We start from the raw sequence: 114,088 nt of genomic DNA on the forward strand, positions 1-114,088 counted from the left end.
TATCCGTCAGGTGAGCATCCGACTGAACGCGAGATGCCCAAGCACGACGAGCTGCGCGATTACCCATGAAGGTCTCCCCAGGTTTGCGGTTGAACAGGTGATGACTAGTGGGCTTCCGCAGCCCGTTTGCTAAATGGGCACCCCGAAATCTGCAGGAGTTAAGAAGCCAGCGCTGGCCACGTAAAGGACGGCGCGCTGGAACGTTTGGTGCCGCGGAGCGTCCTTGAGATATCGATCCAGTTGCTTGTGGGTCGACCGATGGACACAGTAGCTGCCTATGCGATCTCGGCCTTTATCGTCGGCTTTGGCATCGGGATCTTCATTGCCGGCCTAAACTCTGGCGCGCCAGCACTGTGGGCCTGCGTCGCCCTGATACCAGTCGCGATCGGGCTCCTCAGCCTTTTCGGTCCCAAATAACAAATCCATCCCGAAAAAAACGGCCCCAGCCGTCTTGGCAGCGACTGGGACCGTTGGACTTACCCCGACCCGCAGGGGGCATGGAGCCGGAGCACAGCACCAAGCCTGAGGCTTGCCGGTCGTTCCTAGGGAAGAGGCTGCGGCAAGCTTCCGAGAACCGGTCCATCGTCAAACGCGCGTTCGAACGATGGACCGTCCCGGGTGGATGTCGCGAAGCTAGAGGGATCTAGAGTATCGCGCCACAGACCGATATCTCAATTGAAGGGGCGGAGAGTCGTTCCTTGGCCGCGCCGCCGACTTAGGGGCCTTCCTTCAGAAGCGCCAGAGCTTTACGGGTGCCTGCGCCTTGAGGCGCGCCAAAAACCGACCAGCGCACGCCACTCAAACACCACGACGACGATGGCTACCAAGGCCGTCCCGAGCCCCGACATTATCAAAATCATTTCGAGCATCGAATCACCCCGCGGTGGGCGATAACGAAACCATCTACAATCAGTTCCCGCAATGAAACTGCACCGAGACTTCTTTTGTTCTTACACAATCTTAAATAGATTTATCCGGTTGTGCGGTTGTGTTTGGGCGAGCTGCCCGTCCCACGGTGGTTAGGCAATCAATGAATTTCCCTATGCGAACAACGGTAGGAAAATTGCCTAACCTTGGCATCAAGCCCTTGAGACAATTGAAATCCATCAGTCCTGCTGGGATCGCCAGCAATTTCAACAGCATCACGGTTTCTCGTTGCTGAAATGCATGTTGCGCCTGATGCTGACGAAAACCCTTGAATTCCAGGCTGTCCCGCTCTGTCCCGTCTAGTTGACGCAACACGGACGCTCACGGCGCTTCTTGATTTGTTCGCGTGAGCGCTCTCCCGCCGCCCCTCACCGGCGGGCGATTGGCGCTTTAGCTAAACCGACTGTTGGGAGATCGTCCGAACGCAATCTTGGGCGCTGACGAGCAAGTTCATCAGGTCGTCCCAATCAAAAGCATTGTCGGCCGGCCGCTTACGAGTGTTTTCCGGTAGAGACCTCTTCGACTTATGTGAGGACAGCGAGCAGCCCGGCCAACGTCGTCGGCACGCTTGTGGCGAGTTCGTGCCTGACTTCGGCTTCTCGATCGCCGAACGTTTCTTCCTTCTCCGGATCGGGATCGAGTGTCCCCGTCACCAGGTCGCGAATTGCTGCCGAGTAGTCTGCACTCGCTTTCTTTATGAGCCTCGATAGCGTCGATGATCGGGTCTGCCGCCGCGTCCGCAGGAGAGCATGGACCCGGGGACTGCCGTAGCGCTCGCCGCTCTCGCGATGGACCTGCTGGATCTCGGCCAGCATCGCAGAATTGGAGGTTGCGCGGGTGCTCTCCGGGCGTTCGCGCCAAGCGTAATAGCCGGCCGTCCGCGTGATGATCCCAGTCTCACACCGGGAGCAGTGCGGGCGCGGCGCGCTAGCGAAAGTCTCACAGGCATCCCACCCGAACCGGTTGCACTCACGCGGCGCCCCTAGAAGAGCGCGTATGCGTGCAGCGATTTTCCGGGCCTCCTTCGGCCCGAGATTGGGTTTCACGCAACGAGTATGTCCACCATTGCCTGAGCCTCGGCGGCATTAGATGTGGCGGCTTCGCGGTCTAATGGGCTCAGAGACTGATCGGCCACGCGGGCCTGATTGGCTGCAAGCACCGCAAGCGCTTGCGACCGCAGGGACGTGATGTGCCGCTCGAATATGTGCATCCGTTGGCCCGTACTGCTCTATGGGTTTGCACCACAAACTTCGGTGGCCAGCCCGTCCTCGAAGACTGAGGCTGGCCACCTTTGCTCCCGAGAGGCTCAAATTCTCAAGGGGTGCGATCAAGGAGTATCGTGAGACCTACCGGAAAGCACCTACCAGCACCGGTGGGTTGCCGCATCCCCGCGTGCCTCTCATAGTAAAACCCTCGACCTGCGAGTGTTCGAGCTGGCTCTTCATACCAGTAACCGCCGTGCCTAGGACCGAAGTGGTAGCGGCAATCCAAGCATTCACGGACTACGTCCCGTGGGCCAAGCCATACACCGGAAGACACGTACGGGCCACAGCGAACTGAAGAACAGCTGGCCGATTGGCGATCCCAGGTTGAAGTTATCGGCTCAAAAATGGACGCGGTGGCGGATTGCTCTCTCTCGACCTTATCCGAGTTCGAGGCGCTCAGGCGCGAGATGGGGACAGATTTTCCCGCAACGCCACCCGCTTTATTTAACCGTGTAGCGGACGCATTTGGGAACGTTAGCGGCCACGTGACTCGGCGCTTTGAAGTGGACCGATAAAGCGCTGTCCCTGCCACGTGCCGCTAACTTATCAGCTTCAAGCGGGGGCAAGAAGCTGACAGGGGTGTATTCTCAGGACGAATGCCCTAGAGCAACTACCAAAACAAGGCGGTGACTTGGCGATCAGTCTCAGGTGGCAGGCCTTGCGGGCGAGACTCGGCGCTGTTCGGTGTCCCTGCCCCGCCCGCACTACCATTTGAAGTTAGCGGGAACATGACTCGGCGCTGACCGTTCTGGTGCATTGCGCTGTCCCTGCCACTCGCCACTAACTTCAAAGGCGTTTTACGCGGACTACCTTTCCGAAAGCTGACAAGACGGGCGGCTATAGATGGCCGTCACGCTGCGGGCCTGCTCAGAATCTCACGTAATATGTTTTGTGAACAAACCATGGATTTGTCAAAACACTGTTGCTAACCGCTGGTATTGAGCCGATGACCGGATCGGGCTGGAGGTAACGCCCCAAGGGATGGCATCGGCAGCTGGCTGATCTGCCGGTTGGAGTCGTTGTTGGGCATTGGTCTTCCCGCGCGGCCCCTACCCAACCGTTGCCAATACTTTCAGCCCATAGACGGCCGAGGCTGCGCCGCCCCCTATGGCGCGCAAGCCGAACGACACATGATGGTAGCCGTCCGTTCCCGCCTTCTGGGTCGCGAGGCCAGAGGCTGGGATGCGGTACATCGCTCCTTGAGGATTGACGTCCCAGTTATCTCCGACCGCGCCGTCAAAGAAGATCGCGAAACCGCACGCGCCCGCATTTGTAGAGTTTTGTCACTGTCCCGGTGATTTTAGCGTCAATGACCTCATCGGCCAAAGCGACGAACTCAGCCTTGAAGACTGTCTTCTCAGTGTAGGCGCCCGCTCCGGTGTCCGTGGACACTCCGTCTATCGCACCCGTGACGCCCCGGCAGCCGCGGTTGAACCACGAGGCAACGAGCGGTTTGCGCCGCTGTGTCCGCAAATGCTGGGCCAGTGATGACGCGCGCCATGCCGACCAGCGACCGCGTACCATCGCCGCTCTTGATCTCGGTGCCTTTGTTGCCGGCCCTCGTCGATGTCGCGTGAGCGGTCGTTGACGCTTCAAGCGTCATCGTGCCGGAATTCATATAAGCGCAAATGAGATAAGTCGTGCCCGGCATCAGGCCGGTTGCCGCAAGCGAAACGCCCGCCTCAGGAACGATCTGCGGAGCGCCGCGATCGTTAGAAGATTTCCATTCCAAGGCGCCAGCACCAGGTTTCCGCCGGACAGTGTCAATCGGCACTGTCCATAGGTCTGCGGCACGCCGAGATTGTCCCTCGCCGTTGCTGCGTTCGCTACTTCCGATAGGTTGTTGTCGCCGGTCATAACGCGGCGCCATGAGCCCCCATGTGCCTGCGACGCAAACGCGCACATATGTTTCGCCGGGAGATTAACACGCGTGGCCAATGCTTGATGTATGTGCTTGCTCCGAACGCTTCTACCGTCAGATACCAGAAGTCACTTGCGGCCGGGGGGTTTGTTCCGGTCGAGTCCGATGAATAATAAGTGCCGGGAGCAACAACGGCATTGAAATCTTGCGACGCGCCTAACTGGACGGTTTGTTTGATACCGAGATTGCTGCGCGCCGTCGCCGCTGTTGCAGTTAGTTCAGACAGGTTGTTCGCGCTCGTCAGATCGCCGGCCCCGAACTGGCCGGCAACATTGAAATCCCAATCTACCAGCGTGCCACTGCCGCTGATCTTGTCGACATTGATGGCGATAAACGCACCATCATAGTAGGTCGCAACGCCTTCCGTCCACTTGGTTGTATCGCCATTCGACGTCGCCCGAACGCGCGCGCCGATCTGATAGGCCAGACCGGCCTGGCTGGCGAGATCCTTACTCCCCGTGCCGATCGTGCGTGGCGAGGTCGACGTTCCGCCATAGCCCTTTGCCGGCGCACCGCTCTGAAAGTGCCGTCAATGTAAATTCCTTGCTGCTCTATGGGAGCCATTTGCCATCGATTTTCCACCTGACTTTGCCGGTGGATGGTTGGAAGGCAATCCAGCCGCGTTCGTCCGGTGGCGGGCCCAACCACATCTTCATGCCACCGATGAATGATCCGCGTGCTGATGCCGCTTGCGGCAACGTAGTCTCGCCCGGCGATATCACGCTGAGTTTCCAACACGGTGATGGCGTATCCCTCAAGTTTTGCCGGTGCGGTGGCCAATGCCGATCGTATCTTTTGCTCGTCCGCCTCGGTATTGCTGGGGCACGGACTAAAGCCGCGCGGAAACTCAAATGCTCGCCATGGCTCCAGGTGCTCGCTACCGGCCTCCAGTACGTAATCCGAAAACCGGACGGGCCATGCTGTTCCGAAATTCCCGCGACCGACACATCGAATGGACTCGCCGCGCCCATTGCGTCCATCCGGTCGTTCAGCTCCATTAGCGTCGGACCAACCGTCTGCTTAAACTCGGCAAACCCGCCTGCGGTCATCGTCGATAGAGCGAGCCCGACCGCCTGGAAAACGACGAACGCCTCCGCTCGAACCGTCGCCGCAGCCCGAAACTGAGGGAGCAAGATCGCCCTGTTGCAGATCGCGGTAATCGTTTGATCTGCCGTATTCCAGACTAGCGCGTCTGAAACGAGATGCGCACCGTCTGAGGCGACGATGAGGTTGCTGCCGACATTATCAAATTCCTTGAATTGAAAGTTGACTGTCCGTGCGGCACTCACATGGAACGAACCGCCAATGGCGATGCCCGCGCCGATAACCGTGCCGGCTATGGCTGGGAGGGCAAGCGCGCTCGCAATTGCACCGCCCAACGGACGAGCAACGCCGCTACCGCGACAAGCGCAATCAGCCCAATAGCCTGCTTCGCACCGCCGTTGCCTCCCGACGTCGCCAATCACGACGCAGCACCGCCTCGCCGTTCATCTCAAGGATGGTCGGCAAACCTTTCTTGAACTGCCAGCCATACTTGCGGCCACGCGTAGCCCAATCAGAGCGGCGCAGGAAGGCTGTCACGGTCTCGCGCGGCAGCGGCGTCTCGCGCGCGACCTCGGCGCGTGGCATCACGACATGCAGAACTGGCCGGCGGGTGTCGACGACTTATTGCTAGTCGTCATGTCCGACTCTTCTTTCGGAGTTGCGCCTGCAGTTCGAGGCACGACCTCCATCGGTTCACGGTCGCAGCCTCAATCGTGGCTGACGATCTAGCGGACTGGCGGCAAACTTGCTGCGGCCCAGCGCAGCAGCCAGGGCGTTCTTTAGGTTGCTCAGTTCGTACGGGTCGTGCGGGCCGCGCTGCAGTTCTATACCCCTCCGGAATAGCACCACTGCCTCAGGCGTGATGTGCACACGATGCACAAGCGCCGTTTCGGCGTTGGTGATTTCGCCCGAAACTTCTGCCCGGCGCATTCGGAGGTGGGGCGCAGCATCCTCCGGATCCCCAAGGAGACGCGGAACTCCAGCAGAGGCGGTGACTTCGGCTGCTCGGCGAACCTCTTGTCTAGATCGCCAGCTTCCTTTCGGAGGCCGGAAAGAAGGGCGCTGAGTTCAGCCTGTTTGGCAAAGAGCGCCGCGTATCCGGGCTCGAGTCCAGAAGCGTCGGGAGGACAAATGCGTCGGCGGGTTTCTTTTTCAAAATTGCCATTAAAATAGATCCTTCATGAGGTTTGCAAAAACCTCACCCTTGACGAGGCCAGCGATGCTATACGGGGCCTGTTGATGCGACGCGAGTGCGCCGGGCAACACGAAACGTGTTACACTGTCTTCCGGCCTATGTGCTGAAAGCTCGCGCCAGCCATGCACGAACTCGAAACGATGGCCGCGGATGTCGTCGACGGCTTCGGGCGCCCGGCCGACGGCGATCTCGGATTTCAAATCCAGAAATTCGAGCGCCGAGCGCGGAATGCTGTCGGGTGCATCGGTCGACAAGACCGCGCCGCCTGGCGTCATGGCGGAATAGGCGCGTGCGTGCTCCGCCGCCTCGTGCAATTTCGGAGCCGACATCAGCGTGGCAAGCAGGGGGCCGGCGTCGCGTTGAGCAAGTTCTGGTGCGTAGCCAGGACCACCGAGTGGTAGCAGATCGGCTTCTTGCAGCCGCCGAGCGACGCTATAGCCGCGCGATCGGCGAAAGCCAATGGTTCGCTCGATGCGTCGAGCACGCTATCTAGCGTGGCCAATTGGCCATCCTCCATAAATGTCAAGTTGCGAATGTTGGTGGAAATAATAAGCCGATTGGCGGCTTCACGGCTCAAGAGGTGGCGATGCCGGTTGGGTGGCCGGCGCGCCAAATTTTTGCACGTCACGTCGAGATAAGCACATCCCTACATGTCAATACGGTCCCACCGGCGCGCGGGGACGCGTGTCCAGAAAGAAAGTTGGCGGTTAGTTCAGAATGTCACACCAAGGCGGTGTGCATCACGCCAAACTACCGTGCATATCGTATCGACGTCCGCGCTTGGAACGCGCAGGCCGAAGGCTGCGGGCACGAAAGGCGCGTTAGGAGTCTGGACGACCGCCGAGGACGCGGTGAAGTGGCGGACCTTGCAGCGCAGCGGGCTACCATCAATCAAGATCTGTCCGGTGCAAACGTTGCTTTTCCGCTCGCTCACCACGTCTCGCCGCTCCCCAATATAGCGCTATGGGGGTATTGATCGGCGATTTCCGTCCAAAATTGGGCCGGACCGTGGTGATGCTACGCCGCGAGCCTTTCCTCCATGGCCGATAGCGTAGCCAGTGCAGCATCCTGCGCGGCGACCGCCCGTTCGGCCTGCTTTCGGAAGGCCCCGGCGGTCGGCGGCAATCTCGCGTGCTGTCAAACGGTCTAAGCTGGCTTCCAACACTTCGCGATGCTCTCCTAGGGCAGCAGCAACGTGCGGCGCGTCCATCGCCGCGACAAGCGCGTATTCATGGCCGCTCGCAGGGCCAACGAATGAGCGCGGCGTCGCGGTCGCATTGCGGTGCTGACGATAACCCATGAACTCGGCGCCTGGGGCAACCCCATCCTGGACAAGGCTCAGTAAAGGTGCAAGGCCAGCATTACTCCGAGCTGCGATGAACGACGCGCGAGAGCCATACCCGCGCGGTCTATTTCGAATCGACGATTGTCGTTGCAGAATGCCATCGTAGCGGCCCAGCGCGCGGCTCGCGTGCGGGTATAGTCCTCGCCCAACGGCTGCGAAGGCTGTTGCACGTCTGGGGCCAGGCGGCGCAGCGAGCGCGTTAACCCCTGGGAGTTGCGGGATTGCAAGCTCACGCGCTGCGAACCGACGCCCATGGCGATCCCCAAGGCTTGCGCTGCCTCGCTCAGATGCCGGTTGATGGCCTCAGCGCGTGGCATGCCGCCGGTCATGGAGCTGATCAGCAGCGGCGGGCGCATGGTCTTGCCCAGCAGCGAGGCGCGCAGGTCGATTTGCGTCAGGTCCACCCGGGCAATGCGCAGTGCTCCCAGCCGGCTGCGACCGTGGCCGGGGCCACTCGCCGATCCAGCACTCCTTGCGCCGGCCCAGGGCGGTGTGGCTCCTGCTCGCTCCATCCCATCGGGCGACGGCGTTGCGTCGGATCGGACCGCGGCAGCGCGCACGCCGCCGCCTCCCGCGCGTTCAGGCCGGCGCATGCTGGCCTCCCCCCGCAGGGTCGCTGCGGTAGCGGCTGGCCGAGGTCTGGTAGTACTGCGCGCGGATGGCCGCCATGGCCTCGATCAACGGTCCCCACGGCGCCGGAAAGCGTTCTTCCGCCATCACCCGGTGCAGCATGCGCGTATAGCCGGCCAGCTCGTCGTTGAGGAACTCTACCACAGGCATAGCTGGATAGCGCTGCAGCAGCAGGATCGCCGCGTTGTCGGCCTCGCCGGCCCACCTGTCCTTGTCGCGTCCATGCAGATCGTTCTGCAGGCGCCCTATCGCGGAGATGAGCCGCAGGACCTGGCGAAAGGCCGGACGCGCGCGCAAGGTCGCCATGTCCAGCCCCCACAGCAACGACAGGCAACAGAACACGTTCGCGTAGGCGATCGAATCGATGCCGTTGTGCAGGTACTCGGCGTAGGACCAGCGTTCCGCCCCTGCCGCCTGCGCGTGTCCGGCGCGCAGCGCCGCGCAGTAGCACCGGGTATCCTCGAGAAGCTGAGCATAGTCGCGACGATCGTAGGCGAGCGCGGCCAGGGAGGCGCGCAGCACAGCGCAGCCCTCGAATCCGGGGAGCGCGCACGGCTCGCCCTGCCCCAGCGCCTGTTCCACCGCGGCGACCTGCTCCGGCGCGATCAGGCCAAGGTCGTTGCAATCGTCGAGCCAGAACAGCAGCGCCAGTTCGCGATAGAACGCCACGATCAGCGTTTCGTCCTGCGGATCGCGACCGGTGCGGGCGCTGGTGTCGCGCAGGCTCGGGTGGATGCGCTGCAGGATGTACTGGCCGCCCCTGACCGCTTCCACGGCATGATCGTCGGCGAACCCGGTCAGGGAACGCCCCCACTCCAGCACCTGCTGCAGCGCGCGTTCGGTCTGGATCACGGCGCCGCTCCTGCTCCCTCGGCCAGGACGCGCCGCCCCCAACGATGCGCCAGCCACAACCCGGCGAGTTCGGCCACACGCACGACCCGAGTGGGGCAATACAGTTCCTTGCCGATCCACAGCGGCGTCTGCGGCAATGCATGCGCCGCATGGCGGGCGAGCATCCACTCCAGCGCACGCGCCACCACCTGCGCGATGCGCCGGCGCTCTGTCGCCTCTTCGCTCCAGTCCATCACGTGTAACGCGAACAGCGCATAAGCGGTTTCCTCGAGCGTGGACGCGCGACCGGCGCCCCAGCCGCCGTCGTCACGCTGCGCCTGCAGCAGCGCCGACAGCGCACGCTCGTCGCGCCACTGGGGCTTGCCTTGCGCCAGCGCAGCGACCGCATGCGCGGTAGGATACAGCCACGAAACGTGCCATTTTTCGTTGTCCCATAGACCGTGCGGGTTGCGATTGGCCTCGACGTACGCGCTGGTGCCCGCGGCGGGCTTTCCCAAGAGTCGCAACGCATGCAGGGCATGGATGTTGGTCGACACCGAGGCATTGCGCTCGCCGGGGAAGGTGACGAACAGCTCGCCGATTTCGAAACTGCGCAACGCATCGACCGCCGGGGCGCGGCCTGCAAGGTGAAGGACGCACAACGCAACGGCGGTGTCGTCCGCATCGGCCGCGAAGTGCAAGGCGGGGCCCAGGCCGCGCACGCCCAGACGGGCGTCGAGCTGCGCGACGATCACGCGGACCGCCTCGGCGAGCGCTGGATGCGCGAACAGCCCGGCCAGATGCAGGGTGTACAGCGACCAACATGGCTCGAACACATTGATCGGCCAGACGTTGGGGACGACACCTTCGATGCCGCTGCGCGTCGCCCGTGATGCCATCTCCAGATACGCGTCGACGCGCCATATCTGCGGCGTGCGCCCCCGTGTCATGGCATGCGCACGCCAGGCGGCAGTGGCCGCCGGACTGATGCCGATGCTGCCGTCGTCATCCGGGCATGCGGTGGTCGGCGACGTCCCCCAGGCTTCCCAGGAGTGCAGCAACGGATGGCCGCTCGGCAACATCGCCACCGCCCCTAGCTTGACCAGGCGCGCTTGACGCAACGGCAACAGCGCTGGATGGCGCGGAAGCACTAAGCCACCCAGCAAGGATGCGGCCTGACCGCAAAATTGTGGCAGGATCAGCTCCACGCCGATGGGCGCGTCTTCCGGCACCGCATGCGCGTAGAGATCGGGCTGGCGCTGGAGGAACCGCGTTGCAGCTTGGACCGCGTCGGCAGCACCAGGAACAGGATCACGCTGCAATGCCAGTAACGCCGCCCACGTGGGCGCATGGCGGAACAGCGGGAAGTCCGCGCTTCCCCATCCGCCGTCGGCCTGTTGCTGCGCGATGAGCCACGCGTATGCGTCCTGCCGACCGGCGACGTTGCCGTTGAAGCGCAGCGCTTGCGCCGTGTCGTAGACAGACGGACCGACGCTGCCGCCATCGCTCATTTCGCTCAGCAGGCGGCGCAAGTCGGAAAGGATCTGTTCGGACAGCGCGTTCACGCGGGATGTTCCTTTTGCACACGGTCGACGAGAACCAAAATTGGGCGACGCCGCGCATGCCGCCGCAGGCCCGTCGCATAGGCAGCGCCGGACGGCCACCGTGCTTCGGCGCGGCGACCCGATGCTGGCGCCGGTCCGCCGCATAGGCTTGCGCACAGCGCGCCGCGGCAGGCAACCGCTGCAATAAACGCCGCGGACTCATCGCAGCGGCACAGAGTGACACCGGCGCGCTCATGCGCATGGCGCGTGCCTGAACAGATACGCGTTGGCCCGCTGTAGGAGTTGCGCCAACCGTTCCGTACGCGGCCCCAGCGGCGCGATGGCCTCCCCGGCATCGCGCAACAGATCCAGCGCGAACTGACGTGCTGCCTGCACTCCCATGATCGACGCGCAGGTCGGCTTCTGCGCCGCCGCGTCCTTGCCGGGGGTCTTGCCCAGCGTTGCGGTATCCGCTGTCACGTCGAGAATGTCGTCGATCACCTGCAACGCCAAGCCGAAACAGGCGCTGTAGTGATCGAGCGCACAGTACAGCGCAGCGTGCGCGACATCCTCCGCGATAACGCATAGCGCGCCCATGCGAACGGACGCGCGCACTAACGCTCCGCTCTTCATCCGGTGCATCTCCACGATCTTGTCCAGCTCGACGTGCTTTCCAACCAGCGACAGATCCATGGCCTGCCCGCCTGCGGCACCCTCGGCTGACACTGCCTGTGCCAGTTCGCGCACGAGCGCGATACGGTTGTCGCCCGGCGCATCCAGGCTCGCCAAGGTCAGGAAGGCGTGCGCCTGCAGCGCATCGCCGACCAGGATCGCAGTAGCTTCGCCGAACTTGACGTGCACGGTCGGAAGGCCGCGGCGAAGCACGTCGTCGTCCATCGCGGGCAGATCGTCGTGGACCAGGGTACAGGCGTGCATCATCTCGATGGCGGCGCCCACGTCGTCAAGCATGTGCGCCGGCGTGTCGGCCAGTGCGCCGGCAGCCAGACAGAGCAAGGCGCGGTTGCGCTTCCCGCCATGCAAGGTGGCGTAGCGCATCGCCGCCATCAGCTCGGCCTCATGTTCGGCGCGGAGAAGACGCGCCAGCACGTGTTCGACCCGCTTTGCGCCGTCCTGCATCCAGATCTCGGGGAGCAGCCCGCCGGATGCGCCGCGCGCCTGAGCGCCCAATTCGCCCAGCGCGGAATCACCAGTTCTGTCGTTCTGTGGCGTGGAACCGGTCTGCATGTTCTTCATGTCCTTGTCCCCGACAGGCGAGCCGCCGCGGTGTTGTCGGCGTCGCACCGTGCGCGCGGGCCGAGTGCAGCAATGCCGCGCGTCGCCGTCGCCGCTGCCTCGTCACAGGGGCATGCGATGCCAGCTCAGGAGAATCCGATGCGGATAGTCATGGACGGATGTGCGGTCGGGTAATAGCGCTGGCCTCTTTCGACGCCGCTCAGCAACCGCGGCCGCGCCCCGGCCTCGTGCATGGTCAGCGCCAAGGCGATGCAGAACTGCACCAGTTCCAGCCATGCCAGGTGGTAGCCGATGCAGACGTGTGGGCCGGTACCGAACTGCAGCATGTCCGCCGGCCGGATCGGCTCGGTGCGTTGCAACCACCGCGCCAGGCGAAACTGATCAGGCGCGTCGTGCAGCAGCGCCGAGGTGGAGAAATGAAGCAGCGGGATGCACAGATCGGTGCCCGCAGGAATGCGCCGTTGGCCGAGTCGCAATTCACCAAGTGCGCGACGCACCAGGAGCGGCGTCGGTGGATGCACGCGCAGCGTCTCGCGGAACAGCGCCTCGGCGACCGGACACTGCGCCAGGTCCGCGTGCCGGGTCGGCACCGCGCCCACGCGTTGCGCCTCCTCGACCAGGGCGTCCCACAGCCCAGGCTGCCGCGCCAGCTCGATCACCATCCAGGCCATCGTTGAGGCGGTGGTGTCGTGGCCACCAAGCAGCAGCAAGCGGATATTGGCGACCAGGACCTCATCGGCGAGCGCATCGTCGCTGCAATCGAAGGCGCTCACCATGTCGTTGATCAACCCGGTGCGCGCGGCATGTTCACGCGCATCGCGGACGAACTCGCGCAACCGCGCATCGATCCAGTCGCGGGCGGAGCGGCCGCGCCGCAAAGGCAGTCCGGGCAGGTCGACCGGGGGCGCGACGATCAACTGCAGCAGTTGCCGGTACTTGCGATGCCATTCCGGCAGGTCCTGCGCGGGGATTCCCATGAGGCTGAAGATGAGCTTGAGCATCAGATCGCCGGTTTCGCGCAGGATGGTTATGTCGCCGCGGTCGCGCCACCTCTGCACCTGCGCCCGGATGACGGGCGCGAACAGCTCGCCGATGCCGGCCTGGGTCAGCCCCATAGGCAGGAACGCCGCCTGGATCGCATCGCGCGCCTGCCGGTGCGCGCCGCCATCCTGGGCGACCAACGTTCCGCCAAACAATTCGGGCGCGATCTCTTCGATCAGCGCTGAGGACACGTCCTTGTGCCGGAGCAGTGCGAACGCATCCGGATCCAGACTGGTCACCATGTGTCCGGCAGGGCCGAAGTCCAGCCAGAACTGGCTGCCCAGCGTCCGTTCCGCGCGCCGCAGCAGGCGCGGCAGGTCGCAGACGACGGCGGGAAGATGCCCGACCAAGGGGAAAGCGCCGGGCACGACCGGGATGTCGTACCGCAGCCGATGCCGACGGTTCAGCGGGTTGAGCAGCATGCCCATTAGCATCGCGCCGACGCGGCCGCTTCGGCGGTCTCGCCGGAAGGCCGCGCGGCGCGGCTGTTGCCACCGTCGGCGTACGTCGGCACATGCGCCAGCATGCCGCCGTCGATGCACACGACCTGGCCGGTGATGAACGCTGCATCGTCGGAGAGCAGGAACGCCACCAGCGCGGCCACGTCCTCGGGGCGGCCGACGCGCGGCAGGAGCTGGTGCCGGCGCAGATGCCGTTGCATGCACTCGTCCAGCTTCGCGAGGAGACGCTCGGTCATGATGAGACCCGGCGCAACCGCGTTGCAGCGGATCTGCGCATGACCGTACTGGGTGGCGAGCGAGGCCGATAGCATGTTCATCGCCGCCTTCGAGCTGGCGTAGGACGTCAGCGCGGTGTCACCGCTGAGCCCCTGGCACGACGACATGTTGACGATCGCGCCACCGCCGCGGGCGATCATCCGTGGGATGGCCTGCCGGCAGCAGAGCAACGTGCCGCGCAGATTGGTTGCCATGGTCTGATCCCAGACCGCCAGGTCCAGGTCGAGGATCGCGCGGTCGCGCGGAGTCAGATGCATGGCGCCCGCGTTGTTCACGAGCAGGTCGACCGCACTGAAGTGCCGCTCCGCCGTCTCGAACAGCGCTGCCACCGCCTGCGCCTCGGCGATGTCGATGGCCAGGGTCAGCGCGTGGCCCGCCTCGGCCGCGATTTGCGCGGTGCAGGCCATGGCCGCCGAGCCATCGATGTCGGCGACCACCACTCTGCCGCCCTCGCGCGCGATGGCGAGGGCGCATGCCTTGCCGATACCGGCCCCGGCGCCGGTCACCACGGCCACCTTGCCCTCAAACCGTCCCATGGTGTCCTCCTGGATTGCGTTGGTCTCTCGCGGCATGCCGCTCCGCCTCCGCCTGAGAAGGCGCACTGTCGGCGCTGGCGCGCTCGTCATCGCTAGCTTCGCTTTCAATGACCCGGATGGCGGCGACCGGGCACTGCCTGGCCGCGAGCCGCACGGCGGCGTGCAGCGCCTGCGGGACTGTCGCCCCGCACACTTCGGCCACGCCGTCCGGTTTGCGCTGGCGAAAGGTGCCCGGTAGCGTCAGCACGCACTGCCCGCTGGTCCCGCACAGATCCTGGTCGACCACGACGCACATCTCAGCCCTCTGCGCACGCAGCCGCACCGGCAGCGCGCGGAACGTCCTAAGGAACGCGGAGGGCTCCCGGGTCGGCTGCTCGGCCAATACCAGGGTGGGGAAGCGCGCCTGAATCCGCGGCAAGCTCTCGGCCAACTGTACCCGGGCCAGTTGCGCACCGAGGCAGAAGTGGATGCCGTGGCCGAAGCTCAGCATGATCTTCCCGTCGGTCGACATGCCAGGACTGGTGCCGTAGAACCGCGCGGGATCGAAGCGGTCGGGATCGGCGAAGGCGTCGGGGTCGCGATTGCCGGACGCGATCAGCACACGCACGTCCGCGTTCTTCGGGATCACCACGCCGCCCAATTCGATGTCGCGCTGGGCGATACGCGGAATGGAGCTGAACATTGCGGGCGCGTCGCAGCGCAGGACTTCTTCGACGAATGCCTTCACCTCCATGGCGTCTCCCTGCAGCCAGTGCCGCTGTTCGGGATACGCAAGCATCGCCAGGACCGCATGGTCGATGGTCGCAGCCGTAGTGGCGAAGCCGCCCAGCAGCATGCCCCACAACATGCTGATCAACTCCGCGTCCGACAGCGTGTCGGCATCATCGTCGTGTGCGCCGACCAGCATTGACACAATGTCGTGGCGGGCATCGGTGCGCTTGCGCAGTATGAGATCGCCGAAGTAGGCCTTCACTCTGGCACTGGCCGCGTCCGCTGCGGCGAGCTCGGGATCGCTGGCGTGCGGGCTCAGGCCTTCCAGAATGGCGCCGATGCCGGCGGCGAGCCCGAACATGTCGTCCTGGGGCATGCCAAACAGTTCGGCGAAGACCAGCATGGGCAAGGCCAGCGCGAATTCCCGATGCAGGTCCACGGCCTCCCCGCGCTCCAGCGCGGGTGCCATGCCGTCAAGGCGTGCCGCGACGATGCGCACGATGCTCGGCCGCAGATTGTCGATCTGGCGCATGGTGAAATCGCGCGAGATCAGCCGACGCAGACGCGTATGCGTTGGTGGGTCCTTCATCGCTAGCGTGGAGGCCAGCAGATCGAGCGACAGGCTGGTCGCCGCATGCGGAAAATAGCGCGCCAGTTCGCCTGGCGCCGGTCCCCGAAACGCATCGCCCGTGGCCTTGAGCGCCCAGTAGATGTCGGTGTGGCGGGTCAACAGAAAGAGGCCCGACGCCGCGCGATGCACCGGATCGTGCTCGCGCAACCACCGCATGAACGGATACGGGTCGTGGATGCACGCCGGCGACGCCAGTTCGGCGAAGGCGTCCCGGCATGCTGCCGTTGTTTCTTGCACGTCCATCTTGGTTACCTGTTGGCTGGCTGATCTGACCGGTGCGCGGCAGGCGCGCCGGCAAAATCGCGGAGACGATCGCGATCCCCCAGCGGCGTCCGCACCTCACCAGAGCACCGGGAACTCCTCGAACCCGCCAGTGATGATCTCCTTGCGCAACTTCAGTTTTTCGGGCGCCACGGCCAGGCGCAGCGCGGGAAAGCGCTGGAAGATCGAACCGAACACCGCCTTGAGTTCCAGCCTGGCCAGCGGCCCGCCGATGCAGGCGTGCGGCCCGTAGGAGAACGCCAGGTGCGGCTTTTCCTGGCGTCCGATGTCGAAGATTTCCGGGTCGTCGAAATGGCGCGGATCGAACGACGTTGCCGGCAGGCCGATGAGCACCTTGCTCTCCGCGGGAATATGCACGCCCGCGACGGTCACGTCGGTCCTCGGATAGCGCATGATGCCGTCCCAGCCCGCGCCCGGCGGGTACATGCGAAGGATTTCCTCCACCGCCTTGTCCACCAGGGACGGATCGCCGACCAAGCGTTCGCGCTGTTGCGGATGGCGGAACATGGCCAGCAGGCCGCATTCGATCTGCGCGACGGTGCTCTCGTGCCCCGCCACCAGCATGCCGGCCGCCAGGCCGATCGCTTCTTCCTCGGTCGCCACGCGCTGGTCGACCGCCGCGAGCAGATCCGTCAGCAGGTTGTCGCCCGGATCCTGGCGCTTGTCCCTCATCTTGCAGCGAATGTAGGCGCGCAGTTCTTCCCAGGCCAAGCGCGATGCGCTGCGCGGGCCGCTTTCATGCTGGTGCGTCATCACCTCATCGGACAGCCGGGCGAAAAAGGCGTGATCCTCGTAGAGCACGCCCATCAGCGCGCTGATGACCATGGCCGGAAGCGGAAAGGAGAGGTGGCGCCGCAAGTCGGCGGGCTGGCGCTGGGCCGCCAGGTTGTCGAACAACTGCGCAGCGATCGCCTCGACATGCGGCGCCAGCAGCTTCACCCTGCGGCTGCTGAAGGCCGGCGCCACGAGCGTGCGTAACCGGGCATGCTCGCCCCCCTCGTGCGAGACCAGCCACCCCGGCGAACCGAGAATTACCGAATCCGGGGTGAACGCCGTCGGCGGCATTCCCGCCGGCCGGAACGCTGCGTCGGACAGCGCCGCCTTGGCCTCGTCGTAGCCAGTCACCCACCAGCCTTCGTGCCCTGACGGGAAACGCACGCGGTGGATCGGACCGTTGGCGCGTATCGCCAACATCTCGGGCGAGGGCTCAATGTGAGCGACGCGCCACATCGGCAGCGTCGGTAGGGGTTGTTCGGACACGGTGGCACTTCACTCTCTAAGCGATGAAAGGGCGGAAGCTGCCCGCAGGCGCTGCGGGCAGCGGCTTCACGTGCGCTTGCGTTCACTTCTGTTCGTCGATGATGATCGGCGGGGAAGGCGGCCGAATCCTAGGGCCTCAAGTCGGCTTTAGCCATCTACCGAATCTTGTAGTAGCCCCCGTGAGCTAAACGCCTGGTGGTTCAAAAAATATGCGGAAAACTCTCTCGCCACGCGCTACCATACGAAACCTATTTCGATGGGTATCCGCCTATGTTGGTTGGCTACATGCGCGTGTCGCCGGACTCCGACCGTCAGAACACGACTGCAGCGCGATGCGCTGCTCGCCGCCAGCATTGATCCCCTCCCCTGTTCGAGGATCACGCCTCGGGCGAAGGATGACCGCACCGGCTTGGCGCGGGCGCTCGCTGTCGCACCTGATCGCGATCGTGAGCTCGCTCGGACAATCGAGTGGCGTTCCGCTCCCTGAACGAGAACCTGGACACCACGACGCGCCCGGCCGAATTCCTGTTCCAGGTGCGGCGCGCTCGCGCAGTATGAGCGCGCTTTGATCCAGGAGCGCGTTGCAAGCCACTCGCGCACGTTCACGTTGCCACGTACGCCAAATTCGCGAAGCACATTCTCGTCGATCAAATACGCGGTCACGGAATCCGGCGCGGCGCAACCTCGCCCGTACGGCTTCGTCATCGAACCCAAGGTCCGCTAGCTCGCCAGCACCCGATACAGACTCAGGGGGACAGGCACTCTCGCTCGGGATACGCCTTGGCCTGTTCGGCCGCGGCCTCAACCTGATCGCGCGTCAGCGATGGAAAAACGTCGACAATCTCCTCGGCGATTGCACACGGGCGAGGGCGACCACCATGTAGACGAGAATCTTGGTGTTTTACATGGGTTCGTTACGATCACCTCCGACTTGTACCCATCGGCGGCGTTCATCGAAACGATGAAGACGGCTTTTGAGGTCGTCCGCGACATTGCCGAGATCAACGACTAGATCGCCAAACGCGACTCGGTGCGCGTAAGGAGAGCTGCCGGATCGCCTCATGGCACCGCCGGGGTGAGATCTCTAAAGGTCCATGAATGCCTAGCTCAGCCCGCAGGAGAATAGCTACGGAAACACCAACCCAACAGCAGCTCGACGGATTGAAGCGGCTGAGTGAAATCGCCGGGTCCCAGGTAACTTCGAAATCGTCACGTCAAAAGAGGAAGCGGAGAACCTCTACGGGAACGACTAAGATTGGCAGTTTTCTAGCCTATTGACTTGGGTTTATCTCGACGACCGCCAGCGGAGAGCCTCCATGTACATACCACTCCACTTTCGAGACGACGACATCGAGAACATTCGAGCAACAATCCGCTGCGCCCGATTGGCCAACCTGGTCACAGCGACATCAGATGGGCCAATTGCGACGCCTCTTCCGCTCTTCCTCGATGAGCGCGAAGGCGAACACGGTGCGCTGTACGGGCACCTGGCGAAGGGCAATCCGCAATGGCGCACGGCCCCGATCGGAGAAGCTCTGGCGATCTTTACTGGCGCAGAGGCTTACGTGACGCCATCCTGGTTTCCCAGCAAGCGACAAGCTGAACGTGTGGTGCCGACATGGAACTACATCGCGGTCCACGCCCATGGGCCGATTGAGTTCTTCGAGGATCCCACTCGCCTGCTTGAGATTGTAACGCGTCTGACGAATATCCATGAGACGTCACGTGCGACGCCCTGGGCCGTCAGCGATGCTCCCGCGGATTTCATCGCCGCCCAGTTGCGTGAAATCGTCGGCGTGCGCATCCGGATCACCACGGTCGAAGGCAAACGCAAAATGAGCCAAAACCGCCCCGCGCCTGATCGCATTGGTATCGCCGCCGGACTGGCAGCGAGCAAACTGGCACGGGACCAGGAAGTTGCAGCTCTTATCTTGGTTCAGGACTGAGACGATGATGTCCATGACCCGCCAACAGCGCCGCTCGACGGAGGGCGATCTTACATCTACAGCTCTCACAGACTTCAGCGGTCGGGCCATCAATTACCTCGCGAAATTCACGAACGGAAAAGTCGGGCTTGCCGCACTGGTTGACACTTGTCATTATCCTGACAGAGGCACAATCTCGTGTCAGGCCCAGAACAACGCACATAGTAAGCGTTGAGACTTTCGAAAGCCCATTCGGCTTTGTGACTTTCCCGGCACCGCCTGGGATGGCCATCGCTGAAACAAATTGATTACCGCACGATGACGTGCCCCAGGTTCACGCGTGAGATTCGCCATTGTCGCACAATACTCGATGACGCCAGTGCGGTGTTGCAAACCGTCAAAGCTATGTTGAGCGGCTTCAGCCGCGCGATCATCAATATGGATAGGCTTCGAGAGGAGTTTGAGCTCCCTTTCTCCATTCTTTTCCGCAACCTGGATATGTCGAAAAATGAAATCGAGCTCATGCATGGCAAGGATGGCGCCATTTTTCACGACACCTACGAGGCGCGCTCCTGCTGTCCATCGCTAATCGACATTCGAAGGGGTGAGTCGGTGATCGAGTTCTTTCGTCACTCGGCCCAGCCACTGGCTCAGTTCGAGTACTCGCGCCAAATGCCACCATTCGATCGCTGCCCATTGTCGAGTACATGTTTGTCTTCCGCTTGGCACGATGCTTGCTGAAGATGATCTGCTCCAATGGGCGAGGAAGAACTGCAAGGGCTTGGAAAAGCAAGATGAGCACAAACGCTTTAATTGGCGTCATTCCGAGCACCGATGTTGTGAAACGTGCAGCGCGCATCGGTGCGGAAGTCAAAAATGTCAAGCTATCAGGCGAACTACCGGATCACACGATCGCCGCGATCAACAGCCTATTGCTCGAGCACAAGGTGATCTTCTTCCGCAATCAAGGACATCTCAATGACGCCGAGCAGGAGCGCTTTGCCGCTCGTCTCGGAAAGGTAGTGCCACATCCGATGCTCGGTGCTACCAAGGGGATGGCGTCGCTGCTCGAACTGGACTCCACGCGCGGCGGCGGTCGCGCCGACGTTTGGCATGCGGATGGAACCTTCGCCGACGCCTATCCTAAGATTTTGGTGCTGCGGGCCGTTGTAATGCCAACGTTCGGAGGCGACACCCTGTGGTCGAACACAGCTGCCGCTTATCTTGGTTTGCCGCCGCCGCTACAAAGGCTTGCCGAGGGCCTGTGGGCCGTTCACAGCAACGTCTTCGATTACGCCGGGATCGCGCGTGTCCGCGAGGTCGACAAGAAACACTTTGACGAGGTGTTCACCAGAACGGTTTTTGAGACCGAGCATCCCGTCGTACGCGTCCATCCCGAAACAGGCGAGCGGACGTTAGTGCTCGGCGCCTTGGTGAAGCACTTTGTTGGGATCCCCAAATACGACGGACAAAAGCTGTTCGATCTGCTCCAGTCTCACATCACCGCGCCCGAAAACACTGTGCGCTGGAACTGGTTAGAGGGCGATATTGCGATATGGGATAACCGCGCAACGCAGCATTACGCAGTCAACGATTACGGGGACCAGCATCGCGTCGTACGTCGGGCTACGATCGAGGGCGACGTGCCTGTCAGCGTCGGTGGCCGAAGCAGTGTAACGCGGCTGAAGGTGACCAAATAATTGCACGTCGACGCCAGCGCTCTCGCGTCTGAAAATGAGAAAACCTGGTAATCGGAGTTGTTTCGGCAGACGCGGGAACACACTTTCCGACACGATATCTCAGCTCTTAGCGCCAACTCGGCAGCGCCCAGGTTTGATCTACGCAACTATTTTAGCGTCAACCAACCGCTTCGGAAAACCTTGAGCGTCACTGTCCTTCCTCAGCGGCAGGAACGTGGCCTTGACGTTTCAGTTTAGAAAATCCTCGATCTGTGGCCATAAAGCGCGCCAACATGGGGGCGATGAGTTTAGTCGGATCGACCACTTGACCACCCTGACGCTTAAGCGCTTCTGCATATGCAATGAGATCACGATGCACGGCCGCAGGCAACTCCGTACTCACTTTGACGGGCTTTTCGTCTGGAAGCTCTCCTATTTTGAGTCTTGGCATGTTGTCAGCCTCTATACGGCGTAAGTATGAGGTCACGATTGACAAGAACACGAACAGGGAAGCCCGGTCGTACGGTCAAAGTAGGCTGGATGTTGAGACTGCGTCGAACCACCTGCTGTCCAGTTTGATTTAGTGAGTCGGAGGCGCCGTGTCGCAATGCCTGGATGATCGCGCTGTCGTTGCTATTTGTGTCCGAACCTGCCCCTAGTTCGGTACCGACCGCCAGAAACGTCGATAGTGCCGCAGCCTTAAACAGCTCGCCCCAGTGATTGTCGACCTGGTCTTCGAGGCCGGCGTATCCTGCGGTGTCAGCGCCAGGCTGCCGCTCGAGAACGATTGAACGTCCATTCGGCATGATCAGCCGTGTCCAGACGAGCAGGACACGGGACTGGCCGAAGGTGACCTGACTATCGTACATACCAATTAGACGCGCTCCCTGAGGCACAAGCAGAAAACGGCCGGTCGGCGTGTCATAGACGTTCTCGGTTACCTGCGCTGTGACCTGGCCTGGAAGGTCTGATCGGATCCCGGTGATCAGAGCTCCCGGAATGACCGTTCCAGCCTGCACGACATATGGTGAAGCTGGCCTCGTGATACGGTCAGGACTTACAGTGCGACGATCCACAGAGGCGTTCACGAAGGCAAGCTTGCGGTCCTGACCGTTTTGCGCAGATCCATCGTCGCCGGTGCTCGTTGCGTTCGGCGGCACGACGCGCTCGCTGCCAGCAGCAGCGGCGGACGGACGCAATTCTCGTCCATTGGTCGAAGCGAACAGATGACTGATACGAGCTGCTTCGGTCTCCTGGTCCCTCCGCTGCTGGTCTGGATCAGCGCCGCTCGTCGGCAACTGGCCTTGAGCGGCAAGGATCGGTCGACCGAGGTCGCCGGGAAGCGGCGGACCTAGCTGCGGAACTGTTTGGCGTGGAACGCCAGCATAATCCTTCGGCAGGGTCGTAATGCCGTCGGCAACATTGTGATGGTCGGTACTGTAAAGCTCATCGGCCACCTGGTTTCGGGATCGATTGTTCTGTAGCGACCATAGCACCGCTCCGCCGATGACAAGCAGGGCAACCGCGCTGCCGCCGGCCAGGACCCTCCGCGACAATCGTGTCACGCGCGGATGCTCCGCTCTCAGGCGGAAGCTCCCGGACCAGTCCTCTTGTGTCGCCGGCGGGACAGATTGCTCGTGATCGTTTCCATTCCCGCTGTTCATGACGACGGCCTCCCGTCCGTCCTGACAATCCTGACCTTCTGCTGGTGCTCACCGCCGAGCCGGAGTTCGGCGGCTGCAAAGAGCCGATCCACGATCAGCACACTGCCGTAGGCGCGGTAGTTGACGAGTTCGGTTTTGCCGTCCGGGCCAATCACAAAGAGTGGAGGCATCTCGCCCTGCACAATGCCCTGCGGGAATTCGACATAGACCTTACGGCCATCGTCATATGCGCCGAGCGGCCGCCACGGAGGACTGTCCCCTTCGATGGCGTAGCGGGAGATACGCTGCGCCGGATCCGGAAGAACGGGTTTCAGAGCGACTGAACGGGATCTTTCGCGCGCTGCTTCCGGATAGTACCAGGCAACAGACGGCATGTATGGCCGCTCCCGGGAGTGGAGTTCGATAAGGTAGGTGCGCCGGTCGGTATTGACGACTAGGTTGGTCTCGATGGACGCGCGGGTCGGCTTGACCAGGATGTGGACGCGTCGCGTGTCGCCGTTCCCGCTCTCAGTATCGCCTACGACCCAGCGAACGGTATCTCCGGCCGCGATCGGCCCTGATCCCGTCAACTGCTCTCCCTCCTCGAGCGCGATATCCGTGATCTGCCCCGGTGCGGCGTAAACCTGATAGAGTGCTCCAGGACTGTAGGCGTAAATCTGCGCTGCGTTGAAATACCCCCGCTTGCGCGGTTCGACCCGGGCTGCGCTGTTTGCGGTCTCAACCCGGCTGACGGGCTCAGCGTCTTCCTTCCCTCCCGACTTGCCGCCCAGAGCCGGCTTCCAGAGAGGCGGAACGTGAAGCGGTCGCGATCTGTCGTCGAGAGCCACTGGCGTCGCCGGCAGCGGAGGAACCTCAGCGTCATAGCTGATCTCCGGCGGTATATAAGTCGCGCACCCGCCGAGCGCCGATGAACAGAGCAAGAGCACGGACAGAAGCGCTCGCTTTGAGCCCACGAACTCGGACCGAGGCGAATTGAGCCTGCTTTGCGGGAGGGAACGTATCGAATGAACGTCAGACGGCGTCTTGGTCACTGACCCAACTCCTTTGACCAGTTGATGGCGCGGACGTAGACGCCAAGTGGATTCTTGCGCAGGCGTTCGGCATCGCGGGGTGTCTCGATCACGATCGAGAGAATCGCAGTCCAGCGCTCGGTCGAACTCAGCGAGCCGTTGTCGTAGGCGCGCTGGGTCCACGCGACGCGAAAGCTTTCCGGCGACGCGCGAATGACGCTCGATACGTCCACGGAGATTTGCGCCTTGCCCAGCTTGGCAAAGGGGTCATTGTTACGCGCGTAGTCGTTGAGCACGGCGGCGCCGCGATCAGTCGTAAAATCATAGGCCCGGAGCCAATTCTGGCGCAGAACAATGCCGTCCGCGGGCAGGCCTCTGACATCTTCGATAAATCGCGCCAGATGGTAGGCGATCTGAGCGTCAGTAGGTTGATAATCGATGTTTGCCGGCGCAACCCTTTGAGCTTGGCCGAGATGATCGACTTCGACGACCCAGGGCGTGATCGAGCCTTGGTTCGATTGCCAGACAAGGCTACCTGCGAGACCGGCTGAAAGCATCAAGGAGCCGAACGCCATCAGGCGCCAGTTCTTGGCTTGCAGGCGCGCTGATCCAATGCGTTCGTCCCAGACCTGCGCTGCTTTCTGATACGGTGTGACCGGTTCGGGCATGCGCCCGTAATGAACGGAATTTCGTTTAAACATCGATGGTTGCCCCTGGTGATCGGTTTCAAGTCGTGCGATGGAAGGGTTTGAGGCTCTGCTGTGCGGCCGAGGTGCAGTGGTGCGTCTCAGCGCTCTCCTTCGGACAAATCGACGGAGGAGCCGCTGCCACCATGATCGCCCGAGCGGACGGCGTGGCCAGCAGCCGAGGCACTATGCCGAATGGTCTGAGCACGCTTCATGCGGCGCGCCCAATCAGGCTGCCCTTCGGCCGAGGGTTGCTCGCCCGCTTTCCCACCCCCGAAGGCAGCCGCTGCTCGACGCAAAGGACTCATCGCAGCCGAAGCGCCAGCCTCCGCGACGCCAGCAAGGCCGCCGCTTCGATAGGCGACTGATGCTCCGCTTATGACAGCGCCGCCACCGCGCGCGGCGCCTGCAATCGCGCCGCCAGCGAGACCAGCGCCGCCGGCGGCGACACCTGCGCCTGCCGCAACAATGCCGCCGGCAGCAAGGCCTGTTCCAATCGCGGCACCCGCGCCGAGCTGGGGTCCGCCCGATACCAGGCCGTTTGCGATACCCGGACCGAAGATACCGAGGCCAAGCAAGGAGAGCACCGCAAGCACCAGTGTCATCGCGTCTTCGATGGTTGGCTGATTGCCGCCAAAGCCAGCGGTGAACTGCGAGAACAGGGTCGATCCAATCCCGACAATGACGGCCAACACCAAGACCTTGATTCCGGACGATATGACGTTGCCCAGGACCCGCTCTGCCGCGAAGGCGGTCTTGCCAAACAAGCCAAACGGAATGAGCACGAAGCCGGCCAGCGTCGTGAGCTTGAACTCGATCAGGGTGACAAAGAGCTGGATCGCCAGAATGAAGAAGGCGAGTAGCACCACGACCCATGCGAACAGGAGAACGACGATCTGCACGAAGTTTTCGAAGAAGCTGATGTAGCCCATCAGGTTGGAGATCGAATCGAGCAGCGGCCGGCCGGCGTCGAGTCCGACTTGAGCGATCTTTCCAGGTCTCAGGAAATCTGCAGCGGACAGGCTTGCACCCGATGCCTTCAGCCCGAGACCGGCAAAGCTCTCGAAGACGATGCGCGCCAGGCTATTCCAGTTGCCGATGAGGTAGGCGAAGACCCCCACGAAGAGCGTCTTCTTGACGAGGCGCGCGATGATGTCTTCGTCCGGCCCCCAACTCCAGAACAACGCCGCAAGCGTGATGTCGATTGCGGCAAGCGTCGCTGCGAGATACCCAACGTCGCTACCGAGCAGCCCGAAGCCGTTGTCGATATAGCGCGTGAACGTTTCCAGGAACTGGTCGATGATCCCCGTACCCTTCATGGCTTGTTCGCCTCAGGTGACGTCAGGTTTGGATATGCCTGCGGAATCCGGCTTTGATCCTTTGGGACAGGTATCGAGCTGGTTGCGTCATCGCGTCCGGAAGCTGTGGCGCTGTCCTTCTTGCCAAGGAAGCGACGGCGGTTTTCAGCCCAAATCTGCTGGCAGTGGCGATAGCCTACCGTCTCCTCCGGAGTGATGCCCCGGCAGTGTACAAGGTCGGCGTTGGCGGCATCGGTCCTCTGCTCCGCCTTCGGCGCCGCCCCAGATTCGTCTCGGCCACGCAGCTGAATCGTGCAGGCCGCGACGGCCACTAGGACGATTGTCGTAAGCAGCGACAGCCCCTTGAATGCTCTTACGTCGGTCATCAGTGGAACATCTGCACATTGGAGGATTGATAGCCCTGTCCTGGTGTCAGGAAACGCCTGAGCTGCTCTCGCCCCTCATCCTGAGCCGAGGCGCGCTGAGCCGCTTCGAGGCTCTGCGCCCTGCCCTGCGCCGCCGCGGCCGCTGTGAGATCGGCAAGTTGTTGCGCTTGAAGCGCGAGGATCTGGTTGCCGGCCTGAGTAGCCTGTAAGGCGCCACTGGCACTCTGGCTCGAAGTTACGAGTGCGGACGTCTGGATACGATTGGTGTCGAGATTACCAACGATGCCGGCCTGGACGCGAAGCGCGTCTTGCGTTGCGGCATAGGAATTCTGCCATCGCGATTGAGCGTTGGAAATCAGCAACTGGTTCGACTGGCTGCTGGTCGCTGGCGCGTAGTTTGTCGAGAAGGCATGATCGATCTGCTGCACGTCGTAGGCAATGCGCTGGGCCTGGGCCAGTAATTGCTGGGTGCGCTGGATCGATGATTGCAGTTGCTGCAGCGACGAATACGGCAGGTTTGCCAGATTCCTTGCCTGATTGATCAGCATCTGTGCCTCGTTCTGCAACGAGGTGATCTGATTATTGATCTGCTGCAGCTCCCGCGCGGCCGTCAGGACATTCTGGACGTAGTTGGTGGGATCAAAGACGATCAGCGCTCGTGCGGGCAGCGTAACGCCAAGCAGCAGCGCGAAGGCGGCCGTGGTCGCCAATAGGCCAAGAGGTCTCATAGCGATTTCTCCAGATTGACGAGATTGGGGATCAGATCTGTCGCCCAGGCGACGCCACGATGCTGTAACCAGGCCGGCACAAAGCCATCAGGTCCATGTTCGGCGAGGAGTTGCGCGATCGCGGCTTGGTCTGTCTTTGAAGAGGCGGCCGTGAATGCGAGCGCAACCTCGCCCAAGCCGAGTTCGAACATCCGATTGCCGCGGCGGGACTGGCAATAGTAGTCGCGCTTTGGCGTTGCCCGGCTTAGAAGCTCGATTTGGCGGTCATTGAGGCCGAAGCGGCGGTAGATGGCAGTGATCTGCGGTTCGATTGCCCGTTCGTTCGGCAGCAACAATCGTGATGGACAGCTCTCGATGATCGCCGGCGCGATCGCGGAGCCATCGATGTCCGAGAGCGATTGGGTGGCGAAGATGACGGACGCGTTCTTTTTCCGTAGCGTCTTCAGCCATTCCCTGAGTTGGCCAGCAAAATCCTCGTCGTCGAGGGCCAACCACCCCTCATCGACAATGAGGAGCGTCGGCCGGCCATCGAGACGATCACCAATACGATGGAAGAGGTACGCCAGCACGGCCGGCGCAGCGCTCGTTCCGATCAGACCTTCGGTCTCAAACGCCTGGACCGAGGCCTCGCCAAGGCGCTCGAATTCAGCATCGAGCAAACGCCCGGAAGGTCCGCCCAGGCAGTATGGTTGCAGGGCGCGCTTCAGGGAGTTCACTTGAAGCAGGACGGACAGGCCCGTGAGGGTCCGTTCCTCCCTCGGCGCCGAAGCGAGAGATGTCAGCGCCGACCACAGATGATCCTTGACCTCCGGGGTGATCTCGACCTTTTCCCGAGCAAGGATTGCGCAGATCCATTCCGTGGCCCATCCGCGTTCGGAAGGATCATCGATCCAGGCCAGCGGCTGCAGGGCGACGGGTTGTTCACCTCCGTCGGACAATGCGCCACCGAGATCATGCCAGTCACCGCCCATGGCAAGGGCGGCCGCCCGGATCGAACCACCGAAGTCAAACGCAAAGACCTGAGAGTTCGGATAACGCCTGAACTGTAGCGCCATCAGCGCGAGCAGCACCGACTTGCCAGCACCTGTTGGTCCCACCACAAGGGTGTGGCCGACGTCGCCGACGTGGAGAGAGAACCGAAATGGGGTCGATCCCTCGGTTTTGCCAAACAGGAGCGGCGGACCGTTGAAGTGCAGATCCCTCAACTCGCCCGCCCACACCGCCGACATTGGAATCATATGGGCGAGGTTGAGGGTCGAGACCGGCGGTTGCCGCACATTCGCATAGACATGTCCCGGCAGGCTGCCGAGCCAGGCTTCGACGGCGTTCACCGTCTCGATCATGCAGGTGAAATCGCGGCCCTGGATGACCTTCTCGACCAGCCTCAGCTTTTCATCGGCAGCGTTGGGATCGCGGTCCCAGACAGTGATGGTCGCCGTGACATAGGCTTGCCCGATCTGATCCGAGCCCAGTTCCTGCAACGCGGCGTCGGCATCAAGCGCCTTGTTATGGGCGTCGGTATCGAGCAGCGTCGACGCCTCGTTCGTCATGACCTCTTTGAGGATGGCGCCGATGGATTTTCGCTTGGCAAACCACTGCCGACGAATCTTGGTCAGCAGCTTGGTGGCATCGGTCTTGTCGAGCATGATTGCTCGGGTCGACCAGCGATACGAGAATGGCAGGCGATTCAGTTCATCAAGAATTCCCGGGGTCGTCGCGCCCGGAAAGCCGACAATCGTCAGAACCCGCAGGTTGGCTGCCCCCAGCATCGGCTCAAGCCCGCCGGTCAGCGGCTGGTCCGCCAACAGCGCATCGATGTACATAGGAATTTCGGGCACGCGAACCCGATGACGCTTGGTCGAGATCGTCGAGTGCAGGTAGGTCAGCGTGTCCTGATCATCGAGCCAGGCGCATTCGGGCATGAACCCTTCAAATAGCTGCAGCACACGGTTGGTTTGATCGACAAACCCGCGGAGCGCCTCGCGCGCGTCTGCTCCGACGGTTCGATCCCGGCCCTCATAGAGCAACCGCTCTGCCCGGGCAGCGCCCTCTTCCGGGGGCAGGTAGAGGACGGTCAGGAAATAGCTGGACTCATAGTGGGCACCAGCCTCCTCGAATTGCGCACGGCGTTCGGCGTCGACCAGCGCAGACGCGACATCCGGAAAGCTGTTGGGCGGGTAAGCGCCCGCAGAATGACGCTGCGCCTCAACGAAGACGGCCCAGCCGGATCCCAGGCGACGAAGTGCGTTGTTCAGACGGCCGGCGACGCCGACGAGTTCAGCCGGCACCGCGCTGTCGAGGTCAGGTCCCCGGAACTTTGCTGTCCGCTGGAACGAGCCATCCTTGTTCAGGACAATCCCTTCGTCGACGAGGGCTGCCCAGGGCAGAAAGTCGGCAAGACGGGCGTCGGAATGGCGATATTCGGCAAGGTTCATCATGACCGAAAACTCAGAGGTTGAGATGACCGGGAATGCGCAAATGTCGGCGCACCACATCGACGAAGGCAGGATCGCGCTTGGCGGCCCAGACGGCGGCCATGTGGCCGATGAACCAGAGGACGAGACCCGCGATCCAGAGCCGCATCCCGAGCCCAAGGGCTGCCGCAAGCGTGCCGTTGACGATCGCGACCGACCGCGGCGCGCCGCCCATCAGAATCGGCTCAGTGAGCGCGCGGTGAACGGGCACCACGAAACCCGTGACCGGTTCATCCATCAGATCACCACGCCGCCGCCGAAGGAGAAGAACGACAGGAAGAAGCTTGAGGCAGCAAACGCGATCGACAGACCGAATACGATCTGGATCAGCCGGCGGAAACCACCTGACGAGTCCCCGAACGCGAGCGTGAGCCCGGTCACGACGATGATGATGACGGCGATGATCTTGGCGACCGGACCTTCAACCGACTGCAATATCTGATTGAGTGGCTGCTCCCACGGCATGTTCGAGCCAGCCGCCCACGCCGGTGCCGACGACAAAAGCACCGCGCCGAAGGCGGCCAACGATGCACCTCGAAGAAAGCGAAATTGCTGACGCATGTCAGTCTCCTGCTGATGAAAGGTTGTAATCACCGGCGGCCCCGAGCCCGGTGACGATGGCGAGCTCAGCGAGACGACGGTCAGCGCCGCGACCCGCGAGGACAGCGACGAGGTCGATGGTCTCGGCGATCAGGGCGCGGGGAACCGTGATGACGGCTTCCTGGATGAGTTGCTCGAGCCGCCGCAGCGCACCGAGCGCGGTGCCCGCATGAATCGTGCCGATGCCGCCGGGATGGCCTGTGCCCCATGCCTTGAGCAGATCGAGTGCTTCGGCACCACGAACTTCGCCGACCGGAATGCGGTCAGGACGCAGTCGCAGCGAGGAACGAACGAGATCCGATAGCGTGGCCACACCATCTTTGGTCCGCAAAGCCACTAGATTGGGCGCCTTGCACTGAAGCTCACGCGTATCTTCGATCAGCACGACCCGATCGGAACTCTTTGCCACCTCGGCCAGGAGCGCATTCGTCAATGTTGTCTTGCCGGTCGATGTCCCACCGGCGACCAGAATGTTCTTCCGTGCGGCGACCGCGTTCTGCAGGAACTTGGCCTGCTCCGAGGTCATGATCCCCCTGCCGACGTAGTCATCGAGCGTGAACACAGCGACAGCGGGCTTGCGGATCGCAAAGGCCGGTGCCGCAACGACCGGAGGCAAGAGACCTTCGAATCGCTCGCCGGTCCCGGGCAATTCGGCCGAGACCCGCGGCGAGCCGGCATGCACCTCCGCACCTACGTGGTGGGCTACCAGACGAACAATGCGCTCGCCGTCCGCCGCCGACAGAGTTTCGCCTGTGTCGATCAGGCCATTCGACAACCGATCGATCCACAACCGCCCATCCGGATTGAGCATCACCTCGATGATCGCTTCGTCTTCGAGGTAGCCGGCAATCGCAGAGCCAAGCGCGCTGCGCAGCATTCGCGCGCCGCGCGAACTCGCTTCCGATTGAATGGAATGGATTGCCACCGTTCGCCCCCACCGAATGAGGACGTCCAACGAGCGTCCTCATATGGGGATGATTAGAAAGGGCACCGATGGACTTGGCGCAACAAGCGGCTTCAGTGATCGTAGACTAGCGTAGAAAAAGAAAGACTGAGAACTGATGTTTGAGGCCTACTCAACCGTATTGTACTCGGCGAGCTACCACTCACCACTCCGCATCGTCATCCGCGGGAAGGAGGATGAGCGAATCCTCATACGAGCTTACCGAAACGACAAGATCGAAAACATCAGCCGGCACCAAGAACGGAATCGGCCTCATCCGCGAAGCTAGGTATCCGGCCCAAGGCAGCGCGAACCAGAGCAGCGCCGCGATCTGAAGTGCTACGTTGAGACCGAACGCGACTTGATAGGCTTGGACGGGCCTATGGCCACCATTCGCAGACCATTGCTCCAGGATCAGGCCAGTCCCGAATTGAGCCAAAAATGCCCAACCGAAGTGCAGGACGTTTAAGGCGCCATTGGCGCGACCAGCTAGCTCAGGCGGAAAGTAATCCGCTATCACCGCGAAGCTGGCCACAGTTGCCGTTCCGACAATGGCGACAACGGACCAGAGCACAATGGACGGCAGAGGCGCTCGCAAGATCAAGGCCAACTCAGCTGCGACAAACAGAACTGATACCATCACTAGAATCGTCTCCGTCCCGATTCCCCTCCGTTTGATGTAATGGACCGTCGTACCGAAGAACCAGGCACCGCAGCTCAAGACGATCGACATCGTAAGAAGCTGTCGGACCAAACCTGCGCGATCAAGCCCCTCGACGTCTGTCAGCCATGGCGATGCCCACAAACCTTGCAGAGACCAGGCTGATCCAATGCAAGTCGCCGACAACGGTGCGATTCGCCAGAAGCGCCGATCGCCGAAAACGGAGCCAAGGGTTGCGTGCGCGGTTGACGGGACAATGGGTCGTTCAGGCACGACGACATAGATGAGAATGGCCGTCACACCGGTAGCGGCCGCCAGGACCTCAAAGAGTTGCCGCCAGCCCATCCAGGCGAGCAGGTGTTCGACGGGAGTCGTAGCGGTCACCGCTCCTAGCGATCCCAGCATGATCATGTAGCCGTTCAGCAAGGCAACTCGTTCCCTGGGGAACCAAAGGATGATGGACTTCAATCCAGCCGTCAGTGCCGCCGCCACGCCAAGCCCGATCATCGCGCGCGCGATCAAGAGTGAAAGGAAGTCGGTCGACACCGCGAACAGTCCGGCGCCCGCTGCTGCGAGCAAGAGCATAACACTCTGGACGCGCCGCGGACCAAAGCGGTCCAACAAGATACCGACGGGGATCTGAGCCGCTGCAAAAACAAGAAAATAGACTGACGTAAGCAACCCGAGGTCGGCAGTCCCAAGACCGATATCCGAGCTGAGCCGACTGGCGATCAGAGCATTGATCGTTCGAAACAGGTACGAAAGATAGTATCCAGCAGCAAAAGGGAGAAAAACACACACGATTCGACGCCATGCTTTTGAGGTTTGCATGCTGGCCCCTTTTCAGCTCGTCCGAGCCGATAGCGCGTCCAGCTTTTTGTCAGTTCGGCTTTTTTGCTCCGGGCGTAGGCTGGCGTAGAAAAAGCAGGGTTGGCGCAGTAGCGCATTAGGATGCTCAGACACTTTCGCCGTTCGGTTCCTGATGGCGGATGTCTTCTGGAATCTCGCGGAGAAAGCTTTGCCCCTTTTGCAAGCGCCGCCCGAGCGCCTCGACAAATCCTTCAAAGCGCTCCCTGCCCTTTACCTGCGCGGCAGCCTGCGCGTCGTTGGGCAGCGGCGGCGTTATCATCAGCCAGAATCGGATGAAGAGAGCCAAGGTCTCGGCCGTTAAACCAACGTCACGCTCAAGCCTCTGCATCTGACGCGACAGTCGGTCGAGGCGACGGGTAAACGCCGCCTCCCGCATGTCCGCTCCGTCCGGCGACAGAAACGAAGCGACTGCCGCTTCCACGATCGCAGACCGGGAGAGCTTCTTCCGATCGGCGAGCTCCGAGATCTGTTTCAGAAGCTCGGGCGGGAAATAGACGTTCATCCGGTCGCGCATATGGCCTTAGAGCTCCATACCGTCATTCGGGTCCATGGCGACTTGCCAGGCGACACCGCGCATCTGCTGACGCATAAGTCGAGACTGGCGGACCGCATCTTCGTCGTCGTCAAGCACGGCGGCAAATTCCTCTGCGGGCGTCGGCTCGGTTGTTTCTTTGACGATCGCCACGTGATCAGGGAGTTCGGGCTCGCGGCGCAGGCCGCTGTTCGCCGAGTCTTCCTCTCCTTGCCCCCTGTCGGTTGGAGGTTGCGCCGGCTTCAGCGTTCCGAGCGCTGACCATCCGTCCGTTCGCGATGGTCGGCCGGCGATTGCCGGATCAGGCGGCGGCAGAACCCGCTCGGTGAACCGCCGATCCTCGTAGTAGCGGACCTTCTTCGCCCGGATCGGCAGCGTGCCCGCCACCATGACGATCTCGTCCATTGGCGGAAGCTGCATGACTTCGCCCGGGGTCAGCAGCGGCCTTGCCGTCTCCTGGCGGGAGACCATCAGGTGGCCCAGCCAGGGGTTCAACCTGTGACCCGCATAGTTCTTCATCGCGCGCATCTCCGTCGCCGTGCCCAGGGCATCGGAGACCCGCTTGGCGGTCCGCTCGTCATTGGTCGCGAAGCTGACGCGGACGTGACAATTGTCGAGAATGGCATTGTTGGGCCCGTAAGCCTTCTCGATCTGATTGAGCGACTGCGCGATCAAGAAACTCTTGATGCCGTAGCCTGCCATGAAGGCGAGCGCAGACTCGAAGAAATCAAGCCGCCCAAGCGCTGGGAACTCGTCAAGCATCATCAGGACCCGATGCCGGCGGTCACGGGCGTGCAAGTCCTCGGTCAGGCGCCGGCCAATCTGATTCAGGACCAGGCGGATCAATGGTTTGGTTCGCGAGATGTCAGAGGGCGGCACCACGAGGTAAAGCGTCGTAGGGCGGCTATCTGCGATCAGGTCGGCGATCCGCCAGTCGCAGCGGCAGGTCACCTGGGCCACGACGGGGTCACGGTACAGCCCGAGGAACGACATCGCGGTGGACAGGACGCCAGAACGTTCATTCTCGGATTTGTTAAGGAGCTCGCGCGCGGTCGAGGCGACCACGGGATGGGTGCCCTGCTCGCCAAGGTGCCGTGTGGTCATCATCGCCTTCAACGTGGCTTCGATCGGCCGCTTCGGATCGGACAGGAAGGCGGCGACGCCGGCCAGCGTCTTGTCTGCCTCGGCATAGAGGACGTGGAGGATGGCGCCGACCAGAAGCGAATGACTGGTCTTCTCCCAATGGCTCCGCTTGTCGAGGGAGCCTTCGGGATCGACCAGGACGTCGGCAACGTTCTGTACGTCGCGAACCTCCCATTCCCCGCGCCGGACCTCGAGCAGCGGATTGTAAGCTGAGGACTTTGCGTTGGTCGGGTCGAACAACAGAACGCGGCCATGCCGCGAACGGAAGCCGGCGGTCAACTGCCAGTTCTCACCCTTAATGTCGTGGACGATGGCCGAGCCGGGCCAAGCGAGCAGTGAGGGGACCACAAGGCCGACGCCCTTGCCCGAGCGGGTCGGCGCGAAACACAAGACGTGCTCCGGCCCGTCATGGCGGAGGTAGTCGCGCTCAAGCTTGCCGAGCACCACACCATCGGGACCGAGAAGTCCGGCCGCTCGAACTTCCTCCAGACCAGCCCAACGCGCCGAACCATAGGTTTCGACATTCTTGGCTTCGCGCGCGCGCCACACCGACATGCCGATCGCGACTGCTATCGAAATGAACGTCCCCGACGCCGCAATGAAGGCCCCCTCGACAAATACCTGTGGCGCATAGGCATCAAAGACGAACCACCACCAAAAGAACACTGGCGGGTAATAGATGTTGAAGCCGAACAGATCAAACCAGGGCCGCCCAAGCTCCGGCTGCCAGGCGAGCCGCCAAGCCGTCCACTCTGTTGCTCCCCAAATTGCCAGCAGAACGATCAAGCCGACAACGATCACCTGACTCCAGAGTATCTTGGTTCCGGACATCGCGAACGCCCTTCCGCAACTGAATTGGAGAGATTGCTAGAGGCCAAGGTCACGCTTCCGGCCAAAGCCCCATTCGATGCCACCGCCGTCCTTCACGACGCCGGTGACGTGCTGGCCGAGCTTCTTTTCGAGTTCGCGCGACCAGGGCACGAGTTGGAAGCCGAGCCCATTGTCGATCATGGCGAAGCGTCCCGAGGCGAGCGTCAGACGCTGGCGATAGGTGCCCGCCACATGCTCCCCGGACGCGGCATTCGCGAGAGGTAGGCCGATGTCGGCCGAGACCTTTGTGGCCACTTCGTCCAGCTCGCGCCGGCGCAGCGTGTTCAGGAGGTCGCGCTGCAAGACGATCCGTTGGCCCTGCCGCCGCGCCAGGCCTTCCTGGATCAAATGCGCGGTGCGGGCTTCCATGGCGTCGCGGGTCTCACGGCCGAATCCGCCAATGGCGAGCGGCATGGGGTCGCGTTCGACCAGCCTGTGGTCGAGCCAGGTCGCGCCCTTCGCGGTGACCTGCTCGGCAAGATCGAAATCGGAACGGATCGCCAGCACCATGGTCGGCCGCGGATCGCCGGCTTGACCGAACCGTCGGACCTCGACGATTCCGCCAACGGGCGGAGCATGTTCGAAGGCCTCGAGCCCTCGGAAACGCACGTGGTGCGCGCGTCCGTCTGTTCCGTCGATTACGGCGTAAGCCTCGCCAGTCAGTTCGTCATGCAATCCCCGGTCAACCAATCGCCCGGTGATCTTTGAAGTCGGCTGACCGCCTTCGATGACGAAGTCAGCAACGCCGCGCACTTCCCCACGTTCGCTAAGGGCGCGGTGCATGGTCTTGATGATGTCGCCCCGCATGCCAAGGTCGCGCAAGCTACGCTCGGCCTCAAGTCCGACCATCCATTCTCCTGGCGCGGCGGATGCGGCGAGGCCCATCTTCTCCAGGTGCTGAAGGCGACCAACCATGAGGCGCCTGATCTCCGGATCGGACTTGGCGGGATTCTCGGGACGCAGATCGATATAGCCGGTCTCATCTGCCGCCAACCGGATCTCCCGATCGAGCCGCGTCCATCGCTCCGCCGTGATTTCGCTCTCAAGCGAATTGCGGATCTCATGCTCCGGTTTGGGACCGAGTTCAATGGCTACCAGTTCCTCGGCGCGGGAGCGAAGGCCTTGGCTGATGTAGTCGCGCGAGATCACGAGATCCGACCCTTCCTCGTCTACTCCCCGAACGAGAAGATGGACGTGAGGGTTGTCGGTATTCCAATGATCGACAGCCACCCAATCGAGCTGCGTGCCGAGGTCGGCTTCCATCTGCTGGGCGAGGTCGCGGGTAAAGGCCTTCAAGTCGGTCATGTCGCCAGCGTCCTCCGGCGAGACGATGAACCTAAAATGATGCCGGTCGTCCTTGCACCGTTCTGCGAAAGCCGCGCTATCGGCGCGGTCGCAGCCCTCATCGAACATCTCGGCCCGTTCACCATTTCGGGTCACGCCGTCACGCTTCAGATATGACAGGTGGGCAGTCAGTGGTGCTGAGCGGAAGGCTCGCCCTTTGTGACGAACCACGCGCGCCTTCACCACGACGCGCCGCGTCGGGCTGAACAATCTGGCACGGCTAAAGGACAGGCGCCCGCGGCCAAACGTCGAGCGCCCATAGGCCGCAGAGCGCCTGCCGGTCGCGGTCTGACTCGAGGGGTGTCCTGCTTTTTTCGCCGCGCGCAGCACCTGGTTGATGAAGCTCTTCTGTTTAGGCGCGCGGGTGCTGCGAATGCGCCCGGGTCGAATACGCAGGTCGCTGTCGCCTACGGTCATGGCCGGGCCTCGAAGAGCACAAAGGTGCCGTCAGTGCCGAAAACGCCCTTGATTGCATTCGTCAAAATGCAATGCGCGGCACGCGCCCCGACCGACCGGCACGGTAGAACCCAAGCCATGCCAATGGCTTGCGGTTCGACCGGCGAGCCCCTTTTATCTCGCCGTCCTGCCGTCGTGGGGTAAACGTCCGGTCCTTGCACACTTCCGAGGAGTGCATTGTCGTTCCATATCGGGTTCTCTGCTGCATTGGAGATTCTCCGGTGGGTCCGAAACACTTCGAGAACAGAGCCAGGCGTGAGTGGTGGTCGATTCACGTTGAGGCGTGGCGCAGAAGCGGTCTCGGGATCCGAAAGTATTGCCGCCAACATCGTCTCAGCGAGAACACGTTCCGGCGTTGGTTGAATGTGCTCGCCGATGCAAAATCCTTGCAAGCACAGGCGGAATTGCAGCGCGAGGAACGACGACAACGTCACCGCAAGCGACGCATTCGGCTGTCGACCGGCATCCGCTCGAAGGCGGTTCAGGCGTACTGGGCGATGCATGTCGAGGCGATGAATTGGAGCGGCATGGGCCTGCAAGCCTATGCTTGGGCGCACGGCATCTCGCGGTACAGCTTGCGCTGATGCGCGATCTGATCGACGCCAATGAGGTTGAAATCGACTGGCGGACGCACGTTCATCCGAGCGCCCTCCCACAAATAAGCAGCGGTTTAAGCAGCGCTGCTAAGGGCGCAGCGGCCAAGCAGCGCTTGACAGCATATCCGATCGGTGATCCGCCGAATGAACCGCGCGCCAGCCGGCGTCGCCTCAGTGAGGAGGAAAAGCTCGCAATTGTGGCCGAGTCCGAGCTCCCCGGCGCGACCGCTGCCGAGATTTGTCGCCGCCATGGCATCGTCACCAGCATGTTGTTCCGATGGCGGGTACAACACGGCTTCAGCAAGCGCCTACCGGCGAAGCTAGCGGCCGTGAGGGTCACCGGAACGCAATCCGCAACGCTGGTTCTGAACGATCTGTTGCAGCCGCCCGACGGCATGGCGGTTGTCGAATTGGACGATGGGCGTCGAGTCTTCGCACCGATCGGCAGCGATCCGGATACGGTCCGTCGCCAGATCACTGAGCGGGAGACAGCACGATGATGATCGTGCCGACCGGCGTGAAAGTGCATCTGGCTTTGGGGCATACCGACATGCGGAAGGGCCTGGATGGCCTCGCCGCTCTCGTTCAGGAACACCTCAAGAAGGATCCATTCTCCGGCCACCTGTTTGCCTTCAGAGGCAAGAAGGCAAGCACGCTGAAGATCCTGTTCTGGGACGGCAACGGGCTTTGCCTGTTCAGCAAGAGGCTCGACCAGGGCGGCTTCATCTGGCCGAGAATGAGCGATTCCGGCGGCACGGTGACGCTGTCCCCGGCACAACTTGCCATGCTGATCGAAGGCATCGATTGGCGCACACCAGAGCGTCGATGGCGCCCGGCCATCACGGGTTGAATCGCAAAAACCCGCATAGAATATAGCGAAGTTGCTTCGTCGAATCAGCGCGTCCGAGTAGAATCGGTCATGCAGCTCGACCTCGACAATCTGCCGTCGGATACTGCGCTTCTGCATCGCCTGGTGCGCGACATTGCCTCGGTCATCGCGCATCGGAACAGCGAGATCCAGCGTCTCCAGGCAATCATCAAACAGCTTCAGCGTGCACAATTTGGGCGTCGTTCCGAGCGTCTCGACGCCGATCAACTCGCCCTTGGACTGGAAGACCTGGACATCGATCTGTCGACTGTCGAGGCAGATCAAGCCTCGGTGGAGACGCCTGCGCCGACGCAGAAACTGCAGCCGAAGCGCAAGCCGCTGCCGGATCATCTGCCCCGCGAAGAGATCGTGCTCAACGTCGATAGTGAGACGTGTGCGTGCTGTGGCGGCGTGCTGCATGCGATCGGTGAGAGCGTCAGCGAGATGCTGGACTGGGTGCCAGCACAGTTGCGCGTGGTACGTGTCTGCCGCCCGAAATATGCCTGCCGTAGCTGCGGAACGATCACCCAAGCGCCGGCGCCCGAACGACCGATCGCCGGCGGTTTGGCCACGCCAGCCATGCTCGCGCAGGTGCTGGTCAGCAAATACTGCGACCACACACCGCTCTATCGACAGGCGCAGATTTTTGCCCGGCATGGCGTCGAACTGGAGCGCTCGACATTGGCCGGATGGGTCGGCGGCGCGTGCTGGTGGTTTGCAGCCCTGCACGATCGGCTGTGCGAGCACATGTTCGCGTCGGATCACCTGTTTGCCGACGACACTCCAATACCGGTGCTCGATCCGGGCCGCGGGCGTACCAAAACCGGACGACTGTGGGTGTACGCCCGCGATCAACGGAGCTGGGCTGGGCCTGAGCCGCCGGCTGCGGTTTATGTGTTCGCGCCCGACCGGAAAGCGGAGCGCCCGGCAGCGCATCTGACGCACTTTAAGGGCGTTCTGCACGTCGACGGTTACGCGGGATTCGAGCGGTTGACCGCCGCCGGAAACATCACCCTCGCCGCATGTTGGGCGCACACCAGGCGCAAGTTCTACGACGTTGCGCAGGCCGAGGACACGCCCGTCGCGCACGAGGCCCTGCGTCGCATCGCTAGCCTCTATGCCGTCGAAATGCAGGTGCGTGGCCAATCGCCGGCGCATCGGCTGGCGACGCGGCGCGCACTCGCCAAGCCGATCGTTGACAGCCTTCGCCTTTGGCTCGAGGTGCAGCTCCCTCAACTGCCGGGCCGCGGCAATCTCGCCGAAGCGATCCGGTATGCGCTGTCGCGCTGGGATGGATTGACCCGCTTCCTCCATGACGGCTGCATCGAACTTGACACGAACCCCGTCGAGCGGGCGATCCGACCCGTGGCGCTCGGCCGCAAGAACCATCTCTTCGCTGGGAGCGATGGCGGTGGGAAACGATGGGCGATCCTCTGTTCGCTCATTGAAACGTGCAAGCTCAACGACGTCGAGCCTTACGCATACCTGCGCGACGTGCTGCAGCGCATGGTCGACGGACATCCCATCAACCGCCTCGACGAACTTGTGCCATGGAACTGGAGTTCCGCGGCACCCGCCGCTGCCAACGCCTGAGCAAAGCCAGACTCTCGCTAAACGACAAACATGAGACCGCGAGTAATTGCAATTGGCGTCCTTTGTAGCGATATTACATGACGTTCCAAAATTGCGATGTGATGGGGTTCTTGAGGTGACGCAGTCTTCCCGAAACGGGGCGGATACCAAGCTACTCTCCGAGGCCATTGAGGCGCTTCGTGAGTTGGTCTCACGCGCGCAAGACGCCACAGACGAGTCTTTCGACGACGGCCATTCGGTTGATACTTGGAAGAGCGAGGAATTCCGCGCCGCGATAGAGCGCGCCGAAGCAGTGATCGCGAAGGCGCAAGCTGCGATGGCAGAGCCCCGCACGGAATAGGAGTTCTCTGAGTCGGCGCATTGCCGACCGAGGCCGCTAGGCTCGTCAAGCCATGACGTCATGTGCAGCCCCCGGACGCATACGTCGTGGGCTCCCGGTCGCTGGTTCCCGAAAGAGCCCCCGCGACTTGGCAGCCAACTCGCGAAGCCCCCACTGCTTCCGAGCGCTTGCGATAGCGATCGTTACCCGAAGGGCCGAGACACCCGAAGGGTGGCTCGGTGAGGAGCGAAGCGACGAGTAGAGCGCGGGCCGAAGGCATCGCCCATACGCCATCAGCACACACCACTTGCTCGTTGAAGCACGCCAAAGTTTGCGAGCCCGCACAGTTGGTCATTGCGATACTCCCGAATCCGATCGAGGGACGAACACGCCAATTGGCCGGGGGACCATAGGCGAAACATCGGGCGCCGAAATTGCGGTCGTGACACCGCTCGACGGCATGAACGACGGCAACCGATAGCGTGTTTTCATGAGATTGGATCGCGTGACGAATAGCGTCGCGACTGCTGATGACTGTCCACTTGACGTCCACCTCGGTGGCAGTTCGATGGCAAGCAGATTTGCGAGCTTTGCGACGTATGCTCGCGTCTCGTCTTGCAGAGAGGCGCCTGCGAGATGCTCTTCGTAGCGAGCAGGTCCCGCATTGTATGCGGCAAACACGCCTGGCGAGCCGTACCGATCGAGCAGTTCGCGCAAGTAAGCCGTGCCGGCCAAAATGTTGTCGTGCGGGTCGTAGGGGTCGTTTCCGAGATGGTAGCGCTCGCGAAGTTCCGCCCAAGTCGCCGGCATGATTTGCATCAGGCCCATTGCGCCTTTTGGCGATCTGGCGTGCACGTCACCAGCACTCTCGATGCTTTGGACTGATCGGATCCAGTTCGGTGCAATCGCAAAGCGTTGTGAGGCCTCATTGATGAAGCCGGCAAATGAGTGAGCGGTCTGACTGATCGCCGGCTGGGCGGCTGATCCGCCCTGGGCCGAAGCAGCACTGTCGAACGCAGTCAAAAGAAGCATCAGGGGTACGACAGCACAAACGCGCGGGCCCAACCGAGCCAAGCGTGCTGTCGCGCTCGCGCCAGCCTTGCAGACATCGATCGAGACGGAGGAATGATCCAGCAATCGATCGAACAAGGGAATGGCGATGAGAACCCGTCCAATACGCACGCTCACTCCTCCCAGATCCACACCGGCATCGCACGGCCGATCACGCTAGATGCCGGAAGAAGTCCAAAATACCGGCCATCAAGAGAGTCGTCCGACTGCCAGTTCATCAGAAACAGCTCGCCGTCGCCGACGACGCGGCAGCCTTGCCATTTCGGCAGCGGCCTGCCGCGTCCGTCGCGATCCTTCGCCTCACCCACGTCGATGGCGTCGACTGAAATCGTGAGCCCGCTTCTGCAGACCGTTTGCCCCGGAAGCGCCAAGACCCGCTTGAGCATGGGAACGCCGACCGGAAGATAGCCGTTCAAATCAAGAAAGGTCGCAAGCGGCTCCGGCGGCTGAACGGCGACAAGCTCGGTGACATGGAAGTGCTTCGCCGGTCGTAAGCTGTAGAGACCTATTGGCACGCTCACCGATGCATTCCAGATGTAAAGCGGAAGCGGCTCCAGGACGATTGTCGTGACGATCGCAGCAGCAGTTCCAAACGTCGCGATGAGTATCTTCAGAGAGCCTGTCATCGCATCACCCTTTGGCGATGGAGCCAGGCCTGATGGCGCGCCTTCGTGTACGGGCGCGGGTTTTCGTTGACGGACAGGCGGTTATGAACGTGATGCCAATGATCAGGCGCGACATCGGCGGGATCGATGCCGAGCGCCTCAACGGCATCGATCATCTGCAGCACGCGCTCGACCTTTGGCCAACCTGACAGCCGTAGCACAATCTCTCCGCCGGGCTTCACATACGGTACAGTCGAGCAGCGCTGTCCCGGCGCGACCGCGCGCAAGATGTCGATGCGCGAAATGATCGTCCCAAAGTCGTTGGAGGTCCAACGGACGAAGGCAAAGATGCTACCGGGCGCAAATGACAGGATACGCCTGTGCCGATCAAGCTTCCGTTCATCGACAATGCGACCGAACCGAACGCGGTTCTCGATGCGCTTCTCGAGCCACAGCACTTCCACTTCGGTGAGATCGCTCATGCCGCCGCTCCCTGAAGCTCGAGCCAGGAGCCACGCGCTTCGGGAGCGGTGAAGTGCGTGTGCGGTCTGTGAACGTCAGCATGAGCGGCGGTCCGGCGTTGCCGGTCACGCGTCATGCAAGTTGCGGTCTGGTCCGTTAGAAGAAATCCGAAGGATTTCCGGTTAGTAAAGTTAGAGCGGCTGAAACACGCGGAGAACCAAGCTCTTAAGCTCGATTCCAGTCCCCGATAGCACGAGGATCGGGTCCCCGATAGCACGAGGGTTGCGGTCCCCGATAGCACGAGCTGATTCACAGATTGTCCTCCGAACTTGGAATGAGACCGCGGCGGCGCTTGCGTGCCGTTAAGGGATCAACAGGCGTAGGTGCGAAGTTCAGTCGCTCGCTGCCGTTCCGGTCTCGCGTGAGCCCGAGCTGATAGCCGGGCAATGTCTGGCGCTGGACGATTTGACGTACGTCGTAAGCAAAATGCTTGAGCGGCGAGATGATGCCGGACTTGGCATGGAGGTGCACAAGGTCGAAACTCCAGCCGCCGCCCTGGCGGCCGCCATGCTTGCGCACGAGCCGGTAGAGCCACCGCTCAAGCCCGCCCGTGAGCTCGAAATAGGCGCGATCGATCGTCAGCACGAGCGCGTCATCGATGACGCCCGCGTAGAACCAATCCGGCAGGATCAGCTCGATCCCAAATGGCCGACCGTTTGCATCGGCCGTCTCCTTCCATTCGTTGATCCAGGAGAAACGATGCCGTCGCCGTTCTGTCGCCGCTCGGATCGACGTCATCACGGTAGTCGACTGGAGTCTGTCGAGACCGGCCTTCAGGCGGTCATAATCGCGTGCGCTGGTGCCGCGGCCCACGAACGTCAAAATCTCGTAAGGCGTTGCAGCCATCAAGCGCGAGGTCTTCAAGCCTGCGTCACGCGCTTCGACGATCTGAGACGCAGCCCAAATCAGAACGTCTGCATCCCAGATGGTCGCCATGCCGTGTTCGGGCACCGCTTCGACACGAATTGCGATCGTACCGGCTCGGAAATCGATCGGCACGATCCGCTTGGTCTTTGCGAGCGAGAAGAACGGATATGCCATCAGATCCTGCGCGTCGCGGGATGCAAGATCGCCGGGTAGCGCCCGAAAGAGTTCAAGCTGCTCGCGCTCGGAATGGTATTTGCGCCGCATGGTCATTGCTCTCGCGCGGCAATCAGCGACGTTCCTGGCCCGCATACGGGCGCAGAACCGGGTGCTTTTTGGCCGGCAGCACGGTCCCCTTCCCGGGGTCGGACGTTGACGTCTTGGCGCCGCGGTCGGCCCACGCTTTCAGGTCATCGAGGGCATAGACGACACGTCCGCCGATCTTCCGATAGGTGGGTCCGGTGCCGTATGTGCGGTGCTTCTCCAGCGTGCGACCGGACAGGCCAAGATAGCGCGCGGCCTCAGGTGTACGCAGGAAGCGCGGGGGAAGAGCGGCCATCGGATCGGGCATTTGAGAACTCCAGGAGGACAGCGCACTACGCCTGGCTAGGCCGGCGTGTGTGCGGTCATCATGGAGAAGCAAGATCTCGGAGGGGGATGCCGAATATGGAGGGGGCGATTTTCGGCACCCTTTGGGACTGCGCTACTGGTCTTTGCGCCCGGGCCGCAGAAGTTTGCGATAGCCTCCGCGTACCAACGCGAGGCGGCCCTGCTCCAGGCGGATCGTTCGATTGCGCAGATCATGCGTCTTCCAGGCGCGATCGGGGATGCGTTTTTTGCCGAACAGCGCCTCGGCGATCGTGCGATAGCTACCGCCGGCGCTGTGAGCATCGAGCGCACGAATGGCGACGCTCAGGCGCTCGCGCCGCTGCTTAGATAATTGGTGAAGGGCTGGACCGGACGCGCGTCCATTCATGACACGCCACAGCCGCCGGGCTGCATACGCGCGCGCTTCGAAATCGCCGTCAAACGGCAGTTCGGCTGCATATGGAGCGCCAAGCACCGGCGGGTCCTTGGACCAGACACGGTGGTCCGCCGAACTGATGCGCAGCACGGCGTGCCAGCCGTCGGCGGCGCGCCGCACCTGGCCTGCTGCAAGGTCAAGCAGCGGTTGAGACGCTGAATTGCGATCGGCAGCTCCGGCAAACTTGACCGGAATGACCGCCGCTAGAACCTCAGGCGCCCAAAAGATTGTCTGCTCATCGAATGACCTCTGCGGGTCATGGGCGAAAGCAGATACCCCATTTCCTCCTGAATTCGTCAGTCACTTCGCCGTTCTGATTGATGGCAATCATCACCTCGTACTCACGCCGATAGTCGGCGTTACGACGAAGACATTCCCAAGCGATGTCGGTGACTTCCGCGTCTTGTAGGCTCTTGTAGGAATCCGGCGACCGCCAGTCAAATTCAGGCATTGCTTCCGCCCCATTGCACGCAGCTAACAACGATTGCGGTGCAATAGGTATGAACGAAGCAGTTGTAGGAAGCCCCTAGTTTAGCACCACGTGGTGCACAGGAATGACCACTGGTCAGCAAAAGAAAATCGTTCTGCCTGCAAGTCGCCAGCCAGCGATTTTCTTCTATTTCGAACCAGCGCCGCGTAAGAGGCGGCGCCCTTGCTCCGTCACCCATTTGGCACGCGCAAGATGACTCTGATATGCGCGCCGCGCACGATCCGGCTCTCGCTCTGGGTCCATATGCAAGATCACTCGAGCCACTTCACGCCAGTCCGCCCCCTCACTTTCAGCCTGCAGAAGACGCATGTATGTGACGACATGCTGTTCGTCATAGACCGTCAGCGCCGGCTCGTTCGGCGCGACATCCGCGACGTCAGGATCCAGCGGCGGCTTCGACATCAGAGACGACAATAGGCGCGAGATTCAAAATCAAATGGCGAGGCACCAGCCTCGCCGGCTCGAACAATTCCCTGCTGTAGCATATGGAATGCCACCTGTTCGGGCGAGCGTTCAAGAAGCTGCATTTCCCATATTTTCCTTAATTGAGGCTCCGTCCGAGACCCTAAACAACCAGCTCCGCGTATTATAACACGTAGCGCCAAAATACGCGATTGCTTCCTATCCTGCGGATGGACATTCGCAAGGTCTTTGGAGCAAACGCGCGTCGATTTCGACTGGCCCTTGGCTTGAGCCAAGAGGCCGTAGCGGAACGCATGGGCGTCGACGGGCCTTTGTAAGCAGCATGGAGCGAGGGCTCCAAAACGCGACACTGCTCACAATCTGGCAGATTGCCCAAGCGTTGGGGGTCAGGCCGGCAGATCTGCTTGAGGAGAAGGTGTCCAAAGCTCGGTCCTGAGCTTCCGCGAGCCGGGCTCGCGACCCGGGAGTCCCGATGTGGACACGCGTTACGACTGCCGATCCAGCTTGCTGGAGTGGCGGCGATCAGGTCTCGAACAGGCGATCTCCAGAGGGCGCGCCGGGCACGCCGTCAAACGAAATGTCGCTCAGATCGGTAGCAAGCACTTAGAACAATGGTTCAACGGTCGATCCATCGGCCGAGGGAGAGTTAGAAAGCCCCGCCCAGCGGACCGGACGGGGCTTGGTGGGACGCTCTTACTCGCCGTTCTTGCGCGGTCGCGACCACAGGAGGGTGTAGCCCTCACCGCTTTCGTCATCGAACAGGTTCGCGTAGATCGGCGCGTTGAACGAGGGGTCGTCGAGCTTGAGCGAGAGGTAGTCGCGGCCTTCCTCGGAACGCTTCGACCAGGCGGCCCCGATCTCGGCCCGGCCCACGTAGATGCGGTGGCTGGGAGCGTTTTCGTTGGACCGGTTGGTCTCGGCGACGATGCGGACGCCCTTGGCTTGCAGGCTCAGGGTGACGATCTCGCCCTGGAAATCATTGCCGACCTTCTTGAAAGAACCGATGTTAGCCATGTCACTTCTCCTGTTGTGTTTCGAGCCCGCGACCACCGCGGCCTCGATGGCGATCTAAGGCCGAGGACGATCGGCGACGCACCCGCTCGGGCCGGAGCGCAGCGGAGGACGTCGTTGTGGCGACTTTCTTGTCTCGCGAGGAATGGGCGAAGCCCAGGGGAAGAAAGTCGCATCAACGGCGTTGCGGCTCAGACGATCGAGGCGAAGCCGGTCTTCGGCCAGATCAAGCCATCAACGAGGCCACGTGCGTCCGCGTGCTGAACCACAATCTCTGGAGAAGCGTGGCTATCTCGGTTTTGATGAACAAGAGGTCGGAACGATTCAGCGTAGAAAGAGAAACAATCTCCTGCAAAGGGCGGCATCGTCTCCCAAGAACCGATGGGCGCAATATCGCTCCGCTGCAGCTGCGTGGGCCAGACCGAATGCCGGCCGCCTGATCGAGGAGTTCCGAGGAGGACTGCCGCGCTCGCGCTCAGGTTACGATCAGCCTTCCTTCAACGCGCGATCTACGCGTACCTGTTCGACGATGAAGGCGGTCATCCCCTCGGGCATTCGGCCGTAAGAACCGGTAGGACAGGTTCTCGACAATCATCCCACTCGCCTCCCGGAAATCACGCTTGTCCTTGCCCGGCGTTGCACTCATTCGCAAAAGCCAAAAGCTCTAGCTAGTCAGGAGACAACTTGATCTGCTTACCAACGTGTTCACGCCAAAGACCGAGCCGCTTGACTCGATACTCTACTAATTCTGTCGACGTACCGAAATGCTCTGCGACCTCATTCGAAGAACGTTTCTTGCTCACGGCATCGATAACTGCCGCCCTCGGAAGCAGCACTGCGGAAGCCAGATAATAGGCGTCGTGCTCCTCCGTCTTGTCATACGTTCTGCCGTATGCTTCAGCTACCCGAGCTATCTTTGTGAGCTTGTGGCCTAGAAGGATGTGCCAGTACTCCTCCAGTAGAGTTACGCGTTGGCGTTCGATCCTGTGACTGTCATTCAAGAGCACGACCCAATTCTCATTGTCGGCATCTAGAGGAATGGTCATTGCAGACCATTCGCCTCCGGCAATCCCCCGTAAATGTCTCACGGTTTGCGCTTCAAGACAGTTCCTCTTCCCAACAGGGACTACTTGTACCCCATCCACTTCGATGCGCAGGCTATCGATTGGCTCATCTTGTGAAAGCCCCAGATCCGCTCTGAATTTTTCAGCCGCTTGCTCAAGCTCTTCTTTGGACAGCGACGCGCTTGGAGGACTTGCGTTATCATCGACGTCCTCATGACCAGACCAATGAGCGCCAGTCGCTAGAGTTTGGCGCAGGCATTCAGCTGCTTTCAACAGCGTGCGCACAGTTGACGAGCGAACGTTCTTGCCCGCTCGGAAGTGTACGAATGCGACTTTATCGAACCCGAGTCCGGCGTCTTCGGCATCGGGGCCTAGCCACTCCATAAGCCGGATTTTGGAGTTGTTGTCTGGCCGTCCTTCCCCGCGTTCGATTCTCGCGAGCGTTGAAAAACTGACGCCGATGGCTGTTGAGAGCGCCCGGATGCTCAGCCCTTCAGCTTCCCGTTTCCGCCGTATGGCTCGAACCAGCTTTTCTTCGAACGATGGCATGCTTCCTCTGTGCGAATGGCACGGCTTGACACGCCCATTGATTCGGGCGCAGGCTGTGCGGGTGACACAGACTCGCACATTTCCGATTCGGGGTGAAGCCTCCCTGGGGAAGGACGTCCGGGCCTTGTTGCATGAGTTCGGAGCTGCATTGGACCAGCACCGGCCACTACTAGTCCACGTCCACGGCCTGATCGCGGTCGACGAGCAGTCGCCGCCGGTCAATACAACTCAGGAGAACGGTAATGAACGACAAAGTGAGAGAGGACCCTCAGCCCGATCACGGAAAAGGACCGCCCGACGACAAGGGTCGGCCAGTCGACCACGGGCGGCCGGTTCCTCACCACGGATCGGCAACGGCTTGCGTGCCGCTTACGAAGGTCAGGTGATCCGCCTTGCAGAGGCGTACCCCACTCTTCAGTCTTTCGCAGACGACAACGGAATGTGGCTTCTCGCCAAGAGCTCGGTGATCCCCGGCTTGCAGCGGAAAGCCACATTTCTCTTAGCTCTTCCCTACCGATCGGGGTTATTGCCTCGAGCCTGGGGGTTCTGGACCGACGCGGCGGAGCCGACGCGCTGGATCGGCCCGCGTCACACCAACTTCTGGGACGGCTCAATCTGTGCATTCTCGCCCAACGACGGAGTATGGATAGAGGGTGGCGATCTTAGGACTCTCTTCGATCTCTATACGGTTTGGGCTCTCCGGCACCTCCATTTAGAAATGTGCGGCCGATGGCCGGGAAAGCAATACGGAATCGTTGGTGCAGACCCACGCGCCGACGCTTACTACCGCCAGCGGGAGTGCCAGGACGACGAGCTTTGCGGTTGCGGCTCCGAAACACTGCGGTACGCTGAATGCTGTAAGGCTACCGATCTGCGAGGCGATTTCGTCGAAGCAGCCTCGCTCTTCCTTAAACACACCGGCGGGTTTGAGAACCGCAAGCCCCCAGATGCTGTGATTAGCTTCATCAAAGACCACTCCGCCGTGCCCAACATGGCAGATGTTCACTTACAGCTCCGATGAAGCTGGATTCGCTGAGCTGATGCCTCGTGACGTACCGTGATAATCACAAATGATCACGAACTACAGTTCCCAAGTAGCGCCCCACTTTCCGAATACACGCCGAAAACGCCACAACTTCAAAGTGATCCGGAGACTCCTGTGCACAACCTACCCTACCCGGCTCGAACGGGCGGGTCTCCGCCAAAGCCATCAAGCGCGTCCATGACGTAACGCCAATGCAAGCTGCGCCGAGGCAAGCGAAGACCTCGCGCCAGGCCAGCGAAGGCACCCCGATATGGGACACGGCGAACAGGATATGATAGCCCGCGACGGCGGCGGGAACAGCGAATGCTGTCGCGATTGCGATGCGCAAGGTCAAGGACCGAGTAACGGCAAAGGCGATCTGGCCGAGGACAAGCGTCAGTGCACCGCCGGCCGTTCCAAGAAGCAGCGCGCCGATGAGGCCGGCACCGCCCTGAAACGCCGTCATCCCGATACTCAGTGCGACGAAAAACGGCAGGGCATACACTGCGAGCGCGAAAATCGCCCATAGGCCGATGCCCAGTGTATTGAGAACAAACCCAATAGCGAGCATGGTGGTGGCTCCATGTGCATAGATGTACTGGTCGCGCGCCTTCCACCACCACCACCACGGCGCAACTCTGGATATGAGACCGAAACGAGGCGGAGTTGCGGCGTGAGCATTTCGCCTCGAAGACTTCAGTCGAGAAGGCGACGCTCACGCGCCGCCGAACCTCCAGACTGGGATGCCGAGCCGCTTCGCCTTGTCGGCGAGGTTGTCCTGGATTCCAGTGCCCGGGAAGTGCATGACGCCGATCGGCAAGAGTTCAAGCATGGCGTCGTTGCGCTTGAAAGGTGCTGCCTTGGCATGTTTCGTCCAATCAGGCCTGAAGGCGATCTGAGGCACCTTGCGGTTGGTCGCCCATTTCGATGCGATCAGTTCGGCACCCTTCGGGGAGCCGCCATGGAGCAGGACCATGTCGGGATGCTTAGCATGAACCTTGTCGAGACGATCCCAGATGAGGTGGTGGTCGTTGAAGTCGAGCCCTCCGGTGAGCGCGATCTTCCGGCCCGCCGGCAACATGACCTCGGTCTCAGTGCGACGCTTGGCCGCGATAAAATCGCGCGAGTCGATCATCGCCGCGGTCAGCGTACGGTGGTTCACCAGGGATCCCGATCGGGGGCGCCAGAATGAGCCGGTGTGAGTCTCGAAGCGCTCGATGGCCTGATCGCGGAAGAGTTCCAGGCAGTTGCGGCGCTCGATCAGCGTGACACCTTCGGCCGTTAGACGCTCGAGTTCGACCGATCGCACCTCGGAGCCGTCCTGCTCGCGCTGGCTCTTCCGCTGCGCCTGTTCGTTGTCGTCGAGCTGGCGTCCGATGCGGTCGACGGCTCGGTGGAACAGGTTGACGGTCGACCAGAGCAGATCGTCGAGGTCTGGTTCCAGCCGGGTGTCGCTCAACGTCGCGACCAGGGCATCGAATATATCGGCGACGGCGCCGGCGATGATCCTGCCCTCGGGGAGCGGCCGTGGATCAGGCTGATCGTCGAACGGGCGGTAACCGAAGAGCTGCAATTCGGTGAGAACGTGTTCGGTCGCAGATGCGGCGTGCGGCAGTTCGATGTCATCGTGGTCGGTCATGGAGGCGATCCTTTGCCGGATCGGCCGCGACCATCGCGGCCTTCGTGGCGATCACTCAGACGGCAGGCGGAACGGGCCAGAACCCGGAGCGGCTTGTCCGCCGAAGCCCGCAGGGCGTAGGCGGAAGCGGAGGGCCGAAGCGCAGCGGAGGATGGCGAAGGCCGGCTATTTTGCTTCGCGATGCAAAGCGCGCTCGCCAGATGGCTAATGTGTCTTCTCGTCGCCGGCGCGCGGCGGAAAATAGCCGGACGCAGCCATTGCCGGCCCGAGCCGCGTGCCGTCCGATCGCCCTCTAGAAGGCCGTGGTATCGCGTCCTCTTCCGGCAGTGGCCGCACCGCGACCGACCTGTCGACGCCCATCGAAATGCCGGGGCTACTCCGCGGTTGCCATCGACGAATGCAGGAAACGGACGACGTCCTCCGGTACGAGTTGAAGTAGCAACGCCGCTCGGAGGGCCTCGAGGCCGAAGATGTGCAGATCTTCGTTGAAGTCGCCCAGCCGGGGCGACAATGCGATCGCTTCAATGCCGGCGGCTTCTGCGCGCTGGGTGAGAATAGCGTGTACGGCATCTCCGGCGGCATCTGCGTCACGGGCGATATAGAGTCGGCGTAAGCCAGACGGCAGCAACATGGCTGAGAGGTGATTGGCCGAGAGAGCAGCGGTCATGGGCAAGGTCGGCAGTACATTACGCAGCGACAGCATGGTCTCGATCCCCTCGCCCGCAGCGAGCACGTGGTCCACCACGCCGAAGGGAACGGCGTTACCAAGCAGGTCGCCCATGGCCCGTCGTGGCGTGTCGATCGGGGCCTTGCCGAGCCGCACGCGATCAAAAACGTGTGGATCTAGCCAGGTGCGGTGCACACCGGTCATCCGCCCCTCGAGGTCCGTGACAGAGGCTATCATCGCTGGCCATGTTTCGGTCGGCAAATGCTCGTCCGGCCGATAGTAGCAACGCGGGTGGAAGCGCAAGCTGCCACCGTGGTGGATGCGAGTAATTCCGCGACGCTGCAAGTACGCCTCGGCTAATGTCCCTTCAATCGGGCTGGATACCGCAAAGAGCCGACGAGCGGCCTCCTGCGATCCGGCCGGCGCGACTGAACGAATGGGTTTCGGCGCCAGCTGCTGCTCTGAACGAGGTAGCTTCAGAAATCGCCTCGCCTCATCGGCAACCTCGCGAAAGTCTCGCAAGGCGAGACTTTCGCGGATGATGTCGAGGAGATCGCCATGTTCTCCGGTCGCGGCGTCGGTCCATTTCCCAGCGGGTCCCTTCGGCGATTCCTGGAGCCGTACAAACAACGAGCGGCCGGGCGTGTTGTGGACGTCGCCGACCACCCAGTATCGCCCCGCGCGCTTGCCGTGGGAGAGATAGTGTCGGCACACCGCCTCGGCGTCGCGCGCGAGTCGGCGTGCCAATTCGGAAGCATCGCGAGGCATCACGCGGCCTCCCGATCACTAATGCGCGCAACCGGATAGCTGTCGAGCACCTTCGACAGGATCTCGACGCCGCTTGCATCCGTTGGCACGAACATGCGCAACTTCCAGGAGATGATCTCCCCGAAGAGACCGTAAGCCCGCAGGCGATCGCGCATCGTGTCGTTGAAGCCCGACAGCTCGATGCGGTAGGCCCCCATCACCCGAACGCGGCGAAGCTGGAGCCCCTCTGTGAGCTCGAGGACGGTCCGTCCTACCATCAGTGCGGCAAAGGCAGCGCCCGGTGTCAGCGCAGGCGCGTCGGTCGCAAGGACGTTTGCGACCCACGCGGCAGAAACCTTGCGGCCGATGATGCGCTCGCCCGCATCGGTCTGAAGGCGATAGACGCGGGTCGATTCGTTCGGCAGCCGCTTCCAGATGGGGAGCAGCAAGCCCGCCACAACGTGGATCGTGCTTTCTGTGAACTGGGGCACCTCGGCAAGCTCCGCCAGCCAGGCCGAGGCAAAGCGTTCACGATCCGCTTCGTCCCAATGACTTTCGGCCATGGTGGTCAAGGGGACCATGTGCTGGTCCATCGGCCGGATCAGACGGACGCGCCGCTCGATCTCGCCGTCATCGAGCATGACGCTCGCCGCGGGGACCTGCACGGCGGCTCGTCCCGAGCGCTCATTGACCAGCAGGACGGCCTGACGATCGGAAAGACGAGCAAGAGCGTCATCCAGACTCACCGGATGATTGCGCTGGCGCTGTGTGACCGTGTGCAGCCGGGTCTCGGCGCCGGTCCCCGGATGGTCATAGATCGTCCGCCGCTCGGTGACGACAAAGCTCTCGGCACGGAGTGTTTCCAACCCGACGTCGTAGGTGCCGGACGCAACCGCGCCTTCGATCCGAGCGGTCAAGAGCTGCTCGAAGGCGGTGAACAGCACATTCTGTAGGTCGATGGTGAGCGCCAATAGCCTGTTCAGAAAGGTCGTGATCGGCGGCAGGTCATCCCTGAGCCCATTGGCATCCATGAGCTTCAGACCGGTTGCATCCTCGAACTTCCCAAGCGAGCAGCCGTCGACCTTGCCTCGCGCAAGCAGCGTGTAGAGCTGACGCAACGCATCACGTCCGAACTGGCTTTCGAGGTTGTCCTCGGGCCGGAACAGGCCCTGCCCTCCGGTCTGGCGCTGGCCGCGCGTAATGGCTCCCAGCGTGTCGAGCCGGCGAGCAATCGTGCTGAGAAAACGCTTTTCCGCCTTCACATCGGTCGCGATGGGACGAAACAGCGGCGGCTGCGCCTGGTTGGTCCGGTTGGTCCGGCCGAGACCCTGGATTGCGGCGTCGGCCTTCCAGCCGGGCTCGAGCAGGTAATGGACTCGCAGGCGGCGATTCCGAGCCGACAGTTCGGCATGGTAGCTCCTCCCTGTTCCGCCCGCGTCGGAAAACACGAGGATCCGCTTGACGTCATCCATGAAGGCCGAGGTCTCCGCGAGGTTGGCCGATCCGGCTCGGTTTTCGACCACCAGCCGGTCACCCTTGCGCACGATGCGGCGCGAGCGGCCCGTCACCTCGGCGACCATGTCCGTGCCAAAACGCTGCACGACCTGATCCAGCGCCCCAGGTACCGGAGGTAGTGATGCAAGCTTCTCAATGAGGCGGTCGCGTCGTGCGACGGCTTCCCGGCTCTCGACCGGCTGTCCATCGCGATAGACAGGCCGAGAGCAGAGGTTGCCCTCTGAGTCTGTAAAGGGCTCGTAGAGCTGGACTGGGAAGGAATGGGCGAGGTAGTCGAGAACATACTCGCGCGGGGTGATGTCGACCTGAACGTCGCCCCATTCTTCTGTCGGGATCTCCGCGAGCCGACGCTCCATCAGCGCTTCGCCCGTCGACACGATCTGGATGACCGCCGCGTGTCCAGCCTCAAGATCGTTCTCGATCGAACGGATCAGCGACGGCGTCTTCATCGAGGTCAAGAGGTGACCGAAGAAGCGCTGCTTCGCGCTTTCGAACGCGGAGCGTGCCGCAGATTTGGCCTGCCCGTTCAGCGTTCCGGTTTCGCCCGTGATGTTTGCTGCCCGCATCGCCGCGTCCAGGTTATTATGGATGACGCTGAACGCACCGGCGTAGGCGTCGTAGATGCGAACCTGCTCCGGCGTCAGCTGGTGCTCAACGAGATCGTACTCGACGCCCTCGTAAGAGAGCGATCGAGCGGCGTAGAGACCGAGCGCCTTGAGATCGCGCGCCAGCACCTCCATGGCCGCGACCCCACCCTCCTCGATCGCTTCGACGAACTCCGCGCGAGTGGCGAACGGGAAATCGGCACCGCCCCAAAGGCCGAGGCGTTGGGCATAAGCGAGGTTGTGGACCGTGGTGGCGCCGGTCGCCGATACGTAAACCACGCGAGCATTCGGCAAAGCGTGCTGAAGCCTCAGGCCAGCGCGCCCCTGCTGAGAGGCCGCCTGGTCACCGCGCTCTCCCTTGCCCCCGACTGCATTCTGCATCGCGTGGCTCTCGTCGAAGACGATCACTCCGTCGAAGTCGGAGCCCAACCATTCGACGATCTGCCTGACGCGCGAAAGCTTTTCGCCACGCTCGTCGGTCCGTAGCGTAGCGTAGGTGGTAAAAAGGACGCCTTCCGAGAGCCGGATCGGGGTACCCTGGCGAAACCGGGACAGCGGCGTAATAAGCAATCGCTCCATGCCTAACGCGGACCAGTCGCGCTGCGCATCTTCGATCAGCTTGTCGGACTTGCTGATCCAGACCGCACGGCGGCGGCCCTTGAGCCAATTATCGAGCAGGATGCCGCCGACCTGCCGCCCCTTGCCCGCGCCGGTGCCATCGCCCAAGAACCAGCCGCGGCGAAAGCGGACGGCATTTTCCGCGTCATCGCGCGCGGCGGCCACAACATCAAAGGTCGTGTCGACCGTCCAAGAGCCTGCGAGAAACTCAGAATGCGCCTCACCGGCATAGATGACGCTCTCAAGCTGGGCGTCCGATAGGATGCTATCCGCCACGAGGTTGGCCGGCAGGTGCGGACGATAGGATGGCTTCGGTGGCGCAACGGACGCCATCGCCGCGGACTGCACGAGCTTGGTCGGATGTGCGCACGATCCGGGAATGCAAATCGACTGTAATCCATATTCCTCGTAAAGCGCATCGGTCAGCCGGGCGCCTTCCGGCGGCGACCATTCGAGCGTCTGGTATGCAAGTTCGGCGCTTTCTGGCGCTGCGCTTGTTGAAAAGGACGATGAGCGCGGTGCAACGGCGCCGACCGATCGTGGCATCGCCGACGGCCGGATAGCGGCGATCTCCGATGGCGTGGCGACAGGCGTCCTTGTAGGCACATGCTTGGCCACCCAATCAAGCAAGGTAGCGATGTCGGCCGCCATGCCCGGCGAGGCAGGAAAAGCCGTCGGATCGGCAGCGGCCAGCTTGTCGATCACAAGCAGCCTCGTATCCGTCTGAGTGCCATGCTTGGCGTAGACGGCGCCCTCGATCGCCGCAGAAAACACCAATCGCCCGCGTTCCTGGAGCCGCACAAAGGCATCTCGCCATGCCGGGTTATCGGGCGCGAAGCTTGCGCCAGTGATGGCGACGAGGCGCCCACCATCGCAAAGACGCGCGAGCGCCGAAGCGATGTGCCGGAGGGCCGCATCCGCCATCCGTCGATCGACATTCGCCAGGGCCGAGAACGGCGGGTTCATCAGGACGACGCTCGGCATCACACTTGCGTCGAGGTGATCATCGATCTGCGCAGCATCGAACCGCGTGACCTTAACGCCTGCGAACAGTTGATCGAGCAACGCCGCACGGGGCTCGGCCAACTCGTTCAACACCAAGGCGCCGCCGGCGAGCTCGGCAAAGATGGCGAGGAAACCGGTGCCCGCCGATGGCTCGAGAACACGATCGGCCGGCGTAATGCCGGCTGCGGCGCATGCCGCCAGCCCGAGCGGGATCGGCGTCGAGAATTGCTGAAGCGCCTGGCTGTCCTCGGAACGCCGCGTGTTGGTCGGCAGACAGCTCGCGATCTTCGCGAGCATCGGCAGCATTGCTGCCGTCGAGCCAGCCTTGGCCCGCATGGCCGGGCCGAACTTGCGAAGGAACAGAACTGTTGCCGCCTCGCAGACGTCATAGGCGGTCTTCCAGTTCCAGGCGCCAGCCGTGTCCGAGGCGCTGAAGGCAGACTCCACAGCGCTACGCAGAACAGCGGCATCGATGCGACGGCCGCGCTCGAGCTCCGTCAGAAGCTGTCGCGCGGCCCTGACGGCGGCGGAGGTGAGACTTGCAGCGGCACGCATCGAGAGCGGCGCGGCGGCCGCGCCGCCGGCGAGAGATTCGGTCATGGCAGGGTTCTTTCGGAGAGCTGGAATGGGTCGAACCATCAGGCGCTCTCCTCTCACCTCGACGGTTCAAACCGTTCCCGGCCCGACTCTCACTCTCAGCCGTTCCCAATAAGAATGGGGACCAGCGCTGCGCACCGGTCCCCAAGCAACCGCGGGACGGCCAAAGCTGTCCCGCTCCGTGCTTTCACTCAGCCGCGTCGAGCTGTTGCGGATCATCGTCGCCGGCGTTCTCCGGATCCTCCTCGTCGGCGAGGAATTCGGGCAGGGGGCCTGCTTCGCCGTCCTGCCCCAGTGGCGCCGCATCGGGATCGACGAGACGCAGCGGGTCCGGCAACCAGCCCGAGCCATCCAGCAGGCGCTCGGCCTCCTTGGCCATGTCGGCCTTCTTCAGATGGTCGATCAGTTGCGCCGACGACTCGCCCTTGGCCTCCCGCACCGCGTCCAGAATACGCGGCTTGGTAACCCGTCCGAGATAGTTGTCGACGGTCGGTCTCCAGCCGGCCTGCACCATGTCGAGCCCAACCGCGCGCGCCAGCACATCAGCCTGGTCGAGACGCGTGCGAACGCCTTGGGCGGAGACGCGACCCTGATTGTAGCGATTGGCCGGTTCATAGACCGCGTTGACGGCAAATGATGCACAGTGGGCAAACAATGATGCCTGTGCACCACCATCAAGAGCCGTCAGTGCATCCCAGAGATCGCTCTCGCTCTTCGGCAGTCGCGACTTCCAGGTCTCATGCCGCACCTCGACGGCCTTAGCGGAGACGCTTTCCCTCAGCCCTGGAGCTTGGGCTGGAAAGTTCGGCGTGCGAAGGCCGATTTCAAGACAGCTCCCGGAAGACGCGAACCGGTAAAAGGCCGTCAGCACGAAGTTATGCAGGACCGCCTGGAACGCGACCGCAGGATTTTCTGCCAGCGCATCCCGCAATGCCAGCGTACGATGCGCTGTCAGCTCGGTGATGAGCCGATCCGGCAAAGGTTTGGTGGCGTCCTCATCATCTTCTTCGGCATCAGGAACAGGACCCGCGACCGCGATCACCGTACGCTGGACGGAGGGGCCCTCTTCCTGACCTTCAGTCGATGACACGTCGGCGTCCTGTCCGACATGAGGATCAGTTTCCGGCACCTCGTCCTCCGGACGGACGTAACCCCGGTCCACGGCGAGCCGTCCTTCGGAATCGATGCTGATGAAGACACCAGCTCGGGCGATCTCCGACGGCTCGTAAAGCATCGGCCGGTCTTCGAATGCCGCCAGTGCCGCCTCGATCTCGCCGAGACGCTGATCGACTTCATCGGGCAATTCGTCGGCATCCTGATAGTCGGTTTCAAGCTTGGCTTGCTCGGCGTTCAGGGCGTCGATGGCGGCCTGCTCCTCAGACGAGAGATAGACAGGTTTGCCTTCGATTTCTCGTAGGCCTTGACTGTGACCGTAGGAGAACTCTACGGCGACTGAGATCCACTTCCAGCCTTCGGCCGCAATCGCCTCAGCTTCGGCTTTGAGCTTTTCGGTTACGAGGCGATCGAGCAACACGACGTCCTGAAGCCAGCCGCCGTCGTCGTGCTCGAACAAATTCCGCAGAACTCCGCCACCCGTTTGCTGATAGGTATCGAGGCCTACAAACTGCGCCCGGCGATCGGACCCACGCACGGTGTTCTCAGTGAGCAGCCGGCGGATCTGGTAAGGCTCGTCATAGCCGGAGCGGCCGACGTTCTCCCAGACTTGCTCCTGGCGCGCGTGATCGGCTGTGACCGAGAACGCCATGAGCTGCTCGAGCGTCATGCCGTCTTCGGCATAGACGTCGTGCAGCTTTGGCGAGACCGACGCCAGGCGCAGGCGCTGCTTGACGATCGTCGGCGCCACGAAATGCCGTGCGGCGATCTCCTCTTCGCTCATACCGCCATCGCGGAGGATCTGGAACGCGCGGAATTGATCGAGTGGATGCAGGCCGATACGCTCGTCGTTTTCCGCAAGCGAGTCGTCCTCAGCGATACCACCATCCCTGATCACACAGGGGACCGCTTGGGTCTTCGCCATACGCTTCTGCTTCACCAATAGTTCAAGGGCGCGGTACCGCCGCCCGCCCGCAGGAACCTCGAACATGCCGGTCTCCATACCGTCGGCGTCGACGACGGCACGTACGCTGAGACTTTGTAGCAAGGTACGCTGCGCAATACTCTCGGCCAGTTGCTCGATCGAGATGCCGGCCTTGATGCGGCGAACGTTGGACTGGCTCAAGACCAGCTTGTTGAAGGGAATGTCCCGGGATGGACTGAGTTTGATCTTCTGAACGGCGCTAGCCATGTCGGATTCTCCGCGACGGGCGGCCGAAAGACTCTCTCTCGACCTCCAACCCGTCACGAACTGCACCGCCCGTCCTCTCACTCTCTGAGCCCCGCCGCGATGGCAGGCCGAAACAGCCGGCGGACGAATTACGCTGCCTCCTCGTCGCCCTCGTCGAAGGGGACGATTGGCCGTTGCTGAAAGCCGAGCAGGAAATCGGCGGCCTTCGACGCCGCGCTGGCGGCCCGTACAACGGCGCGGTTGTCCTCACGCAGCACCTCCAGCCAGGAGCCGATATAGTCGGCGTGGCGCACGGTCGGCGCGATGCCAAGCGAAGCGCAGACGAACGCACCCGCCATCTCCGCGACCAGTTCCTCGCGCGCGTAAGATTTGGAGCCGAACGAGCCCGAAAGATCACGAGCAAGCCGGGAAACAGCTCCACTCCAATGCGACAATTCGTGGAACGCCGTCCGATGCCAGTTGATCGGCTCGAAGTACGCCGCTGGCGGCGGGACCTGCACAAAATCGCCGGTCGTATTGTAGTAAGCGCGCACCCCGCCAATCCGGAAGTCGGCGCCGGTTGCGGCGATCAGCGCTTCCGCCTGCGGTTCAATCTGATCCGGTGGCAGCAGGACGACTGAGCCAGCGACGTCCTCGGGCAAGCCGTCACACTGCTCTATGTTGAAAACGGTAAAGCGCTTGAGAAACGGAATCGTGCCCGGCTCCTCCCCGGTCTCTGCGGTACGGCGACGCTCGTCCTCGGGAATGAAGCGATCCGCGTAGACAACGGTCGTACCCCGTTCTCCCTTCCTGACATGGCCGCCGAGCCCGAGCGCCTGACGAAAGGTCAGCCAGCTCTGGCTGGAGAAGCCGCACTCAAAAACGGCACCCCATAAAATCAGCACGTTTATTCCGGAATAACCTCGTAGCGTCGAAGCATTGCGCGGCATGGCGAGCGGCGCCTTGATCGCCGCCGTTCCCCATGGCTGCACCCAAGGGATACGGCCGGCCTCCAGTTCTGCGATGATCTTATCGGTGATTTCAGTGTAAAGGCTCGCCCGGTCATCGCCAACGCGAGCTCGTGTGTGTCTGGACATCGCGGTTCTCCGCGACAGGCGCCGGAAGCCTCTCTCCCGACCTTCGACCCGTCACGACGAACCCGGTCCACACTCTCACTCTCAATCTCGATGACGGCGCACAGCCGGAAGAGAGTTGCACGCGCGGTAGACTTCGAACCGAAAGGGCCACGTGTCCGCCCAGTTTGGACGACCTGCGGCTCGATGCCGAAGATTATGAATCACGCCGCGCCCCTATCGTCTGAGGGCCCACGGCGTCTGAGCGGCCAGGTGGTGGCGTGTAGGGTCAGGAAGCTTTGTGCGCGAGGTGCGCGGCTCCCGTCAATAATATAGAAGAGAAGCGTGTGGGCGGAGCGAAGCGGAGACCACTAAGGGTCGCGAGACCCGGCTAAGAGGCACCCGCAGGAGGGTCAGCATAGCGCCGACGCGTAGCGGCGGGACCCGGGACCGAGTGTAGTCGCGAGACCGGTTAAGAAGGCACCCGACCCGAAGGGCAGTGATAGCGACGCCGGCATGCAATGACGGCGGGCCCGAGGGCGAGTGCCTCCGGCGAGCGACTCAATGCGGATTCATGTCGCCTTGGTATCAATTTTGCTTTTGTGATAACGTCTCACTCGTGCGCATGTCTGTGCACGGCGTGAGCATGTTCACTGAGAGCCAAATCTTACAGAGGACGACATGGCCAAGAAAGCGAAGAAGGCAAAGAAGACCGCGAAGGCAGCCACCAAGAAGGTGGCAAAGAAGACTTCAAAGAAAAAGAAGTAGTCGTACCGGCTACTGATCTATTGCCGCCTTCGGGTCGCAACCCGCATGAAAAGCGAGACATCCCAAAGGATATGGAGCGTCCTTTGCAGCCGTTTGGTATCGCGGCAAGCTAAGATAAGGCCGGACCTTTGTGCAGGTGGCTGCTGCATAAAGGTCTGGTTTTGCGTTTCTGCCCCGCGAGGGCGTGATCCGCTCGCGCGCGAGGGATCGAAGCCGCAAGGCCGAGACGCTGCGCGGCTCGGTTCATATGTGGACGGCCCCCGACTTGCAAGAACGGCTCTGGCAGCATGCTCGGATCGCTTGCGCTCATATGTCCGGCCTGTTTTCGGGTCTTGCGACCACCGGCCAAGATGGGCTTCGCGGACAGTGAGATCCAAACACGAGAGCGGCATTTTCTGCCGGTAAACCGAGCGGAGCATTTCACTGACCGACTTGCGCCGAACGTACCACCTCTTCCTATCCTGCAAGTTCCGCCCTCAGCGTCAAACCTGCCGGTTTGGCACCAAGCCCTGTTTTTCGTTAAAGGCTATATCGGCATCGGCATAACGCTGCTTGCAGGTCGGTACCGCTCACCACTGACCATCAGTTTCCAGGCAATCCGCGCCAGCTTGTTTGCCAACGCTATGGCCACGAGCTTCGGCGGCTTGCGTGCGATGATGTCTTTCAGCCAGGGCCAGGAGCGAGTTTCCCGGCGGCGCATATCTGCGATCACGGCCGTCGCGCCAGCCACCAAAACGGTTCGTAACATGCCGTCGCCGGCGCGTGTAATCACGCCGAGCCTGTTCTTGCCGGCCGTCGAGTGATTCTTTGGGGTCAGGCCGAGCCAGGCAGCAAAATTTCTTGCCGACTTGAACCCGCGAGCATCCACGACCTTGATTGAAAGCAGCGTCGCACCGATCGGACCAACGCCCGGGATAGCCGCCAGCCGTCGGCTCATCTCGTTACTCCGGTGGAGTTGCATGAGCTTCTTATCGAGCTTGGCGATCTCGTCGTCGACGCGCGCCAGTTCTGCCGCCAAGGCATCCACCAACTCCTTGGCCAAGTCAGGGACTGTTGAATCGGCCTTGATATCGATCAGCAATTGCGGAAGCCGCGAAAGCCCCTTAGGCGCGGTAAAGCCAAATTCAGCGGCGTAGCCGCGGATCGAATTGGCAAGTTGGGTCCGCCTGCCTATGAACTGGTTGCGCACACGCGCGAGCATCTGTGCGCCCTGCTGCTCGGGGCTCTTGATAGGCACAAAGTTCTTGCGCAGTTTCGGCCGGCTTGCCGCCTCGCAAATTGCCTCGGCGTCCGCAGCGTCGGATTTCCCGCGCTGCACGTACGGTTTGACATATTGCGGCGGCATCATCGCCACCTCGTGCCCGAGCGATTGCAGTTCCCGCGCCCAATAGTGCGATGCCCCGCAAGCCTCCAGCGCGACAAGTGCAGGCGGCAAACGACTGAAGAACTCCAAAACCTGCCCACGTCTCAACTTACGGCGTAGAACCGGCTGCTCCGTCTCGTCAACGCCATGCAGTTGAAACACACTCTTCGACGTGTCCAGACCGATGCGAACAATCGTTTCCACGGGCGGCTCCTTCGTTTGAGGTCAGCGACGGCCTCTTGTTGCTACGCAGTGTGGCGGAAGGGGGCCGTCCACCCCAACACGAGAGCCCGGTGCGGCGACAGCCGCACGCGCAAAACGGACAAGGAGTGACCACCTGAGCTCGGACGTCTGAAGTATCGGAAAAACGGCTTCTTCAGTTCGTTCTTGTCCACCCTAGCACCTGGCCGGGCGGAAAATTCGGCCTTCGAAAAACCACGAGATCCCACGATCCCGAATCCCAGTCCTGGGGAACGTCTGCCGGACTAAACGATTCGTCTCAGCGTGGGAGAACCTTTCAATGCTGATGACCAAGCAGAGACGGCCGGCGATCCGCACCCTGCGCGGTTGGGCGATCAACGTGCTGAACGAAGCGGGCGCCGTCCGCGAGTGCGAGGAGCACGGTTGGATGCAGGACCGCGCCGATCCGCAAGCCCGAGAGCGGGCCTTCGACATCGCCCGTCGAGATCCGCCAGCAGACGTATCCCATCAAGAAGCGGAGGCCGCGGTTCGCGACGTGCTGGACTCGATCGGTGATACCTGCCCTGAATGCCCCTCTGACTAGCCACCCTCGGACGCCGGCCCGTCTCTCTGACTCAGCGGCCTAACCGTTTCTCCACGCGCTTGCGCGCATTGCCGACCTTCTTGACCGCCTTTTTCACCGCCGGCGCCGACTTTCCGGTCTTCTTCGCCTCGTACTGCACTTCGTAGTCTTGCCCGCCGGCCACCCGTGCCCGATCCTGCTTTCGTGCGCGCGCCGTTTTCGACTTCTTCGCTGCCGCCATGGATACCTCCTGTTCGTAGCATCGAGGCAACGCAACAAGGATTCGGCGGTTCCGGAACGATTCGAACTGTGCCAATTTGAATCGGCTGTAGCGTGGAGTTCTTCAGTGGCGTTTCAGCGTAAAAAGCCGGCGGTTATCGGCGTCAAGGCGCCCTTGCCCGGCTTCATCGAGCCGGCCCTGGCATCCTCAATCGAGAAGGTGCCATCCGGAGAGCGGTGGATTCACGAAATCAAGTTCGACGGCTACCGTGTTCAGGTCCATCTGGCCAACGAGACAGCGAAGATCCTCACCCGGCGCGGCCACGATTGGACGCATCGCTTCAAGAAGGTCGCTCATGACGCCTGGCGGATCAAGGCGAACTCGGCGGTGGTGGACGGTGAGATCGTGGTGCCGGCCGCCGATGGCTCGACCGACTTCTCGGTCCTGCAGAACGAGCTCAAGGGCAAATCGAAGAGCATCGTGCTCGTAGCGTTCGATCTGCTCTATCTGAACGGCCGCGACATCCGGAAGCTACCCCTCGTTCAGCGCAAAGCCGAACTCAAGAAGATCCTAAGCGGCACTGACATCCAGTTCAGCGAAAGTTTCGAGATAGACAGCCGCCAGATGTTTGCGCACGCCTGCAAGCTTGGCCTCGAAGGTGTCGTCTCCAAGGTACGGGGCAGCCCCTATCCAAAGGGACGCACGAATGACTGGGTCAAGAAGACGTGCGTGCAGCGTGAGACCCTGACCGTTGCCGGTTTCGCACTCGATGGCACGAAGTGGGACGGCATCTACGTGGGCCGGCGCAAGGGCGACGATCTGGTCTATGCCGGGAAGGTGGACCATGGGTTCGACAAGGCATCAGCCGCCCACCTTGAGAAGCGTCTGAAGCCGCTGATCCGCAAGACGCAGCCTTATGCAAAGCGGATTGCGCACAAAGGGATCTGGGTCGAGCCCAAGCTGCTGGCCGAGATAGAGTACCGTGCGAAATCAGCCGAGGGGAAAGTGCGCCATCCCTTTTCCAGGGGGCTTCGGGAGGATCTGTAATGGATGCCTTTGACCGCTTCTGGGAGTTGGCGGAAAAGCCGCTCGATAGTCCGCTGACGATCCCTGCGGAGCTCCATCGAGCGGTGATGGAGCTTCCTCCGGACGACAGGCGGGACCGCGCAAAGGTCAATAAGGCCGTCGCACGGGCGGTTTCCGACCGACCGTTTACAAGCGATCGCTCAGTCTGATCACGCTCGGCGCGACGCACCATTCAACATTGACCGACCTGAATTGGACAGTGTCCGAATTCGCGAAACGGAGTATGATCTGGTCATCCCCGGCAAAGGCACACTGCCCGCGGGCACCGGTGACTGAGAGACCAATCGCGCTCCCGCCTGCAGCAGGAGCCAACAATGTCTCAGGATTCCGAACGTGTCATCCGTGCCCGTCGCCATGTTGCCAGAGGACGTCAGATCGTCGAAAGGCAGCAACGGATGGTCAGTAATGGCGGTGCAAGCACCACAGAAGCTCTGAAGCTCCTGGCTCTCTTCGAAGCAACGCAGAACATCTTCGAGGATGATCTGGAGCGCATCTTGCACGAAGAGCGCAACGGCTAAGACCGGACACCTGGCAGTTCAGATTGCCGATCCGATCTCGGCGGCAAAGCAGGGGTCAATGCTAGGACTCTAGATGGTCTACTTCGAGACCTAACCTCCCGCCGGTCGTAACGTGGCTTCCAACCGGGCCTTCTCCTTTTCCCAACGAGCTTCCTCGTCCCTCGCGCTTTCCTCGATAGCCTCGAGCTGTTGTTGAATGTCAGCGGCCTTTTCTTCGTGCTTGCGGCGGGCGGCGTCCAAGGCACCTTGCGCCTTATCGACGGCGTGCTGCCGTCGCTCGCGTTCCTTCTGCCGGGTGGCCTCTTCCTTGGCACGTTCGCGCTCCCGTCGCTTCTGCTCCTTCTCGAAAGGAAATGCGGCCTTCCCGTCGGCTGCATCGTCGTTGGCCCGTTTGGAAGCCTTCCGCGGTTGACGGCGGTTTGTCTTCTTTGAACTGCCGCCGGCGAGGTCGGTAGGTAGCTCGGCATGCTCCCTGAATGGCCCGTTGGAGCCGACGGGTCTCTTCAGAACGACGCCCGGCGCAGCCATAGTCGCCTCGATGACGTCCGGATCGTCACTTTCCTTCGCCACGCCCTCGTTAAAGAGATTGCTGTCGGCGCCCCAGGCTTCGAGGGCCGCTTTCATGGAGGGAGCGGCGATCGCAAGATCGAAGAAGCCCAACGAGGTCTGATAGGTCTTCAGTTTTCGGCCATCGGTCTGATCCGCCCTCGCCCTCGTCGATCGTCAACGTCTCGCACGCCATCATGCCCGCGGAACACGACGCGGCCCCGAAGCGTTCCCCAATCCTTGAAGGACGTCCATACATTTCGCAACGTGCTCTTAAGGATTGGCCTCGAATGAGCCGGACGTCGACCCTGCCCAAGCGCTTACAGCCAATGCTCGCTACGCTCACCGACGAGCCGTTCGACGACCCCGACTGGGTTTTCGAGGATAAGTACGATGGCTTCCGGATGATCGCGGAAATCCGGCGGGGCAAGGTTTCGCTCTACAGCCGCAACGGGAAGATCATCAGCCGCAGCTATGTCGAGGTCGCCAAAGCGCTGGAGGGCGTGAAGGGCGACGCCGTGATCGACGGCGAACTCGTCGCGATCGGAAAGGACGGCGTCTCGCATTTCCAGCTGCTTCAGAACGCGCTGCGCCATGAAGCGAAGCTCCTGTATTGCGCCTTCGATCTCATGTTTCAGAACAAAGTTGACTTGCGCAAACAGCCTCTTCTCGAGCGCAAGGAGAGGCTCAAAGCGATCCTGCCGCGCCACCGGCTGATCGCCTTCAGCCGCCACCGCAAAGCGAGCGGCACGAAATTCTTCGCCGAGGCCGAGCGGAAGGGTCTGGAAGGCGTCATGGCGAAGCGCGCCCACAGCGCGTATGCGTCCGGAAGCCGGACTGCGGATTGGCTGAAGATCAAGACAGCAAAGAGGCAGGAAGTGGTGATCGCGGGCTTCACGGCGCCGAGGCGTACAAGACCATACTTCGGCGCCCTGGTCCTCGCCGTGCGGGAAGACGACACATGGCGCTATATCGGACATGTTGGCACTGGCTTCAGCCACAAGGTCCTGGAAGACCTCCACGCCAAGCTCGTGAAGCTGACGACCCCGAAATCACCCTTCCCTGCCAAAGTGAAGGACGAGGCTGCCACGACCTGGGTCAAGCCCTCGTTGGTTGCCGAGGTCAAATTTGCCGAGTGGACGAGTAAGGGCGAACTGCGCCAGCCCGTCTACCTCGGGCTCAGGTCCGACAAGCGGGCGAAGGACGTCGTGCGTGAGCGAGAACGTTCGCGCAAGTAGAGCTTCCCTTCGGCGAAAGCCGGCAAAAAGGATTGACGCACCCTCCGCCGACACTCACTCGCCTCCAACGTCGTGGATTTCCGGTCGCATGCCGTCAGGTGCGAGTTCGAACGTCGCAAACGTGATCGGCAGCTTGAAACGGCGAGGTCCCGCGCTGCCGGGATTCAGGTAGAGAATGCCACCGACCGTGTCGATCTTCGGCACGTGGGAATGCCCGGAGATGATGACGTCGATGCCGGCGCCGGGATCGACCTTCAGCGTCTTCAGGTCGTGCAGAACGTAGATCGACTTACCCGCCAGACGTACGAGTTTCGTGTCGGGGTAGTCGCGAGCCCACTCGCCACTGTCTACGTTTCCACGAATGGCCGTGACGGGCGCGATCCGGCGAAGCGCGTCGACGATCTCGGGCCGCCCGATGTCGCCGGCATGGATGATGTGATCGACGCCCGCCAGGCCTCGTTCCGCCTCGGGCCTCAACAGGCCGTGCGTGTCCGAAATGATTCCAATCCTGAACATTATTTCCCGCCGCTCTCAACCGCGATCGCCAAAAGACGATCGAGAAAGTCTATCTGAGCGGACAGCATCTTGGTCCGCGCGAGCTCGATATCAAACCATTCCGCGCGGTCGACCTCGAGAAAACTCTGCCGTCGACCGCTTCGGGGCGGCCATTCGATATCGAAGGTATTGCTGGTCAGCGCGGCCGGATCAAAGTGGCCCTCGCCGGCGACGCGCTTCCCTCCTCGCTGTCGGACTTCCCCCAGCGCCTTGAGTGGACCAATCGAAGCACTCGGGCCGAGTTCTTCGGCGAATTCGCGCCGAGCGACGTTTTCCGGAGCATCATTGGGATCGATTTCGCCCTTAGGAATGGACCAGGCGCCATCATCCTTGTTGCGCCAGAACGGACCGCCGGGATGAACGAGCAGTACCTCGAGCCCCCGCGCTCCCTTGCGGTATGCGAGAATGCCCGCGCTCGAGGTCGATCTCCTGGGAGTCTTTTTCACCGCAGCCATATCGCTCCTACTTTGCAGAGCAATCGAGAGCCGGCGAGCCGTCGTCCCGCCATACCGGACCGCGCTCGCCGAGCGCCTGCTTAGCCTCGTCCACGTCCCCTGCACCGTTACTTCGGCCTCGCGGTCGGGCGCCTTCCTGGCGCGCGCACCGACCCACCGGTCGCCAATAGACGGCTGACGAGATGATCTCGCGTGACCTAGTTGAGATGAGATTTGCTATTCTCCAGAGCCTGCCGCGGACAATGAAGTAGGACCGTCTGGCGTCACCGGATGCTTCGCGGCACCTAAGCCGACTTCCGCTGCGGCTTGGCCGCCGGCTTCTTCGCCCCGGTCTCCTTCGCCGGCTTCTTGCCTGCGATCGGCATCAGCATTTCCTTCTGCCCGGCCGCCGCCTTGCGCGGCTTTTTGCCCGATTTTTTGGGTGCTTCAGTCGCGGCCCCCTCTCTTCCGATGCTCTTGCGCAGCGCGTCCATCAGATCCACGACGTTCTCACCTCGAGGACGCGCTTTCGCGGTGATGGGTTTGCCGGCGCGCTTCTGATTAATGAGATCGATGAGCGCGGTTTCGTACTGGTCTTCGAACTTGTCCGGCTCGAAATGACCCGCCTTCTGATTTACGATGTGCTTGGCGAGATCGAGCATGTCCTTGGTAACTTTGACATCCTGAATGTCGTCGAAATACTCATCAGCTGAGCGGACTTCGTAGGGGTAGCGCAATAGCGTGCCCATCAGTCCCTTATCAAGCGGCTCGAGCGCGATGATGTGCTCGCGATTGGTCAGCACCACACGGCCGATGGCGACCTTGTTCATCTCGCGGATGGTCTCCCGAATGACGGCGAAGGCATCGTGCCCGACTTTACCGTCGGGGCGCAGGTAGTAGGGGCGAATGAGATATCGCGGATCGATCTCGCTGCGGTCGACGAACTCGTCGATCTCGATGGTTCGCGTCGATTCCAGCGCGACGTTCTCGAGCTCCTCCTTGGTCACCTCGATGAAGGTATCGGTATCAACCTTGTAGCCCTTGACGATGTCCTCGTTGTCGACCTCCTCGCCAGTGTCGGCGTCCACCTTGGCGTACTTGATCCGATGGCCGGTCTTTCGGTTCAGCTGGTTGAACGAGACCTTTTCGGATTCCGAGGTGGCCGGATAGAGCGCGACCGGACAGGTGACGAGGGAAAGACGCAGGAAGCCTTTCCAGTTAGCGCGGGGGCCATGCCGGGGGAGCTCCGATACTGATACCGGATTCAAGACGAACGACCCGGCTTGGTTCCGACATCGCGGACCCGCCCCACAGGAGGATATTTTCTTCAACGGCCGCCTGGTCGGACTCGACATTTGTTCTTGTTATGTTCTAATTCGGGCATGACCGACCGACCCGCGAGCTGGCGCATGCCTACCCCGAAGCAGATGGAAAAACTGGCCGCTGAAGCCGACCGTAGACGAGCGCCGCCCGCTGCGGGTCCAGATGCCCCCCTCCCGGCCGAATATTGGGAATCGGTCCTCAAAGATCCTCGCGCCGGCGCGACCGTCGCCCAGGCCCGACAGCGACGCCTTTCGGAAATGAAGGGCCACGTGCTGCGCGTCTCCTGCCGCCGCTGCCAGCGGACCGTGGAAATCCAGACCGCCGATGCCGTCCGCTTGTATGGCGCCAACGCGGTCTGGAAGGACGTGGCGCAGCGGCTGCTCGACAACACCTGCCAGCAGCGCACCGGCAGACATGAAGAAGACGGGTGCTGGCCAGCGTTCGAGACGCCGTAGTCGCTCTGGATTTGCCGATCCGATCTCTTTGCGCCCGGATGTCTGGATGGCCCCGAAGTATCACCCCAAGCCGCTGTCGGGCGGCGATCGCAAGGCTCTGGCAAAAGAGCTCGGCAAGGCACGCGCGATGGCGAACATGCTGGCGACCCAATCGGCGGAGATGCGGGCCAAGGGCGAGGCTATGATCCAGCAAGCCGACAGGCTTCTGTGCGAAAGCTGGAACGAGCGGATGTGGAGTGACGGCGAACCGATCGATCCGTCGCCGACCATCGATCAGGCCGTGAACGGAGGCTTTCCCTGGCTGGAAATCAGGTGCGCGCGCTGCAAGACGCCGAGCGACGTCGACCTCGCGGCGATGAAGTACGCGCCGACCACGTTCGTGCATGATCTTGCCAGCCGGCTGCGCTGCCGTAAACGCGCCAAGGCGGGCCGGCGTCCATCCGCGACTCTGCTACAGTTGACGTGGCAGCCGCGCCACCCTCGAACCGAATCCTGACCGATGTGCAATCTCTATTCGATCACGACCAACCAAGCCGCGATCAGCGCGCTGTTTCGCGTCGTGAACCGATACGTTGGCAATCTGGCGCCGATGCCGGGGGTGTTTCCCGACTACGAGGCGCCGATCATGCGCAACGGGGCTGAGGGCCGAGAACTTGCTACGGCGCGGTGGGGGATGCCGTCGTCGTCAAAAGCGCTGATGGACGCCACGAAGAAGCGAGCCGAGAAGCTGCAGGCCAAAGGCAAGGCAGTGGATTTCAAGGAATTGCTCAGAATGGAGCCGGACAGCGGAACGACCAACATCCGCAACGTGAAGAGCAAGCACTGGGCCCGTTGGCTCGGCCCCGAGCATCGCTGCATAGTGCCGATCAACTCCTTCAGCGAGTTCAACAAGGCCGAGGGCGGTGATATCTGGTTCGCGCTCGATGAGACCCGCCCCCTCGCCTGTTTCGCCGGCATCTGGACCAATTGGACGTCCGTGCGGAAGGTCAAGGAAGGCGAGACGACAAACGACCTCTACGCGTTCCTCACAACGGAGCCAAACACCGAGGTCGCCGCCATCCATCCGAAGGCGATGCCCGTGATCCTGACAACGCCGGACGAGGTCGAGGCCTGGATGACGGCACCTCCGGACGAGGCCCTGAAGCTGCAGCGGCCGCTTCCGGACCAGACGCTCCGGATCGTTGCCCGCGGTATCAAGGAAGACTTGCCCGGGCCGGCGGCGTGACGGGGAAAACCGACGGTTGGCGCGCCGCCCGTCAGTTGGTCGCCTTATGCTGCAGCGCCGCGCAGGTTACTATCCCTTCAGCAGCAACCTACGATCCGCCGAGATTGGCTCATGAGCACGTTGCAGAAGACGATTGCAGACAAGTTCCTCGCCAAATTGGCCGAGGACGAGGACTTCGATTCAAAAAAGATCGAGCAGATTACCGATCTCTTGGCGGCCGATAAGAAACCTAAGCCCGACGATTTCGCCAAGGTGTTTGCGTCTGATGACGCAGGTGACATCGAATGATCAAGCTCGAGAGCGCCCATATCGAAGAGGTACGTGGTATCCGCAAGCTGGATATCACGTTCGGCAAGGATACGTTCTCGGTATCCGGCCCCAATGGATCGGGTAAGAGCGGTGTGATCGATGCAATCGAGTTCGCGCTCACAGGCAAGATGAGTCGTCTGACCGGTGCGGGCACCAAGGGCCTGTCCGTGGCCGAGCATGGGCCCCATGTCGATAAGGCCAAATTTCCGGACGCAGCCTTCGTCAGCCTGACCGTCCATTTCCAGGAACTTGGGAAGACGGCGACCATCACTCGCAAAGTTTCCGCTCCAAAAAAGCCAGCGATCAATCCCAACGAACCTGATATCCGGGCGGCCTTCGACGAAATCGCCGAGCATCCCGAAATCACGCTGTCGCGCCGCGACATTCTACGCTTCATCCTGATCGAACCCAGCAAACGGTCAGAAGAGATTCAGACGATCTTAAAGCTTGACGAGATCGGCCAGACGCGCGCAGCTCTGAACACCGCTGCTAACAGACTTCAATCCGCACAAAAGCTCGCGGCGACACAGGTCGATACCAGTCGGAACACGCTGCAGCGGCACCTGCAGATTGCAGAATTCCGCGCGCCTCACCTCCTCAGCGCGGTCAATGCGCGGCGAAAGGTTCTCGGGCTGCCGGAGATCGCTACGCTTGCAGCGGATACTAAGCTCGATGCGGGACTTTCCGGCGGCGATAAACTGCCAGAGTTCAACAAGGCATCCCAATTGCGCGATCTTGAAGCCCTTTCCAGCGCTTTGGAGAAGATTGGGCCTGCCGGCGCAGAACCTGCCACAGTCATTCTGGCAACAATCGCCCGTCTTGAAGCCGATCCCTCGCTCCTGGAAGCATTTCAGCGCCGCGCTCTGATCGAGAAGGGGCTTGAACTGTTGGACGGCGCCGAGTGTCCACTCTGTGATCGCTCCTGGGATGACGAAGATCACCTGCGCAAGCATCTGAAAACGAAGCTGTCGAAATCTGGAGAAGCCGCCACGCTTCAAGCTGAGATGCTCGGCGCTGGTTCCACCCTCGCACAGTATAGCGCGCGGCTGAGCGGGCTCATTGCGCCAGTTGTCAAAATCGCAGCCGAGCACAATGATGCCGCCCGCCTGCTGCTCGATCGCTGGGCGCAGGATCTCGAGACCTTCAAAGGCGGTGTCTCCGACCTACAGGGCCTTGTCGGCATGAAATCACGGCTTGAACGTGGGTGGCATGGTCTACCAGGTCAGCTCGCCGCAATGCTTGTTGGTGTTAAGGCCGCCGTGGACGCGAAACCCGATCAGACAGCCCATGTAGACGCGCATACCTTTCTTACGACCGCACAGTTGCGCCTCGATGATTATCGCGAGGCGATGCGCAAAGGCACCGCAGCCCAAAAAGCAGCCAGACTCGGCAAAGCCGCATATGACGCCTACTGCGATGTCATGGAGGCCGAACTCAATGCGCTCTATGACAGTGTCGAGAAGGACTTCAGCACTTACTATAAGGCGGTCAACGAAGACGACGAAGTGAAATTCACGGCAAAGCTCAGCCCAAGCGAGGGCAAGCTGGATTTCAACGTCAATTTCTACGAGCGCGGCCTGTTTCCGCCGGGCGCCTATCACAGTGAAGGCCATCAGGACGGGATGGGCGTGTGTCTTTATCTGGCACTCATGAAGCGTCTTTTCGGCGATCGCTTCACGCTTGCATTGCTCGACGACGTGGTCATGTCCGTCGATTCCGGACATCGCTATCAATTCTGCAAGCTGTTAAAATCGTATTTCCCCAATACCCAGTTTATCATTACGACCCACGACCGCCTTTGGGCGGAGCAGATGCGCTCGGCTGGTCTGGTTACCACGAAGACATCGCTCGCATTTCACAGCTGGACCGTTGATACAGGTCCGCTTGTCGAATCAAATGAAGAAATTTGGGACGAAATCGCGGCCGCACTTTCGCGCGGCAAGGTCGAAACCGCCGCCCATGGATTGCGGCATCATCTTGAATATGCGTCTCGGCACCTGGCAGACCAGCTGGCGGCGCGGCCTGCGTTCCGCAGCGACGGAAATTACGAGCTTGGTGAACTCCTGCCGAGCGTTCTGGTTCGCATGAAAGAACTCTGCGGCAAAGCTGCGGATGCCGCCCAATCCTGGGGCAATACCGCGGCAAAGGAGGAGGCTCTTAGCCGCAAGACGGCGCTATCCGAGTCAAATGGCGCACGCAGCGTTGAACAGTGGGCCGTCAACAAGGCCGTGCATTACAACGAATGGGCCAATTTCGGCAAAAAGGATTTCGAACCCGTCATCGCCGCGTTCAAGAACCTGCTCGAATGCTTTCGCTGCGATGACTGCGGCTCCTGGCTTTACGCTTCGCCCAAACCAATCCCCGAGTCTCTGCGTTGCGCCTGCAACAAGGTGACCCTAAATCTCAAATCGAAACCCAAGTAAACGCGCACTTCTCGTAAATGCGTTGTCACCCTCGCGATTCTCTATCTCGAGCAATCACTTACGGACACCAAACCTTCACTTGCTCAGTTGCTGATGTCTCCCTTCAATATCGGGATTAGGTCATGCTGCGGCGTGATTCGCAGGAGCACCCATGGGGTTCAAGATCAAGGGACTAGATGACCTTCAGCGGGAGATGACGCTTCTCAGCCAGGTCGCCGAAGCGCTCGATGGCAAGCTCACGACCGTCAACTTTGATCCCCACGATCAAACAAGCGTCGAGCGCGCCATCGCCGACATGAAACTGGCGATTGACCAAAGGGTGAGCGGCTTTGGGAGCAGCACCATGGTCGATAACCTGGTGGCTGAGCTCAAGCAGAAATATGAGGAAGACATTCTAGCGCGTGCAGCGGCGGCGGGACTGACGGACGGAGGCAAGACGGTGGGCGAAAACGTGGACCAAGGCATTTTTAGGCAGATCGAAAACACCGTGAACGATCTGCGCTCGGCCGAATTCAATACGTTCGACCGGCACATCAAGAAGCTGTCGCGCCTGCTTCATTCGGAAACGCTCGAACCGATTTCGAGCGCTCTGATTGCGGATGTCGATCTTGATGCCTGGATCAAGTCAGGAGAAGCGACACAAGGCGGCATGGTCGGTAGCGCCACGCTGGAATGGCCGAGCGATCCGCAGAAAGAGCTCGGCCTGGTTATTCTGCTGATCGACAGATTCGCCCAGATTCCTGACGCGGCCATGGATTTCTCGCACACGTTTTACTATGCCGGGAACAAGCTGACGGCCAACGTACAGAACATGGCCGCACAGATGATCGTGCCGTTTGCGCGAGATTACATCGAGCATGTCAAGACGGCCACGGGTACGACAGAAGCCACTCTGCTGCCGGTCCGATCTGGTCCGGCGGCGCGCAAGGTCTTCATCGTCCACGGCCACGATGAGGGCGCGCGCGAGTCCGTCGCTCGATTTCTTGAACAGCTCGGGTTTGAAGCGATCATTCTGCACGAACAGGCCAACCAAGGCCGCACCATCATTGAGAAGATTGAAGCACACGGCGAAGTCGGCTTTGCCGTCATTTTGCTGACGCCAGATGACATCGGCGGCATGAAGAACAGTGACGATCTCCAACCCCGCGCGCGTCAAAACGTTTTGCTCGAATTAGGGTATTTCATCGGCCGCCTTGGACGAGCACGCGTCTGCGCGCTCAAGCGCGGCGATATCGAGGTACCCTCCGACTTTGGAGGCGTTGTCTATGAACCATTCGATGCCGGCGGTGCGTGGAAACAGGCCCTGAGCCGTGAATTGCAGGCTGCGGGATTCGATATCGATTGGAATGTCGCTATGAAGAGATAACTATTTGCGGGAATCGAGACAGTGCAAGCGTGGGTGCCAATGATCGCAAATTCATATTTGCGCAGGTGCACGTTCACGGACCGAGCGCTTCAACGCGAGGAAATTTCTTCACTCTCGCTTCCGGGTTCGCTTCCGCATGCCGCGCCGACCATTGCCCGATAGTACAGAGCCTCACTCGTCGGTAGTCCCGAAATGGACCTCGCACCGGATCGAACTCGCCCACGTAAATGTGCGGGCCTTCGAACCACTCATCGCCCTTGTCGTCGATGTCGATGACCGATTCGTATGGAAGCACCAGGTACTCCTCAAACCATGCCCTGTTTTTCTCCGGCAGCGCGTCCCAAATGGTCATAGCATTGGCACGTGCGGCCGCGACTTGATCCATAAGCTTCTCGTCGTCCTCTGTGCGCCAGGGATTTTTGTGCGGGGCGGAGTCGTCCATGCATTCGGCAAAATCCCAAGCCACGCCATCATCATCGAGGAATGCGAGATGGCGGTGTCTTAGGACGTGCAGTCCGTCATGGTGACAGCCTTCGTACCGATAGATGCACCATCGTCTTGCCCTGAGTTTCTCACGCTGTGTTTCATCGGCATATGGATAGCGGTCATCGCTGGCGTCTCTCACCAGCACTTCCAGGCCGAAGCTCTGCAGCAATCGTTGCGCCTTACGCTTGACGACGAGCTTTCGGCGCACTTCTGCGCTTAACGAACGCTGGCGAATCCGCTTTGACACGCCAAAGAACGTGAACAACACGTCGTCATTCTTGGGTTGGTAGAGCATATCTTCCAACTCGCCCTTGCCCCAAAGATATGCTTCCTGGAACCCACGCTCCTGGGTCCTGGTTCGGAAAGCATCGCGCGCTGCTTTGGAGAAATCACATGCGGCGGCGAAGATGATTCCATAGAGCTGTTGGCCGCGAGGAAGCGCATCCAGGTATGCCGCCAGCTTTTTCGGCGGAATGGATTTTTCGCGCTTACATTGAATTAGCCAGACGCGGTCCTTTACGTCGCTATCGGTTCGGTTCCCACCGCCGTCATCACCATCGTCGTCGTCGCCATCAATTCCATCGCCGAGTCACCCTGCACAGCTTCATCGCGCGCGTCGAACCCTTCATCACTCCCGGTTCGCCCCGTAGCCTCAAGTTCACGCCATTGCCTGAAATCGTAGAGGAGACGGCGCACCAAGTCTTCAAACCGGTGTGGCTCCAGATCCTCGAAATGCAAAGGACCGGTCGTTTTCGTCGGAATCGACTTCGTCACCATCCCTTCACGACCTCACGAACTTCATAAGCGGAGCGAAATCGTGATTGTCCGCTGCCTGGAGGGCAGCGACATAGGCGTCGCGCAATGCGCCAGTTTCGTGAATGGTGCCGCTGCCCCAAGTAAAGGTCTTGCCGCCGAGCCTTTCGATCAACAAATCGGCCATCATGCGCGCATGCCGGCCATTGCCGTTCGGGAAGCCATGAATCTGCGTCAGGCGATGATGCAGCCGCACCGCGATTTCATCGGGCGGGAAGGTCTTATTTTCTACCCAGAAGCGCACGTTATCGAACATCATCGGCATTTCGGCGGCAACCAGATGCGGATCGATGCCGATGTTCAGTTCCTTCTGGCGATACTTTCCCGCCCACTTCCACACTTCGCCGAACATCTGCTTGTGCAGGTTCTTCGAGAAGCCTTCGTCGAGCAGCACCTCGGCGCCGCCGCGGCGACGGCCTCCCCACACCGCTCCTTTTAGGATGTTTTCTTCCTCGGCTTCATTGAGGTCGGCGCGCGTTGTGACCCATGTCTGAATCAGGTCGCTGCGGAGCGCCGGATCGAGCGGCGTCGCGTCGTTCGGCTCCTGAAACAGATCAGTCTCGGTCATTCCAGAGATCCCGCTCCTTCACATTGTCACGGATATAGGCCTCAATCCGCTCTTCCGTGTTACCGTCGGCCGTCTCCTGGGCTTCGAGCCTCATCGTATGAGCAACCCGGCCAAGCTCGCGCATCGCGATCTTGCGCGCGCGCCCGCGTACGGCGCCCTCAAGGGTGTCGTTTGGTACAAGCGCATAGACAAGCGTGCAGTCGAGGGCCTCTGCCGCGCGCCGCAGCGTCTTCAACTGAATGCTGCCACTCTCTTCCGATTGCTCCAGCGTCTCGACGCTCTGCGGCCGAACCGCGAGCCTTCGTGCAAGTTGCACGCCCGTCATGCCGAGGGCATCCCGGATGGCCCGCACCCACCCTTTTGGCGGCGCGTGGAACCGCGCCACGGGCTTGAGCCACTGGAGACGATCGTCGAGCCTTTCCCGGGCGCGGTGGCGTGTACCAGTCTTCATACTCGTAGCCTGATTCAAGAAGATCAATGTCAGGTTATAGCCTGATCTCACTGCTATTATATCAGGCGACAGGCTGATATTCTATTAATAAAATCAGGTCATAGCCTGCCCGCTAACCCTTTGAAATTCAAAAGGGCAGCTGGCTTCTGTCGATTCCAGCCGCGAACCTAACGGCGTTCCTGGCCCAGACGTCCCCCTCACGCGCGGCCAGTTCCAATGCCACCGGGCCAGTCAGCAGCCAGGATGGCAGCCGCGGCTGACCACGTTGGGCGGCATACTTCGCGCGGCATCGGGCAACGAAGCGATCCTTCCGCGCCATCGCGTCGGGAAAGGATTGCAGCTGTACGGCAGGATCGTAACGCGTATGCGTACGATACCGCAGATACACCGGTAGCCCATCAGAGATCTGCCACGCCACCAGCGGCATGGCGGCCGCCGCGAAGGACGAGCCGTGCGGCAGATAATGGGGCCCCAGATCGACAATCGTATTCTGAACCTCGACCCAGAAATGCGAGGGCTGGTCGCTACCGTAGCCAAACCCCTGCAGACCGGCTCGCTCCCGCGAGCGGGCAACAACGAACGCTACGAAATCCCCGCCGGCAAGGCGGGTGTCGAAACCTTCATCCTGCAACAACGCAAACACGGCAAAAGCCGCATAGAGGCAACGCTTGTCAAAATCATCCGCGAACTCACTGCGGAGCGCCTTGTCCACAATTGCCAGTGTTCGCACTATCGCACTTTCGATTCGCATCCTTCGAGTATAGCGCCGTACGCAGGTATGGTCCGTTTTGAACGAACTCTTTGATAATGATCGTGCTGCCGTCACGCTATATGCTGGCCCCGATGACCAAAGACAATGAGACGCCGCTAATCGCAATGCGATGTGCCGCCTGAGCGAAGACCGGCTCTGGAGTCTTATCGTGGCAAACGCAGGGTATGGCTGAGCTGGATAGATACGGACGAACATCACGCGATCTGGCAAACCCTATCTGCAATGGTGTGGACGGACGTCTCATTCCGGACGCTGACGCAATTCGCCATCTATGATGAGACCAGCTGCCTTGGCAATTCACTGGTTGCCGAGGCCATCATAAACGGCCATGTTGCAACGCAAGTGCTGGCCATACGCCGTCTCGTCGATAGCGGTTCCGATGTTATTTCCCTGCGGCGCCTCATCAAGGATGTGCGGCGAAATTTCAATCTGTTCACGCGGGAAAACTACGTCTGCCACGACGGGCTGCCCTACGACTATGCAGCGGTCCAACAAAACGAAATGCTGGAGCGCGTGGGCTCCGGCGCGTTTTGGGGCCATACATCGGGTCCAAAGGCGTGGTGCACCTCGCAAATGGCCCACGAACAATTCGACAGACTGTCAGGCATTGCGTCGACCAACCGCAACCGCGACGATCGATTGCCGTTAGCCCTCATCGATACGGTTGAAGGCTGGCTGAACAATAGCGGCGCGGACGAACTCGCGAAATGGAGCCACGCGTATCTTGCCCACGCCGGCACACCGCAGAAACGTGAAGAAGTGGCTCATCTGCTGGTTACAACGAATAAGATAACCAACGCGATTAAGGCGCTGGCGCACGTTACCGAAGCGGTGTCCGCCTATATTCTGTTCGCGAGCGGACGGTTGAACGGCCTGATGCCAACCGCACAATTCGATCAGTTTGAAAAGCTCGATCAACCGGTCATGCGCGCCGATCGCGTAGACCGGGCCCACATCCTCTGGGATAAGCTCAGCTCAGAAAGCGATTCCTGCCTTGAGGATGTTGGCCGTGATCTGATCCGGACCTAAGCGGGTGCCTGACCCCGCAAGTCAGGGATTGGGCACGGTTATGCTATGCGCGAATTGCGCCAGATCTGCGGGGCGCGCAAAGTTTTCGGTCAGGAACTTGAGTACCCTCACATTGAGCTTCAGCGCCCAGTCACGCACCGGATCGGTAAAGGCCTTGTCCTCGTCGCGCGGCACACCATCCAGCTTCACATCGAGCTGGATATGCACTTTGTTGCGGTACTCACGCAATTTATCCAACTCGTCGTAGATGTCGGCACCGGCCTTATCGAGAATCTTGTATTTCTTCATCACGTCGATGATCGCTTTGAAGCGTTCGACCTTCTTACCCTCGATTTCCGCTCGGTCCTCCTCGGAAATGTTCGGCACACCCTCGCGGTTGAAATTCTGCGCACGGTAAATGATCTCCCAGAGTGCCGCTTCGGCAATTGCACCGGCCTGCAAGAGCATCAGCTTGTTGAACGTGCTGCCGGACTCCGCGAGCTTGCAGAGCAGGCCGGCGTTGTAGACCATGTTGTCGCCGACCTTGAAGTCGCCGATAAAGCGGCAGCTGATTGTCTCGGTTTTCATGGATATCTCCCTATTGTCACAAGGGTTGAAAATCACGCAACTCACTTATTCACGAAGGGATCGGGATCCGGCTTCTGGATTGCCCCTGCAAGCTCCCGCAGAAACAAGACCTCGTCGAACGAAAAATGATGGAAGCGACCTATCTCCCCTTTTTCGTTCTCCTCGTAGATCATAGGGATTGCGCCGGACGGAATGCGCGTCCTTTCGAGCAGCAGCGCTTCGTACTCTTGCATTTGAACCAAGCGCGGCAGGTGTATCGAGACGATAAGATTCAACATTAGCCCGTGGAGTTGCATGTATTGCTGCACCATTGGCATCAGCTCTAGCTGCTCAGTTAATTTAGACAGCTCCTTCTTTCGAAACGAATTCTGTATTAGGTCACTCTCCAGAATTTCGGTCGGGTCAATCAACAGATTTGCCGTCGCTGCAAATTTGCCGTCTGCTTCCCGCCGCGCACTGACCGGAACAAGTGAAAGCGGCATATCGTGGTGCGGCCATAGTTGTAGATTGTAGAGCAGCCGATAGGCAAACCACCCGTCATACGCAGCCCTTTCCGTATCGATGAATCGCTGCTCTTCGGCGGAGGCCTTTCCAAAGGCCGCGCGGAGCCGAGTTTTTGCCTGATACCTGAATGCCGATGCGCTGGATAGAAAATTTGATATGGCTCCTTGAGCCATCGCCATCGTTTTCAAGTGGTTGATGCCAATGTTCGCCAACGGATTCTCACGTTGGGCAACCTCGCTTTTAATTCTCGTTGTCACGCCGGAGACGACCTCAAAGTCGTCCTTCAGCGACAGATAATCAATCACGAACGGACGAACGTCGGTTGCGACAGCTACGTACTTGTTGAAGTCGTTCCGAGCGTCTTCCGAAAGCGGCTGGGAATCCCTCCCGATGTCCATCTTTTCATCATCGCGCACTATGTAGTAACCGAACCTTTGAGTCATCGCGGCGCGCCTTCAATCTTCGTCATATTCTTTGTCCGGAACTTCCTTATCAGGAAACTCCGTTACCCATCCATGCTTCTGGCCCGCTGCCATTAATCGGAATCCCTCAGGAGTCATCGTATTGCGGTTTGCGCTTTCGGGATAGAAAGTCGCGGGCGGAACGATCTTCTGGCCATGATGCTGGAATGCTAACCGCACCATTTCGTTGCCGATCCCCGCATTGTGAAACTTATTATCCAGGTCGATCACGTCAGCATGCACGGCAGTACCCAATAGATCGTCGTCAATGACACGAAGCGTAAATTCTCCAATTTTCTTCTTCTGGTGATACGCCAGCACGCCCCTGTCATCCACGTCGAAAGTGATTGTGCGCCCCTTCTTGTCCTGGGATACAAAATCTTCCGACATCCATCGCCTCTTTCAGACAGCATCCTATCTTGCCAACCAAGGAACGCGAGAGCCGCGCCCTGTTGGGCAGCTTACGTTCGAGAGGAATAGCTCTGCATCAGCAAGAACGAGTTGTGGCATTTCTTCCGTATCTGCGCTTGGTCGGCTTAGCGCCCACCTCGATGCGGCAGCTTTCCAAGCGACTGGCGAGCGGCCAAAATCGCTTTCAAACCACAAAAGATTGGGAGCGAGTCGATTCGACTCTGAATAATAGGGTGAACGCAGCGTGAGTGGCCACGTTTGACAGCGAACCTTCCCGCCAAGCGGCTCCGCATCTTATTGATAAATATCAATTTTAGTTCGCGTCATCTGACGACCGGATGGGGAAATCGTGCAAAAATGCCGTCTTGAAGGCTTTTCCGTCCACAGCGCTGGGACGGAATTTCCTTTCTCGGTCTGGTTCGGGGAACATCTTTGTTCTATTATTGTTCCCGATGACCAAAGACATTGTAAGCGAAGACGGAGACGATCAACGCGCGCCCGCGCGGGTGTCACCCTCCGAGTTTATGCGCGAGCTTCGTCCTGAATATTACTCGGACACCGTTGAGCGCCTCACCCACGTTCTGAGTGCTGACCGGCTCGAGTATCACCTCGACTCGTTAACGTCCCGAAACCAGACGCACGATTTCGAGATCTTTTGCCGCAAGCTTTGCGAGCGAACGATCTGTCCCAACCTGCGGCCTCAAACAGGTCCTGATGGTGGCGGCGACAGCAAGGCCGACACGGAAACCTATCCGGTGTCGGATGAGGTCTCCGGCCTCACTTATATCGGCGACGCGAACAGCGGTCGTGAAAGATGGGCCTTCGCCTTCAGCGCCAAGAAAGAGTGGAGCGTCAAGGTACGCGCGGACGTCAAGGGCATCGCAGAAACGGGCAGGGGCTACGACAAGATAATCTTTGTGACGAGCCGTTTTGCGAAAGCCAAGGATCGCGCTCGCATCGAAGATGAGTTGTCAAAGCAGTACAGCATCCGCGTGACCATTCTTGATCGCTCTTGGATCGTGACCGAGATCATCGAAAAAGAACGCACCGACCTTGCGTTCAATTACCTGAAGGTCGGAGACGACGTCGGCGCTCGGCGGCTTGGCTCAAAGGATTACTCTCGTTCCCAGCAGCTCGCTGACATTGAACGGGCGATAGAAGATCCGGCGGCTTTTCAAGGCATGGAGCGGCAGCTTGTTACCGAGGCGCTCGTCGCGGCAAAACTCTCGCGCGGTTTAGAGAGGCCGCGCACTGAAATAGATGGCCGATTTGCGCGAGCCATCCGCCTTGCGGAGGCCCATGGCTCTTATCGGCAAAAACTGGAAGCTCGGTACGAGCAAATATGGACCGCATTCTGGTGGTATAACGACTTTAATCTCCTGAACGCGTCGTACGATGATTTCGAAGCGCGCGCGCTGGAATCAACTCACGCAAAGAATCTTGAGTTCCTTGGGAATCTAAATCAGCTCCTCGTCAATTCCATCGTTCATGACCATTTGACACGCGAAGAGTGCCGGTACGACGAGCGCACTGCCAGATTAAAACGGGCACTGGACGTGCAGGCACGGGATGAGAGCCGACCGAACAATAGCTTGGAGGCGGAAACCGATCTCCAGAGAATAGCGGTCAATCGGGCGATACTGGCGCAGGATGAAACAGCACTTTCGTCTGTTTTCAGTGGCTACTCCGCAATACTCGACAAGGCCAAGGGACTTGGAGAATTCGATGCGGATGGAGTCATCCGCTTTATAGAGGTTATTGGCGGGGTCGCCGGCAATGATCCGGCGTACAATGAACTCGTCGAAAAGCTCGCCGATTTCGTTGGCACGAGAAAGAGCGAAGCCGAAGGCGCGCTGGTCCTGCTCAAACGAGCACAAAAGCTGGACTTGTCAGCGGATAAGTTCGACATGATCCGGTGGCTGGGTAAAGCGGCAATCGGCCTGACAAAGCGTGAGTACACTGCGGAGTTGATCGATGCGACACAGCTGCTGACGCTGGCTTATAGAAGCACCGGCTTGCACTGGGCCGCTCGCGCGAGCTGTTGTCTTGCTGCGGCATCCATCATCGTCGAAGGCGAGAAGGATGGAGACCTACCTGCCAGCATCGTTCCCACGATGAAGATATGGGCCTGGAACGCGTTGGAGCTTTGTCACCTGCCTGATGTTCTGTTCGCAATCCAGCTTTTGAACGGATGCTTAGCTGGCCTTCCGTTGACAGAGGAGTCGAAGGCGAAGGTCCGCGAGGATCTCATAGAATTGGACATGGCTTTGGGCTGTCTATTCCTGAACCTGCAGGAAAATGATCTGCGCAGGCTGGAAGAAACGCCGGATATTTTGGCCAGCCTCAGTTTGTTTATGTCGCGCACGGCGCTGCTGTACTCACTCGGCTACCCGGAAGCCCTTCGCGAGGATGGCAGCCTGCCGAAGGAAGAAACCGACGAGGCGGTAAACCGCCTCCTCTCCACGCTGAAGAGCCAGCCCTTGGCGGAAAGCTTGCGCGGACCGTTGCTCCTGAACCAGGAGGGGCGTCAGGTACTCGTGACCACGATCATGGGCATGAAGGTCGAGGTTGAAGTCCTAGAAAGCCGGCATATTCCCTTAGCCGAATGCGTATTGGGTTCAATTGAGGCCTTTTTCGCCACGGTAATCGAGAAACGTGTCGCGCCACATACCGAGCTATTCCGCATTAGCATAATCGCAAGCGAGCAAGCGCAGGACCCGGCCATCGAAACCAGTGAGCTGGATATGAAATCCACCGTCACCTGGCCGGCCAGTCTTCAGCTTGTGAGCATTGATCGTCAGGGCGATATAAATCAGTTTTACTGCGAAGTTGCGGCCCACATCCTGGGAGCCGCCTGTTCGGTTAAAGATGGGACCGCATTGCTGGAAGAGCTTTTTGCGGGCGCTGCAGTTCAGCAGCGCATCGCTATGATTTCCTCCGCTCCCAACAGTTACTCCCGGACGGCATCGCAAAATTTCTCATCATTGGCCGATTGGAAGGAAGCGGTAAGCCGCTCCTATCCGCTCCGCGAACAGCGGGCGGAGGTTCCTCGGATCGAGCTGGCTCACCTGGACGATGAGAATCCTGATTTTGGAGAAGATGACGGATCACTCGGGGTTAAAAACCACAAAGGCATTAGCATCCGCTCTGTGATTGATGTCCATGCGTGGGACAGGGCGCGGTGGCAAGGCTGCGGCTACATCCAGATAGGTCATTCGCTGCCCTACATGGCATTTCTCTTTGAGGACAAAGAGGGCGCGCTGAAGATTTTCGAACGGTGGCGCGAACGTTTCGGCGTCGAAGACGCGGGCGAAGAAATCGGCGTTTCGATCATTAGGCATTTGCCCGACACGAATCCCCATCACTATTGTGTTCAGATCGCCTCCGCCGACCCATTGTCGCGCGGCGCTGTCACGAAAGCGCCCGTTATGGTGGCAACTCGCTCAATGACCATGGAGCCAAACGACAGCCGGAACCTGGATATGTTCTTGGCCGGGTACCAGCGTCACGGAGCATTCTATCTGTTGCCCGCTATAGGGCGGGTCAATCCCGATCTCTTCTACGATCTGGCCATCGTGAAACGCGATCTCACCGTGAAGTCGGCTGCTGACGTTCTTGATCATGAGATCGAAGCTCTAGCACTCCGTATGCGCGGACTGAAGACCCCTGTATAGTTTGATGCGACCGGAAAAAAATAGAGCGATCCTAATTTGTGCCGCTGCTGATTGAATCTGTTCTACCCCAACTCGTGGGCGGCGTCGATTCGCTGCTGGCTCGACTGACTGCCGAAGGGCAGGCGCGAGGGTTATCCAAGGACCAGAGCGACGGCGTGATCGCAGTGCTGCCTCCCAATCTTGCCGCCTGCGGATGCTTCCTGGATCGGCTCACTGATATATGGCGCTACGAATTTGGATCGCCGCATCGAGTTGGCAATGAACTCATCTGGGGCGTCCACATGTGGCCCCGCGTGCCATTGCTATTCGATGTGCTCCAATGCGCCCAAAGGCGGCTATCGCCTGACAAGCTGCGCGCCTATTTAGCCCTGATCGACGACATCGGGCGGCATCTCATACATCTCACCGAGATGTTCCCAATACTGCGGGTGTCTCCTGTTATTCCTGCGGATCATGAGGTGAGCGGTCTCGGCGCCGGCAACCGAACCGTCGATTGGGTAATCGATCCTGCTGGCGAGCGGCGCGTTCTTGTCGATGTTAAGCGGAGATTTGCCGATTTCTTCAGTCAGATGGAAGGCGTGGCAGTCGATGGAGGAGCCACACCTCAACACGATGTTGGCCTCTTGTTTCGCAGCGTTGAGGGCAAGTTTCTGCCAAGGAATTCAGCCGAGCAGCTGCAAGGCGCATGGATCGTAACCGACATCAAGCAAGAAGAAACCGAACTCCAAACAGCATTTGATGCGTTAGATCCGGCGAAGGTTCATTTTGCGATACTCGGAGATGAGCGGGCCGATGTTTGTCTATTGACACGCGGAGCTGAACACCGTCGCTTTCTGCTTGAGTTATTTGGTGTCCAGGAAAAGAACGAGCGCTTCCTATTCAGACGTGGCGAAGTGCGCACATAACTGCTTAGGCTACGAGCTTGCCAACAGCGCTTTCGGCGTCCGTCTCGCGCCAAGCGCAACCAAGGTACAGTGGCATCCCATCCGCTTCGCGCGTCACGTTGGGTATCCACTAATACAGAGAGCTAGGTGATCGGATCACAGAATTTGTGTGGCGGAGTTCGCCAATGTTCGTCGGCGCTTATCCAACGGATATTCTACGACTTTTCGATGCAAGTTCTAAGTCGTTGAAATTTCTGGCGCTCCCTAGGGGAATCGAACCCCTGTTTCAGCCTTGAGAGGGAAAAATCGATTCTGCTTGAGATATCGTGAGGAAAGTCTGCGATGGAGCCCTGGCCGAATTTCAGCAGCTGATCGTCACCGTAGCGCACCCTGATGCGGCAGGGACCGCGCCGTTTGGCGTAGCGTGACGAGGAAGTGGCGCGCCGACCGCGACAGGGGCGTGCTCTTATTGACCAAAACCTGGGCGGTGACCGGCGTCTTTGGCCGGAATTTCAGACAGACGACGCCATGCTCGCGTGCTTCGATTATCCAGAACGGGTCAATCACCGCGATGCCGGCACCCGCCCGCGCCAGCGAACAGGCGACCGACGACTGGTTGACCTCGAGAGCGATGCGACGGGGCACGCCGGCCTCGCGAAAGGCCTGCTCGACCAACGTGCCGAGTGGCTGGCTGCGGCTGAATGAGATCAGCGGAAAGCGCTCCATATCGCATGGCTCGACCACCTCGCGGCGGGCGAGTTCGTGGCCTGGATGGACAATGGCAACGAGGTCGGCGATGCAAAGATCGAGCGCGAGTGCGTCGTGATGGATGAGCGGCGACAGGACGAGACCCAGGTCGACCTCCTCGCGCAGGACGCTCGCGATGACGCTCGGGCTGTCGGTGCTGCGCACCACGATATGAATGCGCGGCCGCGCCTGCTGAAACGCGGCGATCGCCACGGGCAGGATATTGTCCGCGAGCGTTGCGGTCGCGGCGATCTGAATGGTGCCGACATGGGCGTCGCCCATGTCTTCGATTAGCCGCCCGATGCGGTCGACGCCGTCGAACACCCGCTCGAGGTCGGGGAGCAGGAGCTTGGTCTCGGCCGTCGGCTGCAACCGCCCTTGCTTTCTCAGGAACAGGGGAAAGCCGGCGATCCGGGCGCAGTCCCTCAGCATCATGCTCACCGCGGGCTGCGAGATTCCGAGCGCGTCCGCAGCCGCAATCACCGAACCGCTGCGGCTGACGGCGTGGACGACTTGAAGCTGGCGCAGACTGAGTGACATCAGTTTGCCTTATACAGAATTAAGGCAGGCGCAATTGAACTTATTTCGGGGGGTGCCTAGCGTGCCGGTCAAGAACGCTGAGGAAACGCTGACCAGCCATGAAGATTACCGCGGTTGAGACCTGCGTTGTGTCGCTGCCCTTCGACATGGGCGGCCCGAAGCCCGCTTTTGCCGGCAAGCCCTGGACGACGCTCGACGTGCTTGTTGTCAAGGTAGAGACCGAGGACGGTCGCACCGGGTGGGGGGAGGCTTTCGGCCATGCCGCCATTCCCGCCACCAAAACGGCGATCGACACCATCGTAGCGCCGCTGGTACTCGGGCGGGATGCCGGGGACATCAACGGCTTATCACGCCAGATTTCACATGGGCTGCATTTGCTCGGCCGCAACGGCTCCTTTCTGTATGGCTGGTCCGGCATCGAGATCGCACTTTGGGACCTCGCGGGAAAGCGCGCCGGCCAACCGCTCTATCGCCTGCTCGGCGGGCGCGATCCAGGGCCGATGGACGGCTATGCTAGCCTCTTGAACTATGGAGACGACGCCTTGGTGTCCAAGAACACGGCGGATGCATGCGCCGCCGGCTATCGCTTCATCAAGCTGCATGAGGTGACCAGGCCGGCTGTGCTCGCCGCGCAGCGCGTCGCGGGCGGTGCCGCGATCATGCTTGACGTCAATTGTGCCTGGTCGCCGCAGGTGGCGCGTGAAATGGCCGCCTCGCTGGCCGGTGATGGGCTCTACTGGCTGGAAGAACCGGTGTGGCCACCGGAGGACGTGCATGGGCTCGCCAGCATCCGTGCCCATGGCATCCCCATTTCGGCCGGTGAGAATGTCGCCGGGGTGTTCGGTTTCAAGTCGCTGATCGAGGCTGGAGCCATCGACATCGCCCAGCCTAGCGTCACCAAGGTGGGCGGTATCGGCGAGATGCTCAGGGTTTTCGACTTGTGCGAGACCCATGGCGTGGCGGTTGCTCCGCACAGTCCCTATTTCGGTCCGGGCTTCGTCGCCACTCTGCATATCGCTGCCGCGCGCATGGAAAGGCCGTTCATCGAAGTGCTCTGGCTCGAGATGGAGGCCAATCCGTTCGACCCGTGGGTGCGCGCCAAGAACGGAAAACTCAACGTGCCTCATGGTCCCGGGCTCGGCTGCGAACCGGATCTGGACGTGCTCCGGCGTTACCGCGCTGGCGAAACCATACGCAATGAATGGCGGGCCCACTCATGAAGGTTCTCAAAGTCGAGACAGAAGTCGTTCTCGTAACACTGCCGTCGCCGATCGGCAGCGCCTTGGGTCAGATCCGTGATTTCGGCTGCGTGCTGGTCACGGTCAGGACGGATGAAGGCCTGACCGGCGAGAATCTGATCTTCACGCTGAACAACCGGCGCACCGCCGTGCTGCGCCAGATGGTCGATGAACTCGCCGATCTCATTATCGGGCGCGACGCCGGACATATCGCCAATTTTTGGACGCGCGCCTGGGAGGACATCAATTTCCTCGGCCACAAGGGGGTCCCCGTCGTCGGCATCTCGGCCCTGGACGGCGCGCTCTGGGATCTTGCGGGAAAGGCCGCAGGCCTGCCGCTCTATCGCATGCTGGGCGGCGCCCATGACCGCGTGCCGATCTATCACAGCGGCGGACTCTGGCTGTCGCTCGCCACCGACGAGTTGGTCGAGGAAGCGGGCCGCTTCGCGGCCGAAGGTTTCGGCGCAATGAAAATGCGGCTCGGCCATGCTGACCCGAAGGAAGATATCGCCCGCGTTCGGGCCGTGCGTCAGGCGATCGGCCCGAAGATTAAGCTGATGGCCGATGCGAACCAGGGCCTTAACGAAGCACAAGCGATCCGGCTTGGCCGGATGCTGGAGGAATTCGATCTCACCTGGTTCGAAGAACCGCTGCCGGCCTGGGATCTGGAAGGCCTCGCCCGTGTCTCAGCCGCGCTCGACACGCCGATCGCATCAGGCGAGACGGAATATACCCGCTACGGTTTCCGCCGCATGCTGGAGTTGCGCTCGGCTGACATCCTGATGCCCGACATGCAAAGGGTTGGGGGTTTGAGCGAATTCATACGGGTCGGCCATATGGCGGAGAGCCACGACGTGGCTGTGTCGAGCCACTTGTTCCCTGAGACAAGCATCCAGGCACTCGGCGCGCTGTCCAATGCCGTGTTCCTTGAATACATGCCCTGGTTCTCGCCGCTCTACAATGAACGGCTGAGCTTTGCCGATGGCTGCGCCATCGTGCCCGAGCGGCCCGGCTGGGGCTTCACCTTCAACCGCGACTACATCGGACATTTGAGAAGCTCAGGCCCGCAAGGCGCGTGAGCGACAGGTTCCGGCCATACGAAGCCTTTGCCGGAAGAATACGACAGGGACAAGCCGAAGCTCGCAACCGACGAGCGGTGACTACAATAACAGGGAGAACGAAATGATCATCAGTCGTCGTCGATTCACCAAGGCCGCAATGGGCGCTTCTGTGGTCGGTCTCGCCTGCCCGGCCATTGCCCAGAACGAGCCGATCAAGATCGGCTGGCTGGCCGCACTTACTGGCCCGAGTTCGGCGCCGGGCGTCGGCTTCAACCGCGGCGTTATCTTTGCAACCGAATCCATCAACGGCGCCGGCGGCGTCAAGGGGCGCAAGGTGGAACTGATAACCCGCGACACCCAGGGCGACCCGACGAAGGCGGTGAATGCCACCCAGGAGATGATCAGCCAGGCCCGCGTCCACGCGATCTGGGGCCCGACCAATTCCGGCGAGTCGCTGGCGGTGACCCCGATCATGGCGCGCGCCAAGATGCCCAATATCCACCCCTGCGTGGTCGACAGCCTGATCGACGTCCAGAGATTCCCCAACGCGTTTCGGATCGCGCCGTCCAATACCCAGTGGGACGACGCGGTACGCAACTATTGCCTGGCGATCCTCAAGCTCAAGAACGTGGCGGTGATCGGCGACACGACCGGCTATGGTGTCTCGGCGGTCAAGGCGTCCGTCGCCGGATTCAAGAACGACGGCGCCGAGGTGGTCTATCAGGCCAATATTGACGCCACCCAGCCGGACCTGACACCCGACCTGTTGCGTGCCCGCAATGCCGGGGCGGAGGCGATCGTGATCTGGAGCGTCTCCACTGGCATGGAAGCGCGTATGATGAACACACGCGCAGCTATGGGCTGGGACATTCCCTTTGTCGGACACCCGTCGCTGTCTTCCGGGGAAATCGGAAGCCTTATCGACAAGCCGGCCAATTGGGACAAGGTCTATGCCGTCGGCTATCGCAGCTGCAGCTACGGCGCCGACGGCAAGCTGCAAGGGCGCAACCAGGAACTGGTCGAGCGGCTCGCGGGAAAGGTGAACCTTTCGGACACGCTGCTCTGGTGGGTCGCGTGCGGCATCGACGCCGTCGACCTGGTGGCCAAGGCGGTCGAGGCGCGCGGGTCCTCCTCGAGCGAGGCGATCACCGGCTACTGGAACGGTCTTTCGAAATACAATGGCTATTTTGGCGACTACAGCTATAGCCCGACTCAGCACAACGGCTATCCGACCGCAGATGTGGTGATGTCGGCAGCAAGTTCGGCCAAGAACGGCGCCTTCGCGCTGGCGCCCGGCTATTCTGGCGGACGGTGATGACTTGGGTTTCGTGCATCCGACACCGCGCCGGATGCGATCCCCACGATCTCTTCAAGACTTCGACCGCTCCAAGTCAATGGCGCCTAACCGGCCGGCGCCGCGGACCGCGGGACCCGCTTTCTCGGTATTAGTGAGGTGATGATGCTCGCTTCAATCCTGGCGTCCGGCCTGGCGGTCGGCGCCATCTATGCTCTCATCGGGATCACCTACAACACGATGTTCGCCACCTCCCGTGTCATGAGCTTCACCGCTGGCCAACTCGGCATGCTCGGCGGCGTCTTCGGCTCGCTCTTTATGCTGCGCCTCGGCTGGCCGCCGGTGATCGGCTTGCTGGCATCGCTTGGCGCTTGCGCGCTGATCGGCGTAGTTACCGAGATCGTCGCGGTGCGTCCCGTCTTGAAGAGCCTCGAACAGCATCTCTATGTGCTCTCCACACTGGCGCTAGCGCTGATGATCCAGCAGGTCACGGCTATCGAATGGAGCACCGAACCGCAGCCTTTCCCAAAGCTCTTTGGCTTCGGCTCGGGCGCGTTCGACGAGAAGTTCTGGCTCCCGCTCGTTGCTTGCGGACTAACCATTGCCGGGCTCGAACTTCTTTACCGAAAGACCTTGGTCGGCCGCGCCTTCCTGGCCGTCGCCGAGGACAATTTCGCTGCCCGCGCGCTCGGCCTGCCCGAGCGCAATCTGAGAATCGCCAGTTATGCGCTCGCCGGTGCCATCGGCGGGCTTGCGGGCTTCGCCGGCGGACAACTATTGCTCGCCTTCTTTGCCAACGGTCCGCTCCTCAACTTCTACGGCTTCGTGCCGGTTGCACTTGGCGGCCTGGGCAACAATCGCGGCGCGGTCATCGGCGGGCTCTCGCTCGGCGTCTTCCAGCAGGCCGCCAATTTCCTGGTCGGCGGCATCTTCTCCTCGGTTGCCGTCTTCGTGCTGTTCATCGTCGTCCTGCTCGCAGCACCGCAGGGCTTGTTCGGCGCACCGGCGCCGCGGAGAGTCTAATGCCAGATACGAGTCAACCAACGATCCATTCGGAGGCGCCTGCCGATATCGGCTGGCGCGTCGTCTTGCCGACGGTCCTGCCTTTGGTTGCCCTGTTCACCTTCGCCGTGCTGCTGCCGCTTACGGATAACGAGTATTGGGCACTGATCACCACCCGTGCGGCTATCTATTGGGTCCTGGTTGCGGGCCTCAACCTGGTCGTTGGCTACGCGGGCCAGCTTGCCATCGGCTATGTCTCCCTCCTGACGCTCGGCGCATATACGACGAGCGTGCTCGCCGCCGGCAATGTGTTGCCGCCCCTGCCGACCTTCGTGGCGCTGGCAGTTGCCGCAGTTGCGGGCGCAGTGTTCGGCGTCGTCGTCGGCCTGCCGGCGCTAAGGCTGCGCACCTTTTATTTCGCCATGGCGACACTCGGCTTTGCAACCATCGCTACCCAGGTAGCGCTGGCCTGGGAGGGCGTCACCGGCGGCGGGATCGGCATCAGCGGGCCGGAAATGCCAGCGCCGTTCAATACCGCATGGGGCTTTCTCTATCTTTGCTTGGCCCTTGCCGCGCTGGTCACTTGGGCGACCTCAAATGTCGCCAAGAGCCGATTCGGCCGGGCGCTGATCGCCGTGCGCGACGCCGATGTGGCGGCCGAGGCAAACGGCATTTCCAAGCCGAAGCTGTTCGTCACCATCTTTCTATTCAGTGGCGCAGTGGCGGCGGTCGCAGGCGGCCTGTTCGCAAGCCTCCAGACTTATATCACCCCGGACGCTTTCACCTTCGAACTGTCGTTGCTATTCTTTATCGCGGTGCTGATCGGCGGCCGGGGTTCCATTCTCGGTCCGCTCATCGGCACGATCATCCTCACCATCCTGCCGGAGATCGCCGCTCCGCTGGCCGCATGGTCCACCTTTCTCTATGCCGCGCTACTCCTGATCATCGTCCTCGCCATGCCCGGTGGCATTGCCGCGCTCCTCGACTTCAAGAACCGCAAGCCGCTTCAAAGCGATCGGGCGATCAAGCCGCGGCCGACCCTGCTCGGCGAGATCCTGAAACGCAGTGGAGCCGACAGGCCCATGACACTGAAGGGCATCGTGCTCACCTTCGGCGGCGTGCGCGCTATTGACGGTCTCGACCTCAACATCCGGCCTGGTCAGGTGCACGGGCTGATTGGCCCGAACGGCAGCGGCAAGACCACAACGCTGAACGTTATTTCCGGCTACTACGCGCCGCAGGAAGGCGAAGTCAGGCTCAACTCGCCTCTGGCGAGAGGCGCACCAGAGACTCGGGCCGAACACGGTATCGCCCGCACGTTCCAGACGCCGCGGATTGTTGGCGAGGCGTCGGTCATCGACAACGTGATGATCGGCGGCTGGATTGAAGGACAATCGTCCTTCGTGGAAGCGCTCATGTCGCTGCCACGTCATCGTCAGGGCGAGCGGAGCCTGGAAGCGGCCGCGCGCCTTGCGCTGCGTGCAGTAGGGCTGGAGGAACTGGCCGATGTAAGGGCCGACCGGCTGCAACACAGCGAACTGCGCTTCGTGGAGATCGCGCGCGCGCTGATGCTGAAACCCGCCTTCCTGCTGCTTGACGAACCGGCAGCAGGCCTTGCTACGGACGAGATCGAGCGGCTCGGCCAGTTGATCAAGGAGATCAGCCGCCAGGGCACCGGCGTTCTCCTAGTGGAACATCACGCCGACCTGATCTTCGACATCTGCGACGAGGTTACCGTGCTCAATCTCGGTCGCGTGCTGGCGAACGGTACGCCTGCCGAAATCCGCGTGCACAAGGAGGTGATCAGTGCCTATCTCGGTGCCTGAACCACTGATCGACATTCGAGGTCTGGAAGCCGGCTACGGCAAGATTCGCGTGCTGCACGGGATCGATCTTGCGATCGGCCCTGGCGAGGTGGTCGCCCTTCTCGGCCCTAACGGCGGCGGCAAGACCACGCTTCTCCGCGCCGTCTCCGGCCTGCTGCCTTGGACCGGCGCCGTGCGTTTCGCAGGCCAGGACTTGCGCGGCTGGGGCCCGCAGGAGACGGCGCGGGCTGGCCTTGTCCATGTGATTGAGGGTCACCGCGTCTTCACCCAGCAATCGGTGACCGACAACCTGCTGCTCGCGGCCTATGACCTGCCGCGTGGCGAGCGCATGGCCCGCGTCGAGGAGGCGCTAAACTTCTTTCCGGAGATTGCCGAGAAGCGCCATCAGCGCGGCGGCGCGCTGAGCGGCGGGCAGCAACAGATGCTGACGGTGGCCCAGGGGCTGGTGCGGCGGCCGCGCCTGCTGATGCTCGACGAGCCATCAGCAGGTCTCTCTCCTGTGCTTGTCGACCGAGTGCTTGCGGTGGTGGCGAAGCTGCGCGCGAACGGCACCGCCGTGCTGCTGGTCGAACAGCTGATCGAGAAGGCGCTCGCCGCTGCGGATCGAGTCTGCGCGCTGGCCCAAGGACGTGTAGTTCTACAAGCGGCAACCACCGAGGCCGATCTACCGCGCCGCCTGGAACGGGCCTATTTCGGCCGGGACCACGCCACCGCGCTGCATGCATGAAGAAAGCTTCAGATCCGGTCGGCCGCGCGCCCGTAAAGCCAAACTGAAGTTAGGCGTCAACGCTTCGCTCTCAAAGCCTCGTCGGCGCTTTTTCGCTTTCAGGTTTCGAGCTGCCCCGGTCCAATCAATCATGGGACAGACTGCGTCGCCAAGGTTGTAAAGTGCCTACCGAAGCTCACTGACCGCACCAGTTTCGCACCAGAAACGACGTGAACAGACCACGACGAACGCGATCAAATTCAAACGAAAGTGCAGCAAAATCAACGAAACTTATTGATGGTCTGCCGCTCATAACGGTCTGGTTGCAGGTTCGAGTCCTGCCGGGCCCACTAGTGATTTCAAGGGATTGGGCCGGCTTCTGGCGCCTTGCCCTTTCGTCAACCAACGAAACAACCAATCCTACGTTCTTGCTCGGTACCGAGTGCGTTCCGATAAGCGTTCGCAGCAACGCGCAAGTGGTCAAGATGGCAATGGCCGTAGGTTTCGCGCGGTCCTTCTTGGCCTTTGTGCTCGAACGAGCTTGGCGGAGCCTAGCTTAGGAGCTTCGGCACGCCGGGTCTCTTCGACATACTTCCCGTTCTTGACGGCAGGATGTGGCTTCATAGTCGAACTTGGCCGCGCAGACGCCCCCCTCTCCGCTGCAAGTGCTTTCAGCCCCAAACGTTTGGAAGAATTGATGTACTGTCGCGCGCCGCTATCCAAATACCTGAGATCGAGCATGTTGTAGCCGTCCCCTAAAGGCCAACTCCTTCTCCAAATAGATCGTCCAAACAGCATCTCCATCCGGATGGTACTTGGTAATGCCGAAGCTAGGCTTATCCAACTTCAGTTGCTTGTTGAGGAGACGTCGGCCCGCTGCACAATCTTGAATCGCGTGGACGTCGTAAAGATTTTCCGGAGCCGGGTGCCTCAGCGGGAAATGGAAAGACATCTGAAGCCGGTCATCGCTGAAGGTCAAATCTGTCAGATAAAGTCCTTCATGCATAAATAGCGACGATGAAATCTGCTCAACGCCCATGCGATAGTTACACGTTATCCCGGCCTCACCAAGCAGATAACGGAACGTCTCCATATCCCAGCTCGTGCGGAACAGAATGCCTTGCAACGTGCCGTCTAGCGGCAAGCGATTACGAACGGCAACTTCCGCCATTCGGCAATCATGTATGTAGGCTCGGTTAGTACTGTCAGTCCACGAGTCATGGTAGATCGCATCAAAATCAAGCTGATCAAATGCGGCGTCACCAGTTCGGAAATCATGACTACGCTGGACGTTACCGCTCGAGAAACAAGCGTCAGCACGACATAAGACGTCGCTCAAACGGAAAACAAAACAAACCGGCACAGACATTTGTGCTTGAAGTCGGTAAGGGTCGGTCAGACACTTGATGCCTTCCGTCCGCATATGAAATCCGTTCTTGGGACGAAAGTATTAACGCGCGAAGTCGTGCGACCCTTCAAACGCGCCAAGCGCACCCTGGTTTGCGACGTCGTGAAATTCGGCAACTTGGTTGCGAGCGTTCAGTGCTCCGACGCGAATCATCTCAACGGCGTTCGTAACATGCGTCGTGTGAAACAAATATCGCGGCCAGAACGCCCGCTGCTTTGTTATCGCTAGGCGCTTTTCAAGCTGTTCTACGTGACGCGCTGCGCGCTCTAAAGTGATAGACAAAATTGATTGTCCTGCGGGCCAGGAACATCAGTGTGATTTGCGTCAGCCTTTCTATCTGCACGTTTCATGTACAAACCGTGCGCTGGAGTGTTTTCACTCCATTCAGGCTTCCGAATTTCCGTGACGGTGACGTACGGAAGTTCGGCGAGGATTGCGAATAAGTACGACTTCGCTTTTCTTGAGTCATCACCGGGGAATTGATCGGCCGTCAAGATACCTGACTGCAGGCCGTTCCATGCCCATTCCATAAACTCAGGGCGAATTTGGCTGCTGCGGCCCGGGCTTTCAATCAAAATACCGCCGTCATCGTGCCACTTGGCAGCGAACAGAGCCCGGCCTTTTAGCGTCGAAAAAGTACCATGACTCGCATGCATTCGTTCGCGAATGTCGTGTATGAAATCCTCGTAGGTAACCGGGATACGGTCGATAGGCACTTCTTTGTGCTCTGGAATGAATCCCTTCGTTACGTGCCGGTCGTGCACGTAAACCGGTATCTCCAAACGACTGAGATACCTCTCCATCACCGGCCGGACATCAGCCCAATTTAGGTTGCCGTTTCCACACCCCAGCGGTGGAAATGCGATCGAGGTGATACCCATCTCACGGTAGGAGTCGACAAAGACGTTAAGTCCAGCCTCAATGTACTCAAGTCTGGAAGGTTTCTTCCACGTAGTCTTCGTTGGAAAATTCAAAACCCAATGATCTTCGGCACGCCACAGGTGAAGCTTGCCAATCTCAAATTCGTTGCGGTCGCAAAGGTTTTTGTAAGCTTTGAACATCGCGGGATAGCGGCTCTTGAACTCAAGAGCGATGCCCTTTCCCATAACGCCAACCAAATTGACGGTGTTCACCAGCGTCTGTGCGGGTGAATCAAAGATGTTCGTTCTAACGTACGTGAGCACTGAGCCTGCCTCCGAATCGCCCCAAACCGAGGTGTAGGCGCGACAATTTTAAAGCTTCTACTAGCGAAAACAACGCATCGAAGCGCGTGAAATCCCTGTGCCGTGGGCGTTTTCAACGATGAAAACGACCGTTACCAAGACTGGGTTGACATAAGAACAAAATAGGAACATTATAGCAAATAACTTATTAGGGACCGCGTGTTTTACGCCCCCTAAAGCGGCGCGTCTGCCTATAGCGCTCGCTGTTTCTTCGCTTGCGTGACTGTTTGACGATTGTGCCCGGCAGTGAGGCCTTAAGGTCCGCAATCTGCTGCTGAACCCTCGCTATTCTGGCTTCGTCGGCGCCGCGCGCATCAATCGTGACGTTGACCGGGCGCATTGACAGAACTGTCACCGCAACTTCCCTCTCTTACTTCGGGCGTGCAGTCCAGCACAGTCACCGTAGTCTCGGTTTCGAAGACCCGGAGCTAATTCCTCGCGTTAACGTCCCATGGGACCAAAAGGTACCAGGTATCTAGGCATGGATGGCTGCGAAACCCACTGCCGCGCTCACCTGGCCGAGCTGAACCTGCCCAGGAGAGAAACTGATCATGAGCAGGCTCCGAAGTTCCGCGTCTGATAGGGCTTGGATCAAGGGTACGGCGACCGAAGACGTCGATCCCGGATTTGCCGACCTTGATGCAGGTGACAGGGCGTTCGTCACCAGCATCGAGGGCGCGGAGGATGACATTGATGATGCGAGATTACGGTGACAGCGCACCGAACTTGCAATTGCATTGCCGACCGCGCGAACGGAGTGCGCTGTCACTCTAATCCTACGTATCGTCGCCCTGGCTGGAAAGAAAAGATCTGCGCCTAGACCTATTCGCCACGGTCGCCCGGAACACGTCGACAAGCTCAGCCCTGCCGTTTGGGAATCCGTGCTCCCTGCTAACCGCCGGAACGATTTGGCGGCCCGAAGAATTCGTCCGGGCAGGAGTGATCTCGGATGCTGATGACCAGGGACAGACGGCCGGCGATCCGCACCCTGCGCGGATGGGCCATCAATCTGCTGCAGGAGGCCGGCGCCATCTGCGAATGCGAGGAGCATGGCTGGGCCAGGGATCGTGCCGACCCGCACGCTCGGAAACGCGCGGTCACGCTCGCGCGGCAGCATCCACCGGACGGCGTCTCTCCGGATCAAGCCGTCGCGGAGATCAACGATGTCCTCGATTCGATCGGCGATTCATGTCCGGAGTGCCCTGACGAGCGCCTTTGACGCCTGCCGCAAGGACCTTCGCGTACCAGGCGGCATAAGGCGTGTTCCTGGCCATGTGGCGATTGAAGTCGGGCGCGCCGTCGTTCCACCAGACCGGCCCCCGCTCCCCCAGCGCGCGCTTGACCTCGTCCACCTCGCGATGCGCGGCCGCCTCCAGGTCCGGGTCTTCATCCGCCTTGGCGTCGCGGACCGCGCGCCTCGCCGCCATCAGCCGCTTCACCAAACTTGCGCGCTCATCTTCTGCGAGATCGGGGTTGGCCATTCGCCACAGGCGACCGCGGACGACGAAGGTGCGTCCGTCCGGCGTCACCGGATGCTTCATGCCGATTTCCGCCGCGTCCCTGAGGCCTGCTTCTTGGCAGACGTCTCCTTGGTGGCCGCCTTCTTGCCCGCGATCGGCATCAGCATCTCCTTCTGGCCGGCCGCCGCCTTCCTCGGCTTCTTCGCCGGCTTATCTGCCTTCGCAGGGGCGGCCTCCTGCCTAACCTCCTTTCTGGCCTCCTTGCCGACGCTGCGCCGCAGCGCCTCCATGAGGTCGACGACGTTCTCGCCCTTCGGCCGCTCCTTCGGCCGGATGACCTTCCCGGCGCGCTTTTCGTTGATCAGCTCGATCAGCGCGGTCTCGTAATGGTCCTCGAACTTTTCGGGCTCGAAGCGTCCGGCTTTCTGGTTGACGATGTGCCTGGCGAGATCGAGCATGTCCTTGGTGACCTTCACGTCCTGGATGTCGTCGAAATATTCCTGCTCGCTGCGCACCTCGTAGGGGTAGCGCAAGAGTGTGCCGACGAGGCCCTTGTCCATCGGCTCCAGCGCGACGATGTGCTCGCGGTTGGTCAGCACCACGCGCCCGATCGCGACCTTGTTCATCTCGCGGATGGTCTCGCGGATCACCGCGAAGGCGTCGTGGCCAACCTTGCCATCGGGCCGGATGTAATAGGGGCGGATCAAATAGCGCGGGTCGATGTCCGACCTGTCGACGAACTCGTCGATCTCGATGGTGCGCGTGGACTCCAGCGCGATCTCCTCGAGCTCCTCTTTCGAGACCTCGATGTACTGGCCCTTCTCGAGCTCGTAGCCCTTGACGATGTCCTCGTTCGACACCTCGTCGCCGGTATCGGCGTCCACCTTCACGTACTTGATGCGGTGGCCGGTCTGCCGGTTGAGCTGGTTGAACGAGATCTTCTCGCTCTCGGATGTGGCCGGAAAGAGCGCCACGGGACAGGTGACGAGGGACAGTCTCAGGAAGCCTTTCCAATTGGCGCGCGGGGCCATTTACGCAGAACTCCGGTTCGAGGCGGCTCGGATTCAAGACGAACGGCCGGCCTGGGTTCCGACATGGCATGTGGAGAAAAGCGCGGGATATCTGTCGACCGACCGCATCCGGCCTCGGTGGGATCAGCTTGGGTCGAAAACGGCATGAACTACCTATTTTTCCGATGCTCCGTGGACCTTTATCGTGGCAAACCGGTCCTCGGAGCCGAAATCTACACCGCGAGTTGCAGATCGCCCTACTCCGCAGCCATTGCCGTTCGCAACTCCGGTTTGTCCGTCGCGCTCTCATGGCTCTCATCCGCAGTCGGCTTGATCCGGAACCACGCGGCATAGAGCGCAGGCAGGAAGAGCAGGATCAACACCGTGCCGACTGCCGTGCCGCCGATCAAGGTATAGGCCATCGATCCCCAGAAGACGGAGTGTGTGAGGGGGATGAACGCCAGCACGGCGGCAAGTGCGGTCAGGATCACGGGCCTCGTGCGTTGCACCGTGGCTTCGATGACGGCGTGGTAGTCGTCGAGGCCCGCCGCGCGGTTCTCCTTGATCTGTTCGGTCAGGATCAGGGTATTGCGCATCAGGATTCCGGCCAGTCCGATCAGTCCCAGAATCGCGTTGAATCCGAACGGCTGGTTGAAGATCAGCAACGCCGGCACGACGCCGACGAGACCAAGCGGCGCGGTCAGCATGACGAGAGCCATCATCGAGAATGATCTGACCTGAAGCATGATGACGATTAGCGTTGCGGCGATCATGGCGGGAAAGATGGTCGCCAGCGCGTCATTGGCCTTCGTCGCCTCCTCGATCGAGCCGCCGGTCTCGATGCGATAGCCGGCCGGAAGCGATGCGATCAGCGGCTGAAGCGCTTTCACGATGTCCTTGGAGACCTCGGGAGGCTGGGTCGCCTCGTTGATGTCCGAACGAATCGTGATGACCGGCGTGCGATCGCGGCGCTTCAGGATCGGCTCTTCGAGCTGGACTTCCGAATGGCCGATCTGGTCAAGCGGAATCAGACGGCCGTCCCGGCTCGTCAGTGAGAAGTCGGCGAGCCGTGTCGGATCCAGCCGCTCACCGCCGGCGCTGCGCGCCACGATCGGGACATTGCGAATGTCCTCGCGGACCTGCGTGACGGCGATGCCGGTGAGGAGGAAATGCAGCTGCCGCCCGACTTCCGCCGGCGAGAGGCCGATGAGGTTCAGCCGATCCTGATCTGGAATGAAGCGGAGCACGGGTGTGCGATTGCCCCAATCGCGATTGGCTTGTCGCACGTCGGGAACGCCACGCATGACCTCGATGGCTTTTTCAGAGAGCGCGTACAATTTTGCGGGATCGGGGCCCATCACCCGAAACTCCACCGGGAACGGCGTGTAGGGTCCGAAGACGAGCTGGGTGACGCGCACGCGCGCTTCCCGGGCAAGGCCGTGTGATACCGCCTCGCGGAGCCGGTGCTTCAAGGCCTCGCGCGCCTCGGCGTCAGGCGTCAGCACGACGATCTTGGCAAAGGCCGGATCGGGGAGCTCCGGCGCCATCGCGAAGAAGAAGCGGGGCGCGCCCTGGCCGACATAGCTGGTGACGATCTTCGCCTCGGGCTGATCATGCAGCCAGCGTTCGAGCTTCTCGACGGCGGCGGTCGTCGTCTCGATGCTGGTGCCTTCCGGCAGGCGAACCTCCACGAGAACCTCGGGGCGATCCGACGTCGGGAAAAACTGCTGCTTGACCGCGCCCATGCCGAGGCCGGACAGCGCGAAAGCGATCACGACGAGGCTGCAGGTCAGGAACTTGTGGCGCACGGCGAAGGTGATGAGCCCCCGCAAACGCCGGTAGTTCGGCGTGTCGTAGATCGCGTGGTGGCCACCCTCGATGGGCTTGATCGCGGGCAGCATCTTGACGCCAAGATAAGGCGTGAAGATCACCGCAACGATCCAGGAGACGATGAGAGCGAACCCCACGACCCAGAAGATGTTGCCGGCATATTCGCCGGCCGTCGAGCGCGCGAACCCCACCGGCAGGAATCCCGCGATCGTCACCAGCGTGCCCGAGAGCATCGGCGCCGCGGTGTGGCTCCATGCGTAGGCCGCCGCACTGAGGCGGTCCATGCCCTCTTCCATTTTCACCACCATCACCTCGATGGCGATGATGGCGTCGTCCACGAGCAGGCCAAGCGCGAGGATGAGAGCACCGAGCGTGATGCGGTCGAAGAACCGGCCCGTCTCGAGCATGATGAGGAACACGACGGCCAGCGTCAGCGGGACCGCTGCGGCCACGACGATTCCCACGCGCCAGCCGAGGCTGAGCAGGCTGACCAGCAGCACCACTGCGAGCGCCATTGCGAATTTGATCATGAACTCGTCGACCGCGGAGGTGATGTTCACGGCCTGGTCGGTCACCTTGTCGAGCGTCATCCCGAGCGGCAGTGTCCGCGCCATGGCTGCGGACCTCTCCTCCAACGCCTTGCCGAGCGCCAGACCGTTCCAGCCCTCCTGCATCACCGCCGCGAGCATGATCGTGGGCTCACCCTGGTGCCGGATGATGTAGGTGGGAGGATCCTCGTAGCCGCGACGGACCTCGGCGATGTCCGACAGCTTCAAGGTTCGTCCCGCCGCAACGATCGGCGTGTCGGCTATCGCCTGCACGCTGTCATAGCCGCCGTCGACCCGGATGAAGACCTGCGGCCCGCTTGTGTCGATCGAACCCGCCGGGGTCACCGTATTCTGCCGCTGCAAGGCGGCAACGATATCCTGTGCCGACACGCCGAGCGTTGCCAGCTTGGGATAGGAAAACTCCACGAAGATCTGCTCGGGACGTTCGCCGAAGATATTGATCTTCTTGACGCCGGGCACGTGCAGCAGGTCCTGGCGGATCACCTCCGCCTTCCTGGCGAGCTCACGCATCGGCATGCCCTTCGCCTTGAGGGCATAGAGTGCGAAGCTCACGTCCGAATATTCGTCGTTGACGAAGGGGCCGAGCACGCCGGCCGGCAGCTTGCGCGCTTCATCTCCGAGTTTCTTGCGCGCCTGATAAAACTCTTCCTGCACGCTCGATGGCGGCGTGCTGTCCTTCAGCGTCACCGTCATGTAGGCATAACCCGGCCGCGTGGTCGTCTCCACCCGGTCGTACCAGGTCAGCTCCTGAATCCGCTTCTCCAGGGGTTCGGCGACCTGGTCCTGCATCTCGCGTGCCGTCGCACCGGGCCATACCGTGGTAACCGTGAGCGTCTTGATGGTGAAGGACGGGTCCTCGGCCCGTCCGAGCATGAAGAAGGCGTAGGCGCCTGCGGCCGCCAGCAGCATGATGAAGAACAGGCTCACGGCCCGCTCGCGAACGGCGACCGCGGAGAGATTGAAGCTCATGATTTGCTCCCGCCGTCAGTGACGGTCCTGACGCGGGCGCCCTCGTGCAGGAGGTGAGCGCCGAGGGACACAATGGGGTCACTGGAGCTCGATCCAGAGATGATTGCCGCTTCGCTGGTCACGCGCAGAAGCTTGATGGGGCGAAAGTGTACGGTCGAGCTGGCGCTGTCGAACACCCAGACGCCGGTGGTCCTGCCATCATCGAGCACGGCGCCGAGCGGCACCTGGACTTCCGACTGACTGTCCTGGCTTGCGAGCCGAATGGTGACTGTCGCGCCGAGTGGTGCTGCTGCCGCCTCGCCGCCGAGCACGTAGCGGGCCTCGTAAGTCCGGGTCTGCGCGTCGGCAGAGTTCGACAATTGGCGCAGATGCGCCGCGTAACGGCGTCCATCGCTGCCATACAGGCTGGCCTCGGCGAGCGAGCCGATCGCCGGCCGGATCGTTTCGGGAAGCGCCACCACGGCTTCGCGAGGCCCGGACTGCGCAAGCCGAACAACCGTCTGGCCGGCCGAGACCACCTGGCCGGGCTCGCCAAGCGTTTGCGTGACCGTGCCGTCCGCGTCTGCCACCAGGATGGAATAGGTCGCCTGATTTTCCGCGACCCCGGCCTCGGCTTCGGCCGCCGCGAGCTGGGCCTTGGCTGTATCCGAGGCGGCCTTCGCCTGCTCGTAGCGCTGCTTGGACGTCCATCCGTCGTTGACCAGGTTGGCGTATCGACGCTCATCCGCATCGGTCTGCACGACGACTGCGCGCGCTGAGGCCACAGCGTTGCGCTTTGCCGCAAGCGCAAGGCGGAGGTCGGTCTCGTCGATCCGCATCAGCGGCTCCCCGGCCTTGACCTGCTCACCGACATTCACCAGCCGCTCGACGATCTTGCCGGCGACGCGAAAGCCGAGATTGCTCTCCACCCGCGCGCCGATGGTGCCCGTGAACCCGCGGTCGGATCCGCTCACCCGCGTGGCCGTCGCCAGGCTGACCATCGGCGGCTCCTGTCTCGGGTCGCTCACGGCAGAGGCGTTGGGGGCGAAAATGCCAAGACTGACGAACGTGGCCACCCCCGCCGGGATCATAATACCGGCCAACACGGCAACACCCCTTTTCATGACGGGTCTCCTCTGGGATTTAGATTTCGTTCGAACTCTATATTGTCTTAGAGCTCGATCGCAATCTAAATTTGCGTCCTGACGGAAACGTGATCTCAGGAAGCCAGGGCGCGTCCGAGGGCAACTTGATAGATGTCGCTCGAAATCTATATTGGGCATAGATTTCGACTGAAATCCAAATGGAGGAGCATGATGCGCGTCAGTCGCGTTCAAGCCGCGGAGAACCGCCAAACCGTGATCAATGTGGCAAGTCGCCTCTTCAGGGAGCGCGGCTTTGACGGCATTGGGCTCAAGGATCTGATGGAAGGGGCCGGGCTCACCCAGGGCGCCTTCTACAAGCAGTTCGCGTCCAAGGAGGACTTGGCGGTCGAGGCCTCCAAGCGAGCGTTGGAGAGCGCTTCCACCCGATGGTCGGACGCGGCCGCGCGCAATCCTGACGATCCGCTCAGCGCAGTGATCGGATTCTATCTCAGCGCAGATCATCGCGAAGAGAGAATGGACGGATGTCCGATCGTGGCCCTCGGCTCGGATGCCGCCCGGCAGGGCCCCGACGTCAAGGCCGAGTTCGAAGCGGGCATCGAGGCCCATCTCGACGTGCTCGGCCGCTTCATCGCCAAGGAAGGCAAGGGGTCGAGAGACAAGGCCATGGCCATTCTCGCGACGATGGTCGGCGCCGTGGCGCTGGCGCGCGCGGTCAACGATACGGACCTCGCACGGGCCCTTCTCGATGCCGCAGCCGCGCTGGTCCGTGAAGCCGCCGCCGCTTGAACGACGGCCCCCTCGAAACATGGAGAGACCGGATGCTTGACGTGAGCGAAGCCGGGCCGAGCTTGCTCAAATTATCGGAGAGGCTCAGTGTGCGTTTTCACAAGACCGGCAGCGGGCCTCCGCTACTCCTCATCCATACGATCCGGACGCAGCTCGAGTATTTCCGCAGCCTTGCGCCTCTGCTCGCAGGATCGCACACGGTATACGCCATCGATCTGCCCGGCCACGGACACTCGCCGATCGATCCGGACGCAAGCTTCAACGAGCCCTATTTCAGGCAGGCAGTCATACGCTTCATCGAGGAGCTAGACCTCTCGGATGTAACCCTCGTCGGCGAGTCGATCGGGGGCGCATTGGCTCTCACGGTGGCGGCGTCACTTCCGCAGAGGGTGAAGCGGGTCTTTGCAATCAATCCTTACGATTACGAGACCCGCTATGGCGACGGACTTCGACGTGGCAACTGGCTCGCGAACTTCATCATCGGAAGCCTGCAAGTGCCGGTGCTCGGCGCGATCAACGCGTCGCTCGAAAACAAGATCGTTCTCGGCAAGATCATGGGCGGCGGATATCACGACCCGCGCAAGCTGCCGGCCGATCTGCTCGCCGAGTTCGACAAGGTGGCCCATCGCCCGGGATACAAGCGGGCCGCACGCAAGGTGTTGGCCGGATGGCGATCCTGGAGCCAGGCCCGCGACTATTATTGGCAGATCTCGGCGCCGGTGACGCTCATCTATGGCGACAGCGATTGGTCCCGGCCCGACGAGCGCGAGCGCACACGGTCTCTCATTCCCAACGCGCAGATGGTGACGCTGAGGAATACAGGCCACTTCTCGGCTGTCGAGAACCCATCGGAGCTGGCCCGGGCGATATTGGGCGCGGAATGAGCGCATGATCAAGCAGAGCACGCTCCTCCAACAGAAGGAGGCGAAGCGCGGCCAATGTGCTATCCTCCCCGCGAGGCCACCAACGGAGACAAAACATGCCAACCAGCGTCAAGCAAATGCTCGAAGCCGCCAATGCGGCGGTCCCCAAGATCACGTCGGAACAGGCCACTGACATGATCAAGAACGGCAACACGCTGGTCGTCGATGTTCGCGATGCGCCGGAGGTTGCGGCCAGCGGCAAGATCGCGGGGGCCGTGCACGTCTCGCGCGGGATGCTGGAGTTTCGCGCGGACCCGGAGTCGCCCTATCACGACAAGGCGTTCGACAAGAGCAAGTCCGTCATTCTCTATTGCGCGTCCGGCGGCCGGTCGGCGCTGGCGGGCAAGGTGCTGAAGGATATGGGCTACGAGAAGGTCTATAACGTCGGCGGCTTCAAGGACTGGTCGGGGGCGGTCGAGAAATAGAACACGCGGGCTGGCCGCCTGCCGGGCTTGGTTGCCGCCGAACGTCATCACCGGCGCTCGGCGCCCGCCCATGTACGCCACGATCCATTGACGGTTGCCCGCCCGCCACGTCGCAGCACGATCGACGGGGACCGTTCAGGCGGAACGCGGCATCGGGACGGGCTGCGCGCTTCGCTCGCCCAGCAGCTTGCCGGTCGTGCTGTTGACGAAGTGCAGCGACATGCAGGCCGGGCACCTCACGGACACATAGTTGTCCGCCGGCTCGAAGCTCTCGGGCCGCGCGTCATCGATCCGATGCTGGACGTTCATGCCGGTGCGCGGGCACCTGAAGAGGATCTGGCGCTGCATCCCTTATTGATGCGCCCGAACCGCGGCAGGCGAAATTGCGGATGATTCCTTAGGGGCCTTCCCCGTGTTTGAGATGGGTCAAGGCAAACGGTCTGCCCACGCTTATGCTCTGCATGACATCGGGCGCGCTCCTGCTCCGGTGCCGAACGAAGCGGAGCCCGGACTCCTAGGCACTCCGGGCACCGCTTCGCAAGACGGGCACCGACCGACCGCGACCAGGGAGCCGGCTCCGGACGAGCGGCTTCGATGGAACCAGAGCAAGAACCGCGGGTTGAGATGGCGCAGCCCTGAACAGAACACGCAATCGGCCTCGGCGCTTCAAGGAAGCCGACGCTGATTGACGTCGTCCTTGTCGCCTGACCCGACCAACACGGCCGTACGGTACGACCTCCGCCGGACACGGGCCTCCATCGGGACCGCCACGATCAGGAGAGCAGCCATGATATCCGCCAACATCGACGATCTGACCGCAGTGGTACGCTACGCGCTCGAAACCACCCGTGCGACCACGATCTGCCCTTTCCACGATGAGGTGATCGTCCGCGTCGGCGACGACGCCGCCGAGAGCCATGCCTACGAACGCGCCAAGCGAATCCTCAGGAGCGACGGCACGGCCTTCGAGGCGGACGCTCTCAGGGAAGAGATCGGCCACCAACTCGCCGCCGCCGCGGACGGGCGATGCCCGAGATGCGACCGGACCGATCCGAACGGATAGGCCGCAATCCCCTCAATCCTCCACCCGAAACAGCCGCCACCGCTCCGGCACGCCCTTGAGCTGATGCACGCCGTGATCGCGGAACCGGATCTCCGACTGCGCCATCAGGTCCTTGACTGCGCTCGAGACCAGGACTTCGCCGGCGCGCGCTTTGGCGGCGACGCGCGTGCCGATGTGAAACGCGAGACCGACCATCTCGCCTCCGCTCACACTGTACTCGCCCGCATGCAGCCCGACCCTGATGTCGAGCCCCAGCGTGCGCACGGCCTTTTGGATCGCAGTCGCGCAACGGACGCCGGAAGCCGGCGCCTTGAATGTCGCCAGCACGCCGTCGCCGGTCGTCACCACTTCCTTGCCACGCGTACTCTTCAGCTCCTTGCGCACGGCCGCGTAATAGTGGCCCATGACCTTGGTCCACCGGGCATCGCCGAGCTTTGCCGCCTTTTCGGTGGAGCGGACGATATCGACGATCAGGATGGTGGCGAGTGCCTGCTTGAGCTCCGCGCTCCGCTCGCCGGATCGGGGCCGGAGCGCGATCGGCCCGGCCAGCGGTTCGTAGCGGTGGCTGCGGCGCCGGGCGATAGCCGCTTTGGCGTAGTCCTGGGCGCGCTGCGTCGTGCCGCAGCGAACTGTCTTCTCCTGCGGCAGTCGCGTCCAGTAGACCCTTCGCCCATCGCCGGCGCCCTGCACCTCCACGGCACCCCACTTCAGGAACACCGCCGAGCCGACGCGCCGAACGCACCACGCCTTCGACGTGTAGCCGGATACGTTGGACTGCAGGACTCCGATGCGAAGGAATTTGGGCATGAACGTGCGGCCGATTTGAAAGACCCTTTGGGCGTCTTCGGGGCGGAAGCCTATTCGTACAATCCTGCATCGGCAATAGGGGCTTGCCAGGGCTGCCGGCGGCGCCTGACATCGGGATCATGCTGACAACGCCCAAACGCGAGCCGCCCGTCCATTCGTCGGTCGGAAGATTCTCTTGTCCAAGCAACGATCAGCCTCCAGACGTGTTCTTCCGACATGAGATGCAGTGAGGCGCGCCATGGGCAAGGATGATGGACTGAAGCCTGACGATTTCCCGATCGAGGCCGACAAGGACAAGCTCAGGACACGCAAGGGCGAGCCCGTCGCCTCGGCGGAGTCGGACAAGATTGCGGACCAGATCGCCGAACGTCTGAACGAGCACGCGCACCAGGAAGAGCAGGATCGTTGGTCCGCGTAGGCGTGACGGGCGTGCCGTCCCAGATTGGAACGACCGCGCGGTCCTGAGCATTGGCCTGCACCGGGGTCCGACAATTCCGGCGAATGGCGGCCTCGGCTCGACCTCCGCCCCCTGGACCGAGAGCCGGGGCTGCTTGACCGAAGCAAGAGGAGCGGACATGAAAGTGCTTGTTCTCGCAGGGCTCGTTGCGGCTCTCGCATCGCCTCCCTCCGCGTTCGCGCAAGGCGGCGCGGGTACCTCCAGGACCGGGTCGAGCATCAATTCGACCGGGACGGGCGGCACGACCGGAGCAGGAGCTTCGGGCCTCAATACCTCATCGGACAACAATAGCGGCGGCGCCAGCGCCCCGGCCAAATCGACAACGACGCGGCCGGGGGACAACGACCCAAGGCAAACCCAGGGCGGCCAGCAGGCGATGCCGAACTCGGGCTCCACCGGAGCGAACCGCAAATAGATGCGCCGCTGGCAATTCGTCCTGGGTGAGGCAGTCGCCCTACCCGTGATACGCGAACAGCTCGATCGGATCGCTGAAGCCGCGGACCTCGTGCTTGCCGACGTGCTCCAGCTCGAACTTCTCCTCCACCAGCTCCGCAAAGTCGCGTGACAGCAGCACCGTTCGACCGAGCTGCTTGGTGAGGGCTTCGAGGCGGGAGGCCATGTTGACGGCGGGGCCGATCACGGTGAAGTCGAGCCGGCTGGTTGAGCCGATATTGCCGTACATGACGTCGCCGACATGGACGCCGATGCCGTAGTTCAGCGGCGCGCGGCTGGTCGCATTATTCCGCTCGTTCAGCGCGGTCATGGCTTGACGGGCTTCGGTCACGGCGTGGAGCAGGTTCGCGCAGGCATCGGGCTCATGAAGCGGGAAGATGGCGAGCAGGCCGTCGCCGATGAATTTCAGGATCTCGCCGCCGTGCCGCGCGATCGGCTCGGACATCGCGTCGAAATAATCGTTGAGCAGATCGATGACGTCGTCGCGCGGCCAATTGTCGGAGATCTTGGTGAAATCCCTGAGGTCGCAGATCATGATCGCGGCGCGCACGGTCGTGCCGCTGCCGCGCCTGGTGGCGCCGGCGAGGATCAACTGGCCGGCATGGGAGCCGACATAGGTCTCCAGCAGCGTGCGCGCCAACCGGTTCTTGATGCGGATCTCGCTGACCAGCGCCAGCACCGGCAGCAGCTTCTTGAGCGCGGCAATATGCGAATCCTCGAAGCCGCCGGGACGGTCGGTCGCGAAGGTGATGAGATGCCGCTTGCCGAGCGTGTGGTAGAGCGGCCAGGCCACATAGTCGGTCAGGCCCTTTTCGCGCATCTCGTCGTAGAGGGCGTGCTTGCGGCCGAGCGAGGGATCGCGCTCGAGATTCTCGCGCACCTCGCTGGCGCCGTCCTGCATTTCGTTGGCGGGACTGCCAATGAATTCGGACCGCTCGCGGACGTCATAATCCACCCGCGCGATCTCCGCCTCGCGCATGCCGTCGGACCACATGAACCGGGCGCCAAGCCATTGCGGATGGTGGATCAGGACATGCAGCGTCGACCGCTTCAGCGGAATGCCCGCCTGCTGCAGACGGATGCACATGTCGGCGAAGATATTGTCGATGAAGCGTTCGTCGCGCGTGCCGTTGGTCAGCCAGTCGACGACACCGTCGGCCTGCGTGGCGTGGTTGTCTTGCGCGGTCATGTCCTGCCCTTCACGGCGGTCTGCATCAGGGCAGATATCGTGCCCCGGCTCCGCCGCGTCAACCTAGCCAGTTGCATGGATTGTACGCATCGGCCGGTCGGGGCTATCGCCCCTTAGCCGACGATCCGGATCGACCCCAGCACCACCAGACCCGAAACGAGCGCGAGCCTCGATGTCTCGGTCATTTCGATCCTGAGCGTGCCGTTGCCGGGGATGGCAAAATCCTCACCATCGAGGCGGATGCGGCAATCGCCGTGCGCTGCGTAAACCAGATGCGTGCCGGCATGCAACGGTCGATCGCCGGCTTCCCTGAGCGCTTCAAGCTCGATCTCCACGACGCCGCGCCGCGCCATCAGGTTGACGACCTCGACCGGCCCGGCGTGAAGCTCCGTCACGATCTCGAGCTCGCCGGTGAAGCGCACGGTCGTAAAAGGTTCACGCTCGTCGAATTCCTGGCCCGGAGCCTTGAGCACCAGCCCGCGCCCACCGACCACCATCTGCAAGCGGTCGATGCCCGGCATATGGGAGAAGGGACCGGGCGCCACGATCGGCGTGCTCGCAAAACGCCAGAGCATGCTGCTCCAATCCTTCACCGCTGCGTCAGCGCGATGTTCATCCGCGATATCGGTGAAGATGCCGCCGCCGTTCTTCCAGGGCGAGCGGGTGTAGTCTTCAGATCTGAGCAGTGTTGCCTTCATGGCGGTCCTCGATGCGATGGCGATGCAGGGAAGCGCGTTCGCCCGGCGGCCGGCAATGCGTCCGAAATTGCGGTCATGTTGCGGCTTCCGCTCGCCCGGGTGCGCTGGCCTTGAGATGACGCAAAAGCGCTGCCGCCTCCGTCGGCGGCCGACGCTCGATCCGGCGATACGCGCGCCCGTCGGCCGTTCGTGAGACCATGCCGTGATCGCACAGCGCGCGGCGAAGCAAGGCATCATCGGCGAAAGCGTGCTGACGGTTCAGCAGCGTCTTCACTTCCGCCTCGGCCAGACTGCTCCGCGGCGGAAAGCCGGCCCACAGCACCCAGAGACTCAGCTGCTGCAGGCTGTGGCGGGCCGGCCAGCGCAACAGCCTGCCGTGGTCGTCGAAATGGCGCGCCGCGCGTTGCACGCGCTTCAGATCGACCGCATCGACTTGTGGTGCGGGCGTGCCGCGGTCATCCACGGCAGTGCCGACCGCACGCGCGCGGAAATGCTGATAGTTCCTGTGTCCCGTCGCACGCGCAAGAATGTTGAGCAGCTCGACGTGACCGGGCGGCGACGTCCGTTGCAGCAGCTGGGCACGTACGGATTTCGCGAGCGCGGAGATGTCGCCCGCGACAAAGGCAATGGGAGTTCTGGTCATGACCAATCCTCGATGCGCCGATCCGGGTAGGATTGTCGGAGGTCACCGGCTTACGACGCGGCACGAGGTTGGTGTCGGTGCGATTGAGCCTTGCAGGTTTAGCTTCCCTCGCGGGACGGTGACGCCTGGGTGAACTGCAGACCCGCGCAGTTCCTACTATAGACGCCCGGCGGGCTCAAGAGCCTGATGCGAGATGCGCGGACAAACGCGATTAGAACGCCAGATGTCCCGGACTCGGACGCCGCTATTTCGACGCCAGTGTCGCCACGGCCCGCCAGGCGGGGTCGGGCGCGGCCGATGCGAGCTGCTTGCAGCGGTCGCGCATCAGCTCGGCGGGACGATCATGGCCGCGCCGTTTCAGCACGGCCTCGAAATCGGCGAGCGCATCGGCAAACCGCCGCGCGCGATAGCAGGCAAGGCCGCGCTCGTAATCCCCGATCCAGCCGATCGCCTCTCCGTCGATGGCGTCTTCGTCCGCGATCCCGACCAGTTCGTGGACGGAAAGTCCCTCCTCCCGTCCGTAGACCGCGATGCTGTCGACCTCGCGCGTGATGACGGCGCCGCGCGCCAGGCGTTCGGTCGCCTCGCCGATCAGGATCTGCGTGCCATAGGATTTGTTGGCGCCTTCGAGCCGGCTGGCGACATTCACGGCATCGCCGATCACGGTGTAGTTCAGCCGCAACTCCGAGCCGATATTGCCGACCAGCATGCGGCCCGAATTGATGCCGATCCGGATCTGGAGCGGCTGACCGAGATCGTCGGCGAGGCCCGATGCTTCGATCGCCCTGCGACAAGCGAGCGCCGCGCGGCAGCATCGCGCGGCGTGGTCGCGTTGCGGCTGCGGCGCACCCCAGAACGCCATCACGGCATCGCCGATGAACTTGTCGATGGTGCCGCCATTGGCGACGATGATCTCCGAGGTGACGTCGAGATAGCGCGACAGCAGCGGCACCACGCGATCGCCCAACCGCTCGGACAGCCCGGTGAAGCCGGCAATGTCGATGAACATCACGCTGAGCTCCTGGACGCTGCCGCCGGGCCGCGCTTCGACGCCCTGGCGCAGCAGGCCGCGGACCAGATCGGCCGGGATGAATTTGCGGAACGCGGAGAGGCCGGACGCCATCTCGGCGATCGCACCGGACAGGCTCGCGATCTCCTTGAGTCGTGACGGGTGGCGGCGGACCTGCTCCAGCGCGAAAGCCTCGACGTGGCGAAGCTCGCCGACGACACGCGATAGCGGCGCGGCGATGACGGACCGCGCCAGCATCGCCGAGGCCAGCGCCGCGAGCACGGCGCCGATTGCGAGGCCGAGGATCAGGCGGTGCAACGTCGTCTCGACCGGCCCGAGAAATTCGGCCTCCGGAATCACGGTGGCGAGCGACCAGCCGGGAAACGGCAGCGGCGTCAGCGCAACCTCGTAGGCCGCGCCGCCGGAGGTGAGCTGGCTTCGCCAGGCCTCCTTGCGGCCGTCCTCGCCCGCCTTGTCGAGCGCAGCGCGCGCCAGCGGCAACAGCGTCGTGTCGCCGCGCGCCGGATGGAGCTCGTCGGCCTCCTTGTCCGGCGCCGCGACGAGCTCGCCGCTTCCATCGACGATGAAGGCAGTTCCCGTGCGCCCGACCTCGAGCTGCGACAGGAAACGCGCAAGCCTGGTATATTCGATGATGACGGCCAGAACGCCCTGCCGCTCCTGATAGACGTCGATCGGCCCCGCGAACGCGATCGACGGCCGCTCGCCGGTCGGGTGGTCCATCACCCTGAACCATTGCGGCTCGTCCGCGGTCAGCCCCGCCTTGAACCAGGCCTGATCGGCGACGTGGAATCCGCTGGGCTCGAACCGGCGATTGGCGAATTCGATATCGCCGGGCACCACGTCATATTCGTCGACGCGGCGCTGGCCCGGATGATCGGTCAGCGAGATCTCCATCATCTCCAGGCGGCGATCGCCGAGCTTGTGCGCGGCGAAGAAGGAGCCGTCGGGCCAGCCGAAGGCGACCCAGGAAATCGTCGCCTGCGACTGCAATTGCGACAGGAACACGAATTCCCGCTTGTCGGCCTCGCGGGTGTCGAGCACGTTCTGCAGGAACAGCGTTCGGATCGCGGTGTGCGCGGCGCGGGCCTCGTCGACGATGGCCGAGACCTCCTTGCGCACCGCCGCAACGATCTGCTCGTTGATGGTCGCGGCGAGCTGCCGGCTGGTCGCCTCCGCCGTGCGCCACCAGAGCAGGCTGGAGAGCGCGGCCGTCAGCAGGATCGCCGCGAGGACCAGCGCGGACACCGCAAGACGGATGCTGACCGTCAGCCCAGCGATCGCATGAAGCCGTCGTTCGGGATCAACCTTCATCGCTGTCTTCGCCTGCCGGTCCATACGAGCCACTGACATTGCTCTACGCCGCCGGCGCTCGCCCCGTTACGTCTGGCAGGAAATGAACGCGCGCCGCCAATGCCCGGTGGCTACCGTCTCGATAGACCCTAGGCATTGGCCTTCAAGGGACGCTTGCCCGCTAATGCCGACCCAAGCGCACCGGCGGTGCGCCCGATCCCATCGGTCTCACGGGTTCGTGAGCAGTCTCGCCGTAACGCGGGCTGCGCGCGCAACGAAGGAGACCATGCGCGCGTCGCCTGCCAGGCGATGCCATCTCGAACAGGAGAATCTCGATGTCTGCCAAACATGCCGTCACCTCGCTCGTCCTTGCCGGCGCCGTCTCGACCGCGCTCGCGACCCTCGCCGCCGCCGGCCCGCTGACCAAGGCCGAGGGCGAAGCTGCCGTCGCCGCCAAGAAGGAAAAGTGCTTCGGCGTTGCGCTGAAGGGCCAGAACGACTGTGCGGCAGGACCGGGCACGACCTGCCAGGGCACCTCGACCATCGATTTCCAGGGCAACGCCTGGAAGTTCGTGCAGGGCGGCACCTGCACCAGCATCGAGTTGCCGGGCGGCAAGAAGGGCTCGCTCAAGCCGGTCTGACCGCCGCCGCGACGTCGCCAACAAGCACGAACGGAGCAGCACGATGAGCACGGTGATCCAGCCGACCCGACCAGCAGCCATGCCGCTCCGCTTCGCAACCCCAATCGGCGGCGTTGCCGGGACGAGCTTCAAGCCCGAGCATCTGCCTGATATCCTCGAGGCGGGACCTCGGCGTGGCTTCTTCGAAGTTCACGCCGAGAACTACATGGGCGATGGCGGTCCGCCGCATCGCGCCCTGGAAGCGATCCGCCGCGACCATCCTCTGTCGCTGCATGGCGTCTGCATGTCGATCGGCGGCCCTCGGCCGCTCGACAAGGCGCATCTGGCGCGCTTCCGTAGCCTCGTCGCGCGCTATCAGCCGGCGCTGGTCTCCGAGCACCTCGCCTGGTCGACCCATGAGACCAGCTTCTTCAACGATCTGTTGCCGCTGCCCTATACCGAAGCGACGCTGGCTTGCGTCTGCGACCATATCGACCAGGTGCAGGAGGCGATCCGGCGACCGCTGCTGCTGGAAAATCCGTCGACCTATGTCGCCTTCCGCGAATCCACGATGCGCGAGACTGACTTCATCCGCGCCATTGCCGAGCGAACCGGCTGCGCCCTGCTGCTCGACGTCAACAACGTGTTCGTCTCCGCCACCAATCAGGGCTATTCGGCGCTCGACTACCTCGCAAATTTTCCGCTGTCGCACGTCCAGGAAATTCATCTTGCGGGCCATGCCGAGCAGGCCGACGACGAAGGCGAGCTGCTGTTGATCGACAGCCATGACGGCCCGGTCGCGGACGCCGTCTGGAAGCTCTATGAGATCGTTATCCAACGCCGCGGCGCGGTGCCGACGCTGGTCGAATGGGACAGCAAAATTCCGGACTGGCCGGTGCTGCAAGCGGAAGCCCTTGCCGCACAGGCGATCCTCGACCGTCATCAATCCACAGCAATGGCAGGAGAGCGTCATGCTGCCTGAATCCGGTCTGTCCTACGCCGCCGCGTTCGCACCGGCGCTGCTGGAGCCGGCACGCAGCACGCCTGCGATCGTGACCGGCCCGAACGGCAAGGCCGCCGGCCGGCGCTACGATGTCTACCGCAACAACGTCACCGTCAGCCTGATCGACGCGCTGGCTGCGATTTATCCGGCGGTGCAGCGCATCACCGGCGCCGAGTTCTTCCGCGCCATGGCACGCTTCCATGTTCGCAGCAATCCGCCGACCTCGCCGCTGCTGTTCGAGTATGGCCGCGACTTTCCGGAATTCATCGCAGCCTATGAGCATGCGCAAGATATGCCCTTTCTCGCCGACGTCGCGCGCATCGAG

Annotated in this window: 109 protein-coding genes, 1 tRNA gene and 1 pseudogene (1 of these 111 cut by a window edge); 38 read left to right on the plus strand and 73 right to left on the minus strand. The window is 61.6% G+C overall.

All coding sequences use genetic code 11. The features are described 5' to 3' along the window. Positions 1-1,451 precede the first annotated feature (1,451 nt). The 14 genes and pseudogenes from GGD67_RS17405 to GGD67_RS17470 form a co-directional block, all read right to left on the minus strand. A complete protein-coding gene (locus GGD67_RS17405; RefSeq protein ID WP_179734488.1) occupies positions 1,452-1,742 on the minus strand; it encodes a transposase in 291 nt (96 codons plus the stop codon). Positions 1,743-3,428: 1,686 nt separating this feature from the next. After that, entirely contained in the window at positions 3,429-3,584 is a 156-nt protein-coding gene (locus tag GGD67_RS17410) for a hypothetical protein (protein ID WP_179734490.1), read from the minus strand. 1,080 nt (positions 3,585-4,664) lie between these two features. Further along, the gene (locus GGD67_RS17415) at positions 4,665-5,492 is read right to left on the minus strand and encodes a hypothetical protein (RefSeq protein ID WP_179734492.1); all 828 of its coding nucleotides are present in this window, start codon (positions 5,490-5,492) and stop codon (positions 4,665-4,667) included. A 34-nt stretch (positions 5,493-5,526) separates the two neighbouring features. Next, positions 5,527-5,742 carry a hypothetical protein gene (locus GGD67_RS17420; RefSeq protein ID WP_179734493.1) on the minus strand — a complete coding sequence of 72 codons (216 nt, stop codon included), beginning with the start codon at positions 5,740-5,742 and terminating at the stop codon, positions 5,527-5,529. A 579-nt stretch (positions 5,743-6,321) separates the two neighbouring features. Continuing rightward, on the minus strand, positions 6,322-6,681 hold the full coding sequence (locus GGD67_RS17425) for a hypothetical protein (protein ID WP_179734495.1): 360 nt from the start codon (positions 6,679-6,681) through the stop codon (positions 6,322-6,324). Further along, on the minus strand, positions 6,681-6,929 hold the full coding sequence (locus tag GGD67_RS17430) for a hypothetical protein (RefSeq protein ID WP_179734497.1): 249 nt from the start codon (positions 6,927-6,929) through the stop codon (positions 6,681-6,683). Before GGD67_RS17430 ends, GGD67_RS17425 begins: the two co-directional genes overlap by 1 nt. Before the next feature lie 935 nt (positions 6,930-7,864). Continuing rightward, positions 7,865-8,290 (minus strand): annotated as a pseudogene (locus tag GGD67_RS17435) (type 2 isopentenyl-diphosphate Delta-isomerase); the annotation flags it as partial. Then, the gene (locus GGD67_RS17440) at positions 8,277-9,179 is read right to left on the minus strand and encodes a terpene synthase family protein (protein ID WP_179734499.1); all 903 of its coding nucleotides are present in this window, start codon (positions 9,177-9,179) and stop codon (positions 8,277-8,279) included. The gene GGD67_RS17440 and the pseudogene GGD67_RS17435, both read right to left, overlap by 14 nt. Then, a complete protein-coding gene (locus GGD67_RS17445) occupies positions 9,176-10,723 on the minus strand; it encodes a hypothetical protein (protein WP_179734501.1) in 1,548 nt (515 codons plus the stop codon). Before GGD67_RS17445 ends, GGD67_RS17440 begins: the two co-directional genes overlap by 4 nt. A gap of 231 nt (positions 10,724-10,954) precedes the next feature. Continuing rightward, positions 10,955-11,947: a polyprenyl synthetase family protein gene (locus GGD67_RS17450; RefSeq protein ID WP_179735059.1), complete on the minus strand. Its 993-nt coding sequence runs from the start codon at positions 11,945-11,947 to the stop codon at positions 10,955-10,957. Between the two features lie 134 nt (positions 11,948-12,081). Then, positions 12,082-13,425, minus strand: a complete 1,344-nt coding sequence (locus GGD67_RS17455) for a cytochrome P450 (RefSeq protein ID WP_179734503.1) — start codon at positions 13,423-13,425, stop codon at positions 12,082-12,084. After that, positions 13,425-14,270: an SDR family oxidoreductase gene (locus GGD67_RS17460; RefSeq protein WP_179734504.1), complete on the minus strand. Its 846-nt coding sequence runs from the start codon at positions 14,268-14,270 to the stop codon at positions 13,425-13,427. Before GGD67_RS17460 ends, GGD67_RS17455 begins: the two co-directional genes overlap by 1 nt. Next, a complete protein-coding gene (locus tag GGD67_RS17465; RefSeq protein WP_179734507.1) occupies positions 14,257-15,855 on the minus strand; it encodes a cytochrome P450 in 1,599 nt (532 codons plus the stop codon). Before GGD67_RS17465 ends, GGD67_RS17460 begins: the two co-directional genes overlap by 14 nt. Positions 15,856-15,951: 96 nt before the next feature. After that, positions 15,952-17,154: a cytochrome P450 gene (locus GGD67_RS17470; protein WP_179734509.1), complete on the minus strand. Its 1,203-nt coding sequence runs from the start codon at positions 17,152-17,154 to the stop codon at positions 15,952-15,954. Positions 17,155-18,470: 1,316 nt separating this feature from the next. On the opposite strand from GGD67_RS17470, the gene GGD67_RS17475 reads away from it, so the two are divergent. From GGD67_RS17475 to GGD67_RS17485, 3 genes are all read left to right on the plus strand, one after another. Beyond that, entirely contained in the window at positions 18,471-19,100 is a 630-nt protein-coding gene (locus tag GGD67_RS17475) for an FMN-binding negative transcriptional regulator (RefSeq protein WP_179734511.1), read from the plus strand. A 363-nt stretch (positions 19,101-19,463) separates the two neighbouring features. Continuing rightward, entirely contained in the window at positions 19,464-19,820 is a 357-nt protein-coding gene (locus GGD67_RS17480) for a hypothetical protein (protein ID WP_179734513.1), read from the plus strand. Positions 19,821-19,873: 53 nt separating this feature from the next. After that, a complete protein-coding gene (locus GGD67_RS17485; RefSeq protein WP_179734515.1) occupies positions 19,874-20,779 on the plus strand; it encodes a TauD/TfdA family dioxygenase in 906 nt (301 codons plus the stop codon). A 187-nt stretch (positions 20,780-20,966) separates the two neighbouring features. Here GGD67_RS17485 and GGD67_RS17490 read toward each other — a convergent pair whose 3' ends face one another. From GGD67_RS17490 to GGD67_RS17560, 15 genes are all read right to left on the minus strand, one after another. After that, a complete protein-coding gene (locus GGD67_RS17490; protein ID WP_179734517.1) occupies positions 20,967-21,209 on the minus strand; it encodes a DUF2274 domain-containing protein in 243 nt (80 codons plus the stop codon). A 4-nt stretch (positions 21,210-21,213) separates the two neighbouring features. Continuing rightward, positions 21,214-22,422 (minus strand): TrbI/VirB10 family protein, encoded by a 1,209-nt coding sequence (locus tag GGD67_RS17495; protein WP_179734519.1) that lies wholly within the window; start codon positions 22,420-22,422, stop codon positions 21,214-21,216. After that, on the minus strand, positions 22,419-23,453 hold the full coding sequence (gene trbG / locus GGD67_RS17500; protein ID WP_179734521.1) for a P-type conjugative transfer protein TrbG: 1,035 nt from the start codon (positions 23,451-23,453) through the stop codon (positions 22,419-22,421). Before trbG ends, GGD67_RS17495 begins: the two co-directional genes overlap by 4 nt. Next, entirely contained in the window at positions 23,450-24,133 is a 684-nt protein-coding gene (trbF, locus tag GGD67_RS17505; protein ID WP_179734523.1) for a conjugal transfer protein TrbF, read from the minus strand. The genes trbG and trbF overlap by 4 nt, the downstream gene beginning before the upstream one ends. A gap of 86 nt (positions 24,134-24,219) precedes the next feature. Beyond that, positions 24,220-25,437 carry a P-type conjugative transfer protein TrbL gene (gene trbL, locus GGD67_RS17510; RefSeq protein ID WP_179734525.1) on the minus strand — a complete coding sequence of 406 codons (1,218 nt, stop codon included), beginning with the start codon at positions 25,435-25,437 and terminating at the stop codon, positions 24,220-24,222. Further along, positions 25,434-25,802: a putative entry exclusion protein TrbK-alt gene (gene trbK-alt, locus GGD67_RS17515; protein WP_179734527.1), complete on the minus strand. Its 369-nt coding sequence runs from the start codon at positions 25,800-25,802 to the stop codon at positions 25,434-25,436. The genes trbL and trbK-alt overlap by 4 nt, the downstream gene beginning before the upstream one ends. Beyond that, positions 25,802-26,530, minus strand: a complete 729-nt coding sequence (gene trbJ / locus GGD67_RS17520; protein WP_179734529.1) for a P-type conjugative transfer protein TrbJ — start codon at positions 26,528-26,530, stop codon at positions 25,802-25,804. Before trbJ ends, trbK-alt begins: the two co-directional genes overlap by 1 nt. Continuing rightward, positions 26,527-28,968, minus strand: coding sequence for a conjugal transfer protein TrbE (trbE, locus tag GGD67_RS17525; RefSeq protein WP_179734531.1), 2,442 nt, complete (start codon positions 28,966-28,968; stop codon positions 26,527-26,529). Before trbE ends, trbJ begins: the two co-directional genes overlap by 4 nt. A 10-nt stretch (positions 28,969-28,978) precedes the next feature. Continuing rightward, the gene (locus GGD67_RS17530; RefSeq protein ID WP_179734533.1) at positions 28,979-29,242 is read right to left on the minus strand and encodes a VirB3 family type IV secretion system protein; all 264 of its coding nucleotides are present in this window, start codon (positions 29,240-29,242) and stop codon (positions 28,979-28,981) included. After that, positions 29,242-29,565, minus strand: coding sequence for a TrbC/VirB2 family protein (locus GGD67_RS17535; protein WP_179734534.1), 324 nt, complete (start codon positions 29,563-29,565; stop codon positions 29,242-29,244). Before GGD67_RS17535 ends, GGD67_RS17530 begins: the two co-directional genes overlap by 1 nt. Before the next feature lies 1 nt (position 29,566). Beyond that, the gene (gene trbB, locus GGD67_RS17540; protein ID WP_179735060.1) at positions 29,567-30,481 is read right to left on the minus strand and encodes a P-type conjugative transfer ATPase TrbB; all 915 of its coding nucleotides are present in this window, start codon (positions 30,479-30,481) and stop codon (positions 29,567-29,569) included. A 229-nt stretch (positions 30,482-30,710) separates the two neighbouring features. After that, positions 30,711-32,039 (minus strand): MFS transporter, encoded by a 1,329-nt coding sequence (locus GGD67_RS17545; RefSeq protein WP_179734536.1) that lies wholly within the window; start codon positions 32,037-32,039, stop codon positions 30,711-30,713. A gap of 124 nt (positions 32,040-32,163) precedes the next feature. Further along, positions 32,164-32,592, minus strand: a complete 429-nt coding sequence (locus tag GGD67_RS17550; protein ID WP_179734538.1) for a CopG family transcriptional regulator — start codon at positions 32,590-32,592, stop codon at positions 32,164-32,166. Between the two features lie 6 nt (positions 32,593-32,598). After that, complete coding sequence (locus GGD67_RS17555; protein WP_179734541.1) at positions 32,599-34,584, minus strand: conjugal transfer protein TraG; 1,986 nt, start codon at positions 34,582-34,584, stop codon at positions 32,599-32,601. Positions 34,585-34,620: 36 nt separating this feature from the next. Then, positions 34,621-36,384: a DUF3363 domain-containing protein gene (locus GGD67_RS17560; protein WP_179734543.1), complete on the minus strand. Its 1,764-nt coding sequence runs from the start codon at positions 36,382-36,384 to the stop codon at positions 34,621-34,623. 260 nt (positions 36,385-36,644) lie between these two features. Here GGD67_RS17560 and tnpA point away from each other — a divergent pair, with 260 nt between their 5' ends. From tnpA to GGD67_RS17580, 5 genes are all read left to right on the plus strand, one after another. Further along, a complete protein-coding gene (gene tnpA, locus GGD67_RS39390; protein WP_246790823.1) occupies positions 36,645-37,007 on the plus strand; it encodes an IS66 family insertion sequence element accessory protein TnpA in 363 nt (120 codons plus the stop codon). After that, positions 37,007-37,519 carry a transposase gene (locus GGD67_RS39395; RefSeq protein WP_246790824.1) on the plus strand — a complete coding sequence of 171 codons (513 nt, stop codon included), beginning with the start codon at positions 37,007-37,009 and terminating at the stop codon, positions 37,517-37,519. The genes tnpA and GGD67_RS39395 overlap by 1 nt, the downstream gene beginning before the upstream one ends. Then, the gene (gene tnpB / locus GGD67_RS17570) at positions 37,516-37,869 is read left to right on the plus strand and encodes an IS66 family insertion sequence element accessory protein TnpB (RefSeq protein ID WP_179734545.1); all 354 of its coding nucleotides are present in this window, start codon (positions 37,516-37,518) and stop codon (positions 37,867-37,869) included. Before GGD67_RS39395 ends, tnpB begins: the two co-directional genes overlap by 4 nt. Positions 37,870-37,938: 69 nt before the next feature. Next, a complete protein-coding gene (gene tnpC / locus GGD67_RS17575) occupies positions 37,939-39,480 on the plus strand; it encodes an IS66 family transposase (protein WP_179734547.1) in 1,542 nt (513 codons plus the stop codon). Between the two features lie 115 nt (positions 39,481-39,595). Beyond that, positions 39,596-39,820, plus strand: coding sequence for a hypothetical protein (locus GGD67_RS17580; protein WP_179734549.1), 225 nt, complete (start codon positions 39,596-39,598; stop codon positions 39,818-39,820). Between the two features lie 330 nt (positions 39,821-40,150). Here the strand turns inward: GGD67_RS17580 and GGD67_RS17585 are convergent, their stop codons facing one another. The 18 genes from GGD67_RS17585 to GGD67_RS17665 form a co-directional block, all read right to left on the minus strand. Beyond that, positions 40,151-40,981, minus strand: a complete 831-nt coding sequence (locus GGD67_RS17585; RefSeq protein ID WP_179735062.1) for a lytic transglycosylase domain-containing protein — start codon at positions 40,979-40,981, stop codon at positions 40,151-40,153. Positions 40,982-40,983: 2 nt separating this feature from the next. Beyond that, positions 40,984-41,496 carry a S26 family signal peptidase gene (locus GGD67_RS17590; protein ID WP_179734550.1) on the minus strand — a complete coding sequence of 171 codons (513 nt, stop codon included), beginning with the start codon at positions 41,494-41,496 and terminating at the stop codon, positions 40,984-40,986. After that, complete coding sequence (locus tag GGD67_RS17595; protein ID WP_179734552.1) at positions 41,493-41,957, minus strand: DUF2840 domain-containing protein; 465 nt, start codon at positions 41,955-41,957, stop codon at positions 41,493-41,495. Before GGD67_RS17595 ends, GGD67_RS17590 begins: the two co-directional genes overlap by 4 nt. 289 nt (positions 41,958-42,246) lie before the next feature. Continuing rightward, a complete protein-coding gene (locus tag GGD67_RS17600) occupies positions 42,247-43,128 on the minus strand; it encodes a replication initiator protein A (RefSeq protein WP_179734555.1) in 882 nt (293 codons plus the stop codon). Between the two features lie 22 nt (positions 43,129-43,150). Further along, on the minus strand, positions 43,151-43,432 hold the full coding sequence (locus tag GGD67_RS17605; RefSeq protein WP_179734557.1) for an AlpA family transcriptional regulator: 282 nt from the start codon (positions 43,430-43,432) through the stop codon (positions 43,151-43,153). A gap of 132 nt (positions 43,433-43,564) precedes the next feature. Beyond that, positions 43,565-44,005: a DUF2285 domain-containing protein gene (locus GGD67_RS17610; protein WP_312013715.1), complete on the minus strand. Its 441-nt coding sequence runs from the start codon at positions 44,003-44,005 to the stop codon at positions 43,565-43,567. Between the two features lie 136 nt (positions 44,006-44,141). Further along, on the minus strand, positions 44,142-44,336 hold the full coding sequence (locus tag GGD67_RS17615; RefSeq protein ID WP_179734559.1) for a transcriptional regulator domain-containing protein: 195 nt from the start codon (positions 44,334-44,336) through the stop codon (positions 44,142-44,144). Positions 44,337-44,501: 165 nt separating this feature from the next. Further along, positions 44,502-44,777 (minus strand): DUF2285 domain-containing protein, encoded by a 276-nt coding sequence (locus GGD67_RS39400; RefSeq protein WP_183709894.1) that lies wholly within the window; start codon positions 44,775-44,777, stop codon positions 44,502-44,504. A 714-nt stretch (positions 44,778-45,491) separates the two neighbouring features. Next, positions 45,492-45,812, minus strand: a complete 321-nt coding sequence (locus GGD67_RS17620) for a DUF736 domain-containing protein (protein WP_179734561.1) — start codon at positions 45,810-45,812, stop codon at positions 45,492-45,494. Between the two features lie 665 nt (positions 45,813-46,477). After that, a complete protein-coding gene (locus tag GGD67_RS17625) occupies positions 46,478-47,422 on the minus strand; it encodes an ImmA/IrrE family metallo-endopeptidase (protein WP_179734563.1) in 945 nt (314 codons plus the stop codon). 712 nt (positions 47,423-48,134) lie between these two features. Continuing rightward, positions 48,135-48,428, minus strand: a complete 294-nt coding sequence (locus GGD67_RS17630; RefSeq protein WP_179734565.1) for a hypothetical protein — start codon at positions 48,426-48,428, stop codon at positions 48,135-48,137. A 58-nt stretch (positions 48,429-48,486) separates the two neighbouring features. After that, complete coding sequence (locus tag GGD67_RS17635) at positions 48,487-49,017, minus strand: hypothetical protein (RefSeq protein ID WP_246790825.1); 531 nt, start codon at positions 49,015-49,017, stop codon at positions 48,487-48,489. A 144-nt stretch (positions 49,018-49,161) separates the two neighbouring features. Continuing rightward, on the minus strand, positions 49,162-50,085 hold the full coding sequence (locus tag GGD67_RS17640) for a DUF2493 domain-containing protein (protein ID WP_179734567.1): 924 nt from the start codon (positions 50,083-50,085) through the stop codon (positions 49,162-49,164). Positions 50,086-50,458: 373 nt separating this feature from the next. After that, entirely contained in the window at positions 50,459-51,520 is a 1,062-nt protein-coding gene (locus GGD67_RS17645) for a toprim domain-containing protein (RefSeq protein WP_179734569.1), read from the minus strand. Then, complete coding sequence (locus GGD67_RS17650) at positions 51,520-55,842, minus strand: strawberry notch-like NTP hydrolase domain-containing protein (protein WP_179735066.1); 4,323 nt, start codon at positions 55,840-55,842, stop codon at positions 51,520-51,522. Before GGD67_RS17650 ends, GGD67_RS17645 begins: the two co-directional genes overlap by 1 nt. 184 nt (positions 55,843-56,026) lie before the next feature. Continuing rightward, positions 56,027-58,144, minus strand: coding sequence for a ParB/RepB/Spo0J family partition protein (locus GGD67_RS17655; RefSeq protein WP_179734571.1), 2,118 nt, complete (start codon positions 58,142-58,144; stop codon positions 56,027-56,029). 128 nt (positions 58,145-58,272) lie between these two features. Then, positions 58,273-59,220: an ArdC family protein gene (locus GGD67_RS17660; protein ID WP_179734574.1), complete on the minus strand. Its 948-nt coding sequence runs from the start codon at positions 59,218-59,220 to the stop codon at positions 58,273-58,275. A 1,270-nt stretch (positions 59,221-60,490) separates the two neighbouring features. After that, positions 60,491-61,531: an IS110 family transposase gene (locus tag GGD67_RS17665; RefSeq protein WP_179734576.1), complete on the minus strand. Its 1,041-nt coding sequence runs from the start codon at positions 61,529-61,531 to the stop codon at positions 60,491-60,493. A gap of 316 nt (positions 61,532-61,847) precedes the next feature. Between GGD67_RS17665 and GGD67_RS17670 the strand changes: the two genes are divergently transcribed. After that, entirely contained in the window at positions 61,848-62,111 is a 264-nt protein-coding gene (locus GGD67_RS17670; RefSeq protein WP_179734578.1) for a hypothetical protein, read from the plus strand. Positions 62,112-62,142: 31 nt separating this feature from the next. Here GGD67_RS17670 and GGD67_RS17675 read toward each other — a convergent pair whose 3' ends face one another. Continuing rightward, positions 62,143-62,331: a DUF3606 domain-containing protein gene (locus tag GGD67_RS17675; RefSeq protein ID WP_179734580.1), complete on the minus strand. Its 189-nt coding sequence runs from the start codon at positions 62,329-62,331 to the stop codon at positions 62,143-62,145. A gap of 105 nt (positions 62,332-62,436) precedes the next feature. Here GGD67_RS17675 and ligD (GGD67_RS17680) point away from each other — a divergent pair, with 105 nt between their 5' ends. From ligD (GGD67_RS17680) to GGD67_RS17690, 3 genes are all read left to right on the plus strand, one after another. Next, positions 62,437-63,357, plus strand: a complete 921-nt coding sequence (gene ligD / locus GGD67_RS17680) for a non-homologous end-joining DNA ligase (RefSeq protein WP_179734582.1) — start codon at positions 62,437-62,439, stop codon at positions 63,355-63,357. Further along, on the plus strand, positions 63,357-63,545 hold the full coding sequence (locus GGD67_RS17685) for a hypothetical protein (RefSeq protein WP_179734584.1): 189 nt from the start codon (positions 63,357-63,359) through the stop codon (positions 63,543-63,545). Before ligD (GGD67_RS17680) ends, GGD67_RS17685 begins: the two co-directional genes overlap by 1 nt. 165 nt (positions 63,546-63,710) lie before the next feature. Next, positions 63,711-63,914, plus strand: a complete 204-nt coding sequence (locus tag GGD67_RS17690; RefSeq protein ID WP_179734586.1) for a hypothetical protein — start codon at positions 63,711-63,713, stop codon at positions 63,912-63,914. 90 nt (positions 63,915-64,004) lie between these two features. On the opposite strand, the gene GGD67_RS17695 is transcribed toward GGD67_RS17690, so the two are convergent. Then, the gene (locus tag GGD67_RS17695; protein WP_246790826.1) at positions 64,005-64,574 is read right to left on the minus strand and encodes a cell envelope biogenesis protein TolA; all 570 of its coding nucleotides are present in this window, start codon (positions 64,572-64,574) and stop codon (positions 64,005-64,007) included. Between the two features lie 176 nt (positions 64,575-64,750). On the opposite strand from GGD67_RS17695, the gene ligD (GGD67_RS17700) reads away from it, so the two are divergent. Beyond that, positions 64,751-65,698 carry a non-homologous end-joining DNA ligase gene (gene ligD, locus GGD67_RS17700; RefSeq protein ID WP_179734588.1) on the plus strand — a complete coding sequence of 316 codons (948 nt, stop codon included), beginning with the start codon at positions 64,751-64,753 and terminating at the stop codon, positions 65,696-65,698. A gap of 54 nt (positions 65,699-65,752) precedes the next feature. Here ligD (GGD67_RS17700) and GGD67_RS17705 read toward each other — a convergent pair whose 3' ends face one another. From GGD67_RS17705 to GGD67_RS17715, 3 genes are all read right to left on the minus strand, one after another. Continuing rightward, positions 65,753-66,217 carry a metallophosphoesterase family protein gene (locus tag GGD67_RS17705; RefSeq protein WP_179735070.1) on the minus strand — a complete coding sequence of 155 codons (465 nt, stop codon included), beginning with the start codon at positions 66,215-66,217 and terminating at the stop codon, positions 65,753-65,755. Further along, positions 66,214-66,708: an NUDIX domain-containing protein gene (locus GGD67_RS17710; protein WP_179734590.1), complete on the minus strand. Its 495-nt coding sequence runs from the start codon at positions 66,706-66,708 to the stop codon at positions 66,214-66,216. Before GGD67_RS17710 ends, GGD67_RS17705 begins: the two co-directional genes overlap by 4 nt. A gap of 284 nt (positions 66,709-66,992) precedes the next feature. Further along, on the minus strand, positions 66,993-68,042 hold the full coding sequence (locus GGD67_RS17715) for a Ku protein (RefSeq protein WP_246790827.1): 1,050 nt from the start codon (positions 68,040-68,042) through the stop codon (positions 66,993-66,995). A 27-nt stretch (positions 68,043-68,069) separates the two neighbouring features. On the opposite strand from GGD67_RS17715, the gene GGD67_RS17720 reads away from it, so the two are divergent. From GGD67_RS17720 to GGD67_RS17745, 6 genes are all read left to right on the plus strand, one after another. Then, positions 68,070-68,465, plus strand: a complete 396-nt coding sequence (locus GGD67_RS17720; RefSeq protein WP_179734592.1) for a hypothetical protein — start codon at positions 68,070-68,072, stop codon at positions 68,463-68,465. A 46-nt stretch (positions 68,466-68,511) separates the two neighbouring features. Then, complete coding sequence (locus tag GGD67_RS17725) at positions 68,512-68,961, plus strand: hypothetical protein (RefSeq protein WP_179734594.1); 450 nt, start codon at positions 68,512-68,514, stop codon at positions 68,959-68,961. A 3-nt stretch (positions 68,962-68,964) separates the two neighbouring features. Next, positions 68,965-69,690, plus strand: coding sequence for an SOS response-associated peptidase (locus GGD67_RS17730; RefSeq protein WP_179734596.1), 726 nt, complete (start codon positions 68,965-68,967; stop codon positions 69,688-69,690). Between the two features lie 111 nt (positions 69,691-69,801). Beyond that, a complete protein-coding gene (locus GGD67_RS17735; protein WP_179734598.1) occupies positions 69,802-69,978 on the plus strand; it encodes a hypothetical protein in 177 nt (58 codons plus the stop codon). Further along, positions 69,975-72,422 carry an AAA family ATPase gene (locus tag GGD67_RS17740; protein WP_179734600.1) on the plus strand — a complete coding sequence of 816 codons (2,448 nt, stop codon included), beginning with the start codon at positions 69,975-69,977 and terminating at the stop codon, positions 72,420-72,422. The genes GGD67_RS17735 and GGD67_RS17740 overlap by 4 nt, the downstream gene beginning before the upstream one ends. Positions 72,423-72,573: 151 nt before the next feature. Further along, positions 72,574-73,788 carry a TIR domain-containing protein gene (locus GGD67_RS17745; protein ID WP_246790828.1) on the plus strand — a complete coding sequence of 405 codons (1,215 nt, stop codon included), beginning with the start codon at positions 72,574-72,576 and terminating at the stop codon, positions 73,786-73,788. Positions 73,789-73,861: 73 nt separating this feature from the next. On the opposite strand, the gene GGD67_RS17750 is transcribed toward GGD67_RS17745, so the two are convergent. From GGD67_RS17750 to GGD67_RS17770, 5 genes are all read right to left on the minus strand, one after another. Continuing rightward, on the minus strand, positions 73,862-74,569 hold the full coding sequence (locus tag GGD67_RS17750; protein ID WP_179734602.1) for a hypothetical protein: 708 nt from the start codon (positions 74,567-74,569) through the stop codon (positions 73,862-73,864). Positions 74,570-74,790: 221 nt separating this feature from the next. After that, positions 74,791-75,051, minus strand: a complete 261-nt coding sequence (locus tag GGD67_RS17755; RefSeq protein ID WP_179734604.1) for a hypothetical protein — start codon at positions 75,049-75,051, stop codon at positions 74,791-74,793. A gap of 4 nt (positions 75,052-75,055) precedes the next feature. Then, positions 75,056-75,655 carry a mobile mystery protein B gene (locus GGD67_RS17760; protein ID WP_179734606.1) on the minus strand — a complete coding sequence of 200 codons (600 nt, stop codon included), beginning with the start codon at positions 75,653-75,655 and terminating at the stop codon, positions 75,056-75,058. Next, positions 75,642-76,106: a mobile mystery protein A gene (locus tag GGD67_RS17765; protein WP_179734608.1), complete on the minus strand. Its 465-nt coding sequence runs from the start codon at positions 76,104-76,106 to the stop codon at positions 75,642-75,644. Before GGD67_RS17765 ends, GGD67_RS17760 begins: the two co-directional genes overlap by 14 nt. A gap of 127 nt (positions 76,107-76,233) precedes the next feature. Further along, positions 76,234-76,818: a hypothetical protein gene (locus GGD67_RS17770; protein WP_179734610.1), complete on the minus strand. Its 585-nt coding sequence runs from the start codon at positions 76,816-76,818 to the stop codon at positions 76,234-76,236. 282 nt (positions 76,819-77,100) lie between these two features. On the opposite strand from GGD67_RS17770, the gene GGD67_RS17775 reads away from it, so the two are divergent. Further along, positions 77,101-77,907 carry a hypothetical protein gene (locus tag GGD67_RS17775; protein ID WP_179734612.1) on the plus strand — a complete coding sequence of 269 codons (807 nt, stop codon included), beginning with the start codon at positions 77,101-77,103 and terminating at the stop codon, positions 77,905-77,907. A gap of 21 nt (positions 77,908-77,928) precedes the next feature. Here GGD67_RS17775 and GGD67_RS17780 read toward each other — a convergent pair whose 3' ends face one another. From GGD67_RS17780 to GGD67_RS17790, 3 genes are read right to left on the minus strand one after another with little or no spacing between them, the layout of a single operon-like run. Further along, positions 77,929-78,474, minus strand: coding sequence for a hypothetical protein (locus GGD67_RS17780; protein WP_179734614.1), 546 nt, complete (start codon positions 78,472-78,474; stop codon positions 77,929-77,931). Positions 78,475-78,515: 41 nt separating this feature from the next. Further along, positions 78,516-79,421: a hypothetical protein gene (locus tag GGD67_RS17785; RefSeq protein ID WP_179734616.1), complete on the minus strand. Its 906-nt coding sequence runs from the start codon at positions 79,419-79,421 to the stop codon at positions 78,516-78,518. 12 nt (positions 79,422-79,433) lie between these two features. Next, the gene (locus GGD67_RS17790; RefSeq protein ID WP_179734618.1) at positions 79,434-79,829 is read right to left on the minus strand and encodes a hypothetical protein; all 396 of its coding nucleotides are present in this window, start codon (positions 79,827-79,829) and stop codon (positions 79,434-79,436) included. A gap of 473 nt (positions 79,830-80,302) precedes the next feature. Between GGD67_RS17790 and GGD67_RS17795 the strand changes: the two genes are divergently transcribed. Together GGD67_RS17795 and GGD67_RS17800 are read left to right on the plus strand one after the other, a co-directional pair. Further along, the gene (locus GGD67_RS17795) at positions 80,303-83,524 is read left to right on the plus strand and encodes a hypothetical protein (protein ID WP_210286527.1); all 3,222 of its coding nucleotides are present in this window, start codon (positions 80,303-80,305) and stop codon (positions 83,522-83,524) included. A 38-nt stretch (positions 83,525-83,562) separates the two neighbouring features. Further along, the gene (locus GGD67_RS17800) at positions 83,563-84,429 is read left to right on the plus strand and encodes a hypothetical protein (RefSeq protein ID WP_179734620.1); all 867 of its coding nucleotides are present in this window, start codon (positions 83,563-83,565) and stop codon (positions 84,427-84,429) included. A gap of 354 nt (positions 84,430-84,783) precedes the next feature. Here GGD67_RS17800 and GGD67_RS17805 read toward each other — a convergent pair whose 3' ends face one another. Beyond that, positions 84,784-85,695 carry a LysR substrate-binding domain-containing protein gene (locus tag GGD67_RS17805; RefSeq protein WP_179734622.1) on the minus strand — a complete coding sequence of 304 codons (912 nt, stop codon included), beginning with the start codon at positions 85,693-85,695 and terminating at the stop codon, positions 84,784-84,786. Between the two features lie 98 nt (positions 85,696-85,793). Between GGD67_RS17805 and GGD67_RS17810 the strand changes: the two genes are divergently transcribed. The 7 genes from GGD67_RS17810 to GGD67_RS17840 all read left to right on the plus strand — a co-directional run bounded on the left by GGD67_RS17810 (position 85,794) and on the right by GGD67_RS17840 (position 93,172). Next, positions 85,794-86,915 (plus strand): mandelate racemase/muconate lactonizing enzyme family protein, encoded by a 1,122-nt coding sequence (locus GGD67_RS17810; RefSeq protein ID WP_179734624.1) that lies wholly within the window; start codon positions 85,794-85,796, stop codon positions 86,913-86,915. Continuing rightward, positions 86,912-88,012 (plus strand): mandelate racemase/muconate lactonizing enzyme family protein, encoded by a 1,101-nt coding sequence (locus GGD67_RS17815; RefSeq protein ID WP_179734626.1) that lies wholly within the window; start codon positions 86,912-86,914, stop codon positions 88,010-88,012. Before GGD67_RS17810 ends, GGD67_RS17815 begins: the two co-directional genes overlap by 4 nt. Before the next feature lie 151 nt (positions 88,013-88,163). Then, on the plus strand, positions 88,164-89,309 hold the full coding sequence (locus GGD67_RS17820) for an ABC transporter substrate-binding protein (RefSeq protein ID WP_312013727.1): 1,146 nt from the start codon (positions 88,164-88,166) through the stop codon (positions 89,307-89,309). 144 nt (positions 89,310-89,453) lie between these two features. After that, positions 89,454-90,311, plus strand: a complete 858-nt coding sequence (locus GGD67_RS17825) for a branched-chain amino acid ABC transporter permease (RefSeq protein ID WP_179734628.1) — start codon at positions 89,454-89,456, stop codon at positions 90,309-90,311. After that, the gene (locus GGD67_RS17830; protein ID WP_179734630.1) at positions 90,311-92,116 is read left to right on the plus strand and encodes an ABC transporter permease subunit; all 1,806 of its coding nucleotides are present in this window, start codon (positions 90,311-90,313) and stop codon (positions 92,114-92,116) included. Before GGD67_RS17825 ends, GGD67_RS17830 begins: the two co-directional genes overlap by 1 nt. After that, entirely contained in the window at positions 92,097-92,843 is a 747-nt protein-coding gene (locus GGD67_RS17835; RefSeq protein ID WP_210286528.1) for an ABC transporter ATP-binding protein, read from the plus strand. Before GGD67_RS17830 ends, GGD67_RS17835 begins: the two co-directional genes overlap by 20 nt. Before the next feature lie 267 nt (positions 92,844-93,110). Next, positions 93,111-93,172: transfer RNA gene (locus GGD67_RS17840), tRNA-Met, on the plus strand. 365 nt (positions 93,173-93,537) lie between these two features. Here the strand turns inward: GGD67_RS17840 and GGD67_RS17845 are convergent. After that, a complete protein-coding gene (locus GGD67_RS17845) occupies positions 93,538-94,245 on the minus strand; it encodes a DarT ssDNA thymidine ADP-ribosyltransferase family protein (protein WP_179734633.1) in 708 nt (235 codons plus the stop codon). Between the two features lie 251 nt (positions 94,246-94,496). Then, positions 94,497-95,414 (minus strand): macro domain-containing protein, encoded by a 918-nt coding sequence (locus GGD67_RS17850; RefSeq protein ID WP_210286529.1) that lies wholly within the window; start codon positions 95,412-95,414, stop codon positions 94,497-94,499. Positions 95,415-96,402: 988 nt separating this feature from the next. Between GGD67_RS17850 and GGD67_RS17855 the strand changes: the two genes are divergently transcribed. Continuing rightward, on the plus strand, positions 96,403-96,672 hold the full coding sequence (locus tag GGD67_RS17855) for a hypothetical protein (protein ID WP_179734635.1): 270 nt from the start codon (positions 96,403-96,405) through the stop codon (positions 96,670-96,672). Here the strand turns inward: GGD67_RS17855 and GGD67_RS17860 are convergent. From GGD67_RS17860 to GGD67_RS17875, 4 genes are all read right to left on the minus strand, one after another. After that, positions 96,611-96,994, minus strand: coding sequence for a hypothetical protein (locus GGD67_RS17860; protein ID WP_246784376.1), 384 nt, complete (start codon positions 96,992-96,994; stop codon positions 96,611-96,613). The two genes, GGD67_RS17855 and GGD67_RS17860, sit on opposite strands and share 62 nt — an antisense overlap. Next, positions 96,991-97,944 carry a Ku protein gene (locus GGD67_RS17865; protein WP_179734637.1) on the minus strand — a complete coding sequence of 318 codons (954 nt, stop codon included), beginning with the start codon at positions 97,942-97,944 and terminating at the stop codon, positions 96,991-96,993. The genes GGD67_RS17860 and GGD67_RS17865 overlap by 4 nt, the downstream gene beginning before the upstream one ends. A gap of 236 nt (positions 97,945-98,180) precedes the next feature. Next, entirely contained in the window at positions 98,181-101,291 is a 3,111-nt protein-coding gene (locus GGD67_RS17870) for an efflux RND transporter permease subunit (protein WP_179734639.1), read from the minus strand. Beyond that, a complete protein-coding gene (locus GGD67_RS17875; protein ID WP_179734641.1) occupies positions 101,288-102,394 on the minus strand; it encodes an efflux RND transporter periplasmic adaptor subunit in 1,107 nt (368 codons plus the stop codon). The genes GGD67_RS17870 and GGD67_RS17875 overlap by 4 nt, the downstream gene beginning before the upstream one ends. A gap of 192 nt (positions 102,395-102,586) precedes the next feature. Here GGD67_RS17875 and GGD67_RS17880 point away from each other — a divergent pair, with 192 nt between their 5' ends. The 3 genes from GGD67_RS17880 (at position 102,587) to GGD67_RS17890 (ending at position 104,510) form a co-directional block, all read left to right on the plus strand. Next, positions 102,587-103,162 (plus strand): TetR/AcrR family transcriptional regulator, encoded by a 576-nt coding sequence (locus tag GGD67_RS17880; protein ID WP_179735084.1) that lies wholly within the window; start codon positions 102,587-102,589, stop codon positions 103,160-103,162. Between the two features lie 32 nt (positions 103,163-103,194). Next, positions 103,195-104,046, plus strand: coding sequence for an alpha/beta fold hydrolase (locus tag GGD67_RS17885; RefSeq protein WP_179735086.1), 852 nt, complete (start codon positions 103,195-103,197; stop codon positions 104,044-104,046). A 95-nt stretch (positions 104,047-104,141) separates the two neighbouring features. Beyond that, positions 104,142-104,510 (plus strand): rhodanese-like domain-containing protein, encoded by a 369-nt coding sequence (locus GGD67_RS17890; protein ID WP_091956283.1) that lies wholly within the window; start codon positions 104,142-104,144, stop codon positions 104,508-104,510. Positions 104,511-104,645: 135 nt separating this feature from the next. On the opposite strand, the gene GGD67_RS17895 is transcribed toward GGD67_RS17890, so the two are convergent. Next, the gene (locus tag GGD67_RS17895) at positions 104,646-104,858 is read right to left on the minus strand and encodes a hypothetical protein (protein ID WP_179734643.1); all 213 of its coding nucleotides are present in this window, start codon (positions 104,856-104,858) and stop codon (positions 104,646-104,648) included. Positions 104,859-105,297: 439 nt separating this feature from the next. Here GGD67_RS17895 and GGD67_RS17900 point away from each other — a divergent pair, with 439 nt between their 5' ends. After that, on the plus strand, positions 105,298-105,573 hold the full coding sequence (locus GGD67_RS17900) for a hypothetical protein (protein ID WP_018316989.1): 276 nt from the start codon (positions 105,298-105,300) through the stop codon (positions 105,571-105,573). Between the two features lie 12 nt (positions 105,574-105,585). Here GGD67_RS17900 and GGD67_RS17905 read toward each other — a convergent pair whose 3' ends face one another. Continuing rightward, positions 105,586-106,380 carry an adenylate/guanylate cyclase domain-containing protein gene (locus GGD67_RS17905; protein ID WP_018316988.1) on the minus strand — a complete coding sequence of 265 codons (795 nt, stop codon included), beginning with the start codon at positions 106,378-106,380 and terminating at the stop codon, positions 105,586-105,588. 238 nt (positions 106,381-106,618) lie between these two features. Between GGD67_RS17905 and GGD67_RS17910 the strand changes: the two genes are divergently transcribed. Then, positions 106,619-106,798: a hypothetical protein gene (locus tag GGD67_RS17910; protein ID WP_018316987.1), complete on the plus strand. Its 180-nt coding sequence runs from the start codon at positions 106,619-106,621 to the stop codon at positions 106,796-106,798. Between the two features lie 493 nt (positions 106,799-107,291). On the opposite strand, the gene GGD67_RS17915 is transcribed toward GGD67_RS17910, so the two are convergent. The 4 genes from GGD67_RS17915 to GGD67_RS17930 form a co-directional block, all read right to left on the minus strand. Continuing rightward, positions 107,292-108,479 (minus strand): adenylate/guanylate cyclase domain-containing protein, encoded by a 1,188-nt coding sequence (locus tag GGD67_RS17915; RefSeq protein ID WP_092253835.1) that lies wholly within the window; start codon positions 108,477-108,479, stop codon positions 107,292-107,294. A 113-nt stretch (positions 108,480-108,592) separates the two neighbouring features. Next, positions 108,593-109,177 (minus strand): HutD family protein, encoded by a 585-nt coding sequence (locus tag GGD67_RS17920; protein WP_179734646.1) that lies wholly within the window; start codon positions 109,175-109,177, stop codon positions 108,593-108,595. Between the two features lie 73 nt (positions 109,178-109,250). Beyond that, entirely contained in the window at positions 109,251-109,820 is a 570-nt protein-coding gene (locus GGD67_RS17925; protein WP_092253839.1) for a DUF2087 domain-containing protein, read from the minus strand. Between the two features lie 244 nt (positions 109,821-110,064). After that, positions 110,065-112,161, minus strand: coding sequence for an adenylate/guanylate cyclase domain-containing protein (locus GGD67_RS17930; protein ID WP_179735087.1), 2,097 nt, complete (start codon positions 112,159-112,161; stop codon positions 110,065-110,067). 314 nt (positions 112,162-112,475) lie between these two features. On the opposite strand from GGD67_RS17930, the gene GGD67_RS17935 reads away from it, so the two are divergent. The 3 genes in view from GGD67_RS17935 to GGD67_RS17945 are tightly spaced (at most 43 nt apart) and all read left to right on the plus strand, a layout consistent with a single transcriptional unit that may run on beyond the window. Beyond that, entirely contained in the window at positions 112,476-112,781 is a 306-nt protein-coding gene (locus GGD67_RS17935) for a DUF2282 domain-containing protein (RefSeq protein ID WP_092253843.1), read from the plus strand. A 43-nt stretch (positions 112,782-112,824) separates the two neighbouring features. Then, complete coding sequence (locus GGD67_RS17940; protein ID WP_179734648.1) at positions 112,825-113,742, plus strand: DUF692 domain-containing protein; 918 nt, start codon at positions 112,825-112,827, stop codon at positions 113,740-113,742. Beyond that, on the plus strand, positions 113,732-114,088 hold the start of the coding sequence (locus GGD67_RS17945; protein WP_179734650.1) for a DNA-binding domain-containing protein. It continues 426 nt past the right edge of the window; 357 of the gene's 783 nt are visible here — the first part of the coding sequence; it begins with the start codon at positions 113,732-113,734; the stop codon falls past the right edge of the window. The genes GGD67_RS17940 and GGD67_RS17945 overlap by 11 nt, the downstream gene beginning before the upstream one ends.

This window comes from Bradyrhizobium sp. IAR9 (assembly GCF_013408065.1).
Taxonomy (GTDB): domain Bacteria; phylum Pseudomonadota; class Alphaproteobacteria; order Rhizobiales; family Xanthobacteraceae; genus Bradyrhizobium.

Coding starts and splice junctions, on each gene's coding strand:
- GGD67_RS17550 (WP_179734538.1), bottom strand. CDS start 32,592: ATGCGCGACCGGATGAACGTCTATTTCCCGCCCGAGCTTCTGAAACAG.
- GGD67_RS17855 (WP_179734635.1), top strand. CDS start 96,403: ATGCTGATGACCAGGGACAGACGGCCGGCGATCCGCACCCTGCGCGGA.
- tnpB (WP_179734545.1), top strand. CDS start 37,516: ATGATGATCGTGCCGACCGGCGTGAAAGTGCATCTGGCTTTGGGGCAT.
- GGD67_RS17655 (WP_179734571.1), bottom strand. CDS start 58,144: ATGGCTAGCGCCGTTCAGAAGATCAAACTCAGTCCATCCCGGGACATT.
- GGD67_RS17760 (WP_179734606.1), bottom strand. CDS start 75,655: ATGACCGAGACTGATCTGTTTCAGGAGCCGAACGACGCGACGCCGCTC.
- GGD67_RS17825 (WP_179734628.1), top strand. CDS start 89,454: ATGCTCGCTTCAATCCTGGCGTCCGGCCTGGCGGTCGGCGCCATCTAT.
- GGD67_RS17675 (WP_179734580.1), bottom strand. CDS start 62,331: ATGGCGGCAGCGAAGAAGTCGAAAACGGCGCGCGCACGAAAGCAGGAT.
- GGD67_RS17450 (WP_179735059.1), bottom strand. CDS start 11,947: ATGCAGACCGGTTCCACGCCACAGAACGACAGAACTGGTGATTCCGCG.
- GGD67_RS17895 (WP_179734643.1), bottom strand. CDS start 104,858: ATGCAGCGCCAGATCCTCTTCAGGTGCCCGCGCACCGGCATGAACGTC.
- GGD67_RS17560 (WP_179734543.1), bottom strand. CDS start 36,384: ATGACCGTAGGCGACAGCGACCTGCGTATTCGACCCGGGCGCATTCGC.
- GGD67_RS39395 (WP_246790824.1), top strand. CDS start 37,007: ATGCGCGATCTGATCGACGCCAATGAGGTTGAAATCGACTGGCGGACG.
- trbK-alt (WP_179734527.1), bottom strand. CDS start 25,802: ATGACCGACGTAAGAGCATTCAAGGGGCTGTCGCTGCTTACGACAATC.
- GGD67_RS17490 (WP_179734517.1), bottom strand. CDS start 21,209: ATGCCAAGACTCAAAATAGGAGAGCTTCCAGACGAAAAGCCCGTCAAA.
- GGD67_RS17555 (WP_179734541.1), bottom strand. CDS start 34,584: ATGTCCGGAACCAAGATACTCTGGAGTCAGGTGATCGTTGTCGGCTTG.
- GGD67_RS17670 (WP_179734578.1), top strand. CDS start 61,848: ATGCTGATGACCAAGCAGAGACGGCCGGCGATCCGCACCCTGCGCGGT.
- GGD67_RS17650 (WP_179735066.1), bottom strand. CDS start 55,842: ATGACCGAATCTCTCGCCGGCGGCGCGGCCGCCGCGCCGCTCTCGATG.
- trbF (WP_179734523.1), bottom strand. CDS start 24,133: ATGTTTAAACGAAATTCCGTTCATTACGGGCGCATGCCCGAACCGGTC.
- GGD67_RS17910 (WP_018316987.1), top strand. CDS start 106,619: ATGGGCAAGGATGATGGACTGAAGCCTGACGATTTCCCGATCGAGGCC.
- GGD67_RS17625 (WP_179734563.1), bottom strand. CDS start 47,422: ATGCCATCGTTCGAAGAAAAGCTGGTTCGAGCCATACGGCGGAAACGG.
- GGD67_RS17645 (WP_179734569.1), bottom strand. CDS start 51,520: ATGCCTCGCGATGCTTCCGAATTGGCACGCCGACTCGCGCGCGACGCC.
- GGD67_RS17405 (WP_179734488.1), bottom strand. CDS start 1,742: ATGCTGGCCGAGATCCAGCAGGTCCATCGCGAGAGCGGCGAGCGCTAC.
- GGD67_RS17600 (WP_179734555.1), bottom strand. CDS start 43,128: ATGCGGCGCAAATACCATTCCGAGCGCGAGCAGCTTGAACTCTTTCGG.
- GGD67_RS17730 (WP_179734596.1), top strand. CDS start 68,965: ATGTGCAATCTCTATTCGATCACGACCAACCAAGCCGCGATCAGCGCG.
- trbL (WP_179734525.1), bottom strand. CDS start 25,437: ATGAAGGGTACGGGGATCATCGACCAGTTCCTGGAAACGTTCACGCGC.
- GGD67_RS17750 (WP_179734602.1), bottom strand. CDS start 74,569: ATGCTCTACCAACCCAAGAATGACGACGTGTTGTTCACGTTCTTTGGC.
- GGD67_RS17475 (WP_179734511.1), top strand. CDS start 18,471: ATGTACATACCACTCCACTTTCGAGACGACGACATCGAGAACATTCGA.
- GGD67_RS17940 (WP_179734648.1), top strand. CDS start 112,825: ATGAGCACGGTGATCCAGCCGACCCGACCAGCAGCCATGCCGCTCCGC.
- tnpC (WP_179734547.1), top strand. CDS start 37,939: ATGCAGCTCGACCTCGACAATCTGCCGTCGGATACTGCGCTTCTGCAT.
- GGD67_RS17810 (WP_179734624.1), top strand. CDS start 85,794: ATGAAGATTACCGCGGTTGAGACCTGCGTTGTGTCGCTGCCCTTCGAC.
- GGD67_RS17755 (WP_179734604.1), bottom strand. CDS start 75,051: ATGGTGACGAAGTCGATTCCGACGAAAACGACCGGTCCTTTGCATTTC.
- GGD67_RS17920 (WP_179734646.1), bottom strand. CDS start 109,177: ATGAAGGCAACACTGCTCAGATCTGAAGACTACACCCGCTCGCCCTGG.
- GGD67_RS17530 (WP_179734533.1), bottom strand. CDS start 29,242: ATGGATGAACCGGTCACGGGTTTCGTGGTGCCCGTTCACCGCGCGCTC.
- GGD67_RS17905 (WP_018316988.1), bottom strand. CDS start 106,380: ATGCCCAAATTCCTTCGCATCGGAGTCCTGCAGTCCAACGTATCCGGC.
- GGD67_RS17875 (WP_179734641.1), bottom strand. CDS start 102,394: ATGAAAAGGGGTGTTGCCGTGTTGGCCGGTATTATGATCCCGGCGGGG.
- GGD67_RS17745 (WP_246790828.1), top strand. CDS start 72,574: ATGGGGTTCAAGATCAAGGGACTAGATGACCTTCAGCGGGAGATGACG.
- GGD67_RS17860 (WP_246784376.1), bottom strand. CDS start 96,994: ATGAAGCATCCGGTGACGCCGGACGGACGCACCTTCGTCGTCCGCGGT.
- GGD67_RS17880 (WP_179735084.1), top strand. CDS start 102,587: ATGCGCGTCAGTCGCGTTCAAGCCGCGGAGAACCGCCAAACCGTGATC.
- GGD67_RS17865 (WP_179734637.1), bottom strand. CDS start 97,944: ATGGCCCCGCGCGCCAATTGGAAAGGCTTCCTGAGACTGTCCCTCGTC.
- GGD67_RS17805 (WP_179734622.1), bottom strand. CDS start 85,695: ATGTCACTCAGTCTGCGCCAGCTTCAAGTCGTCCACGCCGTCAGCCGC.
- GGD67_RS17775 (WP_179734612.1), top strand. CDS start 77,101: ATGGTGTGGACGGACGTCTCATTCCGGACGCTGACGCAATTCGCCATC.
- GGD67_RS17660 (WP_179734574.1), bottom strand. CDS start 59,220: ATGTCCAGACACACACGAGCTCGCGTTGGCGATGACCGGGCGAGCCTT.
- GGD67_RS17890 (WP_091956283.1), top strand. CDS start 104,142: ATGCCAACCAGCGTCAAGCAAATGCTCGAAGCCGCCAATGCGGCGGTC.
- GGD67_RS17620 (WP_179734561.1), bottom strand. CDS start 45,812: ATGGCTAACATCGGTTCTTTCAAGAAGGTCGGCAATGATTTCCAGGGC.
- GGD67_RS17640 (WP_179734567.1), bottom strand. CDS start 50,085: ATGACCGACCACGATGACATCGAACTGCCGCACGCCGCATCTGCGACC.
- GGD67_RS17425 (WP_179734495.1), bottom strand. CDS start 6,681: ATGTCGGCTCCGAAATTGCACGAGGCGGCGGAGCACGCACGCGCCTAT.
- GGD67_RS17495 (WP_179734519.1), bottom strand. CDS start 22,422: ATGAACAGCGGGAATGGAAACGATCACGAGCAATCTGTCCCGCCGGCG.
- GGD67_RS17710 (WP_179734590.1), bottom strand. CDS start 66,708: ATGGCTGCGGTGAAAAAGACTCCCAGGAGATCGACCTCGAGCGCGGGC.
- trbB (WP_179735060.1), bottom strand. CDS start 30,481: ATGCTGCGCAGCGCGCTTGGCTCTGCGATTGCCGGCTACCTCGAAGAC.
- GGD67_RS17460 (WP_179734504.1), bottom strand. CDS start 14,270: ATGGGACGGTTTGAGGGCAAGGTGGCCGTGGTGACCGGCGCCGGGGCC.
- GGD67_RS17465 (WP_179734507.1), bottom strand. CDS start 15,855: ATGGACGTGCAAGAAACAACGGCAGCATGCCGGGACGCCTTCGCCGAA.
- GGD67_RS17455 (WP_179734503.1), bottom strand. CDS start 13,425: ATGGGCATGCTGCTCAACCCGCTGAACCGTCGGCATCGGCTGCGGTAC.
- GGD67_RS17900 (WP_018316989.1), top strand. CDS start 105,298: ATGATATCCGCCAACATCGACGATCTGACCGCAGTGGTACGCTACGCG.
- GGD67_RS17590 (WP_179734550.1), bottom strand. CDS start 41,496: ATGACAGGCTCTCTGAAGATACTCATCGCGACGTTTGGAACTGCTGCT.
- GGD67_RS17720 (WP_179734592.1), top strand. CDS start 68,070: ATGACCGACCGACCCGCGAGCTGGCGCATGCCTACCCCGAAGCAGATG.
- GGD67_RS17780 (WP_179734614.1), bottom strand. CDS start 78,474: ATGAAAACCGAGACAATCAGCTGCCGCTTTATCGGCGACTTCAAGGTC.
- GGD67_RS17935 (WP_092253843.1), top strand. CDS start 112,476: ATGTCTGCCAAACATGCCGTCACCTCGCTCGTCCTTGCCGGCGCCGTC.
- GGD67_RS17735 (WP_179734598.1), top strand. CDS start 69,802: ATGAGCACGTTGCAGAAGACGATTGCAGACAAGTTCCTCGCCAAATTG.
- GGD67_RS17790 (WP_179734618.1), bottom strand. CDS start 79,829: ATGTCGGAAGATTTTGTATCCCAGGACAAGAAGGGGCGCACAATCACT.
- GGD67_RS39400 (WP_183709894.1), bottom strand. CDS start 44,777: ATGTCGAAGCCGCCGCTGGATCCTGACGTCGCGGATGTCGCGCCGAAC.
- trbJ (WP_179734529.1), bottom strand. CDS start 26,530: ATGAGACCTCTTGGCCTATTGGCGACCACGGCCGCCTTCGCGCTGCTG.
- GGD67_RS17815 (WP_179734626.1), top strand. CDS start 86,912: ATGAAGGTTCTCAAAGTCGAGACAGAAGTCGTTCTCGTAACACTGCCG.
- GGD67_RS17615 (WP_179734559.1), bottom strand. CDS start 44,336: ATGCCTGAATTTGACTGGCGGTCGCCGGATTCCTACAAGAGCCTACAA.
- GGD67_RS17930 (WP_179735087.1), bottom strand. CDS start 112,161: ATGAAGGTTGATCCCGAACGACGGCTTCATGCGATCGCTGGGCTGACG.
- GGD67_RS17685 (WP_179734584.1), top strand. CDS start 63,357: ATGGATGCCTTTGACCGCTTCTGGGAGTTGGCGGAAAAGCCGCTCGAT.
- GGD67_RS17830 (WP_179734630.1), top strand. CDS start 90,311: ATGCCAGATACGAGTCAACCAACGATCCATTCGGAGGCGCCTGCCGAT.
- GGD67_RS17885 (WP_179735086.1), top strand. CDS start 103,195: ATGCTTGACGTGAGCGAAGCCGGGCCGAGCTTGCTCAAATTATCGGAG.
- GGD67_RS17545 (WP_179734536.1), bottom strand. CDS start 32,039: ATGCAAACCTCAAAAGCATGGCGTCGAATCGTGTGTGTTTTTCTCCCT.
- GGD67_RS17420 (WP_179734493.1), bottom strand. CDS start 5,742: ATGCCACGCGCCGAGGTCGCGCGCGAGACGCCGCTGCCGCGCGAGACC.
- GGD67_RS17765 (WP_179734608.1), bottom strand. CDS start 76,106: ATGAAGACTGGTACACGCCACCGCGCCCGGGAAAGGCTCGACGATCGT.
- GGD67_RS17870 (WP_179734639.1), bottom strand. CDS start 101,291: ATGAGCTTCAATCTCTCCGCGGTCGCCGTTCGCGAGCGGGCCGTGAGC.
- GGD67_RS17725 (WP_179734594.1), top strand. CDS start 68,512: ATGGCCCCGAAGTATCACCCCAAGCCGCTGTCGGGCGGCGATCGCAAG.
- GGD67_RS17690 (WP_179734586.1), top strand. CDS start 63,711: ATGTCTCAGGATTCCGAACGTGTCATCCGTGCCCGTCGCCATGTTGCC.
- GGD67_RS17740 (WP_179734600.1), top strand. CDS start 69,975: ATGATCAAGCTCGAGAGCGCCCATATCGAAGAGGTACGTGGTATCCGC.
- GGD67_RS17605 (WP_179734557.1), bottom strand. CDS start 43,432: ATGCCCGATCCGATGGCCGCTCTTCCCCCGCGCTTCCTGCGTACACCT.
- GGD67_RS17485 (WP_179734515.1), top strand. CDS start 19,874: ATGAGCACAAACGCTTTAATTGGCGTCATTCCGAGCACCGATGTTGTG.
- GGD67_RS17715 (WP_246790827.1), bottom strand. CDS start 68,042: ATGTCGAGTCCGACCAGGCGGCCGTTGAAGAAAATATCCTCCTGTGGG.
- GGD67_RS17915 (WP_092253835.1), bottom strand. CDS start 108,479: ATGACCGCGCAAGACAACCACGCCACGCAGGCCGACGGTGTCGTCGAC.
- GGD67_RS17845 (WP_179734633.1), bottom strand. CDS start 94,245: ATGCGGACGGAAGGCATCAAGTGTCTGACCGACCCTTACCGACTTCAA.
- GGD67_RS17795 (WP_210286527.1), top strand. CDS start 80,303: ATGACCAAAGACATTGTAAGCGAAGACGGAGACGATCAACGCGCGCCC.
- GGD67_RS17535 (WP_179734534.1), bottom strand. CDS start 29,565: ATGCGTCAGCAATTTCGCTTTCTTCGAGGTGCATCGTTGGCCGCCTTC.
- GGD67_RS17785 (WP_179734616.1), bottom strand. CDS start 79,421: ATGACTCAAAGGTTCGGTTACTACATAGTGCGCGATGATGAAAAGATG.
- GGD67_RS17925 (WP_092253839.1), bottom strand. CDS start 109,820: ATGACCAGAACTCCCATTGCCTTTGTCGCGGGCGACATCTCCGCGCTC.
- GGD67_RS17635 (WP_246790825.1), bottom strand. CDS start 49,017: ATGCTCGCTATTGGGTTTGTTCTCAATACACTGGGCATCGGCCTATGG.
- trbE (WP_179734531.1), bottom strand. CDS start 28,968: ATGATGAACCTTGCCGAATATCGCCATTCCGACGCCCGTCTTGCCGAC.
- ligD (WP_179734588.1), top strand. CDS start 64,751: ATGAGCCGGACGTCGACCCTGCCCAAGCGCTTACAGCCAATGCTCGCT.
- GGD67_RS17595 (WP_179734552.1), bottom strand. CDS start 41,957: ATGAGCGATCTCACCGAAGTGGAAGTGCTGTGGCTCGAGAAGCGCATC.